The 115343-nt window shown below is 43.9% G+C and carries 90 protein-coding genes and 1 other annotated feature (2 of these 91 cut by a window edge); of the genes, 83 read left to right on the top strand and 7 right to left on the bottom strand.

Annotated features, from left to right (window positions below; all coding sequences use genetic code 11):
* The 10 genes from BLR42_RS02645 to BLR42_RS02600 all read left to right on the top strand — a co-directional run.
* Positions 1 to 1164, top strand: partial view of a sugar ABC transporter substrate-binding protein gene (locus tag BLR42_RS02645; protein WP_091866397.1) — the 3' portion only. Its footprint begins 9 nt before the window's first position; the window shows 1164 of its 1173 coding nt (coding positions 10-1173); the start codon falls outside the window, past its left edge; the stop codon is at positions 1162 to 1164.
* A gap of 117 nt (positions 1165 to 1281) precedes the next feature.
* The gene (locus tag BLR42_RS02640; RefSeq protein ID WP_022761272.1) at positions 1282 to 2229 is read left to right on the top strand and encodes an ABC transporter permease; all 948 of its coding nucleotides are present in this window, start codon (positions 1282 to 1284) and stop codon (positions 2227 to 2229) included.
* A 10-nt stretch (positions 2230 to 2239) separates the two neighbouring features.
* Complete coding sequence (locus BLR42_RS02635; RefSeq protein ID WP_091866395.1) at positions 2240 to 3736, top strand: sugar ABC transporter ATP-binding protein; 1497 nt, start codon at positions 2240 to 2242, stop codon at positions 3734 to 3736.
* Positions 3737 to 3756: 20 nt separating this feature from the next.
* Entirely contained in the window at positions 3757 to 4710 is a 954-nt protein-coding gene (locus BLR42_RS02630; protein ID WP_242876593.1) for an ABC transporter permease, read from the top strand.
* A 268-nt stretch (positions 4711 to 4978) separates the two neighbouring features.
* The gene (locus BLR42_RS02625; protein ID WP_091866393.1) at positions 4979 to 6634 is read left to right on the top strand and encodes a L,D-transpeptidase family protein; all 1656 of its coding nucleotides are present in this window, start codon (positions 4979 to 4981) and stop codon (positions 6632 to 6634) included.
* Between the two features lie 104 nt (positions 6635 to 6738).
* The gene (locus BLR42_RS02620; RefSeq protein WP_091866391.1) at positions 6739 to 8640 is read left to right on the top strand and encodes an EAL domain-containing protein; all 1902 of its coding nucleotides are present in this window, start codon (positions 6739 to 6741) and stop codon (positions 8638 to 8640) included.
* Between the two features lie 5 nt (positions 8641 to 8645).
* Positions 8646 to 10262, top strand: a complete 1617-nt coding sequence (locus tag BLR42_RS02615) for an ATP-binding protein (RefSeq protein ID WP_091866389.1) — start codon at positions 8646 to 8648, stop codon at positions 10260 to 10262.
* Positions 10263 to 10378: 116 nt separating this feature from the next.
* Entirely contained in the window at positions 10379 to 12091 is a 1713-nt protein-coding gene (locus BLR42_RS02610) for an ATP-binding response regulator (RefSeq protein WP_139165093.1), read from the top strand.
* Positions 12084 to 12464, top strand: coding sequence for a response regulator (locus BLR42_RS02605; protein WP_091866385.1), 381 nt, complete (start codon positions 12084 to 12086; stop codon positions 12462 to 12464). The genes BLR42_RS02610 and BLR42_RS02605 overlap by 8 nt, the downstream gene beginning before the upstream one ends.
* 14 nt (positions 12465 to 12478) lie before the next feature.
* The gene (locus tag BLR42_RS02600) at positions 12479 to 14977 is read left to right on the top strand and encodes an HD domain-containing phosphohydrolase (protein ID WP_091866383.1); all 2499 of its coding nucleotides are present in this window, start codon (positions 12479 to 12481) and stop codon (positions 14975 to 14977) included.
* On the opposite strand, the gene BLR42_RS02595 is transcribed toward BLR42_RS02600, so the two are convergent.
* On the bottom strand, positions 14972 to 15691 hold the full coding sequence (locus tag BLR42_RS02595) for a LytR/AlgR family response regulator transcription factor (RefSeq protein ID WP_022760790.1): 720 nt from the start codon (positions 15689 to 15691) through the stop codon (positions 14972 to 14974). The genes BLR42_RS02600 and BLR42_RS02595 overlap by 6 nt on opposite strands.
* Before the next feature lie 215 nt (positions 15692 to 15906).
* Between BLR42_RS02595 and BLR42_RS02590 the strand changes: the two genes are divergently transcribed.
* A complete protein-coding gene (locus BLR42_RS02590; RefSeq protein ID WP_091866381.1) occupies positions 15907 to 16548 on the top strand; it encodes a hypothetical protein in 642 nt (213 codons plus the stop codon).
* Positions 16545 to 18185 carry a diguanylate cyclase gene (locus BLR42_RS02585; protein WP_091866379.1) on the top strand — a complete coding sequence of 547 codons (1641 nt, stop codon included), beginning with the start codon at positions 16545 to 16547 and terminating at the stop codon, positions 18183 to 18185. Before BLR42_RS02590 ends, BLR42_RS02585 begins: the two co-directional genes overlap by 4 nt.
* A 57-nt stretch (positions 18186 to 18242) precedes the next feature.
* Here BLR42_RS02585 and BLR42_RS02580 read toward each other — a convergent pair whose 3' ends face one another.
* Positions 18243 to 20120 (bottom strand): PilZ domain-containing protein, encoded by a 1878-nt coding sequence (locus tag BLR42_RS02580; protein WP_207648506.1) that lies wholly within the window; start codon positions 20118 to 20120, stop codon positions 18243 to 18245.
* A gap of 236 nt (positions 20121 to 20356) precedes the next feature.
* Between BLR42_RS02580 and BLR42_RS02575 the strand changes: the two genes are divergently transcribed.
* Positions 20357 to 21424 (top strand): hypothetical protein, encoded by a 1068-nt coding sequence (locus BLR42_RS02575; protein WP_091866375.1) that lies wholly within the window; start codon positions 20357 to 20359, stop codon positions 21422 to 21424.
* A 134-nt stretch (positions 21425 to 21558) separates the two neighbouring features.
* Here BLR42_RS02575 and BLR42_RS02570 read toward each other — a convergent pair whose 3' ends face one another.
* Positions 21559 to 22086, bottom strand: coding sequence for a QueT transporter family protein (locus tag BLR42_RS02570; RefSeq protein ID WP_091866373.1), 528 nt, complete (start codon positions 22084 to 22086; stop codon positions 21559 to 21561).
* A gap of 265 nt (positions 22087 to 22351) precedes the next feature.
* On the opposite strand from BLR42_RS02570, the gene BLR42_RS02565 reads away from it, so the two are divergent.
* From BLR42_RS02565 to BLR42_RS02415, 32 genes are all read left to right on the top strand, one after another.
* The gene (locus tag BLR42_RS02565; protein ID WP_091866371.1) at positions 22352 to 23029 is read left to right on the top strand and encodes a hypothetical protein; all 678 of its coding nucleotides are present in this window, start codon (positions 22352 to 22354) and stop codon (positions 23027 to 23029) included.
* A gap of 89 nt (positions 23030 to 23118) precedes the next feature.
* On the top strand, positions 23119 to 25890 hold the full coding sequence (locus BLR42_RS02560) for a hypothetical protein (RefSeq protein WP_091866369.1): 2772 nt from the start codon (positions 23119 to 23121) through the stop codon (positions 25888 to 25890).
* Between the two features lie 157 nt (positions 25891 to 26047).
* Positions 26048 to 27403: a type I glutamate--ammonia ligase gene (gene glnA / locus BLR42_RS02555; protein WP_091866367.1), complete on the top strand. Its 1356-nt coding sequence runs from the start codon at positions 26048 to 26050 to the stop codon at positions 27401 to 27403.
* Between the two features lie 26 nt (positions 27404 to 27429).
* Positions 27430 to 27981, top strand: a complete 552-nt coding sequence (locus BLR42_RS02550) for an ANTAR domain-containing response regulator (protein WP_091866365.1) — start codon at positions 27430 to 27432, stop codon at positions 27979 to 27981.
* Positions 27982 to 28088: 107 nt separating this feature from the next.
* A complete protein-coding gene (locus tag BLR42_RS02545; RefSeq protein ID WP_091866363.1) occupies positions 28089 to 28598 on the top strand; it encodes an acyl-CoA thioesterase in 510 nt (169 codons plus the stop codon).
* A 71-nt stretch (positions 28599 to 28669) separates the two neighbouring features.
* Positions 28670 to 29329, top strand: a complete 660-nt coding sequence (locus tag BLR42_RS02540) for an HD-GYP domain-containing protein (RefSeq protein WP_022760801.1) — start codon at positions 28670 to 28672, stop codon at positions 29327 to 29329.
* Between the two features lie 114 nt (positions 29330 to 29443).
* Positions 29444 to 30361, top strand: a complete 918-nt coding sequence (gene ptb, locus BLR42_RS02535) for a phosphate butyryltransferase (protein WP_022760802.1) — start codon at positions 29444 to 29446, stop codon at positions 30359 to 30361.
* Positions 30362 to 30430: 69 nt separating this feature from the next.
* Positions 30431 to 31498 (top strand): butyrate kinase, encoded by a 1068-nt coding sequence (gene buk / locus BLR42_RS02530; RefSeq protein WP_022760803.1) that lies wholly within the window; start codon positions 30431 to 30433, stop codon positions 31496 to 31498.
* A 146-nt stretch (positions 31499 to 31644) separates the two neighbouring features.
* Positions 31645 to 33249 (top strand): response regulator transcription factor, encoded by a 1605-nt coding sequence (locus BLR42_RS02525; RefSeq protein WP_091866361.1) that lies wholly within the window; start codon positions 31645 to 31647, stop codon positions 33247 to 33249.
* Positions 33250 to 33252: 3 nt separating this feature from the next.
* Positions 33253 to 34587 carry a sensor histidine kinase gene (locus BLR42_RS02520; RefSeq protein WP_091866359.1) on the top strand — a complete coding sequence of 445 codons (1335 nt, stop codon included), beginning with the start codon at positions 33253 to 33255 and terminating at the stop codon, positions 34585 to 34587.
* Between the two features lie 149 nt (positions 34588 to 34736).
* Entirely contained in the window at positions 34737 to 35825 is a 1089-nt protein-coding gene (locus BLR42_RS02515; RefSeq protein ID WP_242879162.1) for an ABC transporter substrate-binding protein, read from the top strand.
* An 86-nt stretch (positions 35826 to 35911) separates the two neighbouring features.
* A complete protein-coding gene (locus BLR42_RS02510; RefSeq protein WP_022760807.1) occupies positions 35912 to 37420 on the top strand; it encodes a sugar ABC transporter ATP-binding protein in 1509 nt (502 codons plus the stop codon).
* Positions 37421 to 37423: 3 nt separating this feature from the next.
* Complete coding sequence (locus tag BLR42_RS02505; RefSeq protein ID WP_091866357.1) at positions 37424 to 38509, top strand: ABC transporter permease; 1086 nt, start codon at positions 37424 to 37426, stop codon at positions 38507 to 38509.
* Positions 38510 to 39544, top strand: coding sequence for an ABC transporter permease subunit (locus tag BLR42_RS02500; protein WP_022760809.1), 1035 nt, complete (start codon positions 38510 to 38512; stop codon positions 39542 to 39544). It abuts the gene before it with no gap.
* Positions 39541 to 40578, top strand: coding sequence for an ABC transporter substrate-binding protein (locus BLR42_RS02495; protein WP_091866355.1), 1038 nt, complete (start codon positions 39541 to 39543; stop codon positions 40576 to 40578). Before BLR42_RS02500 ends, BLR42_RS02495 begins: the two co-directional genes overlap by 4 nt.
* A 176-nt stretch (positions 40579 to 40754) precedes the next feature.
* A complete protein-coding gene (secA, locus tag BLR42_RS02490; RefSeq protein ID WP_091866353.1) occupies positions 40755 to 43322 on the top strand; it encodes a preprotein translocase subunit SecA in 2568 nt (855 codons plus the stop codon).
* Between the two features lie 107 nt (positions 43323 to 43429).
* Positions 43430 to 44572: a peptide chain release factor 2 gene (gene prfB / locus BLR42_RS02485; RefSeq protein WP_026499424.1), complete on the top strand. Its 1143-nt coding sequence runs from the start codon at positions 43430 to 43432 to the stop codon at positions 44570 to 44572.
* 77 nt (positions 44573 to 44649) lie between these two features.
* Positions 44650 to 44780 (top strand) — a sequence feature (ribosomal protein L10 leader region).
* A 23-nt stretch (positions 44781 to 44803) separates the two neighbouring features.
* Positions 44804 to 45400 carry a 50S ribosomal protein L10 gene (gene rplJ / locus BLR42_RS02480; protein WP_091866351.1) on the top strand — a complete coding sequence of 199 codons (597 nt, stop codon included), beginning with the start codon at positions 44804 to 44806 and terminating at the stop codon, positions 45398 to 45400.
* Between the two features lie 47 nt (positions 45401 to 45447).
* The gene (gene rplL, locus BLR42_RS02475; RefSeq protein WP_091866349.1) at positions 45448 to 45825 is read left to right on the top strand and encodes a 50S ribosomal protein L7/L12; all 378 of its coding nucleotides are present in this window, start codon (positions 45448 to 45450) and stop codon (positions 45823 to 45825) included.
* Positions 45826 to 46033: 208 nt separating this feature from the next.
* Positions 46034 to 49894, top strand: a complete 3861-nt coding sequence (locus BLR42_RS02470) for a DNA-directed RNA polymerase subunit beta (protein ID WP_091866347.1) — start codon at positions 46034 to 46036, stop codon at positions 49892 to 49894.
* 68 nt (positions 49895 to 49962) lie between these two features.
* On the top strand, positions 49963 to 53658 hold the full coding sequence (gene rpoC, locus BLR42_RS02465) for a DNA-directed RNA polymerase subunit beta' (protein ID WP_091866457.1): 3696 nt from the start codon (positions 49963 to 49965) through the stop codon (positions 53656 to 53658).
* A gap of 221 nt (positions 53659 to 53879) precedes the next feature.
* Entirely contained in the window at positions 53880 to 54299 is a 420-nt protein-coding gene (gene rpsL / locus BLR42_RS02460) for a 30S ribosomal protein S12 (protein ID WP_022760817.1), read from the top strand.
* Positions 54300 to 54473: 174 nt separating this feature from the next.
* Entirely contained in the window at positions 54474 to 54944 is a 471-nt protein-coding gene (gene rpsG / locus BLR42_RS02455; RefSeq protein ID WP_022760818.1) for a 30S ribosomal protein S7, read from the top strand.
* 48 nt (positions 54945 to 54992) lie between these two features.
* Positions 54993 to 57107: an elongation factor G gene (gene fusA, locus BLR42_RS02450; RefSeq protein ID WP_091866345.1), complete on the top strand. Its 2115-nt coding sequence runs from the start codon at positions 54993 to 54995 to the stop codon at positions 57105 to 57107.
* Positions 57108 to 57275: 168 nt separating this feature from the next.
* Positions 57276 to 58466 carry an elongation factor Tu gene (tuf, locus tag BLR42_RS02445; RefSeq protein WP_022760820.1) on the top strand — a complete coding sequence of 397 codons (1191 nt, stop codon included), beginning with the start codon at positions 57276 to 57278 and terminating at the stop codon, positions 58464 to 58466.
* A gap of 381 nt (positions 58467 to 58847) precedes the next feature.
* A complete protein-coding gene (locus BLR42_RS23450) occupies positions 58848 to 59219 on the top strand; it encodes a hypothetical protein (protein WP_242879161.1) in 372 nt (123 codons plus the stop codon).
* A complete protein-coding gene (locus BLR42_RS23445) occupies positions 59201 to 59623 on the top strand; it encodes a methyl-accepting chemotaxis protein (protein ID WP_242879160.1) in 423 nt (140 codons plus the stop codon). The genes BLR42_RS23450 and BLR42_RS23445 overlap by 19 nt, the downstream gene beginning before the upstream one ends.
* Positions 59624 to 59812: 189 nt before the next feature.
* Positions 59813 to 61027 (top strand): LL-diaminopimelate aminotransferase, encoded by a 1215-nt coding sequence (locus BLR42_RS02435; protein WP_091866455.1) that lies wholly within the window; start codon positions 59813 to 59815, stop codon positions 61025 to 61027.
* Between the two features lie 88 nt (positions 61028 to 61115).
* Entirely contained in the window at positions 61116 to 62714 is a 1599-nt protein-coding gene (locus BLR42_RS02430) for a CTP synthase (RefSeq protein WP_091866343.1), read from the top strand.
* A gap of 75 nt (positions 62715 to 62789) precedes the next feature.
* The gene (locus tag BLR42_RS02425; protein WP_170832610.1) at positions 62790 to 64391 is read left to right on the top strand and encodes a glycosyltransferase; all 1602 of its coding nucleotides are present in this window, start codon (positions 62790 to 62792) and stop codon (positions 64389 to 64391) included.
* A 400-nt stretch (positions 64392 to 64791) separates the two neighbouring features.
* Entirely contained in the window at positions 64792 to 65124 is a 333-nt protein-coding gene (locus BLR42_RS02420; RefSeq protein WP_091866339.1) for a transcriptional regulator, read from the top strand.
* A 167-nt stretch (positions 65125 to 65291) separates the two neighbouring features.
* Positions 65292 to 66560 (top strand): UDP-galactopyranose/dTDP-fucopyranose mutase family protein, encoded by a 1269-nt coding sequence (locus BLR42_RS02415; RefSeq protein WP_091866337.1) that lies wholly within the window; start codon positions 65292 to 65294, stop codon positions 66558 to 66560.
* A gap of 82 nt (positions 66561 to 66642) precedes the next feature.
* Here BLR42_RS02415 and fliD read toward each other — a convergent pair whose 3' ends face one another.
* The gene (fliD, locus tag BLR42_RS02410; RefSeq protein WP_170832609.1) at positions 66643 to 67938 is read right to left on the bottom strand and encodes a flagellar filament capping protein FliD; all 1296 of its coding nucleotides are present in this window, start codon (positions 67936 to 67938) and stop codon (positions 66643 to 66645) included.
* Positions 67939 to 68303: 365 nt separating this feature from the next.
* On the opposite strand from fliD, the gene rpmG reads away from it, so the two are divergent.
* From rpmG to BLR42_RS02325, 17 genes are all read left to right on the top strand, one after another.
* On the top strand, positions 68304 to 68453 hold the full coding sequence (rpmG, locus tag BLR42_RS02405) for a 50S ribosomal protein L33 (protein WP_022760828.1): 150 nt from the start codon (positions 68304 to 68306) through the stop codon (positions 68451 to 68453).
* A gap of 54 nt (positions 68454 to 68507) precedes the next feature.
* Entirely contained in the window at positions 68508 to 68729 is a 222-nt protein-coding gene (secE, locus tag BLR42_RS02400) for a preprotein translocase subunit SecE (RefSeq protein ID WP_026499430.1), read from the top strand.
* Between the two features lie 9 nt (positions 68730 to 68738).
* Positions 68739 to 69392: a transcription termination/antitermination protein NusG gene (gene nusG, locus BLR42_RS02395; RefSeq protein ID WP_022760830.1), complete on the top strand. Its 654-nt coding sequence runs from the start codon at positions 68739 to 68741 to the stop codon at positions 69390 to 69392.
* 173 nt (positions 69393 to 69565) lie between these two features.
* A complete protein-coding gene (gene rplK, locus BLR42_RS02390; RefSeq protein WP_022760831.1) occupies positions 69566 to 69991 on the top strand; it encodes a 50S ribosomal protein L11 in 426 nt (141 codons plus the stop codon).
* A gap of 14 nt (positions 69992 to 70005) precedes the next feature.
* Complete coding sequence (gene rplA, locus BLR42_RS02385) at positions 70006 to 70695, top strand: 50S ribosomal protein L1 (protein ID WP_022760832.1); 690 nt, start codon at positions 70006 to 70008, stop codon at positions 70693 to 70695.
* A 125-nt stretch (positions 70696 to 70820) separates the two neighbouring features.
* Positions 70821 to 72251: a CapA family protein gene (locus BLR42_RS02380; protein WP_091866332.1), complete on the top strand. Its 1431-nt coding sequence runs from the start codon at positions 70821 to 70823 to the stop codon at positions 72249 to 72251.
* A gap of 171 nt (positions 72252 to 72422) precedes the next feature.
* Positions 72423 to 73451 (top strand): glycosyltransferase, encoded by a 1029-nt coding sequence (locus BLR42_RS02375; RefSeq protein WP_022760834.1) that lies wholly within the window; start codon positions 72423 to 72425, stop codon positions 73449 to 73451.
* 149 nt (positions 73452 to 73600) lie between these two features.
* A complete protein-coding gene (locus tag BLR42_RS02370) occupies positions 73601 to 74740 on the top strand; it encodes a YncE family protein (RefSeq protein ID WP_091866330.1) in 1140 nt (379 codons plus the stop codon).
* 95 nt (positions 74741 to 74835) lie between these two features.
* The gene (hisC, locus tag BLR42_RS02365; RefSeq protein ID WP_091866328.1) at positions 74836 to 75903 is read left to right on the top strand and encodes a histidinol-phosphate transaminase; all 1068 of its coding nucleotides are present in this window, start codon (positions 74836 to 74838) and stop codon (positions 75901 to 75903) included.
* 193 nt (positions 75904 to 76096) lie between these two features.
* Positions 76097 to 79525, top strand: coding sequence for an Ig-like domain-containing protein (locus tag BLR42_RS02360; RefSeq protein ID WP_139165091.1), 3429 nt, complete (start codon positions 76097 to 76099; stop codon positions 79523 to 79525).
* Positions 79526 to 79616: 91 nt separating this feature from the next.
* Positions 79617 to 80135: a COG2426 family protein gene (locus BLR42_RS02355; protein ID WP_242829167.1), complete on the top strand. Its 519-nt coding sequence runs from the start codon at positions 79617 to 79619 to the stop codon at positions 80133 to 80135.
* A gap of 133 nt (positions 80136 to 80268) precedes the next feature.
* Positions 80269 to 81177, top strand: coding sequence for a class I SAM-dependent DNA methyltransferase (locus BLR42_RS02350; RefSeq protein WP_091866323.1), 909 nt, complete (start codon positions 80269 to 80271; stop codon positions 81175 to 81177).
* Between the two features lie 20 nt (positions 81178 to 81197).
* On the top strand, positions 81198 to 83330 hold the full coding sequence (locus tag BLR42_RS02345; RefSeq protein ID WP_091866321.1) for an NAD(+) synthase: 2133 nt from the start codon (positions 81198 to 81200) through the stop codon (positions 83328 to 83330).
* 227 nt (positions 83331 to 83557) lie between these two features.
* On the top strand, positions 83558 to 84826 hold the full coding sequence (locus BLR42_RS02340) for a leucine-rich repeat protein (protein WP_091866319.1): 1269 nt from the start codon (positions 83558 to 83560) through the stop codon (positions 84824 to 84826).
* A gap of 43 nt (positions 84827 to 84869) precedes the next feature.
* Positions 84870 to 85685 (top strand): hypothetical protein, encoded by an 816-nt coding sequence (locus tag BLR42_RS02335; protein ID WP_091866317.1) that lies wholly within the window; start codon positions 84870 to 84872, stop codon positions 85683 to 85685.
* A 15-nt stretch (positions 85686 to 85700) separates the two neighbouring features.
* Complete coding sequence (locus tag BLR42_RS02330; RefSeq protein WP_091866315.1) at positions 85701 to 86930, top strand: hypothetical protein; 1230 nt, start codon at positions 85701 to 85703, stop codon at positions 86928 to 86930.
* Between the two features lie 70 nt (positions 86931 to 87000).
* Entirely contained in the window at positions 87001 to 88521 is a 1521-nt protein-coding gene (locus BLR42_RS02325) for a hypothetical protein (protein ID WP_091866313.1), read from the top strand.
* A gap of 2 nt (positions 88522 to 88523) precedes the next feature.
* Here BLR42_RS02325 and dapF read toward each other — a convergent pair whose 3' ends face one another.
* Complete coding sequence (gene dapF, locus BLR42_RS02320) at positions 88524 to 89387, bottom strand: diaminopimelate epimerase (RefSeq protein WP_091866311.1); 864 nt, start codon at positions 89385 to 89387, stop codon at positions 88524 to 88526.
* A gap of 192 nt (positions 89388 to 89579) precedes the next feature.
* Here dapF and BLR42_RS02315 point away from each other — a divergent pair, with 192 nt between their 5' ends.
* From BLR42_RS02315 to BLR42_RS02305, 3 genes are read left to right on the top strand one after another with little or no spacing between them, the layout of a single operon-like run.
* Entirely contained in the window at positions 89580 to 90032 is a 453-nt protein-coding gene (locus BLR42_RS02315) for an ACT domain-containing protein (RefSeq protein WP_022760845.1), read from the top strand.
* Positions 90033 to 90075: 43 nt separating this feature from the next.
* Positions 90076 to 91281 (top strand): homoserine dehydrogenase, encoded by a 1206-nt coding sequence (locus BLR42_RS02310; protein WP_091866309.1) that lies wholly within the window; start codon positions 90076 to 90078, stop codon positions 91279 to 91281.
* A 23-nt stretch (positions 91282 to 91304) separates the two neighbouring features.
* A complete protein-coding gene (locus BLR42_RS02305; RefSeq protein WP_091866307.1) occupies positions 91305 to 92624 on the top strand; it encodes an aspartate kinase in 1320 nt (439 codons plus the stop codon).
* Between the two features lie 39 nt (positions 92625 to 92663).
* Here BLR42_RS02305 and BLR42_RS02300 read toward each other — a convergent pair whose 3' ends face one another.
* Complete coding sequence (locus BLR42_RS02300; RefSeq protein WP_091866305.1) at positions 92664 to 93389, bottom strand: hypothetical protein; 726 nt, start codon at positions 93387 to 93389, stop codon at positions 92664 to 92666.
* A gap of 136 nt (positions 93390 to 93525) precedes the next feature.
* Between BLR42_RS02300 and BLR42_RS02295 the strand changes: the two genes are divergently transcribed.
* The 5 genes from BLR42_RS02295 (at position 93526) to BLR42_RS02275 (ending at position 100887) form a co-directional block, all read left to right on the top strand.
* The gene (locus BLR42_RS02295) at positions 93526 to 94029 is read left to right on the top strand and encodes a DUF6106 family protein (RefSeq protein ID WP_022760849.1); all 504 of its coding nucleotides are present in this window, start codon (positions 93526 to 93528) and stop codon (positions 94027 to 94029) included.
* 12 nt (positions 94030 to 94041) lie between these two features.
* Entirely contained in the window at positions 94042 to 95496 is a 1455-nt protein-coding gene (gene guaB / locus BLR42_RS02290; protein WP_091866303.1) for an IMP dehydrogenase, read from the top strand.
* Between the two features lie 97 nt (positions 95497 to 95593).
* A complete protein-coding gene (locus BLR42_RS02285) occupies positions 95594 to 98260 on the top strand; it encodes a sensor domain-containing phosphodiesterase (protein ID WP_170832608.1) in 2667 nt (888 codons plus the stop codon).
* 61 nt (positions 98261 to 98321) lie between these two features.
* Complete coding sequence (locus BLR42_RS02280; protein WP_022760852.1) at positions 98322 to 99983, top strand: glutamine--tRNA ligase/YqeY domain fusion protein; 1662 nt, start codon at positions 98322 to 98324, stop codon at positions 99981 to 99983.
* Positions 99984 to 100017: 34 nt separating this feature from the next.
* Positions 100018 to 100887 carry a DUF2225 domain-containing protein gene (locus BLR42_RS02275; RefSeq protein ID WP_170832607.1) on the top strand — a complete coding sequence of 290 codons (870 nt, stop codon included), beginning with the start codon at positions 100018 to 100020 and terminating at the stop codon, positions 100885 to 100887.
* Between the two features lie 81 nt (positions 100888 to 100968).
* Here the strand turns inward: BLR42_RS02275 and BLR42_RS02270 are convergent, their stop codons facing one another.
* The gene (locus tag BLR42_RS02270; RefSeq protein WP_091866297.1) at positions 100969 to 101298 is read right to left on the bottom strand and encodes a hypothetical protein; all 330 of its coding nucleotides are present in this window, start codon (positions 101296 to 101298) and stop codon (positions 100969 to 100971) included.
* 156 nt (positions 101299 to 101454) lie between these two features.
* Between BLR42_RS02270 and BLR42_RS02265 the strand changes: the two genes are divergently transcribed.
* From BLR42_RS02265 to BLR42_RS02205, 13 genes are all read left to right on the top strand, one after another.
* The gene (locus tag BLR42_RS02265; protein WP_091866295.1) at positions 101455 to 102057 is read left to right on the top strand and encodes a TetR/AcrR family transcriptional regulator; all 603 of its coding nucleotides are present in this window, start codon (positions 101455 to 101457) and stop codon (positions 102055 to 102057) included.
* Between the two features lie 80 nt (positions 102058 to 102137).
* Positions 102138 to 103064, top strand: coding sequence for a carbohydrate kinase family protein (locus BLR42_RS02260; RefSeq protein WP_091866292.1), 927 nt, complete (start codon positions 102138 to 102140; stop codon positions 103062 to 103064).
* Between the two features lie 49 nt (positions 103065 to 103113).
* Positions 103114 to 104676, top strand: a complete 1563-nt coding sequence (gene malQ / locus BLR42_RS02255) for a 4-alpha-glucanotransferase (protein ID WP_278289105.1) — start codon at positions 103114 to 103116, stop codon at positions 104674 to 104676.
* 79 nt (positions 104677 to 104755) lie between these two features.
* Positions 104756 to 106336 (top strand): extracellular solute-binding protein, encoded by a 1581-nt coding sequence (locus BLR42_RS02250; protein ID WP_091866289.1) that lies wholly within the window; start codon positions 104756 to 104758, stop codon positions 106334 to 106336.
* A 68-nt stretch (positions 106337 to 106404) separates the two neighbouring features.
* Positions 106405 to 106956, top strand: a complete 552-nt coding sequence (locus BLR42_RS02245) for a DJ-1 family glyoxalase III (RefSeq protein WP_091866287.1) — start codon at positions 106405 to 106407, stop codon at positions 106954 to 106956.
* Positions 106957 to 106965: 9 nt separating this feature from the next.
* A complete protein-coding gene (locus BLR42_RS02240) occupies positions 106966 to 107571 on the top strand; it encodes a CYTH domain-containing protein (protein ID WP_091866285.1) in 606 nt (201 codons plus the stop codon).
* A gap of 228 nt (positions 107572 to 107799) precedes the next feature.
* Complete coding sequence (gene tig / locus BLR42_RS02235) at positions 107800 to 109248, top strand: trigger factor (protein ID WP_091866283.1); 1449 nt, start codon at positions 107800 to 107802, stop codon at positions 109246 to 109248.
* Between the two features lie 157 nt (positions 109249 to 109405).
* The gene (gene clpP / locus BLR42_RS02230) at positions 109406 to 110008 is read left to right on the top strand and encodes an ATP-dependent Clp endopeptidase proteolytic subunit ClpP (RefSeq protein WP_022760862.1); all 603 of its coding nucleotides are present in this window, start codon (positions 109406 to 109408) and stop codon (positions 110006 to 110008) included.
* Positions 110009 to 110010: 2 nt separating this feature from the next.
* The gene (gene clpX, locus BLR42_RS02225) at positions 110011 to 111285 is read left to right on the top strand and encodes an ATP-dependent Clp protease ATP-binding subunit ClpX (RefSeq protein WP_091866280.1); all 1275 of its coding nucleotides are present in this window, start codon (positions 110011 to 110013) and stop codon (positions 111283 to 111285) included.
* A gap of 50 nt (positions 111286 to 111335) precedes the next feature.
* Positions 111336 to 111950, top strand: a complete 615-nt coding sequence (gene yihA / locus BLR42_RS02220) for a ribosome biogenesis GTP-binding protein YihA/YsxC (protein WP_022760864.1) — start codon at positions 111336 to 111338, stop codon at positions 111948 to 111950.
* A gap of 22 nt (positions 111951 to 111972) precedes the next feature.
* Positions 111973 to 112614, top strand: a complete 642-nt coding sequence (locus BLR42_RS02215) for an HdeD family acid-resistance protein (protein ID WP_091866278.1) — start codon at positions 111973 to 111975, stop codon at positions 112612 to 112614.
* Positions 112615 to 112636: 22 nt separating this feature from the next.
* Positions 112637 to 112933 carry a hypothetical protein gene (locus BLR42_RS02210; RefSeq protein ID WP_091866276.1) on the top strand — a complete coding sequence of 99 codons (297 nt, stop codon included), beginning with the start codon at positions 112637 to 112639 and terminating at the stop codon, positions 112931 to 112933.
* 184 nt (positions 112934 to 113117) lie between these two features.
* A protein-coding gene (locus BLR42_RS02205) for a hybrid sensor histidine kinase/response regulator (protein WP_091866274.1) crosses the window boundary here: on the top strand, positions 113118 to 115343 show its 5' portion. It continues 492 nt past the right edge of the window; only the first 2226 of its 2718 coding nucleotides appear in the window; the start codon lies at positions 113118 to 113120; the stop codon falls past the right edge of the window.

Genomic DNA, 115343 nt, shown 5'->3' with positions numbered 1-115343 from the left:
AGTATCAAGAGGTTGGGAGCACTGCTCATGACCGGTATCATGGCAGCATCTTTGATGACAGGCTGTGCTAACAGTGGTAGTGCAGGATCTTCGGGATCAGCATCCGCATCCGGATCTGACAAGATTAAGATCGGTGTTTCAATCTGGAGTTCCACGGACGTACTTGGAAGCCAGTGTAAGAAAATCGTGGATAAGGCAGCTAAGGCTAACGGCGTTGAAGTTCAGTATGTTGACCAGGCTCATGTATCTGAGCAGGTTACAGCATCTGTTGAGCAGCTCTGCGCAGCAGGATGCCAGGGAATCATCATTTGTAACTCAGCTGATTCCGAGATGACTTCAGCTATCAACACATGTACAGAGCACGGCGTTTATATCGCTCAGTTCTTCCGTATCATCTCTGAAGAGAACAGCCCTGAGGTTTATAAGACAGCTTGCAACTCCAAGTATTATGTAGGCGCAGTTCATGAAGATGAAGTAACAAACGGCTATACACTTGTTAATCTCCTTCTTGAAAAAGGCGACAGAACCATCGGTCTTGAGGCGTGGACAGTTGGTGATGCAACATTCCAGCTTAGATGGAAGGGCTATCAGCAGGCTATAGATGAGTGGAATTCAGCACACGCTGATGATCCCGCAACAATGACTGAGCCCGTATACGCTAATACATCTTCCGAAGAAGGTGCTGCAGCAGCTATGTCACTTTACAATTCAAATCCCGGTATGGACGCTCTTATCGTAGCGGGCGGCGGCGGAGATCCCCTTGTTGGTTCAATCGGCGCTTATGCTAACGAAGGTCTTACAGGCAAGATCGACGTTGTATCAACAGACTTCCTTGATGACCTTGCAGATCAGCTTAAGTCAGGCGGAATGTTTGCAGAGTCAGGCGGACACTTCTGTGATCCTCTGTTCGCATTCTATCTTGTACTTAACGCAGTTAAGGGTAACTATGTGAAAGAAGAAGGAACCTTCGGTTATGAGATACTCTTCCCTTATCTGTATGTATCATCACCCGATGATTATGCAAATTATGAGAAGTACTTTGTAAACGATGATCCTTACACAGATGATGAGCTTGCAGAGATGGCTAATTACAGCTTCGACGATCTCAACAAGGCAGCTTCCAATCTGTCAATCGACGACGTTATTTCCCGTCACAACAACTAATCCAGGTTAAAAGCTCTGCCGGATCTCATGCCATCCAGGAGGTTCGGCGAGCATGACTGTATAGGGACTTTTAGAAATACAGATTTGAAAAAGTATACCTCATCACGGGAGGAGTATATGAATAAGTTTCAGGAATTCAAGCAGAGCCACTGGTATGGACTGGTGCTTCTTGCTGTTTTGACATTTGTGTTCTGGGCGTTTTTCAAAATATTGGCGCCGCAGACTTTCGGAGATTTTGACAAATTACAGACATATTTGAAAACGGCTCTTTATTATGCGGTAGGTGGCTGCGGCCTCTACTTTATCTGCGTAATGGGACCTTTTGATATGAGCGTGGGTGCAAACATTGTGCTTTCATCGGTGCTTGCCGTAAATATGAGCGAACGTTTCGGATATGCGGGACTTCTGATTGCGCCGATAATAAGCGGTGTGCTGGTTGGCCTGCTTAACGGACTTGTATATATAAAACTCAGAATTTCATCACTCATCGTAACCGCAGGACTTTCACTGGTTTACGAGGCGTTGTCTATCTTTGCCACAAACGGAAAAGAGGCTATTCTGGCTCCGCAGTACAGAGCTTTCGGTGATTATCCGGGGAACCTCATTCTGGCGCTGGCGGCATTTTTCCTCTGCGGTTTTATTCTCAAATATACCAAGATCGGAACATACACCTATGCCATTGGATCCAACGAAGTTGTTGCGAAGAATATGGGTGTAAACGTAGATAAGTACAAGGTTGTGGCATTTGTGCTCTGCGGACTTTTCGTGGGAATCGAGGCTATCCTCACAATTTCCTACGGAACCTCTATGACAAGTGCATCCAATCTTGCTTCCATGAGCCGAAACTTCCCGCCTCTTATGGGAACATTCTTCGGACTTGCTTTTAAAAAGTACGGACATCCGGTTATCGCTATAGTTATAGGTGAGTTCATAATTCAGCTGTTGTTCCAGGGCTTCGTTGCTCTCGGAGCACCGACTACGGTACAGAATATCGTAACCGGTATTGTGCTGCTCGCGATCGTAACCATGACCATCAAGCCTGTTAAGGGCGTAGTAGTCAAGTAAGGAGGGAGACATGAGCGAAGTTATTTTACATGCCGAGAAAATCGATAAGAATTTCGGCGTTACTCACGCAATCGATCATGTGACTCTCGATTTTAGCAAGGGCGAGGTGCATGCACTGATCGGTGAAAACGGCTCCGGCAAATCAACCTTTACATCCTGTCTTACAGGTATTTATCACAAGGATACCGGAACCTTTACATTAAATGGAAAAGAAGTAAATGCTAAAAATCAGGTCGATGGTAATTATCAAGGTGTCGCAATTATTGTACAGGAGATCGGAACACTTTCCGGACTTACCGTGGCTGAGAATATCTTCCTCGGAAAAGAGGATGAGTTCACGAAGTTCAAAGTAAAGAACACAAAGAGCATGAATAAAAAAGCACAGGCGCTTCTTGATTCCTACGGTTTCAGTTATATAAAGGCGACGGACATCATTGATAAATACAACTTCGAGGACAGAAAGCTGATAGAAATCGTAAAAGCTACTCACTTTAAACCGCAGGTTCTTGTGGTGGATGAGACCACAACAGCTCTTGGTGAGAAGGGAAGAAAAGAGCTCTTCAAGGTTATGAAGCAGACCAAGGATGACGGAAGATGTGTCATTTTCATCTCTCACGATCTTGATGAGGTTATTGAGCAGTCAGACAGTATCAGTGTGCTAAGAGACGGTGTTCTTATTGATACGGTAAAAAGTGACAGCGTAACTACCGATGATCTGAAGAAACTTATGGTAGGACGTGAGATGAGTAATAACTACTATCGAACGGATTACAATGAGGAGATATCTGATGAAGTTGTGCTTAAGGGTGACCATCTGACTGTGCCCGGTGAGATTGAAGATTTTTCGATTGAGCTTCATAAGGGTGAGATTATCGGAATCGGAGGACTGTCCGAGTGCGGAATGCATGAAGTCGGAAAAGCTCTCTTCGGTGCTTCCTATGACAGAGAGGGAAGCGTAACTCTGTCTGACGGTACACAGATAAATGATATCAAATCCGCCATCGACCACAGCATAGCGTATGCATCAAAGGACAGAGACAACGAGTCGCTTGTAATAAATGATACGATTCAGGATAATATCTGTCTGCCGTCTCTGGAGGACCTCAAGAAAAACCACATTCTTCACGCGAAGGACGAGAAGGTGTTTGCCGAGAAGTTTGCAAAACAGATGAGTACCAAGATGGAGGGTGTGCATCAGTTTATGTCGGCTCTTTCCGGAGGTAATAAGCAGAAAGTTGTACTGGCCAGATGGATTGGAAAAGACTCGGACATAATCATTCTTGATTCTCCCACAAGAGGAATTGACGTCAAGGTTAAGGCTGATATCTATCAGATGATGGATAAGATGAGGAAGGATGGAAAGTCGATCATTATGATTTCGGAAGAAATCTCGGAACTTCTGGGTATGGCGGACCGTATCATCATCATGAAGGACGGACGAAAGAACGGTGAATTCAGGAGGTCCGTAGAACTTAAAGATACAGACCTTATTGCAAAGATGGTATAAGCTTCGGGATGGAGGAAGATATGGAGAATGAGAAAAAAATAAAGGTTCCCTTCATGGAGAGGCCGATAGTAAGAAATATAATGCCTTTTGCAGGTTTCATATTTATTGTGGTGTTGTTTGCAATTCTTACCGGCGGTCAGCTCTATACGGCAGGAAACTTAAAGCTTCTTTTGTCGCAGTCATATGTACTTCTTATAGCCTGCGTGGGAGTGTTCATGGTAATGACTATGGGCGGACTTGATTTCTCACAAGGCTCTATGCTCGGCATATGTTCTGTTGTAATTTGTTTTTTATCAAATATAAATATTATGCTCGCGGTTATATGCGGAGTTATAACAGGTGGAATTATCGGTCTTGTAAACGGATTTTTTAACGTAAAGCGCAAGATCACATCTTTTATTGTTACTATCTGCAATATGTATCTGCTTCGCGGAATGGTGGCCTATGCGACTACCAAGAGTCCTGTATACGGAGTGGCAAATATCACTTCCTATAATACTATCGGTTTTAATCTGGTGTTTACCGTACTGATACTTGTGGGTGCGTTTGTGGCATTCCAGTACACTGGTCTCGGCAACAGACTTAAGGCTATAGGTGCCGGCGAAACCGCAGCGAGATTTGCGGGAGTAAGAGTTGAGAAAACCAAGATGCTGGTATATATGGCAGCGGGTATGATAACAGGCCTTGCGGCATTTATAAACAGTATCAAAGTAGGCTCCGTTACATCAACGGCAGGTAACCAGCTGGAAACGCAGATCATGATAGCGCTGGTACTTGGCGGAATGCCTGTAAACGGTGGTGCCAAGGTTAAGTTTTATAACATAATCCTTGGAGCTCTAACCTACAAAATACTGACAGCCGGACTTGTAATGCTCGGAATAGAGCCCAAGACGCAGCAGCTCATCATGGGCATTGTATTCCTAGTAATGGTTGCGGTTTTTGCAGACAGAGAAACGGGAATGATAGTTAAGTGATGCTTTGTTAGGGGATAAGCGCTTCCGGAGGATTGGTCCGGAAGCGCTTTTTATAGCCCCTCATCCGCCCTTCGGGCACCTTGTCTACGCTCCGCTTCGGTCCGCGCTGAACCGACGTCCCCCGGACGTCGAGCGCCCCCGAAGGGGGAAGGCAAAATAATTGGAATGGATATTTAAGGGCCCTGGTTATATAATAAGAAGATAGACTTGAAGGCGCTTCGGTTATTGCGAAGTGCATGGCACTAAGATTTGAGGGGTAAATGAAAAAATGAGTAACAAAAGAAAAGCCGGAAACATAGCAGGCATAATTCTTGCAATTACCTTTGGAATACTTGCATTTGTCTATATAGGATTTGTAGTATATTTTATGGGGCATTTTTCCTATAACACATATGTTAATGATATTCCTGCTTATAAATTAACTGCAAAAGATATAGAAAAAGAAGTAACCGACGGAATTAAGCGATATTCGCTTGCAATTAATTCAAGAGGCGGTATCACGGACACTATAACTTCCGACGACATCAGTCTGTCGCTGAGGATTGACGGTCAGTTTGACAGAGCATTAAAGTCACAGAATCCGTTTTTGTGGCCATCATATTTCTTCAAGGAGACCAGGCTTACAACTGATAACATAGTTGTTTATTCGAAGCAGACTTTGGAGGAAAAGATAGAAACGCTTAATCTTTTTGCTCCGGAAAATGTCAGAGAGCCTGTGAATGCTTATATTCCCGATGAGTCCGGCGAAGACGGATTTTATATAGTTCCGGAGGATCAGGGACAGTCCCCCATAAAGGATATGGTTGTAGAAAAGATTACTGCAGCGCTTGATGTTCTTGAACCCGAAGTTACGATTGACGATGAGTGCTATAACGTACCTACGATCTTTCAGGATAATGAGGAACTTATAGCATATAGAGACAGCCTTAACACCTATTGCAAGGCAATCATTACCTATACCTTCGGTGATGAGAAGCTTGTGGTGGACGGCACAAGGATAAAGGAATGGTGCGACATAGACGGCACAAGTGTCACGCTGAATCCCGAAAAGGTAAGGGAATTCGTAAACAGTATGGCGCGCCAGTATGATTCGTTTGGAAAAAACCGTACCATCATTTCCCACACCGGTGAAGAAGTTACTATAACCGGTGGAGATTATGGCTGGTGGATGGACAGAGCAACTGAGACCTCGGAGCTTATCGAGGCTGTGAAAAACGGAGAGAAGACAGACAGAACTCCTGTGTACTTTGGAACGGCAGCAGCTTACGGAGAAAATGACTGGGGTAATTCATATGTGGAGATAGACCTTACTGCTCAGCACCTTTGGGTTTATAAAGATGGTGTGGCAGTTATTGATTCCGACTTTGTTTCAGGGTGTGTGAATAAGGGACGTACTACTCCTACGGGCAGCTATGCGATAACCTACAAGCAGAGAGATGCGACGCTTGTGGGAGAGAACTATGCTTCGGATGTTAAGTACTGGATGCCTTTTAACGGAAATGTCGGTATGCATGATGCGAGCTGGAGATCGGAATTTGGAAAATGGTACTACATCATAAACGGTTCGCACGGCTGCATAAATCTTCCGACTTCCAAAGCAGCTGAGATCTATGAGGTTGTGGAAAAGGGCGAAGCGGTATTTGTATACGGAGGAAAGACTGAGCCTGAGGAGGTTGTAACAAGAGAGGTGACCAATCCCGAAACAGGAGAAGTTACAACCATTAAGATGCCTATAAGTGCAGTCCGTGAGGAGGAAGCAGCCGCTGCTCAGGAAGAAACCACTCAGCCCCAGGAAGAAGTTACTCAGCCCCAGGAAGAAAATACCGGTGTCCAGGGAGAGGATGCCACGACTCAGGAAGCAACTTCTGAAACGACTGGAGAGAATGCTGAGGTACAGGAACAGAGTACTGTACCGGAGGGTTGATGCCCGATACTTCTGATTTTTGCCGCGAGGTATGACCCAATTCGGATTTATGGTAAAATTATTACAAGTGAAGGAAAAAGTTTTAATTAACCGAGGGGAAAGAAATGCTTAATTGGAATGTCAGTCTTGTTGTTCCAAGCTTTCTGGTTTTGCTCATAATTATGGGGTACTATTTTGCTCTTCCGCGTCTCCCGGTAAGACTGAACAAAACCTATCTGGCTATTCTTATAAATGAAGGCGTAGTAATGCTTTTTGATATAATCTCGAGCTGGGCAGACAATATGCATGACATATTGCCGGTGTGGCTTCTGGTTATATTAAATTCGGTCTATTTTTTCTCGCTGGCACTTCGTATCTTCCTGTTTTTTGAGCTGACTACTATAGTTCTCAGGGTCAATATCTGGAAGAATAAAGTTGCGGCAATTCTTTTATGTATTCCTTATGTTGCAGAACAGATAATAATAATAACCGGTATGTTTACCGGGAATATTTTCTATATTAATGAAAACGGGTATAACCGCGGACCGCTGCATTTTACAATTTACGTGTGTCTGTATTTCTACCTGTTTACTTCTTTTTTCATGATCTATAAATTCAGGATGAGGATCCGAAGAAAGCACGAGAGGGTAAGTATATTGTGCTTTAATACGATTATCCTAATCGGATCTATTTTCAGAATTACATTACCCACACTGCTTTTATACGATACCTTTTGCCTGATGGCACTCATCATAGTTTATCTTTCCTTCGGTAACCCGGAGTTTTATTTGGAACGCAGAAATATGGCGTTTAACAGTAAGGCTCTTCGAAGCTACATCGAAGAAAATGAGGAGCACGGTAAATACAAAATTCTGGCATTTGTTATTAGGGATTACCATGATGTAAGGGAAATATACGGTACTACTCAGATGGATCAGGGAATCGCACTTATTTCCGCATATCTTAGGGTGAATTATCCGGATTGTCTGGATTTCTATAATCAGGGAGGACGATTCATCCTTCTCGGCGGAGTAAATATGGATTGGGAGGAAATTCACGAGGAGCTCCGCCATAGATTCATGCTGCCCTGGACCTCTGACGATGCCGAACTTTATCTGGAGGCTGGCTTTGCGCTTATAGATTGTACCGAAGGGTATTTTTCCGCAGATGAGGTCCTCAATATGATCTCGATAATGTTGGAAAAAGCGGATGTTCTCGGGAGCGATTTCAATATACTGGCAGATGAAAATGTGCTTTCGGAATTCCAGGACAGAATAGAAGTAAAGCGGTGCATGGAAAATGCCATAGACCGGAAGGCTGTCGAAGTATTCTTCCAGCCTCTTGTGTCTGCCAAAACAAGAAAGCTTGTCGGAGCAGAGGCTCTTGCCAGAATTCGAGATAACGACGGACATATCATATCGCCTGCGGCTTTTATTCCCCTTGCTGAGAAGAACGGAAGAATTAACCAGCTGGGAGAACAGGTATTTGAAAAGGTTTGCCAGTTTATTTCGGAAAATGACGCGAATATAATGGGACTGACTTTTATCAATGTGAATCTGTCTCCCATACAGTTTATGCGCTCAGATTTGGGAAAGGGATTTTTATCAACCCTCAATATGTATGGTATTACACCGGACAGGATTCATCTCGAAATAACCGAGGAGTCCATGACCGATGAGCAGCAGATGGAGAAACAGATCCGTCTGATGCAGAATTATGGCTTCAAATTTGTGCTTGATGATTACGGAAAAGGATATTCCAATCTGACAAGGCTTAAGAAGAGCCCCTTCGTAAATGTAAAGCTTGATATGGAAATCGTGTGGGATTACTGCAACGCTCCGGATGAAATACTTCCTATGATGGTAGAGGCTTTTAAGAAGATGAATTTCGGGGTAACAGCAGAAGGAATTGAGACTGAAGAGATGGCTTGGAAAATGACGGAGCTTGGCTGTGATTATTTGCAGGGAATGCTGTTTTCTGCTCCTATTCCTGCTGAGGACTTTGCCCAAAAATATGCGAAGGGTTAATCACAATGAAAATTGGGGATATTTTAAGCGCGCATCGCGTTAAGTTCATAATATATGTTTTTCTGATGCTGATCAGCTTGTTTTTGGGCGGCGTGGCAATTGCCTACAGATGGGAAATACTGTGGGTTTTGTTATTTACGCTGCTTTTTGCATTGTTCCTGGTACTTGCGGGATATGTGTACATGTCCAGCCAGAGAGACAGTGCTTACGATGTCCTGAGAAAACAAAAGGAAAGTGATGAAGAAGAGGCAAGGCGCAGAATGGAATATTTTGCAAATATGTCTCATGAGATCAGGACTCCAATTAATGCAATTCTGGGTTACGACGAGCTTATTCTGAGAGAGTACAATGATCCTGCACTTCGCCAGTATGCGTACAATATTCGCTCTGCTGGAAATACACTTCTATCTCTCATAAATGATTCACTGGATTACTCGAGGATAGAAGCCGGTAAAATGGAACTGTTCATTGCCGAGTACGACGTAGGCATGGTTATCGAGGATATGATGAGTCTTATCAGACCGAGAGCGCTTGCCAAGGGACTTGATCTTAAGGGATTTGTTAATGAAAACATTCCGCGAAGGCTTTATGGTGATGCCGACAGACTTAAGCAGTGTATTGCAAATCTTCTTACCAATTCCGTTAAGTACACCGATGAAGGTGAAATTGATTTTTCCATGGATTTTGAGGCACTGCCTGTTAACCCGGGATCAGATAATGAGGAGATTCTGCTCAAGGTTGCAATAAGAGATACAGGTATAGGCATCAGAGAAGAGGATTTACAGAAGCTTTATAAGCCCTTCGAGCGTATTGAAGAGGATAAGATAAAAAATATTGAGGGAAGCGGCCTTGGTCTTTCAATCGTAAGGCAGATATTATCACTTATGGATTCTGAGCTGAAGGTTGAAAGCATCTACGGAGAGGGAAGTAATTTCCATTTTTCAATTAAACAAAGGGTTGCCGGAAGGGAACCTGTGGGAGATTTCGAGAAGAGCTATGCGAGAAATGTCGCAGACAAGAATCATTTTGCAATAAGTTTCACTGCTCCGGAGGCAAGAGTGCTTGTGGTTGATGATGCGGAACTGAATCTGGCGGTTATGGAAGGACTTCTTAATGGTACAGGTATACAGGTTGATTCTGCTCTCTCGGCCACGACAGGCTTGGAGCTTGCAGAGAAAAATGATTATGATGTGATTTTTGTTGATCTTAGAATGCCCGGAATAAACGGCGGTGAGATGATAAGAAAGCTACGCGGAGATTACGAGCCGGGTCACGACAAGAGAAAATATAATTCGGGCAAAAAATACAGGAAGAAATATAATCCGGATAAGGACGCTGAAAAAATCAGGAATAGAGAGACTCCCTGCATAGCTCTTACGGCAGGAGCTCTTCAGGAAACAACGAGTGATTATAAAAAGCTTGGATTTACGGATTATCTGTTAAAACCGGTGGCATTTAAAGAACTTGAGATGATCCTTCAAAAGTATATCCCGGCAGATAAAATAAAACACATGTCCGTGAAGGATATTATGACAAAAAAGAAAGATGTTCCGCTTTTGGATACGGAAGAAAAACTGAATGAAGCGTTAACAATACTTGCACAACGGGAGCGTGTGAATTGATACTCAAATACAATATATTTCTGGAGCTGGCAACGGTTCCGCTAAACTTCATATTGTGCGTGTTTTTCCGCTTGAAATATAAGGAAGACACAAGAGTAAATCGAGAATTTAAAATTTTGGCTTATCTTGTGTTTCTGGGTACTGTTATTGATATTGTGGATGCAGTACTTATCAGTATAGGCGCCGGTGTACCTATAGCCATCAAGTACCTGGTGAATACATTAAACTATGTTCTGGCGACTACCGGATCTTATCAGTTCATAAGATATGTAATAGCTTACGTCGGGGATGAGTACAATACGACCACAGGGGCATTTATCAATAAAGTGCTTTTGGGAATTTATGCGGTAATCATTATTCAGAACATTTTTACGGGAACGGTTTTCTATTATCTTGATAATGGGCAGCCCAAGGCCGGTGCGCTCTTTATGATGATAGTGTATGCGTATCCCCTATACTATATTCTTTATGGCGGAGTTTTTATACTGAGTCATCCGGAGAGCTATGCCAAGAAGATGAAGTATGCGCTCGTTGGAACCTTTTTCTTTATGATAGGACTCTACGCTCTCCAAATGTTTGTATACAGAAGTCTTCTGGTCACTTATTTTGCGGCATCACTTGCAATACTAGTGATGTTTCTCACCTTGGAAACTCCGGATTATGCAAAACTTCAAAAGACCCTGGAGGAATTGTCCATTTCAAAAAGAGAACTCGAAGCTTCAAATATCAGGGCTACGGAAGGAAGCCGTGCAAAGACAAGGTTTCTTGCACAGATGTCAAATGATATCAGAACTCCCGTAAATGCAATCATGGGATATTCGAATCTGATCCTGGCTGATACAAACGAGGAGGCGACAAGAGAATATACGAGACGTGTAAAAATATCCGCGAAGCGACTCTTGACCTTCTTTGAAAATGTGCTTAATTATGTGTCGGAGGAGACTGATGAGAACGGACCAAGAAGATTGCCTTCCATGGCAGAGCTCATTGAGAGAGGTGATGAGCTTGAATATCTGGAGGATGAGAGCAGCGAAAGAAGTATAGGGCTTTCCGGAGCTCCGGAGATCAGGATACTTGTGGTGGATGATACGCCGCTGAATCTGGATCTAATGGTAAGAATGATATCGCCCATGGGCTTTACAGTGGATACGGCGACCGATGGTGAGAAAGCTATTTTGCAGGTCAGAAAATTCAGATATGACCTCATTTTCATGGATCATCTGATGCCTGTTATGGACGGTGTGGAAGCACTGAAAATCCTTAGGAATGAGAGGCTTTGCGATAATACTCCTGTAATTATGCTGACTGCCAATGCAATCGCGGGTGAGGAAGAGAAGTATTTAAATGAAGGGTTCGCAGCATATCTGACAAAACCTTTTACAGAGGATAAGGTAAGGGAAGTGCTTAAAAAGTATCTTCCAAAGAAGGATGCAAAGGCCAGAGATGATATGGATATCAGTGCCTGGGAGAATCTGCAGGAAAAACTGCCGATGCTTCGCGTGGCCAATGCAAGAGAGTATCTTCTTCATGATACGGGACTGTATAAAAAGATTTTGATTTCCTATTCGGAGGAGGATGTTTCTTCAGATCTTTCCGCTGCGGTAAGAGGTGGGGATTATGAGGAAGCGATAGCGATAATCATGTCCGAAATACACAAGGCCAGGCTTATAGGTGCAGAAAACCTTGTGAAGATGGCGGAAAAACTTGAACTATTATGCAGAAAAAAGGAGTTCGAACTTTTGCGTGAAAGAATCGGTACATTTATAGCGGAAAAAAATACGCTTTCAGACTCAATAATTATGCAGTTACAGGTGGAAAAGGGTGAGTAAGAAAATTTTAATTGTGGATGATTCCGGAACGGAGCGACTGTATCTCTCGGAACTTCTTGGGAAGATTGAAAACATTGAGGTTACGGAAGCAGACGGTCCGGATGCCGCTATTGGGCAGTTGGCCATAAAAAAATATGATCTGATCTTTATTGATTATTTCCTAAAGGGGAGTCTTGGGTCGGATCTCAAAAAAATGATTCTGGAGAAAAATCCCGGTTATAACGCGGCTACAAATGCAATTGTACTTGGGAGTGCCACGGATTTTCAGGGGGATTTTTTGAAGAAAACCGGTTTTATTAATTATCTGGAGAAGCCGGTAGAGTTTAATATGCTTAAGGCTGCAATTTCAATGTATGCAAAGGTTTCTGATTAAGGGGGATCAGGCTGATGTTTCATAGGCTGTTCTTTGAGCTTTCAGCAATTTTATATAACTTGATGATATGCCTTTTCCTGACAATCACTTACACGGATTCGTCAAGGACCACTAAGGCATTCAGGAAGTTTGCGTATTACCTTACAATAGCAACTATTGTAGATGTGGCGACGGAGGCAACACTTATTTATACAGGGGAGATTCCTGTAGTCGGACATTATGTGATACATGCTTTCAATATTTTATCTGCGACAGTTGCCGCAAATTCATATGCGGAATATATAGTTGCCTGTGCAAATGTTGATATCAAGGACACACTTCTTCATAAGATCAATCTTGCTGTGGTTATTCTGCAGTGTTTCCTGATGGTTCAAAATGTTTATACCGGGAATGTTTATATGTATACGCCGGAAAATGGCTACACATTCGGGGCGTTCTATCTTGCGTGTTCATTCCTTCTGCCGGCATATTATGTAATATTGGCAACTGGATTTACTGCGGTTAACCACGACTGCTATACAATTTTGCAGCTGTTTAGTATAGGAATAGCGACTTCCATAGTATTTGCAATTTATGTTATTCAGACGTTTTTTCTTACAAATCTGGTCCTCATATTCTTTTCTGCATCACTTGCGATGCTGGTACTGTTTTTCTCTTTGGAGACACCGGATTTCCACAGGCTTGAGAAGACCATAGGAAAACTTGAAAAGGCTGAGAAGGAAGCTCTGGAAGCAAGAAAAAAAGCAGAGGAAGCAAGTGAAGCGAAGAGTGAATTTTTATCACAGATGTCCCATGAGATAAGAACACCTATTAATTCAATTCTCGGATTTGATAATCTGATACTGGAAAACACAAGAGAAGCCAGGGTGTCAGAGTATGCTTCTAAGATAAAAGGTGCGGGCGAAACCCTTTTAGCTTTCTTTAATAATCTACTCAATCTGATTGCGCAGAATCCCGGAGAGGATGTGGATATAAACAGCCTTTTTGACTATTCGTCTCTTTTGGAAACAGATATAGATGAAACAATAGTTCCGATTATGCCAAAGGCTCAGATTCTGGTTGTTGATGATAATGCAATGAATGTGGATCTGCTGCTTAAGATAATGAAAAAGACAGAGGCGCAGATTGACACAGCGGTGGACGGGCAGAAGGCTCTTTTGAAATTGCGCAAAAAGACATATGATCTCGTAATCATGGATCACATGATGCCGATAATGGACGGTGTTGAAACGCTGAGTATTATGAAAGAGGAGCGTCTTAGTAAGGATGCCCCTGTAATCATGCTGACCGCAGGCGGTCTTAGGGGAGATGAGGAGAGATTCAAGGAGCTTGGCTTTGATGCGTATCTTTCAAAGCCTGTGGTTGCGGATAAGCTTTACGACCTTCTTATCGATCTGATGCCTTCACACCTGATCGAGAGCAGAGCTTCACTGGAGCGCTTGTTTTATAAAGAAAACGCGCCGGTAAATAAGGAGCAGGAAGAAAAGACCGATGTCACGATTTACAGAAAATCACTGGCTGAGCTTTTCCCTGATATGAATGTGACTGCAGGACTTGATTTTTGCATGGGCGACGAGGAATTCTATCTGTCGCAGGTTGAGATGTTTGCCGACAGCGATAAAGGTACTGAGCTTGCGGGATTTTTGGAAAACAGAAATTGGGACAGCTACCTTATATCTGTGCATTCTCTAAAGAGTACAGCAAAGACAATCGGCGCTGACGCGTTATCCGAAGAGGCACTGGCGATTGAAAATGCATTAAAGGAGGGCCGCTACGAAAGCGTTACTAAGGGGCATGGTGCTCTGAAGACTCACTTTGATGAACTTTGCATTGCTTTGAAAAAGGGTCTTGATGAGTACAAAAATATGCCTGTTCAGACAGCGGACGACAAAGATGGTGCGCCGGCGGCTTCGGGAATGCAGCAGGCCGCAGATTCTCCTCTTGGTGGGGGATTGTCTGCCCAGATTCTTCTCGCGCTTGCAAATACAGTGGACTCCAGGGATATAAACAATCCGGGCAGATCCATGAGGGTTGCACGTTACTCGTCTGAAATAGCAAGAAGGCTTGGGAAAAGCGAGACCGACCAGCAGGATGTCTATTACATGGGACTTGTACATGATATAGGAAAGCTTATCATTCCGGAGAAGATTTTGAGAAAACCCGACAGCCTGACGGAGGAAGAATCCGAGATAGTAAGACAGCATCCTATAATAGGATATGAGATTCTTAGGAATGTTTCAGAGATGCCGGGACTTGCGACGGGAGCCAGATGGCATCATGAAAGATACGACGGAACAGGATATCCGGACGGACTAGCAGGGGAGGAGATTCCTATAGAGGCCAGAATTATAGGAATCGCCGATGCCTATGACGCTATGACTTCGCAGCGTCCTTATGCCTCAGTGATGCCGCCCCTAAAGATAAAAAAAGAACTGGAGCGAAACCGCGGGAAACAGTTTGATCCGGTTCTTGTGGATGTGCTAATAGGAATGATAGATGATAAAGAGTCATAAGTTTTTAAGGGAATAATCTGCGAGCATGCGAGCTGCTTCACGAACACTTTCCCTTCTGATATGAACGGAGTCTCCGTCCTTCATCTGGAGTACCTGAAGATCCTTGTCCACGGATTTTACATGGGCGAGATTCACAAGATAACTCTTGTGGCAGCGGATAAAGGAATCGTCCGGAGTCTGGGCCTCGATGTTGTCAAGTTTACCTGTAAGTTGAATGGTTGCTCCGTTAGCCATATGGAAATAAAGCGTGTGAGAACTCTGTTCAACATAACAGATTTTTTCAAAGGGAAAGGTCATATCCTTCCCTCCCACTCTGATTGAAACACCGCCCTGGGTATGTTTCATTGAGGCAGCGAGCTCCAATACTTCGGAAACCTCGGTAGAATCAAAAGGTTTCATCAGATAGCGGATTACACGGTTTTTATAACCTTCCATAGCGTGATCCTGGCTGGATGTGGCAAATGCGATCGGAACGGAAGCGTCAATACTTCGTATTCTTGTGGTTGCGTCAACGCCGCCCATGCCCGGCATTAGAATGTCCATGAAAATAAGGTCGTACAAACCCGGCCTGAAAGCATCCAGGAATGCCTCGCCGGACTCAAAAAGAATAATTTCACAACCCGGACGAACCTTATCGATTATGAACTGAAGCTGACGCCTTTGAGCCATTTCATCATCACATACAGCGATTTTTAGAATATCAGATGCACCCATATGCAACCCCTCATATAATAATGTTCTTATTTAATTATAATATCATAAAATGTGACGATTTTGACAACTAATATCACAATTATTAGATTTGTCAAGTACGAATTATGAACAGAACAGTTCATATTTCGTAGTTTTTGTTGAAAAAAGACTGTTATAATAATATTTGTAACATTATGTCATAATTGCTCTGACTAGGAGCGAAAGGTGATGGGGAGATGAAAAAATACAGTCTGGGAAGCAGGATATCCACGTATTTGAGAGTCTGCATTGCTCTCTGCGTGCTTATTCAGTTCCCATTCTGCGGACTGAAGGGAAATGCTCAGTTTCAGGGTGTTTACAATAATAAGGTGATCTTTACGGCTCCGAGTGCGGAGAAGCTTTTTGACGGAACTCCGCTTACGGAACAGATTGATGTCACGGCACAGGGGCTTCCACCGGGATATACCTACAAAGCAGTCGCAGAAGGGAGCATTACTTATCCTGAGGAAAATCAGGAAAACAACAATATAGTTACTGACTATGCTATATTCGATCCGAGCGGACTTAACGTGACCGAGAAATTCGTCAACGTTGAGCTTAGACCGGGGACCCTCAGAATCAGCGAGAAGGAAGCGGTTCTCGGCGCTAAGAGAGATGCTGATGAAGATGAAGCTGAAGCCGAAGAGAGCGAGTCTGTCGTCTCAGAGGATGAAGAGATTGTTGAAATCGAGGACGAGGATGCAGCAAAGGCAGATTCGCCTTACGAATTTATGAATTCTTATTCACTTGAATTGGTTATGTATATTTTCTTGATACTGATAATGCTGGCAGTTTTTATTGTCTTTATAAGAGACAGTAACAAAATGAGGGAAAAATGAAATCTATTCAGGAAAAAATCACGCTTCTTACAACTATAGCAATTCTTATGGTAGCTCTTATTGTAGGCGGAACCGCAATTTTCACTTTGCGACGAGCGGGTGAGTACAATTCGGCTCAAATTCTGCATCTTACCTGTGAAAAGGAGGCAGATACAATTAACAGAGTCCTCTTAAATACGGAGGAGGCTGTTAATATCCTGGCTGATTATGCGGTTGAACGCCTTTTTTCAGTCGAAAAACTTGCCGGAGATCAGGCATACAGAGACAGCTACACTGTTCAGCTGTCCAACCTTTTTTCTAATATCGCGGAGAACGTTCCGGGAACAGTTTCTTATTATGTCAGGTATAATCCTGATATCATGCCGCCTACGAGCGGACTCTTTTACAGAAGAGATTCCCTTGATGATGAATTTGAGATGACCGAGCCTACAGATATCAAGGCTTACGATAAGGACGATATGGGTCGTGTAAACTGGTGGTATATACCGGTTGAAAACGGAGCACCCACATGGCTGGAGCCTTATCATAATGAGAATATTGACAAGGATCTTATATCCTATGTTGTTCCTTTGTATGAGAATGGTGTGCTTGTCGGTATAGCAGGAATGGATATCGATTATTATACTCTTGTTGATACTGTTAAGGCCATCAAGTGTTATGACACCGGATATGCATGTCTTGCAAATGATAAGGGCGATGTTTATTACAATCCGAATTTTGATCCGGGAACTGTTGTGGAAGAGATGAACCTTAGAGGTATCATGTCTTTTGAAGCCGAGAGCAGCGGAGATGATCCGGTTGATTATTATCTCGGAGATATGAGAAAACAGCTCTCCTACAGCAGTCTGGTTAATGGTATGAGACTTATAATAACTGCTCCTCGAAGCGAGATACTTGCGATGAGTAATAACCTTACAAGAAGAGTTATTATCTCAACAATTATAGTTTTGTTCACATTCCTGTTCCTTACAATTATGGTTAGCCGCAGGATTACGGGGCCACTTAAGACTCTTGCCCAGGTTGCAAGAGAGATCAATGATGGTAAACTCGAGGTGACTTTCCCTAAAGAGACCAGCGATGAGGTAGGAGACCTTGTTCATGCCATGGAGAAGATGGTTCATCACTTAAAGCATCACATCGACGATCTGAATTCACTTGCTTATCACGATTCTCTGACCGGCGTAAAGAATAAGACGGCATATGATGATGCCGCATCCAAGCTGGATTCACAGGGCGGCGAGAAGGAATACGGTATAGTTGTTTTTGATGCAAACAATCTTAAGAAGATAAATGATACTTACGGTCACGAGAGGGGTAATATTTATCTTCAGAATGCCTGCCGTCTTACCTGTAGGATTTTCAAGGGAAGTCCTGTTTTCAGAATTGGCGGAGATGAGTTTGTTGTAATTCTTCAGGGAGATGACTACGATAATTGCTACAAGCTTCTCCGCGATTTCGATGTGGAGGCTGAGCGCCACAATTTAGAGACTGTAAATGAGTGGGAGAAGATCAATATCGCAAAAGGTATGGTGAAGTACGATCCCGAGACCGACGCGAATGTGGAATCGGTTTTCAAGCGCGCAGACGCCCGCATGTATGTTGCCAAACAAAAGATGAAACTCGCCGAGATGGGGTAAAAAAAGGCTTCCCCTTGAGGGGAAGCAAGCAGCCGAAGGCAGACTGATGAGGTGGAACTATTCGTTCTTACTTATTCGCTCGAGTTCGATGATGTCGGCGATTTGCTCGGGAGTTAAGAAGCCGTCGTTTCTGTTTTGAGAGAAGAGGCCTTCATCGACGGAATTGCCGTTCTGATTGAAGTAGCCGTCGTAGTCCTCCGGGAAATAACCGGTATCATGGGCGTTTTGCCTCTTTGCAGATTCGTCAGCCTGACGGTTTTCTACAAGATATCCGCGGCGCTTGGGAGCAGCATTTGTTCTTGCGGATTTCGATCCGGAACCCATGGAGCTCTGGTAGGCATCGACAAATTTTGCCTGGTGCTCAGCCGGTGCGACAGGAGCAGAGGAGACCTTGGGTCTCTTTGCAGCAGGTACATCGGAAACGGATGAACGACGTGTGTTGCCGCCGGAAGCGGATGAACGCGCAGGTCTCTTTGCAGATCCTGAAGCTGCCTTATTTGCAAGGCGCGCAGCAAGACCTTCCTCACTGCTTACCACTGAGGATATAAAGTCGATTTCCTTTTTTGCTTTTTTGGATGGCTTGAAAGCAGAGCTTTCAAGTGCCGTCAGCTCTTCGAGCTGCCTTCGCTTTGCTCTGACGGGAGTCTCTTCCATGTAATCAAGTTCCGAGAGATCATGAAGAGGCTTTTTCTTTGTTTTCTTTACTGTTTCAGCAGAACTTTTCTTTGCCGTAACGGCATCGGTTTTCCTTGTTTTGCCGGAAACTGTATTCTTAACTCCGGCACCCTTTCGGGGAGTTCTGTCCTCGATGGAATCAAGTTCTTCCTGATAGGCATCTTTTACCGGAGCAGTATCGCCTGAAGTTTTTTCCCTCAGAGCATTTTCTTCTGCAGTAGTGGCAGGCCGCTTGGAAGCAGGCTTTGAGCCTTGTTTCTTCCCCGGAGTTCTGTCCTCGATAGATGCAAGTTCTGCGAGATCTTCAGCGGATACAATTTCGCTGATATCGCGAATATCAGTCAAGTCTTCAATATCTGCGACTCGCTCGGCTCTTGCCTGAAGTATATCCTCCACGCTTCTCTCGGGAATGAGATCGGCAGCCTCCTCCGGAGTAAGATATTCTGCATCCTCAGGTTCGGGCTGAGGCTCAGGCGTAGGCGCAGGCGCATGTGCGACTTCTTTCTTCTTTTCGGGAAGTTCCCACTTATTTGCATGCTTTTGACGCTCGTATTCTTCAGAGACTGCGAGCTGAGGTACATAATTAACAGGTATCTTGTCACCGGATGCGATTTTTTCATCGGGAGAATCTGCGATACCGAGAATGTCGTCAACACCGATTCCGAGTTTTTCTTTTTTCTTGCTGCTGATAAGAGTTACAAGGTCGGCTCCCATAGCATCGAGAGTGCAACCGACAGCGGGCTGTCCGTTCAAAGTGAAAACGCGGACAACTGTCGCTTCACAGGCATAGAAATGAAAATAATTGGGATCGTATCGGAAGGATGCGATGATGTGATCTCCGACCTTGGCCGTAGTATTGGTGTCGAGGATAAAGGCGATGCCCTTCATGGAAATATCATAAACGAGGGCGTTTCTGATATCTTTGCTGTCGCCGATTCTGATGACGCCCAGTCTGTCGATATCGTAGCGCTCAGCCTGTCTGCGGTTGATGATTTTACCATCCTCAGTACACCTGATCAGATGGAATTTGCCATAGCGCGTCTCTACAGGCCCGATGCGGCTTGAAGTAAACTCGTAGGAACGTCCGTCTCTTTTGTTTACGGCTACAACCTTGGAAGGCTCGGCGAATGTAAGATCCTCATCAAAATAGGTCAGTGAGTCCACAAGAAGACCATCCCGAACACCCACTTCAGCCTTGGTAATAAGAAGGATTCCGTGCCCGTTGATGGTCGCATGAATTTTAATTTTTGAATCTTTCATCACATCACTTAGTTTCATATAAATATTTTATAACGCTATATAATCTTCGTAAATAGAATACTCTAAAGAAATATCAGAATAATCCGAAATATATTTTGAGTCCAAAGTAGCGGAGCTATTTGGATAATGAACCGGGCAGACCGACAGGTATGCCCGGTTATTTTTTGTAGCGCGAAAGCGGCGCAAAACATATTCACAAGAGCAAGGATGCGCGTTATTGCTTGGAGGTAGTGCTTATGAGGATTACGGGAAGTACAGTCAACCTTGTTTCAGAAAGGAGGTACACGGAAAACTACTCTTTTACAAGGCAGAATGCTTTGACGACCGGACAGACGATTGGAGATACGGCGTCGGAATTTAAGAAAGCCTTGATGTCGTCGGAAGCTTCAAGACTCTCGGGTGAAAAAGAAGAATTGTTTACAAATTACAATGCGGACGGTGGCTTTGCAATTACAGGTGAGAGTCCAAACTATTCGAAAGTATCCGAGATAGAAAACATAAGAATGCAGATAATGGAAAGACTTCTGAACATCATGCAGATTCTTTACGGACAGACAGGAGGCGGTGGAAGGAGCAAGATGCAGGAGTACATGAGGGAGCTGAGCAGCCGGATAGGCGGCGGATCCTATCAGTGGATGAGTGTATCCACTGCAACTTATGTCCACACGCAGGAAGAATATACTGCCTTTTCAGCGCAGGGGATTGCCAGGACCGAAGACGGAAGAGAGATCAGCTTCGGGGTAGGGATCAGCATGACCAGTCAGTTTACGGAGGCGGTTGGTATCACTCAGATCAGACCTGCACAGCTTATCGATCCGCTTGTGATCAATGTGGGAAGCGGTGTTACGGAGATTTCGGATCAGACCTTCACATTTGATCTGGACTGTGACGGAACCTTGGATGAAGTAAAGAGCATAGGCCCCGGAAGTGGATTCCTTGCATATGACAGAAACGGTGATGGCGTAATTGGTGACGGAAGCGAACTCTTTGGTGCAAAAAGCGGTGACGGCTTTATGGAACTTTCGGAGTTTGACAGTGATAACAACGGCTGGATTGATGAGAACGATGCGATATATGAAAAACTGAGAGTCTGGTGCAGAGGTGAGGATGGAAAGGACTCACTTATGACTCTTAAGGAAGCTGATGTCGGAGCTATTTTCCTTGGAAATGCGGAAACAAAGTTCACGTCACAAGGCTCGGATTTTGCAGTAAACGCACAGTTTAAGGCGAGCGGAATTTTCCTAAGAGAGTCAACGGGAGAAGCCGGAGCAGTCCATCAGATCGATCTGGCAAAGCTTGCTTAGAGAAGCTGCTTAGTTGTGCCGATAATATAGCCATAAAATAAAAGGACACCTTTTCCTCTGAGGTGTCCTTTTTATCATATCCAGCCTTATTTTGTTGAAGTATCCTTCTTTTGGTTTGATGTTTTACGATGCTTTCAAGCAGCAGTATTGCTGTTGTAGTCAGCTGTTTTTCCAAAGATAACGTTTCTTACGGGTAAAAGTGCTGAGATGAGAACGGATCCAAGTACAACACATGCAAGAACTTCTCCGATAGCAACTGTAAATGCAGTGAACAAATATGAAGCCACTGTTGCGGGAACCATACCGCACAGAATAAGTATGAAAGGAACAATTACCATATTTGAAATAACCGGAGGAAGTGTCACAAGGAATCTGTGATCCTTAAGCTTGTAGGAAGCAAACGCCGCAATAGCTGTTGCAAATGTACCTAAAACGATATCCCACACACCTGCACCTGCAAAAATGTTACTGATAAAGCACCCAATTATAACTCCGGGTACTGCAGCGGGTGTGAAAAAGGGAAGAACACAAAGTGCTTCGGAAACGCGGAACTGAATAGCACCGCTTGCAAGGTCGAAGGGCTGAATCATCGCCGTTAACACAGCATAGATAGCAGCAATCATCGCTGCCTGAGTGATAAATAATACGTTATTGTTTTTCATTTTTCTCTCCTTTAGGGTTTAGTGGTCAAACTACCGACCGATTTCGAGTGGGAAGGATTTAACACTCGTATTTCTTTGTAGCGCATTATAGAATAAGGCGTAATTTAACAGATGTCAAGTGGAAAAGGGTGCCTTCGACGGTAAAATAGAGGCGAAAGTATTATAAAAGAATAAAAAAATTATTATATTAAAGTAAGATGTCTGCAAAAGCGCGGAAAACCTATTAAAATATGTATATAAGGTGCTTGATAAGATTGGAGACAATATGACTCGGGAAGAATACATTAAGAATGCATTTGAAGCATATGATAAGCATGAGTATGATTCTGCGCTGCAGAGTTTTATTGCTGCGCATGAATTATCTGACTTAGAGGGCAAGAAATACATAGTAGAGGCATTGTATGCCAGTTTTGTAGAACCCAATCTGAATGAATTCAGGCAGGCTTATGATAACAATGTGGAGATTTTTCTTAAGGGTAATCCGAATAAAAAATATGATATCCCTGAATTTGAGGATCTGAGACTGACTTTTTATCCTGCTTCGAACACAAAGTATTATATCTATGTGAATGATACCAATGAATTCGCAGGGGACTATCCGATAGATCTGGATGCTTATGCCGATCAGGAAGTCGAAGAGACAACTGATGCCATTTTATTTGATTCCATATGCGATTTCAGGGATATTTGGCCGGAAATATCCGTTAAGAAATACAGCTATATCTATTTTGTTTTAAATGATTCGCTAGCAGAGAAATATTTCTACAGCTTCATGCTCGTTCCGCATATTTCCGAAAAGCTTGGAGACAATTTACGAATGTTTGATTCGCCGGAGGAGTTCATAAACTATTTGAAAAGGACCGGGAATCCGGTTCCCAAAACTATTCGGAGCGAGTTTGGATTCGATTATGAAGAACTGTTCAAAACACTTAAAACAGAATGATATTATAGAAAAAACAGCTATTTCCCATTTTACTACTCCCCCAAAATCTAGTATAATTTTCATATAATACTTGCTTGGGGGATTTTTTTATGGGGACGAATCAAAGGATCCATTTCGGATTTCTTTTTCATGTGAATTTTTATCATGCAGGGCTCGGTGATACAAATGATGACAGGGGCTTTGGGCGTGACCTTGCACGGATTCGCGATATTCTCGATATTTTAGCAAAAGCAAATAATGAAGGACAGCCGGTGCGCGCAGCGTGGGATTTTGAGAACGATTACACGCTGGGGCGGATTTTGCCCTCGCTTGGACCTGATGTAATAGATGGTGTGAAGACCAGGCTTCGCGAAAGGGGAGATGAACTTCTTTTTTCCGGGAAGCACGCAGGACTGTTTGCGGGAATGACCGGAAAAGAGCTGAGCTTTGCTCTTCACTATAAATCAAATGAGCTTGGAGAAACTTCAAATGTTCTTCGCCCGGAGGGCGATTTGTTTTCACCTGCGATAATCGGAAGACTAAAAAAAGCAGGAATCGAAGCTGTGCTTCTTGGCAACAGCAATGTGGGGCCTAATGCGTTTTCCACAGTCACTAAAGATCTTAGAAAAAATACCTACGTTAAATATAATCCCGCAACCTACAGACACGGGAATAATTCAATAACTGTACTTCCCTACTATACTCCCGCGGATTTTCTTGAGGAGGGATCACTGAAAAAATTCCTTGAGTCCCTGCATAATAAGCAGTTATCGGGTGAGATAGACGGTGATATTTTTGTTCTCGTCGGAGCAGATGTCAGAAGCCCCTGGTGGGAAGATATGGAGATCAGGAATATATTCAGAAAGTCATCGGGGACAGAGGGACTTTCCGGATTTATAAAGGCTCTGAGGAAATTTGATTACATAGCCTATAACACACCGACAGGATATCTTAAGGAGCATGCTCCGGTGTCGGAGATTTCTTTTGCTGGAGATTTGGCAGGAGGAACAAGCGGAGACTTTTCTGCCTACAGTGAACTTCCCTATGACAGACTTATCTGGACCAGAATAGAAAGAGCCCGTATGGGCAGCAGAGTATACGGACATGAGAGAGTTTCCGATACTTTGGCACAGAGGATAAAGCTTTTGTCGGCTTCGGAATTTGGCCTCTTTTCGCCGGCTCCCGCCAAGGACAGATTCGCCGAGATGGACAGACTCTCCGCCGAGATTCAGAAAATTGAGAGAAAAGCCATAAACGAAAAAGAGATGTCCATGCGTACCAGTGGCCGCCAAAGGCTCAACAACAGTGCAATCGGTAAGCATCTTTATTCAAGAAGAAAAGATGATGAGGAGAGGAATTCCTTCATCATTATGAATCCTAAGGGACAGCGCGTTGTCAGTTTTCAGCTTTTGATCGACAGCGGGCAGTGTCCAAAAATCGGGACACTTGTTCTGGAGTGTGATGAGTGTCAGATCAGATCCTATACTGCTGTAGAAATGAGCAAGGAGAATGGATATGTTAATTCTGCCTTTGTGGTGATGCGGTTTGCGGAGGCACAAGGGACATATAAGATATACTATCACTTCGATCGCTCGGATATTCCGAAGGAGCCGCACAAGCCTCTTATAGAATTAAAACCTGAGGATCATCCGGTTTTCCATGCAGAGGGTGCCATGAAGAGGCTTCTGGAAGCGCAGGGAAAACTTAAAGCAGCACCGCCGCCAAGTCCCGATGATGGCAGGAGGCAGGCGGTTGCTAATCGTATCGCGGAGATAAACAGTGCACAGGGGGTAACAAGAGCAAAGACTCTCACTTCCGGTGGTGAGCGCGACAGCTATGTTATATCAAGCCCGGATCAAAAACTTAGGATTGTGATAAGCGGTACGGGTGCTACAAAAGGACATATTCGTGAGGTATTCTACGATGATGAGAGAATCGGCGATAACCAGTTTCTTTCTTCCTTTGTGAAAAGCGGAGGAACTGTTTCCGAGTTTACCTGCGAAGAGATCAAGGACGCAGAGCTTGCCGGAGAAGGCATGGGAGTTACGATTTCCGGAGCAGTTCACGCAGGCGGCGAATCAGCTCCCGGAAGGTATGAACTTCAGATTATAAAAACTGCAGCGCTTAAAGGTATTGACGGAATCCTTCTTCATATGGATGTTACCTATCCCAGTCTTGAGGGTGTGGGAGAGGCATTTTTGGAGGAGATTGCACCGCTTCAGATTTCGCCGCAGTATCGTGCGGGTGTGTCGGTGATAAGGAGAAGCTTTAACGGAATCGTGGGTGATTATCCGGTTTCTGTTTTCGGAAAATCGGTTCCAGGAAATGAGAATATCGCATCCTTTAATCATCAGATGACCGCAGGTATTGTGGGAGCAAAGGGAGCTCTCTCCGGAATACTTATAGGAATTCCGAGGACTGTTCTGGGAGGTCTTGCTATATGTCCCGGAAGACTTTTGACTGACGGAGAAGGACAGCACCTTAGTCTTAATCCCTATGGAACCTATGGTATACAAAGCAAGAAATACCCTTCTAAGAGCGAGGGAGTTTTGCAGAAATATGCGGACAGTTTTGTCAATGAAAAGCCCATAAATACGGCAGCTGCCTACAGCGGTGTGAGGGAGAAATTCTGCATTTGCCTTGCGGGCTTTGCCGGCGCAAACCCCAGTGAGGGACAGCTTTTGGAACTTTCGGCATTCTGCGACGGCGCGATAATCTGCGGCGATGAGACGGGAGTAATTCATCCTTTCGAGGGTGATAATGTGACTCTTCCCCGAGCTTATAAGGAGATTCCGATAGGGACGGATAAGAGAGAAGAACATTATAACAGTAAGAACATCAAAACAGAGCTTGCAAAGTTTTTGTCTAAGAAGCGCAGATGAAAATAAAACGTACAAAAATGATTGACGTTAGCTTGTGTTTTCTGTTATCGTAGACAAAAGGCAAAGGCGCCATTCCAGTGGGATAAGTGTCTTTGCCTTTAGTTTTTATATACACGCGGCAGCGCCGCCGCATATTAAGGCGCAGAAAGAGGACGACATGGGTAATCTAACCAAGAAGGATATCTTTAGAATAGTCAAGGAAGAGGATGTTGCTTTTATCAGACTTCAGTTCTGCGACATTTTCGGAACTCCCAAGAACATCGCGATAACCGCCGGGCAGCTGGAGAGCGCACTTAACAACGACTGCATGTTTGACGGTTCTGCAATAGAGGGCTTTACGGGATTGGCAGGAGACCAGTTTGAAGACCTTGAGAGCGATATGTATCTCTACCCCGATCTTGACAGCTTCCAGATTTATCCCTGGAGACCTCAGAGCGGAAAAGTTGCCAGAATGTTCTGCGATGTTTACACCGCAGACAGAAAGCCTTTTTCAGGTGATTCAAGATCCATCTTGAAAAGAGTTCTTGATGAAGCAAAGGATATGGGTCTTACCTTCAAGGCGGACCCTGAGCTGGAGTTTTTCCTTTTTGATCTTGACGATGAGGGACAGCCCACGACAAGAACGCATGAGAATGCCGGCTATTTTGACCTTGCTCCCGCAGATCAGGGTGAGAATGTGCGCCGTGATATTATCATGAACCTTGAGGAACTCGATTTTAATATAACGACATCTCATCATGAAATTTCACCTGCCCAGCATGAGATTGATTTCACCGAGGATGATGCTGCAAGAATGGCAGATATGATCATGACCTTCAAGATGGCGGTCAAAACCATCGCAAAGCGTCACGGACTTTATGCCACTTTTATGCCCAAGCCCAAGGAAGGTGTGAATGGTTCCGGTATGCATATCAATATCCTTTGTGAGGATGAGGATGGTAACGACCTTTTTGCTGGAAAGGACGGAAAGCTTTCGGATATGGCTAACCATTTTATTGCGGGTGTCCTTGACCATATCTGTGGAATGACTCTTGTTACCAATCCACTTGTAAATTCATATAAGAGACTTGTGCCGGGCTACGACGCTCCGGTCAATGTGTCATGGTCAGCATCTTCAACTAACAGAAGCGCACTCATCAGGATTCCTTCTATGACAGGAAGGAATGCGAGAATTGAGCTCAGAAACCCGGATGCTGCCTGCAATCCTTACCTTGCGCTGGCGCTTATTCTGGCAGCAGGTATGGATGGAATTAAGAAAGAACTTACACCTCCTGCAGAGCTCAAGGTCAACCTGAAAAATAAGACCGATGAGGAACTCAGAAAAACCAGGCTTTCCACCCTTCCCGAGACTCTCGGAGAAGCTATCGAAAGCTATCAGAAGGATAAATTTGTAAAGAAGGTACTTGGCGAAGCTGTTTTCAACAGATATCTCGATGCCAAGCGCAGCGAGTGGAAGAGCTTCCGCACCTGTGTAACCCAGTGGGAAATCAGGGAATATTTGAATAAGCAGTAATAAACTTTTTTTAAGGAAGTACCAATTTGCAAAACATCATCGTTGCATTCGCAAAGCAGACGGATGCGCAGAATTTCAAAAGCATATTGATGCGTGGCGGTTTTGAAATCGCCTACGTATGCCAGACCGGTGCTCAGGTTCTCACAGCAATGGAGAACCTTGGTAGCGGCGTGGTCATTTGCGGCTCAAGGCTGGGCGACATGCTGTGCACCGAGCTTTCAGAGGATATGTCTGCGTATTTCAAGATGCTTCTGGTGGCAAGCCCTGCGAAAGCGGATGAACTTGGACTTCACGCGTATGAAAATATCGTCTATCTGCCAACTCCCCTGAAAAAGGATGACCTCTATTCAACCCTTACGATGATGATCGAGGGCGTGCAGCTTAGACGCAAGAAAATAAAAGACAAGCGCAGGTTCAGGAGCAGCGAGGACCAGAAGGTAATCGACAGCGCCAAGGCTATCCTTATGGAGCGCCACAACATGACTGAGCCCGAAGCACACAAATATCTTCAGAAGTGTTCCATGGATTCCGGAACATCTCTTCTTGAAACCGCAGAAATGGTTTTAAGTCTTAAGTAATCACATAGCAAGTTATGTTATAATATTTACTATAAAGCCTTCCCCTTGGGGGAAGGTGTCAGCGAAGCTGACGGATGAGGGGAATATTATACATACGGAGGCTTGTTATGAATAATCGTGTTTTTCATGTAGATCACCAGATAGCAAGTAAAAATGTAGAGGATTCGGTAACCGAGTGGACCAGAGTTGTTCAGTACAATGAGATCAACGGCTACGACAGACTCTTTGGCGGAGAGCTTATGAGCTGGATCGACCAGGTGGCGGGAACCGTTGCCCTGCGGCACGCAGGAACACCCGTAACAACTGCTGCAATCGATAACATGCAGTTCAAACAGGAGATCAAGCTTAACGATATCGTTGTTCTTATAGGAAGAATTACTCACGTAGGCCGCACTTCTATGGAGGTTCGCGTGGATACCTATGTTGAGGACCTCAGAACCGGTATGAGACATGTGGTAAACAGAGCATATCTCACTGAGGTTTGTGTAGATGAGGACGGAAGACCGACGACAGTTCCCTATGGTCTTAATGTGCGCACCGAAACTGAGCGGGCTGAGTGGCAGGGTGCCGAGAAGAGGATCGAACTTCGTGCACAAAGAAGAAAAGAGGGCTTTTAAAATTCCCTGTGATGTATTAAAATCTAATAACTGTTTTAGATGGGAATTAGAAAATCAAGGGAAGTCATTAAATGGATAATTTTGAAATCAAATATCATCAGCAAAAGAGAATTACGGATCAGCTTATGCATGCACTTGCAAGGGTTGCTGATGAAAACGGAAGATATACAAAAGAGCATTCTGAGAGAGTTGCGCTTTACTCGATGGAGATTGCAAGACGCATGGGGAAAAGCCGCATGGAGCAGTACGAGATATATCAGATGGGACTGCTTCATGATATAGGTAAAATCGGTGTTCCCGACTCCATAACCGCTAAGCCGGAGGGGCTGCAGGAGGAAGAGTACGACCTTATGAAAAAGCATCCAATGATAGGTGCGAAGATCCTCCAGGACATCACAGAGATTCCGGGGCTTGCGGTGGGTGCAAGATGGCATCATGAGAGATTTGACGGAAGCGGATATCCGGATGGTCTCGTAGGAATGGCAATTCCTGAGGAGGCGCGAATCATAGGTGTTGCGGATGCCTATGATGCAATGAGCTCAGAGAGAAATTATTCCTGCGTTATGAAGCAGAAGAAGATAAGACAGGAAATCGAGGATGGAAAGGGAACCCAGTTTGATCCCGAAATTGCCGATGTTCTTCTTCAGATGATAGACGACGACAAAAATTATGTAATGAATTCCGAAGTACCTACATATATTATAGAAGAATACTTCTCAAGAATGGAGTAAATAAGCCAGTTAGATTGAAATGCGTGGCACATCGTGGTAAAATTTTAACGATGTGCCATTATTTTATTATATGGCAGAGAATTATTATTTTTTCAACAATCAGGAGGAACACAAATGAGTAAGAGTTTCGACGATATTCTTGCAAAGTTAAAGACAGCAAGCACTAAGAAGCTTGCGGTTGCATGCGCACAGGATGAGCCTGTTCTTGAGGCTGTTAAGCTTGCTAAGGAGCGCGGCATTGCCGATGCAATCCTTGTAGGCGATAAGGATGAGATCGAGAAGATCGCAGCAGGTATGGGAATGGATCTTTCCCAGTTCGAAATTATTGATGTGAAGGACACAGTAGAGGCAGCTACAACAGCAGTTTCACTTGTTCATGACGGTAAAGCTGATATTTACATGAAAGGTCAGCTTGATTCCAAGACCTTCCTTAAGTCAGTTCTGAATAAAGAGGTTGGACTTCGTACAGGCCGTCCTCTTTCTCATGTTTGTGTATTTGAGATTCCCGGCATTGATCGTCTTTTATTCCTTACAGACGTTGCTTTCATGCCCTATCCTACTCTTGAAGATAAAAAGGTTATCATTGAGTATACAGTTAACGTAGCACGTGCTTGCGGCGTTGATTGTCCTAAGGTTGCTCCTCTTGCAGCAGTTGAGGTTGTAAACGACAAGATGCCCGTTACAGTTGAGGCAGCTGAGCTCACACGTCTTAATGAGGCAGGCGAGATCAAGAACTGCATCGTTGACGGACCTCTTTCCATGGACCTTGCAATTGATCCTTCTGCAGCAGAGCACAAGGCAGGTGCTAAGGATCGTAAGATTGTCGGCGACGCTGATATTCTTCTTTTCCCTGACATCCATGCAGGTAACCTTACTTACAAGACAATCGTTCGTCTTGCAACAGTTAAAAACGGTAACATCTTAACAGGAACCAAGGCTCCCGTTATTCTTACATCACGTTCCGATTCAGTTGAGGTTAAGCTTAACTCTATCGCACTTGCAGCAGTAGTAGCAGAAGAGAAGAACCTCTAATAGCCTTCCCCTTGGGGGGAAGGTGGCACGAAGTGCCGGATGAGGGGGTATAAAAAAGGAGAGAAAACCATGATTAAAAGTTTAATTATCAATCCCGGTTCCACATCAACAAAGCTCGGTATCTTCGAGGATGAGACTCTTAAAATGGATGAGACACTTCGTCATCCCACAGAAGAGATTGCAAAGTATGATCACATCACAGATCAGCTTGGCTGGAGAAAAGAACTTATTCTTAATTTCCTTAAAGAGTCAAATGTAGATGTTAAGTCTTTCAACGTAATCGTAGGCCGCGGCGGTCTTGTAAAGCCTATCCCGGGCGGTACTTATGAAGTTAACGATGCGCTCCTTAAGGATCTTAAGGCAGGCGTTCAGGGCGAGCACGCTTCTAACCTCGGCGGACTTCTTGCAAAAGAGATTGCTGATGAGATCGGTGTTCCTTCTTATATAGTAGATCCCGTTGTTGTAGACGAGCTCTGCGATGAGGCGAGAGTTTCAGGTCTTCCTCAGCTCCCCAGAGTTTCAATTTTCCATGCTCTGAATCAGAAGGCTGTTGCCAGAAGATTTGCTAAGGAAAACGGCAAAAAGTACGAGGATATCAATCTTGTAGTAGTTCACCTCGGCGGCGGTGTTTCCGTTGGTGCTCACAAGAACGGTCAGATCATCGATGTATTCAATGCTCTTGACGGTGACGGAGCTATGTCTCCTGAGCGTGCAGGCGGACTTCCCACAGGCGGTCTTATCAAGCTTTGCTTCTCAGGTAAATATTCTGAGGCAGAGGTTCGTAAGATGGCAGTTGGTAACGGAGGCTTCAATGCATGGCTCGGCACCAACGACATGAGAGAAGTTGTTAAGATGAGAGATGAGGGCAATGAGAAGGCAAAGCTCGTTATCGATGCATTCCTTTTCCAGCTTGCTAAGAACATCGGATCTGAAGCAGCTGTTCTCGACGGTAAGGTTGATCAGATCATCATCACAGGTGGTATTGCATACAATGCTACACTTATGGATAGATTGACAGATAAGGTTAAGTTTATCGCACCTGTTACTGTTTATCCCGGAGAGGATGAGCTCCTTGCACTTGCTCAGGGCGCCCTCCGCGTTATGAACGGTGAGGAAAAGGCTAAGATCTACGAGTAAAACGAGCCCTCATAGCCTTCCCCTGGAGGGGAAGGTGTCAGCGAAGCTGACGGAAGAGGGGTGAATTGACCCTTCCGGGTGTCACACCTGGAAGGGTTTTTATCTTATAGGAAATGTCTCCGAAATTCCTATTTTTTGGAGGAAACATGAAAGTTTTTTTGGTGGAAGACGAGTTTGTCGTCAGAGAAGGAATTAAAAACAACATAGATTGGGAAGCACATGGCTACGAATTCTGCGGCGAAGCGGGAGACGGTGAGGTGGCTTATCCCATGATTCAGAAACTCCAACCTGATATTGTGATCACGGATATCAAGATGCCCTTTATGGATGGACTGACTCTTAGCAGAATGATAAAGGAGCAGTTTCCCTGGATAGAGATAATTCTTCTTACGGGTTACGAAGATTTCCAGTTTGCTCAGGAAGCTATAAGGATAGGTGTGTCCAGCTACCTTAGTAAGCCCATAAGCGGTGAAAATCTATTAAAAGAGATTGATAATCTTGCTGAGAAAACAAGAGAAAAGCGTCGTGAGCGTGAAGTGAAAAAACGCTATGAAGAAGAGATGCAGGAGCGCACCGAGTACGACAGGCAGGAACTTTTCGCGGATCTTGTGGCAGGCACCAAGGGGCTGTCTGAGATTCTTGACAGCGCTAAAAAGCTTTCACTCGACCTTACTTCCATAAGATATAACGTGATTCGTCTAAAGGTTTGGTCTACCCGTCATGATGCCTACGAGTATTCCCAGAGTGTTGTGGAAATTGAGAAGGGTGTAAGGGGCATTGCGGAAGAGGCAGGTGCTATTTTCTTTGATCTTGGAATCGAGGGTGCGGCACTCTTGTTCAAGGGTGATGACGATGAATCCATTGGTGCGAAAATCGAAGAAAGCATGCTCAAAATGAAGGAGCTTTTCGAGAAGTACCATCATATAAAATATTTCGGAGGCGTTGGACAGTGCGTGGGAAGAGTCTCGGATATTCCGGTATCCTTTTCCTGGGCCAGCAGAGCCTTCGCTCACATGTATTTGACAGATGACAACGGCTTTTTGATAGGTCAGGAGGACATGCTCCATCCCCAGCAGGAGGATGTGGTTTTGTCGGAAATTGATCCAAGACATATAGACAGAAGGTTGATAAGAGAGTTCCTCAGAAGAGGCGATACCACTGAGGCTGAATTTTTCATAGAAGAGTTCATTAACGGAATGGGAAAAGGTGCGATTCGCTCAACTCTTCTTCGTCAGTATATTGCGATGGATGTCTATTTCTGTGTTACGGACTTTATGGAAAATGAGCTTCACTGCGAGGAGAAGCCGGAGATACCCGTTCCCGATGTCCTTGCGGATGAGGGGAAGACGCAGCAGTATATGGTCCGCATAGTAAAAAATGCTGCGGCTTTAAGGGAAAATGATAACAAGGGACATTATCGCGACGTTGTAAACGAAGTGATGAATTATATAGAGGCGCATTACACGGAGGAGGATCTGTCGCTTAATACACTTGCCGCGCACGTTAACTTTTCACCTAATCATTTAAGTGCAGTTTTCAGGCAGCAGACAGGTCAGCCGTTTATCAAATATCTCACCGACTATCGTATGAATGCTGCGAAGGAGCTTCTTAGCAGTACATCCAAAAAGAGCAACGAGATAGGGCTCATGGTGGGATATAAGGATCCTCATTATTTTTCGTATTTATTTAAAAAGACTCAGGGGGTTACACCTACTCAGTACAGAGGCGGTAATCGCACGGAGGAGAATTAGTTGATGGAAAACGGATTGAGCAGACGGTCGGTTAGCGGAAAATCCAAGCTGGCCAATCAGATAAGAATTTCATATGTGATACTGCTCCTTCCGAGCATCATTTTCATGGCGTACGCTTTTTATAATATGTGGACGATCAATGAGCGATACAAAGACATGCTCAGTTCAGTGGTGGCGGCCAGTGAATTCAGTCTTGATTTCAAAGAGGACTTTGATTACGAGACCTATTTGCTCATTGTCGGAAACGTAACGCTTGCGGATTCCAAGATACCGGAGTATCTGTCCGATGCCAGGGAAGTTGTTGAGAGGCTTGAGGATTACACTGATACCAAGGATAACAGGAAGCGTCTTGAGAGCGCGCAGAAATACCTTAACAACCTCGAGACTTATATTGATCGAATCGAAGATAATATGAACTACGAGGACAGGTACGAGGCAAATATCACAATCTGGGAGAATGATGTCCAGATAGTTACATCGCTTCTGCAGGAGACCATCAACGAGTATGTCTACTATGAAAACAGACAGCTTCAAACGGCTCAGCAGGAGACCAGCCAGTTCTATTTTGATATCGTAAAAATTTCAACCGGTTTGTTTGCATTTATCGTTATCTTCATTATGGTTATGTCTTTCTGGGGGCCTTTGTGGATTACAAGGCCTATCGAGGAGCAGGTAAAAAATGAGCAGAAGCAGCTGAGAAAAGCGGAGTTTGAGCTTTTGCAGGCGCAGATAAATCCTCACTTTTTGTATAATACGCTCGATGCTATTGTATGGTCCGCGGAGGCCGGTAATCAGAAGCAGGTTGTGAGCATGGTCGGAAGTCTTTCTGACTTTTTCAGAAGCTCACTAAATAAAGGTAAAGAAATTGTTACCATCAGGGAGGATCTGCAGCACGTCAGGAGTTATCTTGAGATTCAGCAGATAAGGTATCAGGATATCCTTTCGTATGAGATAGATGTTCCGGAGACGATTTATGACTATGTGATTCCGAAGATCACAATTCAGCCGGTGGTAGAAAATGCGCTCTATCACGGAATTAAGAACAGGCGAGGCGGCGGCAAGATAATAGTTACCGGCGGAGATTTGGGTGAGTTTATCCAGATCACTGTAAAGGACGACGGCATGGGCATCTCCGATGAGAGACTTGTATCGATCAGGGAAAATCTGAAAAGTGACAAGCCCGAGGATAATACAATTTACGGTCTCTACAATATAAATGAGAGAATCAGGCTGTCGTTTGGTGATGAGTACGGTGTGGGAATTGATTCCACGGAAGGTGTCGGGACTATTGTAAATATTCGCCTCCCGAAAATCTTAACCGAAATCATAAAAAAATGAACTTAAATAAAATTTACATAAAAAAATCAACTTCAATGCATTTTTTATTCAATGGCTTTTTTTACTAAAAAAATTAGAATAATACTTGTCGGGGACATAAGGGTTCCCACAGCTATTAACTTTCATATTTTTTTAGGAGGAAAAAAGTTATGAAAAGAAAAGTATTGTCAATGGTAATGGCATCAGCAATGGCACTTAGCCTTGTTGCATGCGGTGGCGGCGCAAAACAGGAAGCTCCTGCAGAGTCTGCAGCAACAGAGACTCCCGCAGCTGAAGAGACAACTACAGAAGAGCCCGCAGCTGAAGAGACAACTACAGAAGAGCCCGCAGCTGAAGAGACAACAGCAGCATCTGGCGACCTTATCAAGGTTGGTATCATCAACAACGATCCTAACGAGTCCGGTTATCGTACAGCTAACGATGCTGACTTAAAGGCAATGTTCAATGAGGCAAACGGCTATGATGCTAAGTTTGCTTACAGCTTAAAGAATGATGAGCAAATCACAGCAGCTCAGGGCTTTATCCAGGACGAAGTTGATTATCTTCTTCTTTCCGCAGCTGACACAGCAGGCTGGGATTCAGTTCTTCAGGATGCACAGGCAGCAGGTGTAAAGGTTATTCTTTTCGACCGTACAATCGATGCAGATCCTTCACTCTATGAGGCTTCTATCGTTTCCGATATGGCTAAGGAAGGTGAGATGGCAGTTGAGTGGCTCGCAGGTCAGGGACTTGATGAGTACAACATCATCCACATTCAGGGTGTTATGGGCTCAGCAGCTCAGCAGGGACGTTCCGGAGCTCTTAGCGACAAGGTTGACGCAGAGGCATCATGGAACCTCGTTACACAGCAGACAGCTGAGTGGAATGCAGAGAAAGCTCAGCAGATCGTTCAGTCAGTTATCGATGCAGGCACACCATTCAACGTAATCTATGCAGAGAACGACGATATGGCTAAGGGTGCAGTTGCAGCTCTTGATGCAGCTGGTATCTCTCACGGCGTTGGCAAAGACGTAATCGTTATGGGTTATGACTGCAACAAGTGGGCACTTGAAGAGCTTCTTGCTCAGAACTGGAACTACGACGGACAGTGCAATCCTTTCCAGGCTAGTTACATCGATGAGATCATCAAGACTCTTGAGAGCGGCGGCACACTTTCAGAGAAGACAATCATCATGGATGAGAAGGGCTTCGATGCTACAACAATTACACAGGATGACGTAGACAAGTACGGAATCTAATAGTTGATTTATTGAGCGGTGCGGAATGTCCGCACCGCTCTTTCTTTTGAAATGGAGTAAGTAGAAAAAAGGAAAGAGGTAAGTCAGTGGAAGATAACAGAGTTTTGGAAATGCGAGGCATAGTAAAGACCTTCCCGGGTGTTAAGGCTTTGCAGAATGTGGACTTTTCTCTGAATAAAGGTGAGATTCATGCGCTTATGGGAGAAAACGGCGCAGGAAAATCAACCCTGATAAAGGTTCTCACGGGTGTTTACAGTAAGGATGCAGGTACCATCACTCTTGAAGGAAAGGGTGAAGTAGCAATTCACTCACCCCAGGATGCCCAGAAAAATGGCATCAGTACAGTGTATCAGGAGATCACACTTTGCCCTAATCTTACTGTTGCCGAGAACATGTTCATAGGGCGCGGAGAAGGTAAGATAACAAATTGGAAAAAAATGAATGAGGAGGCGGACAAGCTTCTTCAGTCGCTGGAAATACCTGCCAAGGCAAAGCAGCAGCTTTCAAACTGCTCCATCGCGGTTCAGCAGATGGTTGCAATTGCAAGGGCGGTAGATATGGATTGTAAGGTGCTTATCCTCGATGAGCCGACATCATCACTTGATGAGCAGGAGGTTGAAAAGCTTTTCGGTCTCATGAGAGATCTTAAGGCCAGAGGCGTAGGTATCATTTTTGTAACCCACTTCCTTGATCAGGTTTACGAAGTTTGCGACAAGATAACGGTTCTTCGTGACGGTCAGCTTGTCGGAGAATATGAGATCAAGGATCTGCCCAGAGTTCAGCTCGTTGCCAAGATGCTTGGTAAAGAGATGGATGACCTCTCTGATATTAAGGGAGAGGGCGGAAGCTATGAAGGTGCGGATGCCGATGAGCGTGTATTTGAGGCATCGGAGCTTCAGAGTAATGCAGGAATCAAGCCCTTTGATTTCTATATTAAAAAGGGTGAGGTCAACGGATTTACCGGACTTCTCGGTTCCGGAAGAAGTGAGTGCGTAAGAGCTATTTTCGGAGCAGACAGAGTTCTTAACGGAACTGTAAAGATGCACGGAAAAGAGGTTAAGATCGGCAAGCCGCTCGATGCCATGAAGCACGGAATCGCTTACCTTCCTGAGGACAGAAAAGGTGACGGTATAATCGGTGATCTGTCTGTTAAGGAAAACATAATCCTGGCACTTCAGGTGCTTACCGGATTTTTCAAGCCCTTCAGCAAGGCTCAGGTAAATGCGTTTGCTGAGGAGTACATAAAGAAGCTGAACATAAAGACAGCTTCGGTAGACACACCTATAAAGTCTCTCTCCGGAGGAAATCAGCAGAAGGTTATCCTTGCGAGATGGCTGCTTATGCATCCTGAGTATCTTATTCTTGATGAGCCTACGAGAGGTATCGATGTAGGAACCAAGGTTGATATTCAGAAGCTTGTTCTTGAGCTTGCAAAAGAGGGTATGAGTGTTACTTTCATTTCGTCGGAAACAGACGAGATGCTCAGAACCTGCTCAAGACTTGTGGTTATGAGAGACAGAAAGGTTGTAGGGGAACTCAGTGGTGGTGACCTTACACAGAATAAGATAATGAGTACAATCGCGGGGGATAAGTAATATATGAGTAAAACAGCAAATAAAGATGAGAGCTTTTTCAAAAAGCTCGTTGGAAATCAGTTGTTTATACCGATCCTGGCACTTCTTCTCCTGGCGGTAATAAACCTGATCAATGATCCGGGATTTTTCAAGATAACTCTCGGAACTAACAATGCAGGTAATCCGGTTCTCTCCGGATACCTTGTAACAATTCTGGACTACGGCTCAGAGCTTGGTATTCTGGCTATAGGCATGACACTGGTTACAGCTGCTTCAGGAGGACAGGATATTTCTGTTGGCGCTACAATAGCTATTGCGGGTTCTGCTATGCTGAGAGTTCTATGCGGCGGTACTTCAAGACCTACAGAGCTTGCAGCACCGATAATAGTTGCATTCCTTGTGGCTTGTGTGGTAGGAATGCTCTGCGGAGCTTTTAACGGAATGCTGGTTGCGGTATTTAAGATTCAGCCCATGATAGCGACGCTGATACTGTTTACGGCAGGTCGCTCCATCGCAGCATGGATCAACAACAATGAGCTTCCTATTGTTCCGGATCCCAAGTTCGCTTACTTTGGAAGCTTCATTCCCGGAATTCCGGTTCCGACGACAGTTTTCATAGTTATTGCATGCATTATTGTAATTGCACTTGTGCTTAAGTTCACAAACCTCGGACTTTATACCCAGGCAGTTGGTATCAACGAGAATTCTTCAAGACTCAACGGTATCAATCCTACATTTATAAAGTTTCTCAGCTTTGTTATTCTTGGACTCTGCGTGGCAGTTGCAGCACTTATCAAGGTCAGCAGACTTTCAACCATCAACTATTCCGTTATCGCAAAGGATATAGAGATGGATGCAATCCTTGCGGTTGCACTTGGCGGAAATGCACTTTCCGGCGGTAAGTTTAATATGTGGGCTTCTATTTTGGGAGCATATGTAATTCAGTTCCTTACAACAACTCTCTATAAATTTAACGTTCAGTCGGATGCTCTTGCAGCATACAAGGCAGTAGTCGTTATCGTACTTGTTGTATTCTCTGCTCCAACAGTGAGAGATTATATGAAGCAGCTTACCAAGAAGGTCGCGCCTGCGAAGAAGGAGGTGGCCTGAATGAGCGGTTCAAAGAAAAACATATTCGGGAAGATGAATGATACTTCTCTTCTCCTTACTATTACTATAGTGATTTTCTTCCTTATGTATATCGGAGCTATTGTGTTCCAGGGGGGTGCTTTCACAAAGCCCCAGATGTTCTTTAACATCCTGAATGCAAATGCGGCTCTCATTATTACAGCATGCGGAATGAGCGTGGTTATGATCTCCGGCGGAATCGATATTTCAGTCGGCGGTGTCGTTGCTCTTGTATCCATGTGCTGCGCGGTTTATCTTGATTATCACGACGGAAGCATCATCGGATCAATACTTATAGCTCTTGGCATCGGTATTGCTTACGGCTTAGTTCAGGGCTTCCTTGTAGCTTATCTTGATATCCAGCCTTTCATCGTTTCCCTTGCAGGTATGTTCTTTGCAAGAGGTATGACAACTATTGTTAACACAGCTCCTTTCAATGTTGCTGATGAGGAGTTTACAGCCCTTAAGCTTACAAGAATTATTATTCCCGGAATGGGAACCACAAACAAAAAGGGCATTTATGTACCTGCCTATGTAGAAATCGGTGTAATCGTTGCGCTGATAGTTGTAGCCGTTTTGTTTATTGCTCTTCGCTGGACAAAACTAGGCCGCAGTTTTTACGCAGTGGGCGGCAACAAGCAGAGCGCACTTATGCTTGGTATCAATGTAAAGAGAACAAAGTTCCTTTCACACATGATCTGCAGCGTTCTCGCAGGTATCGGCGGTTATGTTTATTTCCTCCACGTTGGTTCGGGTTCAGCCAGCCATGCGATGGGTATGGAAATGAACGCTATCGCATCATCAATCATCGGTGGCACAATGCTTACCGGTGGTGTGGGAAATATTATCGGAACACTTTTCGGAGTGCTCTCACTTAGTACAATTCAGAACATCGTTTCATCGGCAGGTCTTGACCAGGCTTGGTGGACCGGTATCACAATCGCAGCGATGCTCTGCATATTCCTTCTGATCCAGAGCGTGGTTATGGCTCAGAAAAAGAAAGCATTAAAAGCATGAAAAAGATTGCCACACTACTTACCTTACTGCTCCTCCTGCCGGCTCTTGCAGCCGGCTGCGGGAGCAGTGCCATTAAAGAAGAAAGCACAGATGAAACCGTTGAAGAAGATCTCATAACCGTGGGATTTTCGCAGCTTGGCGCGGAATCCGACTGGAGAAATACCAATACAATCTCCATGCAGGAGGCCTTCACCAGGGAGAACGGTTTTAATCTTGTATATAAAAACGGACAGCAAAAACAGGCTAACCAGATAACTGCAGTCAGGATGTTTATTCAGCAGGGCGTCGATTATATCGTGCTTGCTCCCGCAACAGAGACAGGATGGGAATCTGTTCTGACGGAAGCCAGAGACGCAGGAATCCCTGTTATTCTAGTGGACAGAAGAGTTGATGTAGCCGATAAAACACTCTTTTCCTGCTGGGTTGGTTCGGACTTCGAGCTTGAAAGTAAGAAGATGACCGAATGGCTAAGGAAATTAACTGAAGTACGAAACATCTCACCTGAGGAGCTTCATATAGTAAATATCCAGGGGACGATGGGATCCACCGCTCAGATCGGAAGAACCAGGGGACTGGCCAATGCAGCAAGAGAGAACGGCTGGGATCTCATAACAGAGGTCAGTGGGGATTTTACTGAAAATAAAGGCAGGGAAGTCATGGCTGCAATGCTCAAGGGTCATGACAACATCAACGTGGTTTACTGCGAGAACGACAATATGGCTATAGGTGCAATAGACGCCTTGGAAGCGGCAGGAAAACGCGTGGGACCCAATATAAAAAACGGAGAAGTAATGGTGGTCTCTTTTGACGGCGTGAATGAAAAGTCCCTTGAATATTGCAGAGAAGGAAAGATATCCTGCATAGCAGAGTGCAACCCGCTCCACGGTCCCAGAGTCCGGGCGCTTATTGAGGCTCTGGACAAAGGAGAGACTCCGGAAACCTTCAACTATGTTGATGAGAAGATATTCAGTTCTCTTAACACGGTAAAGAGTGTTACTGTGGATGGCATAGAGTATGCGGTTGAGGAGCCCTGAGAGGGCGTTCCCAAAGGATGACGGAGCCTGTTTTGGCAGTGCTGCCATGTTTTATGTTGATAATATTTTTGTTATTTGTTAGAATGTCATGTGAGATTTTGTCTTTATTAAAGTAGGAGGCGAATCAGAGGCCTCCTACTTTTTTACATGTAATTATTTAAACGGAGTGTTAAGAAATGAGCATTATTGATAAGATCATCGGTACACACAGCGAGAGAGAGCTTAAGAGAATCCAGGGGACTGTAGATAAAATCGAGAGTCTGCAGCCTGAGATGAAGAAGCTTTCTGATGAAGAGCTGAAGGCTAAGACCGATGAATTCAAGAAGAGACTTGAGAGTGGGGAGACGCTGGACGACATTTTGCCCGAGGCATATGCTACTGTTCGTGAGGCAGCATGCAGAGTACTCGGTATGGAACATTTCCGCGTTCAGCTTATAGGTGGAGTTATTCTTCATCAGGGTCGTATCGCAGAGATGCGTACCGGTGAAGGTAAGACCCTTGTGGCTACCCTCCCTTCATATCTTGATGCACTTGCAGGTAAGGGCGTTCATGTTGTAACGGTCAACGATTACCTTGCTAAGCGTGATGCTGAGTGGATGGGAAAAGTACATGAGTTTCTTGGGCTGACTGTCGGTGTTGTTCTTAACAGCATGAACAGTGAGGAGAGACAGGCAGCTTATAACTGCGACATCACTTACGTTACCAATAATGAACTTGGTTTCGACTATCTTCGTGATAATATGGCTATTTACAAAGAGCAGTGCGTTCTTCGCGGACTTAATTACGCCATCATCGATGAGATTGACTCAATTCTTATTGACGAAGCCCGTACACCTCTTATTATTTCCGGTCAGAGCGACAAGTCCACAAAGCTCTACGAGGCTTGCGATATCCTCGCTAAGCAGATGACTCGCGGTGCTGATATGGAAGAGTTCTCCAAGATGGATGCCATCATGGGTATCGAGCAGGAAGAGTCCGGAGATTTCATAGTTAATGAGAAGGATAAGCTTGTAAACCTTACTGCACAGGGTGTGGCTAAGGTTGAGAACTTCTTCAGAATAGATAACCTTGCTGATCCCGAAAACCTTGAGATCCAGCACAACATAATCCTTGCTCTTCGCGCTAACAATCTTATGGTGAAGGATCACGACTACATTGTTAAAGATGATGAAGTACTTATCGTCGATGAGTTCACCGGTCGTGTAATGCCCGGACGTCGTTATTCAGACGGTCTCCATCAGGCTATCGAGGCTAAGGAGCATGTAAAGGTTAAGAGAGAGTCCAAGACACTTGCTACCATTACTTTCCAGAACTTCTTTAACAAGTTCGAGAAAAAGTGTGGTATGACAGGTACTGCTCTTACAGAGGAGCGCGAGTTCCGTGATATCTACGGAATGGACGTTATAGAGATTCCTACCAACAGACCTGTTATCCGTAAGGACCTTCAGGATGCTGTTTACAAAACAAAGAAGGAGAAACTCAATGCTGTAGCTGATGCTGTTCAGGCAGCTCATGAAAAGGGACAGCCTGTTCTGGTTGGTACCATAACAATTGAGTCTTCAGAGGAAGTAAGTAAGCTCCTTAAAAAGAGAGGAATCCCGCACAACGTATTGAATGCGAAGTTCCATGAGATGGAAGCACAGATTGTCGCAGAGGCAGGAAAACACGGCGCTGTTACAATCGCTACCAACATGGCAGGACGTGGTACCGATATTAAGCTTGATGACGAGGCACTTGCAGCCGGCGGTCTTAAGATTGTGGGTACAGAGCGTCATGAGAGTAGACGTATAGATAATCAGCTTCGTGGACGTTCAGGACGTCAGGGAGATCCCGGTGAATCAAAGTTCTATCTTTCACTTGAGGATAACCTTCTTAGACTGTTTGGTTCAGAGAGACTTATCTCCATGTTTAATTCCCTTGGTATTCCGGAGGGACAGGAGATCGAGCATAAGGCTTTGTCAAAAGCAATTGAGTCAGCTCAGAAGAAGATCGAGGATAACAACTTCGGTATTCGTAAAAATCTTCTTGAGTATGACCAGGTTAACAATGAGCAGAGAGAGATCATCTATGACGAGCGCAGACGTGTTCTTAACGGTGACAGCATGCGTGATACTGTTTATAAGATGATTACGGATATAGTTGAGGAGGCTGTTGAGACAGTAGTAGGAGAGGTAACAGATTCCGATGAGTGGAATCTTACAGAGCTTAATGAGCTTCTGCTTCCTACGATTCCGCTTAAGAAGGTCAATCGCGGACGAATCAACAAGCTTACCAAGAACGGCCTTAAGCAGCAGCTCAAGGAAGAGGCGGTTAAGCTCTATGAGGAAAAAGAAGCGGAGTTCCCGGAACCCGAGACAATCCGTGAGATCGAGCGTGTAATCCTCCTTAAGGTTATCGACAGAAAGTGGATGGACCACATTGACGATATGGATCAGCTTCGCCAGGGTATCGGCCTTCAGGCTTTCGCTCAGAGAGATCCTAAGATTGAGTATAAGCTTGCCGGTTTTGAGATGTTCGATGAGATGACACGTAACATCAAGGAAGATACCGTAAGACTTCTCTTCCACGTTCACATCGAAGAGAAGGTAGAGCGTGAGCAGGTTGCAAAGGTAACAGGTACCAATAAAGACGATAGCGCTGTGAAGGAACCCGTTAAGCGTATGGAAGCCAAGGTTTATCCCAACGATCCATGCCCTTGCGGAAGCGGTAAGAAATTCAAAAACTGCCACGGCAGAATGCAGTAACAATTACTGCCTTCCCCTTTTTAAGGGGAAGGTGGCCGCGAAGCGGCCGGATGAGGTTTATCTTGGATGGAACTATAATCCAAGTTTTTTTATGGAAGGATTCAAGTATGGTAATTTTAGATCAGATGAAGGTTGAACTCTCAAACCTGAGGGGTACTCTCGACGAGGTGACAGGTTCACTTGACCTTGATTCAAAGAAGAAAATGATCGAAGAGCTTTCCCGTGAGATGGAAGAACCTACCTTCTGGGATGATGCTGAGAAGGCCAACAAGAAGACAAGAAATCTTAAGAACATGCAGGACCTTGTTGCAGAGGTAGAAGGCCTTCACAAACAGTACGACGATATGATGGATCTCATCGACCTTCAGAATGAAGAGGGTGTTGATGATGACGATATGGCTGCAGAGATCAGGTCGGAGCTTGATCAGTTTGAAGATACTCTTGAGAAAATCCGTATCAGTAACCTTTTGAACGGACCTTATGACAAATATGATGTAATCCTCAGACTTAATGCAGGTGCAGGTGGAACAGAGGCTTGCGACTGGGCATCAATGCTCTACAGAATGTACACCAGATGGGCAGAGAGAAAGGGCTTCTCAACAGAAGTTCTTGATTATCTCGATGGTGATGAAGCCGGAATCAAGTCGGTTACATTCCAGATTTCAGGAACTAATGCTTATGGACTTCTTAAGTCAGAGCACGGGGTTCACAGACTTGTTCGTATCAGTCCGTTCAATGCACAGGCTAAGAGACAGACATCATTCGTTTCCTGTGATATCATGCCTGATATTGAGGAAGATGTAGATATCGACATTAACCCTGATGACCTTAGAATTGATACATATCGTTCAAGTGGTGCGGGTGGACAGCACATCAATAAGACATCATCTGCTGTGCGTATCACACATATTCCTACAGGTGTTGTAGTTGCTTGTCAGAATGAGCGTTCTCAGTTCCAGAACAAGGACAAGGCTATGCAGATGCTGAAAGCAAAGCTCTTCATTATGAAACAGGAAGAGCAGGCAGCGAAGCTTGCAGGTATCAGAGGTGAGGTAATGGATAACGCATGGGGAAGTCAGATCAGATCCTATGTCCTTCAGCCTTACACAATGGTTAATGATACTCGAACAGGTTTCAAGGCGTCTAATGCTGACGGAGTTCTTGATGGGGATCTTGATCCGTTCATCAATGCGTATCTTAAGTGGCTCGCAACCGGTGGTAAGCCTGTTGGAGACACAGAAGAAGAGTAACATCAAATATTTAAAAAACTGATTATAAACTTTTGAAAAAAGTTGTTGACACAGTTGTATTATTGTGTTAATCTACTCAAGGTCGTTATGACCAGCCGAAGACAGTAGGTGTCATTTGATGACGTAAGCACAGCGCCTACCGAGGAAAAAGTTTTAATATGACTTTTATGCCTCTTGTCTTTGTGATAAGAGGTTTTTCTTTGGCGGTAAATTCTATAAGGAGGTAAAAAGATGGCAAAGGTTGAATTAAAACAGCCCGTAGTAAAAGAGATTTCTGAGAAGATTCAGAACGCTCAGGCACTCGTACTTGTAGATCACCGTGGTTTAACTGTTGCTGAGGACACAGAGCTTCGTAGAAAGCTTCGTGCTGAGAACGTCAGCTACAAGGTTTACAAAAATACGATGATGAACTTCGCATTCAAGGGCACAGATTTTGAGCAGCTTTCAGATCTTCTTAACGGACCCAGCGCACTCGCTATTTCCGAGACAGATCCTGCAGCTCCTGCGCGTGTGCTGTGCGATTTCGCAAAGAAGGCAAAGGCACTTGAGATCAAAGGTGGTGTGATCGAGGGCAAGCTGTATGATGCAGAGGCACTCAAGGAGATCGCAAACATCCTTCCCAAGGATCAGTTGCTTTCCAAGTTGCTTGGTTCTATGCAGTCACCTATCGCAAACTTCGCTCGCGTTATTAAGCAGATCGCTGAGAAGAAGGCTGAGGGCGGTGAAGAAGCAGCACCTGCAGCAGAAGCAGCTCCTGCAGAGGAGGCTCCCGCAGCAGAGACAGCTGAGGCTCCTGCTGAAGAGGCAGCAGCAACAACAGCTGAGTAATATTTTAATTTTGAAAACAAACTTATTTTTAATGGAGGTAAATAATAATGGCAAAGTTATCTACAGCAGAGATTATCGATGCAATCAAAGAGTTATCAGTTCTTGAGCTTAACGATCTCGTTAAGGTTTGTGAGGAAGAGTTCGGCGTATCAGCAGCAGCAGGTGTTGTTGTAGCAGCAGCAGGCGGCGCAGCAGCAGGTGCTGAGGAAGAGAAGTCTGAGTTCAACGTAGAGCTTACAGAAGTAGGTCCTAACAAGGTTAAGGTTATCAAGGTTGTTCGTGAGATCACAGGTCTTGGTCTTAAGGAAGCAAAGGATCTTGTAGACAATGCTCCTAAGATGATCAAGGAAGGCGCTTCTAAGGAAGAGGCTGATGACATCAAGGCTAAGGTTGAGGCTGAGGGTGCTAAGGTTACTCTTAAGTAATCCATCGCTTATGAATTTACTGAAGGGAAGATACGCAGGTATCTTCCCTTTTTCGTTTCAAAAAAATAGATAAAAAAATTACTTGACGCGCGAAAAAGCTTGTTGTACAATGGATGATGCACTATTGTGGAGTGGTGGGCTTTTGCGCGCTTTTTTAGAGTACAACAGCTCAGCAGCCAAATAAAAAATAAGAACGGGGTGAATGTCAATGGAAAAAAACAGATTGCATCCTAGTGGTACTGGTAAGAATGTACGTATGAGTTTCCAGCGCCAGAAGGAAATCCTGGAGATGCCGAACCTGATCGAAGTTCAGAAGAACTCCTATCAATGGTTCCTTGACGAGGGCCTTAAAGAGGTCTTTGACGATATCTCTCCTATTGAAGATTACAGCGGTAAGCTGAGTCTTGAGTTTGTTGATTTCAAGCTTTGTGAAGATGAAATCGATAAAAACAAGAACACAATCGAGAAATGTAAAGAGAGAGATGCAACTTTTGCAGCACCGCTTAAGGTTATGGTCCGTCTTAACAATAAGGAGAGCGGAGAGATCGCAGAGCATGAGATTTTTATGGGTGATCTTCCTCTTATGACAGCAACCGGAACCTTCGTTATCAACGGAGCAGAGCGTGTAATCGTCAGCCAGCTTGTACGTTCCCCCGGTATCTATTACGATATTACTCGCGATAAGATCGGTAAAAAGCTTATCGCATGCACCGTTATTCCTAACCGTGGTGCATGGCTCGAGTATGAGACCGATTCCTATGACGTATTTTATGTAAGAGTAGACAGAACCAGAAAAGTACCGGTTACTGTCCTGATTCGTGCGCTTGGAATCGGATCCAACGAAGAAATTTTAGACCTGTTTGGTGATGAGCCCAAGATCCAGGCTTCATTTACAAAGGATCCCTCGACTGATTACCAGAGTGGTCTTCTTGAGTTGTATAAAAAGATTCGTCCCGGCGAGCCTCTTAGCGTAGAAAGTGCAGAGAGCCTTATTACAGCTATGTTCTTTGATGCAAGAAGATATGATCTTGCAAAGGTTGGACGTTATAAGTTCAATAAGAAGCTTCACTTCAAGAACAGAATTAATAAGCAGATTCTTGCAGAGGATGTTATCGATGAGAACACAGGCGAGATGATTGCAGCTGCAGGCACAAAGGTTGATCGTGCTCTTGCAACTGACATTCAGAATGCAGGTATTCCTTATGTTCTTATTCAGGGTGAGGAACGTAATATCAAGGTTCTTTCTAATATGATGGTTGATATTACAAGCTTTATCGATTGTAATCCTGAAGAGCTCGGAATTACTGAGGATGTTTATTATCCTGCACTCAGAGATATTCTTACAGAGTATGCTGATAAGGATCCTGAGAGTCTTGCTGACGTTATCAGAAAGAATGTAAACGAGCTTATTCCTAAGCACATTACTAAGGAAGATATTCTTGCTTCCATTAACTATAATATGCACCTTGAATATGGTATTGGCCATGACGATGATATCGATCACCTTGGTAATCGTCGTATCCGTTGTGTTGGTGAGCTTTTACAGAACCAGTACAGAATTGGTCTTTCCAGACTTGAGCGTGTTGTTCGTGAGCGCATGACAACTCATGACGCAGATGAGATCTCAGCACAGAGCCTTATCAACATCAAGCCTGTACAGGCTGCTGTTAAGGAGTTCTTCGGATCTTCACAGCTGTCACAGTTCATGGATCAGAACAACCCTCTTGGTGAGCTTACACATAAGCGTCGTCTTTCCGCACTTGGTCCTGGTGGTCTTTCAAGAGACAGAGCAGGATTCGAGGTTCGAGACGTACACTATACTCACTATGGACGTATGTGCCCTATTGAGACTCCTGAAGGACCCAACATCGGTCTTATCAACTCACTTGCAAGTTATGCAAGAGTTAACCAGTATGGTTTCGTAGAGGCTCCTTATCGTAAGGTAGATCGCACAGATCCTCAGAATCCTCGTGTAACTGATGAGGTTGAGTATCTTACAGCGGATGAAGAAGATAATTTCCATGTAGCTCAGGCTAACACACCTCTTGATGAGAACGGCTATTTCAAGAAGAATAATGCTTCAGGTCGTTACAGAGAGGAGACTTCCGAGTATCCGAAGACAATGTTCGAGTACATGGACGTATCACCGAGAATGGTATTCTCAGTTGCTACAGCGCTTATTCCTTTCCTTGAGAATGACGATGCTAACCGTGCTCTTATGGGATCAAACATGCAGCGTCAGGCAGTACCGCTTCTTACAACAGAGGCACCTGCAGTAGGAACAGGCATGGAGCAGAAGGCAGCTGTTGACTCAGGTGTTTGCGTAGTTGCTAAAAAAGATGGTGTTATCGACTTTGTTGACAGCAAACTTATCCAGATGACTTATGATGACGGTGAGAAGGAAGAGTATCACCTTATCAAGTTCCAGAGAAGTAACCAGAGTAACTGCTATAACCAGAGACCTATCGTATTCAAGGGCGACCATGTTAAAGCAGGTCAGGTTATCGCCGATGGTCCTTCCACTTATATGGGTGAGCTTGGCCTTGGTAAGAACCCTCTTATCGGATTTATGACATGGGAAGGTTATAACTACGAGGATGCTGTTCTTCTTAGTGAGAGACTTGTTCGTGACGATGTATTCACTTCTATTCATATTGAAGAGTATGAAGCAGAAGCTCGTGAGACAAAGCTCGGACCTGAAGAGATCACAAGAGATGTTCCCGGTGTCGGCGATGAAGCACTTAAGGATCTTGACGATCGCGGAATTATCCGTATCGGTGCAGAGGTTCGTGCGGGTGATATCCTTGTTGGTAAGGTTACTCCTAAGGGAGAGACAGAGCTTACAGCAGAAGAGAGACTCCTTCGTGCCATCTTCGGTGAGAAGGCACGTGAGGTAAGAGATACATCACTTAAGGTTCCTCACGGTGAGTATGGTATCGTTGTTGATGCCAAGGTATTCACAAGAGAGAATGGTGATGAGCTCAGCCCCGGTGTAAACCAGGCAGTTCGTATTTATATAGCACAGAAGAGAAAGATTTCAGTCGGAGATAAGATGGCTGGTCGTCACGGTAACAAGGGTGTCGTTTCCCGTGTGCTTCCTATCGAAGATATGCCGTACCTGCCTAATGGACGTCCGCTGGATATCGTGCTTAATCCTCTTGGCGTGCCTTCTCGTATGAATATCGGACAGGTCCTTGAGATTCACCTTTCACTTGCTGCTAAGGCTCTTGGATTCAATATTGCAACACCTATCTTTGACGGTGCTAACGAGAAAGATATTCAGGCTACCCTGACCATGGCTAACGATTATGTAAACAGCTCATGGGAAGAGTTTGAAGAGAAATATAAAGATTCTGTTGATCCTGAGATCATGAAGTATCTATATGACAACAGAGATCACAGAGAGCTTTGGAAGGGTGTTCCGATTCACACAGATGGTAAGGTACAGCTTCGCGACGGACGCACAGGTATTCCATTCGATTCACCGACCACTATCGGACACATGCATTACCTTAAGCTCCATCACCTTGTTGATGATAAGATCCATGCACGTTCAACCGGCCCTTACTCACTGGTTACACAGCAGCCTCTCGGCGGTAAGGCACAGTTCGGTGGACAGCGTTTCGGAGAGATGGAAGTTTGGGCTCTTGAGGCTTATGGCGCAGCTTATACACTTCAGGAGATACTTACAGTTAAGTCTGATGATGTTGTTGGTCGTGTTAAGACTTACGAAGCTATCATCAAGGGTGATAATATCCCTGAACCCGGAGTACCTGAATCCTTCAAGGTTCTTTTGAAGGAGCTCCAGTCACTTGGTCTGGATGTACGTGTACTTCGTGAGGATAATACAGAGGTTGAGATTATGGAGTCAGTTGATTACAGTGATTCTGACTACCGCTATGAGATCGAAGGTGAGGTTAACCGCGATTACGATCGTGAGAACCTTGCTGAGAACGGTTATCAGACACAGGCTTTTGATGAAGACGGAGAGCTTGTGACTGAAGATGAAGACGGAGCAGCTTTCGAGGAAGAATTTGATGCTGCAGATGGTCTTGATGACAACTTTTAATATGCGGTAATAAAGTAACTGCAATCATGTAAACAACAGAAAAGAGGTTACGAATGTCTGATTCTACAATGAATAAAGCAATAAACGATGCTTCAAGCGGAAGATCTTCAGCAGCACCGACATATCAGCCGATGACTTTTGACGCAATTAAGATTGGTCTCGCATCTCCTGAGAAGATCAGAGAGTGGTCACATGGCGAAGTATTAAAGCCTGAGACAATCAACTATCGTACACTTAAGCCGGAGAGAGACGGTCTCTTCTGTGAGAAGATTTTCGGACCCACAAAGGATTGGGAGTGTCACTGCGGAAAGTATAAGAAGATTCGTTACAGAGGTGTTATCTGCGACCGTTGCGGCGTTGAGGTAACAAAGAGCAGTGTTCGTCGTGAGCGTATGGGCCACATCGAACTTGCTGCTCCTGTATCACATATCTGGTATTTCAAGGGTATTCCCAGCCGTATGGGTCTTATCCTTGATCTTTCACCCAGAGTACTTGAGAAGGTTCTCTATTTCGCATCATATATAGTTCTTGATGCAGGTGAGACTAACCTTGAGTACAAGCAGGTTCTTTCAGAAAAAGAGTATCAGGATGCTCGTGAAGAGTGGGGCGGAAAATTCCGTGCCGGCATTGGTGCAGAGGCTGTAAAAGAGCTTCTTATGAGCATCGATCTTGAGGCAGAGTATCAGGAACTCAAGGAAGGCCTTGATACTTCAAGCGGACAGAAGAAACAGCGTATTATCAAGAGACTTGAGGTTGTTGAGTCTTTCCGTGAGTCAGGTAATGATCCGTCATGGATGATTCTTGACTGCATACCGGTAATTCCTCCGGATCTTCGTCCTATGGTTCAGCTTGATGGTGGACGTTTTGCAACATCAGATCTTAATGATCTGTATCGTCGTATCATCAACCGTAATAACCGTTTGAAGAGACTCCTTGACCTTGGAGCTCCGGATATCATCGTTAGAAACGAGAAGCGTATGCTTCAGGAGGCAGTTGATGCCCTTATAGATAACGGTAGACGTGGAAGACCTGTAACAGGCCCTGGAAACCGTGCACTTAAGTCACTTTCAGACATGCTTAAAGGTAAGGGCGGTCGTTTCCGTCAGAACCTCCTTGGTAAGCGTGTTGACTATTCAGGACGTTCCGTTATCGTTGTAGGTCCTGAGCTTAAGATTTACCAGTGCGGACTTCCTAAGGAAATGGCTATTGAGCTTTTCAAGCCCTTCGTTATGAAGGAACTTGTTTCCAGAGGAATCTCACAGAATATAAAGAATGCCAAGAAGCTTGTTGAGAGACTTGATGAGCAGGTATGGGATGTGCTTGAGGATGTAATCAAAGAGCACCCTGTAATGCTTAACCGTGCTCCCACACTTCACAGACTTGGTATTCAGGCGTTTGAGCCCATCCTTGTAGAAGGTAAAGCTATTAAGCTTCATCCCCTCGTATGTACGCCTTTCAATGCGGACTTCGACGGTGACCAGATGGCTGTACATCTTCCGCTGTCAGTTGAGGCACAGGCAGAGAGCAGATTCCTTATGCTTGCTCCCAATAACCTGCTTAAGCCTTCAGATGGTGGCCCTGTAAACGTTCCTACTCAGGATATGGTCCTTGGTATCTACTATCTTACACAGGAGCGTGAAGGTGCTAAGGGCGAGGGTAAGTTCTTCAAGAGCATTGATGAAGCTATCCTTGCATATGAAAATGATTACATTACACTTCAGTCAAAGATTACTATCCGTGTAAGCCGTAAGAACGAGAACGGTGAGGAAGAATCAGGACTTGTTGAATCTACACTCGGAAGATTCCTGTTTAATGAGTTCATTCCTCAGGATCTTGGATTTGTAGATCGTTCCGTACCGGAGAACAAGTATAAGCTTGAGATCGACTTCATGGTTGGTAAGAAGCAGCTGAAGAAGATTGTTACAAACATGATCAATACTCATGGAACATTTGCTACGGCAGAGGTTCTTGATAAGATCAAATCTACAGGTTATCACTACTCAACCAGAGCGGCCATGACCGTATCAATCGCAGATATGACAGTGCCTCCGCAGAAGCAGGAGATGCTTGATAAAGCTCAGGCAGTAGTTGATGAGATTGCAACAAATTATCGTCGTGGTCTCATGACAGACGAAGAGCGTTATCGTCTTGTAGTTGAGACTTGGATGGAGACAGATAAACAGCTTACAGATGTACTTCTTAAGGGACTTGATAAGTACAACAACATCCACATGATGGCTGATTCCGGAGCCCGTGGTAGTGATCAGCAGATCAAGCAGCTCGCAGGTATGCGTGGACTTATGGCTGATACAACAGGTCGTACAATCGAACTTCCTATCAAGTCAAACTTCCGTGAAGGTCTGGATGTTCTGGAGTACTTCATGTCAGCGCATGGTGCTCGTAAGGGTCTGTCAGATACAGCTCTTCGTACAGCCGATTCCGGATACCTGACACGTCGAATGGTTGACGTATCTCAGGAGCTTATCATTCGTGAGCTTGACTGTAGTGAAGGAAAGGCTACTATCCCCGGAATTACCGTTAAGGAATTCAAGGATGGTAAGGCTATGATCGAGCCTTTAGAGGATCGTATCACAGGAAGATATACATGTGAGGACATCAAGGATAAGGATGGTAACATCATTGTTAAGAAGAATCACATCATTACTCCCGGTCGTGCTAAGAGAATTCTCAGTGAGGGTGTTAACAGTAATGGTGATCCTGTAACAAAGGTTAAGATTCGTACAATCCTTACATGCCGTTCACACATCGGTATCTGTGCTAAGTGCTACGGAGCAAACATGGCAACAGGTGAGCCTGTTCAGGTTGGTGAGACAGTTGGTATTATCGCTGCTCAGTCAATCGGTGAGCCCGGTACACAGCTTACAATGAGAACCTTCCATACCGGTGGTGTTGCCGGTGGTGATATCACACAGGGTCTTCCCCGTGTTGAGGAGCTTTTCGAGGCAAGAAAGCCTAAGGGACTTGCTATTATTTCAGAGCTTGATGGTACAGCTACCATTAAGGATACAAAGAAGAAGCGTGAAGTTATCATCACAAACAACGAGACCGGAGAGTCCAAGGCATATCTCATTCCTTACGGATCCAGAATCAAGGTTATGGATAACGAGCAGGTTGAGGCCGGTGACGAGCTTACAGAAGGTAGCGTAAATCCTCATGATCTTCTTAAGATCAAGGGAATCCGTGCAGTTCAGGATTACCTGCTCCGCGAGGTTCAGAGAGTTTATCGTCTGCAGGGTGTTGATATCTGTGATAAGCATATCGAGGTTATCGTTCGTCAGATGCTCAAGAAGGTTCGTATTGAGGAAAGTGGAGATACAAACTTCCTTCCCGGAACACTTGTTGATGTACTCGACTTTGAGGATGACAACGAAAGACTTATCAGCGAAGGCAAAAAGCCCGCTGAAGGTAAGCAGGTTATTCTTGGTATCACCAAGGCAGCGCTTGCAACCAACTCATTCCTGTCAGCAGCTTCATTCCAGGAGACCACAAAGGTTCTTACAGATGCAGCTATTAAGGGTAAGGTTGATCCGCTTATCGGACTTAAGGAAAATGTTATTATCGGTAAGCTGATTCCTGCAGGTACAGGTATGAAGCGTTATCGCAATACAGCGCTCAATACAGATGCAAACTTCAAGGATCCCGAGAAGCTCATCTTAAAGAAGCGTCTTGATGATGACGATGAGATTATTACTGACCTCGACACAGATGCAGAAGAAGTAGTTGTAGCTGATGATGAGGAGTAAGTACTTTTCGAAATTATGAAAAGTATATAAAATAGTGCAATTTTAATTAGATTGTGCTTGACAAGGTAAATTTATATATTTATACTTAAAAACTGTGCGACGAGCGAGAGGGTAACTATGCCCTTTCGCTTGATGCATGTCGGTGATTGCGGGTTTTCTCATGTCAGGAGATAACTTGTTTATCATAAATGTTTTACCAATTAATACAGGAGGTGAAAGGAATGCCAACATTTAACCAGTTAGTTCGTAAAGGTCGTCAGACTTCCGAGAAGAAGTCTACAGCTCCTGCGCTTCAGAGAGGTTTCAATTCTCTTCACAAGAAGGCAATTGATACATCTTCTCCTCAGAAGAGAGGCGTATGCACAGCAGTTAAGACCGCTACACCTAAGAAGCCTAACTCTGCTCTTAGAAAGATCGCCAGAGTACGTCTTTCAAACGGTATCGAGGTAACAAGCTATATCCCCGGAGAAGGTCACAACCTTCAGGAGCATAGCGTAGTTCTCATCCGTGGCGGAAGAGTTAAGGACCTGCCTGGTACAAGATATCACATTATCCGTGGAACTCTTGACACAGCAGGTGTTGCAGACCGTAAGCAGGCTCGCTCCAAGTACGGCGCAAAGAGACCTAAGGCTGCAAAGTAATCTAAGTAACTATCATAACAAGATCTAATTTTTATTAAGTGTTGGTACTTTTTTTCATATTTAATATATAGAATTAAGAGAACCGCACGTACACTAAAATTAGTGAGTACCTATGATCTATAGTAAACAGATGAAGACTGACACTCATCTGCGATTCTAAAGGAGGGAAGAACCGTGCCGCGTAAAGGACATATTGTAAAACGTGACGTATTAGCGGATCCTTTATACGATAACAAGGTTGTAACCAAGCTTATCAACACAGTTATGCTTGATGGTAAGAAGGGTGTTGCACAGAAGATCGTATATGGTGCATTCGCACAGGTAGAGGAGAAGGCGGGTAAGCCTGCTCTTGAAGTATTCGAGGGTGCTATGAACAACATCATGCCCGCTCTCGAGGTAAAAGCTAGACGTATCGGTGGTGCTACATATCAGGTACCGATCGAGGTTCGTCCGGACAGACGTCAGGCTCTTGCACTTCGCTGGCTTGTAACATTTTCTCGTAACAGAGGCGAGAAGACCATGGTTGACAGACTTGCATCAGAGATCCTTGATGCATTCAACAACACTGGTGCATCTGTAAAGAGAAAAGAAGATATGCACAAGATGGCAGAAGCAAACAAGGCATTCTCACACTACAGATTCTAATAGAATTTTGGTGTCGGAAACGTCGATTATTATTAGGAGGATAAACCTTTGGCTGAAAGACAATATCCATTGGAGAGAACCAGAAACATCGGTATTATGGCTCATATTGATGCCGGTAAGACTACTCTTACAGAGCGTATTCTTTACTACACCGGTGTTAACTATAAGATTGGTGAGACCTACGAAGGTACTGCTACCATGGACTGGATGGAACAGGAGCAGGAGAGAGGTATCACAATCACATCTGCAGCTACAACATGCCATTGGACACTTCAGGAAAACGGAAAGGTTAAGCCCGGTGCTCAGGAGCATCGTATCAACATCATCGATACTCCCGGCCACGTTGACTTTACCGTTGAGGTTGAGCGTTCACTTCGTGTACTTGATGGCGCTGTAGGCGTATTCAGTGCAAAAGAAGGCGTTGAGCCTCAGTCTGAGAACGTTTGGCGTCAGGCTGATGGATTTAATGTTCCTCGTATGGCATTCATCAACAAGATGGATATCATTGGAGCAAACTATTTCGGAGCTGTTGAGCAGATCAGAAATAGACTTAAGAAAAATGCTATCATGATCGAGATCCCGATCGGAGCTGAGGATCAGTTCCAGGGTGTTATCGACCTTTTCGAGATGCAGGCTTACATCTACAACGATGATAAGGGTGAAGATGTAACAATCGGAGAGATCCCTGCAGATCTTAAAGATGATGCTGAGCTTTATCATGGTGAGCTTGTTGAGAAGATCTGTGATCTTGATGACGAGCTTATGATGAAGTATCTCGAAGGTGAAGAGCCTACTAAGGAGGAGCTTAAGGCTGCTCTTCGTAAGGCTACTTGTGAGTGTAAGGCTTTCCCTGTATGCTGTGGTTCTGCACACAGAAACCGTGGTATCCAGAAGCTTATCGATGCTGTTATCGAGTTCATGCCTTCACCTGTTGATATCCCTGCTTGTAAGGGTACTGACATGGATGGCAATGAGGTTGAGGTTGAGTCAACAGATGATGGCCCGTTCGCAGCTCTTGCATTCAAGATTGTCAGCGATCCTTTCGTAGGAAAGCTTGCATTCTTCCGCGTATATCGTGGTACAGCAAATTCAGGTTCTTATGTACTTAACAGTACTAAGGATAACAAGGAACGTCTTGGACGTATCCTTCAGATGCACGCTAACAAGCGTTCAGACCTTGATAAGGTTTACTCAGGTGATATCGCTGCAGCTGTTGGTCTTAAGAACACAACTACAGGTGATACACTCTGTGATGAGAAGAACCCCGTAATCCTTGAGTCTATGGAGTTCCCGGATCCCGTTATCGAGCTTGCTATCGAGCCTAAGACCAAGGCTGGTCAGCAGAAGCTTGACGAAGCTCTTATGAAGCTTGCTGAAGAGGATCCTACATTCAGAGCACATACAAACTCTGAGACAGGTCAGACTATCATCGCTGGTATGGGTGAGCTTCACCTTGATATCATCGTTGACAGACTTCTTCGTGAGTATAAAGTAGAGGCTAACGTTGGTGCACCTCAGGTTGCATACAGAGAAGCTCTTCTTAATGCTTGCGATATTGAAAGTAAGTATGCTAAGCAGTCCGGTGGACGTGGTCAGTATGGTCACTGTAAGGTTCGTTTCGAGCCTATGGATGCCAACGGAGAGAACCTTTACCAGTTCGATAGCGAAGTTGTCGGTGGATCTATTCCTAAGGAATACATCCAGCCTATCAGCGAGGGTATCGAAGAGGCTATGAAGGCAGGCTCTCTCGGCGGATTCCCGGTTGTTGGTGTACATGCAACAGTTTATGATGGATCATACCATGAAGTCGATTCTTCAGAAATGGCATTCCACATTGCCGGATCTATGGCATTCAAGGATGCTATGGCTAAGGGCGGAATGGTTCTTCTTGAGCCCATCATGAAAGTTGAAGTTACAATGCCCGAAGAGTACATGGGTGATGTTATCGGTGACGTTAACTCACGTCGTGGACAGGTTGAAGGTATGGACGACATGGGCGGTGGAAAGATTGTCAGAGCACATGTTCCGCTTGCTGAGATGTTCGGATATGCTACAGACCTTCGTTCAAGAACTCAGGGTCGTGGTAACTACTCTATGTTCTTCGAGAAGTATGCTCCTGTTCCGAAGAACATCCAGGAGAAAGTACTTTCCAACAAAAATTAATAAATAAATTAAGGGCGGCAACGATTTCTAACGAAATCGTGCCACAAAGCCCTTGTTTATACTATTTTATGCTTGATTTCAAGTGTAAATTTTAATATAATCGATATAGTCGGTTATTATGAGAAAAAATGTTGAAGTAACATTTTTATTTAAGGAGGATATTTAAAAATGGCAAAAGCTAAGTTTGACAGAAGTAAGCCGCACGTAAACATTGGTACAATCGGACACGTTGACCATGGTAAGACAACTCTTACAGCAGCTATCACAACTGTTCTTGCAGACAGAGGATTCAGCCCTGCTGTTGCTTTCGATCAGATCGATAAAGCACCCGAGGAAAAAGAGCGTGGTATCACAATCAACTCAGCTCACATCGAGTATGAGACAGCTACAAGACACTACGCACACGTTGACTGCCCTGGCCACGCTGACTATGTAAAGAACATGATCACAGGTGCTGCACAGATGGATGGTTCTATCCTCGTTGTTGCTGCTACTGATGGTGTTATGGCTCAGACAAGAGAGCACGTTCTTCTTGCTCGTCAGGTAGGTGTTCCTTACATCATCGTATTCATGAACAAGTGCGATATGGTTGATGATCCTGAACTTCTTGACCTTGTTGAGATGGAGATCAGAGACCTTCTTACAGAGTATGAGTTCCCTGGAGATGATATTCCGATCATCCGTGGTTCTGCACTTAAGGCTCTTGAGGATCCTAAGTGTGAGTGGGGCGATAAGATCATGGAGCTTATGGATACAGTTGATTCTTACATCCCTGAACCTACTCGTGAGACAGATAAGCCTTTCCTTATGCCTGTTGAGGACGTATTCACAATCACAGGTCGTGGAACAGTTGCTACAGGTCGTGTAGAGAGAGGTCACCTCAACCTTAACGACGAAATCGAAATCGTTGGTATCAAGGAAGAGTCTTCTAAGTCTGTATGTACTGGTATCGAGATGTTCCGTAAGACTATGGATTACTGCGAAGCTGGTGACAACGTAGGTCTTCTTCTTCGTGGTGTAGACCGTGACGGTATCCAGAGAGGTCAGTGTATCACAAAGCCCGGTTCTGTAACTTGCCACAAGAAGTTCACAGCAGAGGTTTACGTTCTTACTAAGGACGAGGGTGGACGTCATACACCTTTCTTCAACAACTATAGACCTCAGTTCTACTTCAGAACAACTGACGTTACAGGTGTTTGCAATCTTCCCGAGGGTACAGAGATGTGCATGCCTGGTGACCACGTAACAATGTCTATCGAGCTTATTCACCCCATCGCTATGGAGCAGGGTCTTAAGTTCGCTATCCGTGAGGGTGGACGTACAGTTGGATCAGGTAAGGTTGCTACAATCGTTGAGTAATTACATAGCCTTGAGCTAACAGCATAAAATGCAATTAGAACAGTCCTTCGTGTTCCCACGAAGGACTGTTTTTTGTTTATCAATTTTTAATTGGATTATTAATGTTTTATAGATAATAATTAAAGTGCAGCATTTCGATTTTTCTTGTGAGGTGGGAAAATGGATATACACGAAAAACATATCTTTGAAAGTAATTTTATGGGCATTTAAGTTTGCCTGCGTAATCCAGCTTTTTGAGATAATATCCACTATAGTATATCGGGCTGACAGAGTTGGACTAATTAATACTGTGGGAATGATTGTATTACAGGTTATAACTCTTGGTATTACCATATATGGATTTGCACGGTATAACAAGCGTACTCGCGTAGATACATTCTTATGGGCGGAATGGCGGCAGGCTATTTTGTTGTAATATTCGGATCTGTACATGTACCATATCTTTGGGCGTTCGGTGTTGGTCTTGTGTTGTTGGTGCTTCTGTATAATGATGTATTACTTACAACCATAATTTCCGTATTTGTATCTGTAGTGAATTTTCTTTATATATTTCTTTTCAGAATGTTCTCTGTGGAAGTATCAGAAAGAATAAACATGGTTATGACGGATGCCGTTTTTACAATTTTGATGTCATTGATGGCTGTTTTCTATGTGAGGATTAACAGCAAGCAAAACAAAGAAACGGTAGATGAGATGCAGGATGCTGCAAAAAAGCAGCAGGAAAAGGGTTTGCAGTGGTTGCCGATGAAATAAGGGCACTATCGGAACATACAAAGGCCTCGGCAGAACAGATTGCATCCACAATAGATGATCTTATAGGAAAGGTCAACACTGCATCGGATAATATGCAGTTATGCGTGGAATCAGCTAATCAGCAGAGCGAGATAATCATAGAAACCGGTGAAAAATTCGAAGTGATTCTTGAGAAGGTTACAGACCTTAACAGCAGAGCGGTAAAGATCGCCGAAAATGTTGATGAATGTGTCGAAGCGAACACAAAGGTTATGGATGCTATAAGTAATTTGTCGGCAACATCCGAGGAGGTTGCGGCATCTTCGCAGTCCAGCATAGAGATAAGTAAGGACTGTGAAAAGGACATGGAGACCACCAAAGATATCCTTCATGAGATTCTGAAAATCAGTAAATCGGGAAAATAAATAGCCGGAGGGAGTGATAGATATAACCTCAAAATCGGCGTAATAAGTGTCTTGACAATCGCTCTAAACAGTTGTAAATTAAATCGGTAAAGGCAAAGGCGTCTTGGAAGTGTGTTCCGAGACGCCTTTTTTCTGTTTAATGAAAAGAAGAGCAGTCAGCGCTTCATTATTATTGTAGAAAGGTTTATCATGGCGAGCATAAATAATAATTATCTTAAGCTTCCAGGAAGCTATCTGTTTTCAACAATCGGAAAAAAGGTAAAGGAGTATTCGGAGAATAATCCGGATGCTGAGATTATAAGACTTGGAATAGGCGATGTTACACAGCCTCTTGCACCTGCGATTATTTCAGCACTTCACAGTGCAGTTGATGAAATGGGAAATGCAGAAACTTTTAAAGGGTATGCCCCGGATTTGGGATATGTTTTCCTGAGAAATGCTATATCAGAAAAGGATTATAAGGCACGTGGATGTGATATAGAACCGGATGAGATTTTTGTATCAGACGGTGCTAAGAGCGATTGTGGGAATATTCAGGAGATTTTCAGTACAGATAATAAGATAGCTGTATGTGATCCGGTTTATCCGGTCTATGTTGATTCCAATGTCATGGCCGGTAGAACCGGGGAGTACGATCCTCAGACAGAGCGCTTTAAAGATGTTATTTATATGAAATGCACCAAGGAAAATGGCTTTGTACCGGAGCTTCCTGAGGAGGTGCCTGATCTTATTTATTTATGCTTCCCCAATAACCCTACAGGCATGGTGATGAATAAAACTCAGCTGCAGGAATGGGTGGATTATGCACGTAAAAATGATTCAATTATTCTATATGATTCTGCATATGAGGCGTATATATCGGAGGATGATGTTCCGCACAGTATTTATGAGTGTGATGGAGCAAAAGAGTGTGCGATTGAGTTCAGATCATTTTCTAAGACAGCAGGCTTTACAGGCTTAAGACTTGGCTATACAGTTGTTCCGAAGGAACTGACTGCAGGCGGTGAAAAGCTATGGCCGCTCTGGGCAAGGAGACACGGGACAAAGTTTAACGGAGCTCCTTATATTGTTCAGAGGGCCGGCGAAGCAGTATATTCAGCTGAAGGAAGAAGCCAGGTAAAAGAGCAGATAGCTTATTATATGGAAAATGCGAGAATAATAAAGGATGGACTGGTGGAAGCCGGATACGAAGTTTACGGAGGAATAAATGCTCCTTACATCTGGCTTAGGACACCTGATGAAATGACCAGCTGGGAATTCTTCGACTACCTCCTTGAAAAGGCAAATGTTGTAGGGACACCCGGATCGGGATTTGGTCCTTCCGGAGAGCATTATTTCAGACTGACAGCATTTGGAAGCAGAGAAAATACAATAAGAGCGATAGAACGTTTTAAGAAGCTTTGATTATTTTGAATAATAATGACCATACACCGAGGATACAGCCCAAACTGATACTTCGGTGTAATGTTTTTTATGATAGAAGGGAGAGGATATGGCTAAGTACATTTTTGTAACAGGGGGAGTTGTTTCAGGACTTGGAAAGGGAATTACTGCGGCATCACTGGGAAGACTATTGAAAGCAAGAGGCCTTAAGGTGGCAGCCCAGAAGCTGGATCCATATATAAATGTTGATCCGGGAACCATGAGCCCTTATCAGCACGGCGAGGTTTATGTCACGGAAGACGGTGCCGAGACAGACCTTGATCTTGGACATTATGAGAGATTTATCGATGAGGATTTAAATAAATATTCCAACCTTACTTCGGGAAAAGTTTACTGGAATGTGCTTAATAAAGAGAGACGTGGTGAATACCTTGGATCTACAGTTCAGGTTATTCCTCACATCACAAATGAAATCAAGAATTTTGTGTACCGCGTAGGCAGAGAGACTGATGCGGATATAGTAATCACCGAGATTGGTGGTACAATTGGTGACATTGAGTCACAGCCTTTCCTGGAAGCTGTAAGACAAATATCTTTGGAAGTAGGAAGAGAGAACAGTCTCTTCATACATGTTACGCTTGTTCCTTATCTTCACGGCTCTGATGAGCACAAATCAAAGCCCACTCAGCACTCTGTTAAGGAACTGCAGGGAATGGGCATAAATCCTGACATTATTGTACTTAGATGCGATGAACCGCTTGAGGACAGCATTTTTCAGAAGATATCACTGTTCTGCAACGTCAAGGAGGACTGCGTAATTGAAAATCGTACCCTTGGCAGTCTGTATGAAGCGCCGCTCATGCTGGAACAATCGAAGTTCTCAGAGGTAGTCTGCAGAGAACTCGGACTTGATGTTCCCGAACCTGAACTTGATGAGTGGAAGCAGATGGTCAGCATGATAAAAAACAGAAACAAGGAAGTAAAAATAGGCCTTGTTGGAAAATATGTAAAGCTTCACGATGCATATCTCTCCGTTGCCGAGGCTCTTACTCATGCGGGATTTGCATTTAATGCGCATATAAACATCGAGTGGATTGATTCGGAAGAGCTTGATGAGAATAACTATGAGGAAAGATTGAAAAATCTCCATGGAATCATTGTGCCGGGAGGCTTTGGAGACAGAGGCATAGGTGGAATGATACTTGCGGCAAAATATGCAAGAACTCACAATGTTCCTTACTTTGGAATATGTCTTGGAATGCAGATCGCCGTAATAGAATATGCCAGAAATGTTGCTGGTATTGAAGATGCGTGCTCGGGCGAGTTTTCACATGCATCGGAGCATAAAGTCATTGATTTCATGCCGGGGCAGTCAGATGAAGTAGATAAGGGCGGTACACTCAGACTTGGCAGCTATCCTTGCTGTATCGTAGAGGGTACTCTTATGGAAAGATGCTATAAAGAGAGCCTCATCAATGAGAGACATCGTCACAGATACGAGTTTAACAATGATTACAGAGAAGTGCTCTCGGGAGCCGGCCTTTGCCTGTCCGGATTTTCACCGGATGAAAAACTCGTTGAAACTGTGGAAGTAAAGAATCATCCATTTTATATTGGTGTTCAGTTTCATCCTGAGTTTAAGTCCAGACCCAACAGACCTCATCCGATCTTCAGAGAATTTATAAGAGCATCACTTGAGACAAAGTAAATCTCTTGAAAAAAGCTTATCACTTTAATATAATTATTTTAACTATTTATCGTGATTTGCTTTTTGGAGATGTATATGGAAGCTCATGCTAAACAAGTTGAACGTGAATCAGCGGAATCATATATTTTGCGTGCGGGCGTCTTCGAGCAGGAAGGCAGCAGCGTGGATGAATATGCGGTTTTGATAGAAGGACTCAGGGCTCACTATGACAACTATGAGCTGTATTTTATGCTTGGTCTGTATTACAGGTATCGTAATGCAGATCAGGCATTTTTGTGTTTTGAGAACGCTATCAGATACTGCGATGAACCTGAGGATGAAAAGATAATCCGTGACGCTATTGAAGGAATAAAGGACAGGGCCAGGGTTCGTGGGACTTCGATAGTAATTGTGTCTTATAATGATTTTGAACTTTGCAGGGAATGTATAAGAGCCATCAGGAGATACTACCACAAGGATGATTTAGAGATAGTTGTAGTGGATAATGCCTCGACAGATGAAGCTCTTCTGCGATATTTGCGGGAGCAGAAGGAAAAAAACAAGAAATTTATTCTGATCGAAAATGATAAAAATGAAGGTTTTCCTGCCGGGTGCAACAAGGGACTGGAAGCCGCTAATGCGGAAAATGATGTATTGTTCTTAAACAACGATGCAGTACTTATGACCAATGCACTATTCTGGATGAAAATGGGACTCTATGCCGATAAGAGAAACGGAGCGTCCGGGGCAGTTACAAACTGTGCGCCTTCTCAGGAAGTGTCAATGGAATCACTGCAACCTTATCTGCAAAATGCTCCGATGGATGAGACAAGACCAATAACCAGTATATCTTCGGATGCCAAAGAACACCGATGGTGGCGTACAATAAGCCTGGATTCGGCTCTTGAAACCGCAAAAAGTTATGCGAAGGATCATAATGTTCCGATGTGGAATCCGTTTGAGGTAAGGTGCAGACTTACAGGATTTGCCGTGCTGCTTCGAAGGGAAGCTCTGAATAATGTGATGATGAAGGATTCAGAGGAAAGGAAATGGCTCTTTGATGAGCGCTTTTCTCCCGGATATTTTGAAGATGATGATCTCGGGATACGTCTTTGCCTTGCGGGCTACAGACAGATTCTGTGTCATAATGCATTCATTTATCATCATGGCGGAAGCGGTTTTGCCGATAAAACCGATGCGATGGAGGCTTCCAGGGAGAAGTTCAAGGAAAAGTGGGGCTTTGATATATGGAATTATACCCTCCTTGAGGAAGATAAGATGAATGCGCTTATGTCTGCGATAGCTGAGAGTGATAAAAGAGCTTCAATTGATGAAGATGCCAATCCTAATAAAGGCCAGACTGATCTTAAGCTTTATAACCGTGTGCTTAGAATATTGGATATCAGTGCCGGGATGGGAACTACGTTGTCTGCGATAAAGTATCAGATGCCTGACAGCTTTACCGCCGGAATAACAAACGTAGATGTTTTTGCCGGACTCTCCAAATATATGGCTGATGACATGATTTCAGGAAACCCTGAACTTGTAACTTTTCCATGGCCGGAACACAGCTTTGATTTCATTATTCTGGGAGATATCCCGGCGTCAGCCTCTGATCCGGAGAAGCTTCTCAGGAAACTGCATGTTTATCTAAAAGAAAATGGCCAGCTAATAAATGTCATTGGGGAAACGGGTTGATTTTGGCGTTATTTTACGCACGAAAAAACGAAATAATATTTCGAAATATTTTTGATAATTTGTATGTAATTTCGTTAAATATTTTGAAAATTACCAATTTTTCTAAAAATATATTTCAAATATTGTCGGATGAGTGAAATCTCAAAGACGAAAAAATGTGCATGGGTTTTGAAATAGTTATAAAAAATTCAGAATCCATGCACTTTTTAGCAACATGACCAAAAAACGCAGATAAATTTATTGAATTTTATCACAAAATTTAAGAAAAAAATAAGTGACGAAAAAACGTTCATACGTTATACTTGTAAATGCTACAGAAGTATCTGATTGCATTTTATTATTACTATTGTGGCCAGGTAAGGAGACCTGAAATAAATATTACGGATAGGAGGTATATGTAATGACAAAAGCTGAGATACTTAAGAGAGAAATTTTAGCACAGTATAAGAGTGTCAGACAATTCGCGATTGATATGTCGATTCCATATAGCACATTGGTAACAGCACTTGACAGAGGTATTGAGGGCATGGCCTATGGTACCGTTATTCGTATGTGCGACAAGCTCAACCTTAATCCTGTTGATTTCAGCACGCTAGAGAAGGGAACAGATCTTGGAAACAAGATTGTAGAGAACCGTGTGATGCTGCAGTATGTTAAGCTCAACAAGGTTGGCCGCAAAAAGGTGCTTGATTATATGAGCGACATGACAGCCCTTGAAAAATACCAGGCATAAGATTTACCGTTTATATTATGAAGATTACCGGCCCGGAAGGAAATCCTTCCGGGTTTCTATTTGCCCTGAAATATGATACTATTTCAAGTGTCCTGTCATGATGGTGGGATTGTGCCGCAGACTTAGTTATCTTCTGCGGTATTATGTACATGGTTTTGGAGGGAAAAATGAAATACGATTATTTGATAGTTGGAGCAGGACTTTTCGGCTGCGTTTTTGCACATGAGATGGCAAGAGAAGGCAAGAATGTTCTTGTAATAGATAAAAGAGATCATATCGGCGGCAATATTTATACTGAAAATAGAATGGGAATTAATGTCCATAAGTACGGAGCCCACATTTTTCATACATCCGACAAGAAGGTATGGGAATACATAAACCGCTTTGCTGAGTTTAACCAGTATATAAACTCACCTGTAGCGGTATATCACGACGAACTTTATAATCTTCCTTTTAATATGAATACTTTCAGCAAGCTCTGGGGAATCAGAACTCCTGATGAGGCTCGTTCCATTATTGATGAGCAGGCCAGGAAAGAAGTGAAACGTATCTTGAAGGAGCGTGCTGCAAACGGTGATGAGGCTGCGGCAGAACAGCTTGATGTGGCAGCTGCCAGTGGAGAGGACATTCGTGAAGGTTTTGAAGCAGCTAATCTCGAGGAGCAGGGGCTTTCTCTTGCCGGAAGAGATGTATTTGAGAAGCTGGTTAAGGGCTACACTGAGAAACAGTGGGGTAAGGACTGCAAGGAGCTGCCTGCATTTATTATAAGAAGACTTCCCTTCAGATTTATCTATGATAACAACTATTTTAATGACAGATATCAGGGAATCCCCATGGGAGGTTATACCGGTGTTATAAAGAAGCTTCTTCTTTTAGAGCCTTCGGATGTTGCATCAGAAAATAATTTGCCCGGGAGTATAACCGTAAAGACTGAAACTGAGTTTAAGAGCTTTGTGAAAATGGATGGCGATGTACCTGCAAAACCTTTCACATCGACTTCAGGGGATACTTTTGACAGGATTCTCTACACAGGTATGATCGATGAATTCTTTGGATATAAGCTTGGTAATCTTGAGTACAGATCTCTCAGATTTGAGACAAAGGATCTTCCCGATAATGATAACTATCAGGGAAATGCAGTTGTAAACTATACAGAGCGTGAAGTGCCCTATACCAGAATTATTGAGCACAAGCACTTTGAATTCGGTACCGGCAAAGGAACTATTATCACGAAAGAGTATCCTGCGGACTGGAAGCCGGGTGATGAGCCTTACTATCCGATGAACGATGAGAAAAACAACAAGCTTTTTGAGGACTATAAAAAGCTCTCTGATGAGTTCGGCGACGTTCTCTTCGGTGGACGCCTTGGCCAGTATAAATACTACAACATGGATCAGGTCATCGCCGCCGCATTGGAAATGGTAGAAGGAATGTGAAAATAAAAATAGGTGCACAATAAATCGATTATGCGTAAGCAACGAGATTTAGTGTGCACCTATTTGTTATTTGAACGGACTGTTAACAATAATTGTTGAACATCATACCACTGTATTCGCTTGTGATATAGGGCGACGGTGTGTTGCTGCCGTGCGGATCCTTGTAATTGAATACGGGTCTTTCCACGTATTTCATCGGATCTATGGATATTTCATCAGTCTTTTGGATAAGCGCTTTTGCGAAATCCATGAGTGGATGTAGGACTTCCTTGGGAGGACCTTTTGCTGATTTTTCTCTCAAGAGCCCTGAATCGTAGTCGATTCGTCCTTCTTCATTCAGAGAAATACCATAATCATCCATTTTTAGCAGATGCTTTTCGGCAATTGCTATGGTTTCTCCAACCAGCTTGGTACTCTTGAATCCTGCATCATGAACATCGCTGACACTGTCTATAAATCCATTGTAACCGTTTATAAGTGAACGGACATTTTCTACGAGAGCGTCATTTTCATCCTCTATGCTGATTGTTATAGGATTACCCGGTTCAGTTGCACCGCGAAGAGTAATATCAAATTCATTTCCAACCGTAAATCTGTTGGAAGAGGAGCTATGCTCCGTGCCATTCAGATAAAAATGTGCGTTTGTGGGTTCCTGTGCTATCAGGTTAAGTCCGAAATAGGACACACTGTGCGGATTCTCTGAGATTTGAGATTCACTTACTTCAAAGCGATGTGTATGTCCGGGTTTAAGACCGGTATCACTCGAACCGATAATCAGTGTGGTTCGTCCCTGTGCATCCTCCTGCATTCCGGCAATAAGTCCGATACCTGCTTTATTAATAAGACGGGACAGTTTTGCCTGAATATCATGATTGGTGTTGCCATCCCGAATGCTGTATTGGAATTCGTAGTCATGACCGTTTATGCTTACATTGAATGCGTAGCTTCCTTTGGGAAGTGCAACTTCCTCATCGGGTACGAGGAAATGACCTGCATTGATCTGATTTGTGGCAAGGTGATCAACACCTATTGTAAATTCGGAGGTGGTCCCCTGTCCTTTTCCTACATATTCAACAGCTACCTTATCCGGATTTGATGAAATAGCTGACTTTTTGCTGAGAGCTGCATCTTCCTCGCCGCTGATCGCATCCAGCTGACTTCTAAGAGTGCGGGCATGCTCTTTAATGCCCACGGCCTCAGCCTGAGCATTATCATCCTGTTTTAAAACATGAAGAGGGGATTTTCTGTTGATCCGTGCGATGGATTTGTAGACACTCTGCAGTTCGCTTTTCTTATGCTTGTCTACATTCGCATTCTCTTTTGCGACGTATGTTGACGCGAAATGATTATAAGCTTCATTAACACTAATGCCTGCCATGCTGCCCCTCCTTTCTTCCTTGATGTCGTGCGAGTGCTTCTGCCATTCCTTTGGCAACCGACACGAGGGCATACAAAGACATGTTTTATTACCTTAACATTATCATCACCTAGTCAATAGCGTCAATTAAATAAGTATAAACATATTCTTAAAATAGAAGAAAGTCGGTTAAGAATATTTACTAATTGACCGATTACGTTAACGGTTGTATTATAAGTAGGTGCATATAGCAGATAATTTATAAAAAGATGTTGACTCAGCAGGAGACCTATGCTATATTGTACAAGCGACAGAAATTTAGGTCTTTTTTTTATGCCTTAAAATAGGCGGTAAACCTTTTAGAATAACGCACGGAGGAATGAACAATGCGTACAAGAATCACACTTGCTTGCACAGAGTGCAAAAACCGTAACTACGACACAACAAAGGATAAGAAGACACATCCTGACAGAATGGAGATCAAGAAGTACTGCCCTTTCTGCAAAAAGCACACACCGCACAAGGAGACAAAGTAATTCTACTATAATATAGGTAGAGGAAGTCCTTGAGTTGAAGGGAGTTTAGTTGATATGAGCGAAAATAATGCTGCAAAGAATGCACAGGAGAGCAAAGTATCTGCTTTTATTAGGGGTATTAAGGCTGAGTTCAATAAGATCAAGTGGCCTACAAGAGAGGATATTTACAAGCAGACAACGGCTGTAGTTATCATTTCTGTTATTATTGGTGCTCTTATAGCTGTGTTTGACTATGCTTTTGGTTATTTGATTAACTTCATCACCAAGATTGGATAAAGGAGTGTTATGGCAGAAGAGATGCAGAATGAAAATGAACTCGATCTGACTATGGGATCAGCAGAGGAGAGCACTAACGAGGCTGCTGAAGCTGTAAACGAGACTGCTGAAGGCAGTGAGGAATCCGCAGAGGCTCCTGCTCATGAGAATGCCCATTGGTATGTTGTTCATACATATTCAGGCTATGAGATGAAGGTTAAGGCTAACCTTGAGAAGACTATTGAGAACCGTCATCTTGAGAATCAGATATTTGAGGTTCGTGTACCGCTTCAGGATGTTGTTGAGATGAAGAATGGCGCACGTAAGACAGTAAGCCGTAAGATGTTCCCCGGTTATGTTCTTGTAAACATGGACATGAATGACGAGACATGGTATGTGGTTCGTAATACCCGAGGTGTTACAGGCTTTGTAGGACCCGGAAGTAAGCCAGTGCCGCTGTCAGATGCAGAGATCAAGCCGCTTGGAATCAAGACAGAGAATATGACTGTCGATTTCGGTGTAGGCGATGAGATTGCTGTTGTTGCCGGCGTATGGAACGGTACAGTTGGTATCGTGCAGCGTATGGACTTCGGTAAACAGAGTGCTACAATCAATGTTAATCTGTTTGGCAGAGAGACACCTGTTGAGATTGGTTTCTCAGAAGTTCGTAAGGTGACAAGCTAATATATAATAATTTTGGTATATTGTAGAGCAATCTACTATATATAGATGAGTTGAAATTAAGATATTTCAATTCATGGGAACTGGAGTGGGAGCATTTGTGTATTGCTTTCATACGAGAGCGCGGAAATGCACATGGAATGCGCCTGACCACATTATTTCTAGGAGGTGCCATTATGGCAAAGAAAGTCGAAGGATACATTAAGTTACAGATCCAGGCTGGTAAAGCAACACCAGCACCCCCGGTTGGACCGGCACTTGGTCAGCATGGTGTAAACATCGTTGAGTTCACAAAGCAGTTCAACGCTAAGACAGCTGACAAGGGTGATGTCATCATTCCTGTTGTCATCACAGTTTATGCAGACAGAAGTTTCACATTCATCACAAAGACTCCGCCTGCAGCAGTTCTTATCAAGAAGGCATGCAACATCCAGAAGGCTTCTGGTGTTCCGAACAAGAACAAGGTTGCAACAATTTCTAAGGATAAGATCAGAGAAATTGCAGAGACAAAGATGCCTGACCTGAATGCAGTTGATATCGAAGGTGCTATGAGCATGATCGCTGGAACTGCACGCAGTATGGGTGTTGTAGTAGAAGACTGATGGAGGACTAAGAGATGAAACACGGAAAGAAGTATGTTGAAGCTGCTAAGCTCATCGACAGAGCACAGCAGTATGAAGCTGCAGAAGCAATCTCTTTAGTAAAGAAGTCTGCTACTGCAAAATTTGATGAGACTGTTGAAGTACACATTCGTACAAGCTGCGACGGTCGTCATGCGGATCAGCAGATCCGTGGTGCGGTTGTTCTTCCGCACGGAACAGGTAAAACTGTTAAGGTTCTTGTATTTGCTAAGGGAACAAAGCTTGACGAGGCACAGGCTGCCGGCGCTGACCATGTAGGTGGCGAGGAGCTTATTCCTAAGATTCAGAACGAAGGTTGGCTTGACTTTGATGTTGTAGTTGCTACACCTGATATGATGGGTGTTGTAGGACGTCTTGGTAAGGTTCTTGGACCTAAGGGTCTCATGCCTAACCCGAAGGCTGGTACAGTAACAATGGATGTTACAAAGGCTATCAACGATATCAAGGCTGGTAAGATTGAGTACCGTCTTGACAAGGCTAACATCATCCACTGCCCTATCGGAAAGGCATCTTTCACAGAAGAGCAGCTTGAGCAGAACTACACAGCTCTTATGGATGCTATTGTTAAGGCTAAGCCTTCAACAGTTAAGGGTCAGTACCTTAAGAGCATCTCACTTGCTACAACAATGGGCCCTGGTGTCAAGGTTGTATCAAACAAGTATTGATAAGTTATATACCAATATGATGTTATCAGAAAGCACAAAATCGCAAGATTTTGTGCTTTTTCTTTGTAAATATGCTATTCTAGAAGCGAGGAGACGAACAGGGAGTTATTCTCTGCGCTATAGGTATGAAAAAAGAACAATTAGACTATCAAAATGAGAAAACCGGATTTTTTACAGGTGCAAACAAGGCTGTAATAGCTTTTGTATGCGCTTTTTTAGTTACTGTTTCAATCGGTGGAGTTGCACTTCTTAGCATGAAAGCAGGGAAGACTACAAAAATTGTAGAAGCGGATGTTTTTGAAGAGGAGACAGTAGCTGCAAGGCTTCCGTTTTCAGAGAAGCGTTCGGATGATATAGGTGGAACTGCGGATGTTAGTCTGCAGGGTGAGGCTACCGCAGCGGATAACGCTCTTGCTGATGGTGAAAATGATACTGAGATTGTTGCGGGTGAAGAAACAGCGGAAGGTTCCGGAGAGAGTGGAGATGAATCCCAGAATGATGAGAGCAGCGAAGGAACAGATGACGCTGGAGAGGCTGTGGAGAGTACAGGAGAAACTTATATTTCAGGAGCAAATTGGGAGTACAATATAACGCCAGCCAACTCGGATTATGTCTCCCTTGCCTTTGCAGGAGATATCCTCTTTGACTCGGGGTATGCAATTATGAACAAAATCCGCCAGAATGGAGGCGGAATAGAGGGTGTGATAGGTGGAAGCCTTCTTTCATATATGCGCGGTGCCGATATTATGGTAGTAAATAACGAGTTTCCATATTCCAACAGAGGAACTCCGATAGAAGGAAAGACCTTTACCTTTAGGGCTGATCCGTCATCGGCAGCGCTGCTTAACCAGATGGGAGTTGATGTAGCTACACTCGCAAACAACCACGCATATGACCATGGGGAGCAGGCGCTTCTTGATACACTTTCCACCTTAGATAGTGTCGGGGTTGCCAGAATAGGCGCAGGCGCCAATCTTGAGGAGGCTTCACATCCTGTTTACTACACGTCGAGTAATGGTATAAAAATAGCCATTATATCCGCTACAGAGATTGAAAGGATAGACAATCCTGACACAAGAGGTGCCACAGATACATCGCCCGGAGTTTTCAGATGTCTTGATATAACAAAGCTCCTTAGTCGAATTAAGGAGGCAAAGGCTGCCGGTGCATATACGATAGTATGTATCCACTGGGGAACTGAGAATGATGAAACTATTGACTGGTGGCAACAGAAACAGGGACCGGAGATTGTTGCAGCAGGGGCGGATCTGATAGTTGGAGCTCATCCGCATATATTACAGAAAATAGGATATATAGATGGCGTTCCGGTTATATATAGTCTTGGTAATTTTTTGTTTAATTCCAAGGATCTTAATACAGGACTTCTACGCGTTAATATCTATACCGACGGACACACAGGTCTGCAATTCGTGCCCTGTGTTCAAAGCGGCTGTACAGTTAACGAAGCCACAGGCGAACGAAAAACCGCAATCCTTAACCACATGCGTGAAATGTCCGTAGGTGTATCCATCAATGATGAGGGGTATGTCCAATGATATAGGTCTCAAGCGAAAGCATATCCGGAACCAATCGATTATAAGCTTGCTTAACGAGATTGGGGCCGGATATGTTTTCGTGTGGGACCGGACGCATTGACATTAATTTTCTTTTTGAGTAATATATAAGTGAAATATTGTCGGTATTTCGCAGATTATGAGGGATAATTTATGATTACTGTAAGCTTGTGTATGATCGTTAAGAACGAAGAGGATAAACTGGCTACCTGTCTGGATTGTCTGAAAGATCTTGTTGATGAGATGATCATCGTTGATACCGGTTCAACTGATAGGACCAAAGAGATTGCGGAATCTTATGGGGCCAAGGTGTTTGATTTTGAATGGACCGGCAGCTTTTCGGATGCCAGGAACTATTCCTTTGAGCAGGCTACATGTGATTTCATCTATTCTGCGGATGCTGATGAGACGATAGACGAGGAAAACCAGGAACGCTTCAGACAGCTCAAAGAGGATATTGATGAGCTGAATATTGATGTTGTTCAGATGTATTATTGCAATCAGCTTAGCCATAATACTGTATATAATTATGACAGAGAGCTTAGACCTAAGCTTTTCAGAAGAATTCGTAAATATGTGTGGCACGATCCGATCCATGAGATGATAAAGCTCGATTCCACTGTCTGCAACAGTGAAGTTGAGATTAAGCACAATCCGACAGAAGATCATGGACAGAGAGATCTGGCTGCTTTCAGAAGGGCTATCAGAGAAGGTGAGTACATTAGTAAGCGCCTTCACAACATGTATGCCAGAGAACTTTACATGGTTGGAACGGATGAGGACTTCATGCTTGCCAAGGAGTTCTTCGAGGAGTCGATTGAGGACAATGGTCGCGACCTTGACCAGATAAAGGAGGCGGCATGTGTCCTTGCACACATAGCGGTTATTGATGGGAAAGCTGAGGAGATACTGAAGTACTCCTTGAAGGATCTCACGACCATTCCTTCAAGTGAGATGTGCTATGAACTTGGAAGTTATTACAGAAACAAGGGAGATCTCGTAGAGGCAATAGTTTGGTATTATAATGCTGCGTATGAGACCTCACCGATTCTTGATATTCACCGCGGAGGAGATATGGCTCTCCATAAGATTGCTGAGTGCTACCGTGAGATGGGTAATCTCGAGCAGGCGGAGGATTATGAAAATGAAGCTAATCACTGGGTAGTTCCGGATCCCAGTTGAATAAGCTCATAAGAGGTTATTTTGGGGAAAAGATATTTCTTTTTCATTGAGTTATATTTGTTATTAAAAAAGCTGCTGAAAAAAAGCAGCTTTTTATCTTATGGGAAATTACACCGTAATTCCTAATAAATATGTTTTTGGGTGTAAGTATGGAAATAAAGAAGAATTTTATAAAAGCTGAATTATATAAGGCACTTTCTGTAATAGTGCTGATTCCTTCTATTTTTCTGGGTACAAGTCTTGCTGCAGGATGCAGTAAAACGGGAAATGGACAGGTGACAATAAAGAATACTGAGAAAGATGATGATAAACTTGAAACTGCGGATTTCAGGCCTGAAGACGGTTACTTAAAAGAATCTGAGGAAGTTTTGATGCAAAACGGAGATGTAGAAAGCGATCAGAGCTCGCAGGATGGTGAGAATGCTTTCAATACAGAATTTTCATTAAGTGTTCCGACCTATGTTACTAGGATTGACGATAAATGGTTTATTGTGGATTGCTATCACGATCAAATTATATATAACTATAATATGACAGCGCCGCTAAATGAGTGGCGGGTTCTGACTAAAGAAGCAAAGCAGCCTCATACGATTGCAGGAGATGGCAGCGTTATTCTGGTTGATGATACAGAGAATAACAGAGTCCTTGTGTATGAGAAGAGAGGCGATTCCTATGTAAATACTCAGCTTTTTAATGATATTGGGAAAAGACCTCATTATACAGTTTATGATGAAGAGGATAAAGCCTTTTATGTATGGAGTTCGACGACCGGCGAGATGTATATATTCAGGCATGCAGAGGACGATACGAAGATGTACCTGACAGAGATAAGGGATGCGGGTACAAAGGATACCTATATAAGGTCGTTTTACATTGACGGGGAAGAGATTTATTTTGTTTCCGGAATAGGCTCTGACGGACAGGCATCGGGGATACTTGTGTGTGATAAGCATAGCTTCGATATTAAGGAAAGGATAGAGGTCCCGGATGATATGGCGGGAATGGTGGCTCTTAGAAAGGATGGAGGATACTTCTACATAACAGTTTCTACCGATATAACAGGCAATCAGGATGCAGCCACCATGATAAGGACAAAGGATCTTCACGGGCTTTTAAGCGGTGATTACGAGGAGATTTACAGTGAGTATTTTGTTGGCGGAGGGACTCCCTACAATATCACCAGGGTTGGGGATACTTTGTATCTTACGGAGCACAGGGTTCCGGGACATTCTGTCTGGAGCTATAAGATTGAAAATGATGAGATAACGGATGTTCAGGCGTTGTACTAAAAGTACGGAAGTAAAAGAAAAATTTTGGCTTGCACTTTTATGCTTTAGCGTGATAATATGTTAAAGTATCATAAACAACAGAAATGGAGCGAGTTATGAGCTGGGAAAAATCCGTAAGAAGAGTAAATCCGTATGTTCCGGGCGAACAGCCCAAGAATAAAAACATAATAAAGCTAAACACAAATGAGTGTCCATATCCGCCGGCACCGGCTGTCAACACTCTTATTGAGAATATGAAATATGAGGATATGAGACTTTATCCGGATCCGGAGGCCGAGGTACTTGTGGAGGCACTCTCAAGATATTATGACGTCCCGGAGGATCAGATATTTGTAGGTGTAGGATCGGACGATGTGTTATCGATGGCGTATCTTACGTTCTTTAACTCGGATAAGCCGGTTTTGTTCCCGGATATCACTTATTCGTTCTATGATGTCTGGGCGGAGCTTTACAAGGTGCCCTACGAGCAGATTCCGCTTGATGAGAACTTTAAGATACGATTCGAAGACTATTATGAGGAAAATCATCCCAATGGAGGAGTGATTATTGCAAATCCAAATGCACCGGTGGGAATATTTGAACCTGTGTCTGAGATTGAGAAGGTAATAGCTCACAATCCGAATTCTGTCTGCATAATTGACGAGGCATATATCGATTTTGGCGGAGAGAGCGCACTTCCTCTGATTGAAAAATATGACAATGTTCTTGTGGTACAGACTTTTTCCAAATCCAGGGCTATGGCGGGAATGCGTATAGGATATGCCTTCGGCTCGAAGAAACTCATAGGATATCTGAAGGATGCGAAATTTTCCTTCAATTCCTACACCATGAACAGACCATCACTGGAGCTGGGCGTAGCAGCAATCAAGGATGATGTGTACTTCAAGGAGACCTGCGCGAAAATCATTAATACCAGAGAGCGGGTAAAGAAGGAACTTGCAGAGCTGGGATTTACATTCCCTGATTCCAAGGCCAATTTTATCTTTGCTAAGCATGAAAAGGTGAGCGGTGAAGAGTTATTCCTTGCCCTGAAAGAAGCAGGAATTTACGTAAGACACTGGAATGCCGAAAGGATATCTGATTATCTCAGAATCACCATCGGAACGGATGAAGAGATGGATAAGCTTGTCGCATTTTTGAAGGATTATCTCTCAGAAAAATAGCATATTGCAAATAAGGCCTGCCGGTATAAAAGCCGGCAGTTTTTTATTACATAGAAAACACCTATGTAATAAAAAATCGTTTACTAAAATCTAATAGAAAGTTTAGTCCTAATTAATTGAAAAGCCGCCCGGGGTTTGCGAAGATTAATATGAAGTATGCTAACCAATCTATACCCTAAAGGACTGACTTGATATGAAAAAACGTTCGTTTTTTAACAGCTTAATAAGTAAAATAATGATTCCGGTTTTATGTCTGGTGAGCTTTAATGGACTCATTATGCCTGAAAAGATAACTGTACATGCAGCGCTTATTGATTTTTATTGCTTTGGGACAAGTGGTATAGGAGATCCGGCACTGGGTGGTGGAAACTGGAGATATGTCTATTTTGGAAAATATGATAATGAGCCTGTTAAATACCGCGTGCTTCAAAATGATACAAGTGACTTTGGCGGCAGAACTATGCTTCTGGACTGTGACAGCATACTGTATTCTATAACCTATGATGGTAATTCTACCAGCTTTTACAATGACATGAATGGTAGTGATTTTCTTACCAAACCAAATGTTTTTTCTGAGGCGGAAAAAGATGCTATAGCAACGAGCTCAAAAGCACAAATAAATTCAAGTGGAGGAGATACTAACTTTACAAGCAGTTATAGACCTTTTGTAAGTCTGTCTGCCAGTAAGATATTTACGCTTGATTGCGCAGAGCTTGGGAACGAAAACTACGGTTATAAAACTGTTGTGCCTGATCCGAATCGTAAAAAACAAGGAAAAAATGGAATGACATATTGGCTTACCAGATCACTATGCACAGCTCAAAGGATATCTACAGGATGTGGATATCCAATTCTTATAGATTCAGGTGGAAATTTCCCGCATTTTTCGCCTAATCTAGGTGGCGTAGGTGTAAGCCCGGCGCTTAATATTGATCTGGAACATGTTTTTTACTCATCACAAGTTTCGGCAGGTGGTCGCCTTGAATATAAACTGACTCTTAATGATAGCGATATTACAATTGCCAAGCCCAATAATAGTTCAGTAACTCAAAGTGGCAGAGTTCTTTCCATTCCTTATGAAATTAGTGGTAACCACGCGAATCAGGTGAATCAGATATCAATGCTTATAGTGAATTCTGCTTTGCCTTCAAATGGGATGATGAATGACTATACCGGATATAGTAAGTACTATGGTGCGTTAGAGCCCGTAGGAGGAACTATTTCGAATAGAGGAAGAGTTACCTTTGATACAAATAAGTACCCTGACGATTACAACCCCAGTACTGACAAAATATATATTTTTGCTGAAGTAAAAAAGGGTGACCATGAATCAAATTTCGCCAGTAATACTTTTTTATTAGATGGTGTAATCCATAACCATGATTGGGATATCTCCACGCCTTCCGATGATACTGCAAAAGTAAAATGTACTGTTACAGGCTGCCCGTATACTCAAAATAGGGAATATACAGCAACTATAAATGTTTCAGATACCAGTAAATCCTATGATGGGACGCCTGTTACTGCTGAGGTTACCAAAGACAGCGATTTTCCTGATGATTTGATAGTAAGTGAGCCCAAGTACAAGATACGAGGGGCGACTTCCGACCTGGCCGGGCCGCCCAGCGATGCCGGTGAATATACAGCATATGCCACAGTTTCCGATGGGACCAATGCGAATACTGTGACAATCACTAAAGACTTTGAGATAACACAGGTCACTATTACGGATAATAATCTTGCTCTGTCTCCTACCCATTTTGATTATGATGGAAGCAGTAAGGAACCCAGCGTGATTGTGACAAACGGAAATATAGTTCTTACTGAAAATACAGATTATACTGTAAGCGGCACACGAAGTGCATCTGCTATAAATGAAACACCCGGATATGAAGTGATAGTGACCGGAACAGGCAATTATACTGGGACAGGCACCAAGACATGGATTATACGCAAGGGTGTTCCGATTATAACAACACCTCCCGTGGCCTCTGAAATTGAGTATGGGCAGTCACTGGCAGACAGTGTGCTTTCAGGTGGCGTGGGGAATGTTCCCGGAACCTTTACATGGGCTCAGCCTACGATAAAACCCGCTGTTTCTGACAGCGAGGTGACGGAATACATGGTTATTTTTACCCCTAATGACACAGACAGTTATTATGGGACTGCCAGTACACTTATAAAGGTCAAGGTAAATAAGGCGCCCTCTAACTATGTAACCAGACCTACAGGAAAACATCAGGACAGCAGCGAAAGGGAGGTGGAGCTTGCAAATCCCGGAAGCACTTCGGACGGAACGCTTCTGTATGCCCTGGGGACCGATACAGTTACGGCCCCTGCTGCAAGTGCTTTTTCTACTACTATACCCAAGGCTAAAAACCCGGGAACGTATTATGTATGGTACAAGATTGTTGGTGATGCGAATCATAGAGACAGTGCTCCGGAATATGTTGCTACAGTTTTGGTAGGTAACGCTCCGAGGATTATTACTCCTCCCGTGGCATCTGAGATTGATTACGGGCAGTCACTTGCAAGTAGTGTGCTGTCAGGTGGAACCTCTAATGTTCCGGGAACCTTTGCATGGGCAGAACCTACAACCAAGCCTGAAGTTTCTGACAGCAACTACACTGAATATCTGGTGATTTTTACTCCTTATGATAGAACCAGCTACATAGGAACTGATACTGCCCGCGTCAGGGTTAAGGTCAATAAAGTACCATCGAATTATATAACCAGGCCTACAGGGAATCAGTTGATCAGCGGAGACCTTGATGTAGCACTTGCTAATCTGGGGAGTACCGCAGAGGGCACAATTCTGTATGCGCTTGGTACGAATGATACCACACCTCCGGATGCCGGTTCTTTTTCAACAAAAGTTCCAAAGGCAAAAGGGGCAGGTACTTACTACATTTGGTACAAAATTGTGGGAGATGCTAACCATAAGGATAGTGCCCCGGAGTGCATAACCACAACCTTAGTAGAAAAAGTAGACCCGGAGAACGCGGCCAATAAACCTGCAATAGATAAGGAAATTGCCGAGACCAATACAGATAAAACAGATGTAAAGGATACCAAGTATTATATCCTTGCAGCAAAGCTTAAACCTAAGGGAAAGACGCTGAAGCTTTCATGGAACAAGATTCCGGAAGCGGAAGGGTACATGATATACGGGTCACCATGCGGAATACAGATGGAATATATCACCACCATAAAAAATAGCAAAGTGACATCATGGTCCCCAAAGAAAATTAAAAAGGGCAGATACTATAAATACATAGTGATTGCATACAAGATGGAAGGAGACGTGATAAACAGGATAAGTACTTCCAAATCAGTACATGCAGTAAATGGATCGAAAAGCCGTGGCAATCCTATAGCAGTCACCATTAAAAAGCGAAGCTTCAAGCTTGCAAAGGGCGGGATGGCAAAGATATCAGCAAACTTCAGATATACAAAGAAGGTCAGCATTCACATTGCTAAACTGAGATATGAAACAAACCGGCCCGATATTGTCAAAGTGGACAAGAAGGGATATATTCAGGGGCTTAAACCCGGTAAAGCCTGGGTGTATGTATATGCCCAGAACGGAGTCTGCAAGACCGTGAGAGTAACGGTAAAGTGAAATAAACCTTGATGATAAAGCAGCCTTTTGGTAAAATTATGCCTTGGAGTGTTTTGATTTAAGGTGATTTTTATCGGAAAGGCTGTTTTTTATGCTTAGTTTTTTTAAAACATCGTTAGTTGGTCAGTATATTTTTGTGTTTTTGCTTTCAATGGTTCCGCTTGTTGAACTTCGTGGAGCGGTACCTGTAGCGCATGGCTTTACGCTTACATCAACAGGTTTTAATCTTATCCTTGGATATATAATTATAGCTGTTGGAAATATGATCCCTATGCCATTCATTTTCTTCTTTGCAAGAAGACTTCTGGAGTGGGGGAAGGACAAGCCTGTAATCGGTGGATTCTTTAACTTCTGCCTTACGAAGGGTGAAAAAGGTGGAATGAAACTTCAGGAAAAAGCAGGAGGCGGACTATACTGGGCTCTTCTTCTTTTCGTAGGAATCCCTGTTCCGGGAACAGGTGCATGGACAGGAACACTTGCAGCTTCTATCCTCGATATGGATTTTAAGAAAAGCGTAATGGCTGTTATCGGAGGCATAGCCCTTGCAGGTACAATCATGGGAATTATAAGTTTCGTTACTACCAGCGCTATCGTTGGTGTTGCGGGCTGATATTTCAGGTAAGTGAAAAAATAATGGTGCGATTAAATCAATTATGCGTAAGAGGCGAGATTTAATCGCACTATTTTTTTTGGAACGTATTTTTGTTAGAATAAAATGTCGAGCAATAAGGGAGTAGATGATTATGGAAGCCTATACCGATTTTGCAAAAGTATATGATGAGTTTATGGACGAGACCCCATATCACGATTGGGCTGCGTATATATCGCGGCTTATTTCGGGATATGGGATTTCTGTTCCTTACAAGAAAAAAAGTGAGGACCCCACGCAGGAAGATGGGGCAGAAAGTCAGGATATTGACGCCCCCACCTCACAGCCGGGAGAAGAGGAAGAAGAGGACAAAGAGGCACTACTTCTGCAGGAGCAGAACCTGGTGGTAGAGCTTGGCTGCGGCACCGGCAGCTTTACCGAGGAGATGGCTAAACTTGGCTATGATATGATAGGCATAGATAACTCCGGAGAAATGCTGGGGATAGCCAGAAACAAGATGGAAAAGGCGGGACTTGATATCATGTACCTTGAGCAGGATATGTGCGAGCTTGATCTTTTCTGCACCGCAGGGACGATAGTCAGCGTTTGCGACAGCATAAACTATCTCATTGAGGACGAGCAGATACGGAAGGCATTCACGAAGGTGAATAATTATCTGTATCCCGGCGGACTGTTTTTATTCGATTTCAATACCCTGCACAAATACAGAGATGTTATCGGAAACGTGACAATTGCGGAGAACCGTGAGGACTGCAGCTTTATCTGGGAAAACTTCTTCGACATCGATACGAATATAAATGAATATGATCTCACACTTTTCGTGAAAAAAGATAAGAGTGGCGACAAGGAAGAGGAACTCTTTGAGAGATCGATAGAGACGCACCTTCAGAGAGGGTACACTTTAGATGAGATGAAAGCATTCATCGAACAGGCCGGGATGAGCTTCATAACCGCGATAGATGCGGATACGCACGAACAGCCAACAGAGGATAGCGAACGAATCTACGTGCTTGCGAGAGAGCATGGTAAGTTAATGAACTAATAGAGGAGAATACATAAACTATGAAAGACGGATTTATTAAGGTGGCAGCAGCCACTCCGAAGATCAGGGTCGCTGACCCTTTTTATAACGCTGACAGAATAATGGAGCAGATGGATGAAGCGGTGAAAAAGGGTGCAAAGATAGTCGTTTTCCCTGAGCTTTGTGTGACAGGATATACCTGTGGAGATTTGTTCCTGCAGGATGCATTACTCAAGGGAGCAATGAAGGCACTTGGCAAAATTGTAAGCCATTCCGAAGACCTTGACGCCGTATTTTTTGTGGGAGTTCCTTTTGAATACGACGGCAAGCTCTACAATTGCGCTGCCGTTATCAATCAGGGCGAGATATGCGCGATGATCCCCAAAATAAACATTCCTAATCACGGGGAATTCTATGAGAGAAGATATTTTGAGAGCGGGGCTGATTTTAATGAGACAGTCTACGTGTCCGCAGAGAATCTTTTTAATGATTATGTCGGAGGTTCTAAATATTCCGACTATGACGGGGATGATGAAGACGACGATGAGGATGAGGACGATATCGACAGCTTCGACTTTGGAAGAGAGATAATTGATCTGTCAGAAGTGATGCACGGACTGAAGATAGGCTGCGAGATTTGTGAGGATCTGTGGGTGCCGGACACACCTTCCACAGCCTATGCGCAGCAGGGAGCGACCATAATTGTGAATCTCTCGGCGTCGAATGATCTTATCGGAAAAGACTCCTACAGAAGAAGCCTCGTGCAGGCTACGAGCGGACGACTTATCGCAGGCTATGTATATGCTTCTGCAGGTGAGGGAGAGTCGACCCAGGATCTTGTTTTCGGCGGACATAATATCATAGCCGAGAACGGAACAATTCTTGCCGAGCAGACACTTTTTGAAAACGGAATCACTTACGCTGACATTGATATAAACAGAATCCTTCATGAGAGACAAAAGACCACAACCTTTGTTACAAAGCATAGTGAAGATGATTTTGAGACAGCTGAGTGTGATATAGAATTTACAAAGACAAAGCTGGATAGAAAATTCCCCAGAAAGCCCTTTGTGCCTTCATCTGAATTCGAGCGTGCAAAGAGATGCGAGCAGATTCTTTCCATACAGGCAATGGGACTTAAAAAGCGTCTGGAGCATACAGGCTGCAAAACAGCTGTAATTGGTGTTTCCGGCGGACTTGATTCTACACTGGCACTCCTTGTCACAGCGAGAGCATTTGATTCGCTTGGCCTTAAGAGAAGCGGAATTATCGCTGTTACTATGCCCTGCTTTGGGACAACAGACAGAACCTATAACAATGCCTGCAGTCTCGCGAAGGCTCTTGGAGCAACACTTCAGGAGGTGAATATCAAGAAGGCTGTGACCCAGCATTTCAAGGATATAGGACAGGATCCTGATAAGCACGATGTCACCTATGAAAACAGCCAGGCGAGAGAGCGCACACAGGTGCTTATGGATATTGCGAACATGAAGGGCGGAATGGTTATCGGAACCGGCGACCTTTCCGAGCTTGCCCTTGGATGGGCCACCTATAACGGTGATCACATGTCAATGTACGGTGTTAACGCCGGCGTTCCGAAGACACTTGTAAGGCATCTGGTTAAATACTATGCAGATACCTGCCCGTTTGTGATTTCTGTCCCGAATAAGAAAAAGGGAGAAAAAGCACAGGATAAAACCTCAAAGAAGACTTCAGCAAAGGAAGCCAAAGCCTCCGAAGTTAAGACGGTAAGAGAGGTACTTCTTGACGTCCTTGATACGCCTGTAAGTCCTGAGCTTCTTCCGCCTACTGACGGAAAGATCTCACAGGAGACAGAGTCCATTGTGGGGCCTTACGAGCTGCATGACTTTTTCCTGTATTACATGTTAAGGTGGGGATATTCCAAGGAAAAAATCCGAAGAATTGCTTATCTCGCTTTTTCAGAGGGCAAAAAGAAGAGCTCAAAGAAGAGCGCGGGAGCCGTTGAAGATGGCGAGGAAATATACGATCATGCCACAATAAACAAGTGGCTTGATATATTCTGCAAGCGCTTCTTCACACAGCAGTTTAAGAGAAGTTGTCTGCCTGACGGACCGAAGGTCGGATCCGTAGCGGTTTCTCCGAGAGGTGATCTCAGAATGCCGTCTGATGCAAGTTTTGCGCTTTGGATGTGAGAAGAATATTTCCCCTCCTCAAGGGGAAGGGTTTAGAGAATTCTTATAAATTCTTCTAACCCAAAAATATTTTATGCCTTAACAAAAAATTAAATAAGTCTGAAAAACGGTGGCATGAACCGTGACAAAAAAACTGTCATTGTCAATGCAAACCTAGCTAGTGAAAAAAGCCCTGCAATCTGCAAAAATAAGATTGTGGGGCTTTTTTGTTATGGAGGGCGCAATCTATGATAAGAAAAGTGTTGGAAAAATATATCGCGGCTACGCTTTGTGCGGCAGTAATACTGACTTCATTTGGGACGGAAGCGGCAGCAGCCGTGCCATCAACTTACGCTGACTATGTAAAAACAGATGGCAATTATGCAAGTCATCTGTCAGGTATCTACAAAGAAGGATACAACCAGGTAAAAGAACTGGCGAACGGAGAACTCTGGGATTGCGGAACTAAATATATACCGGGGGCCTATGCCTATGCCTTTGATCATCCCGCGACATTTGTTGATTATAACAAGGGAATATCTGCAGATAAGGGTGCAAAGGTTCTTTCCAAAGCGGCGTCGATTGCTGCAAGTGTTTCCGGAAGTACAAGATTTGAGATAGCTTTGGGGCTCTATGACAAGGTAATGGCGGCTGTCTCCTATGACAGAAACGGGGTTAACGGAGCACAGTCAGCTTATGAGGCTCTTGTTTTGGGAAAGGCGGCCTGCACAGGCTATGCTGCATCCTATAAGCTTTTGTGCGATTTAAGAGATATTCCATGCTATATGGTTACGGGAACTGCAAGTAATGCAGGAGGAAGTGAAAGGCATGCCTGGAACATTATCCAGCTCGATGACGGAGAATGGTATGAGGTAGATGCTACCTGGGATGACAGCCTTGGAAGACATGACTTCTTTGGCCTTACAACCAAACAGATGAAGAGCTACAAGGTAGCGAATCAACATACCACACATACAAGAGATACAGCTGATACAGCAGATGTAAGTGGTTCCGATATGGAGAAATTCAAGAAAGAATTGGAAGTGATTTATGGAACCATTCCAACAGCAAATGGCACACAATACAGATATGGCAATGTTTTCGTAGAAAAAGACGGACTGACCTATTACATAACCAGTAAATCGAAGAAAACTGCCAGACTCATCGGGATAAGCGATAAGAAAAAAAATAAGAAGTCGGCTCTTAAGCTGGAGACTGTAACCTTCAAAGGAAAAAAATACAAGGTTACAGAAATAGGGAAAGGAGCATTAAAGGGTGCCAAAGCTAAATCGGTAACACTTGGTGCAAATCTTAAATCTATAGGAGATGAGGCTTTCAGCGAGTGCAGAAATCTTAAGGTGATAAAAGTAAAGTCAAAGAAGATTAAATATGTGGGGGAGAATGCATTTTATGGCACTCCTGATAAAGCAAAATATAATTTCCCTGGGGGTAAGAAAAAGAAGTACAAGGAACTGTTTTTGTCGGCAGGTGCTTCGGAGAATGCAAAGTATAAATAAGAGCTGTTAATAAATTATTGACTTTAGACGAGGGGGTAAGCTTATGAGTATAAAAGCAATTTTCAAAAAGATGATCGTTATCATGCTGACTGCGGCAATCACAGCGGGAGCCTTTTTATATATCGCGCCTTCAGCTGATGCAGGAACCGTATATGCAGCATCTACTAAGAAAAAAGAGAAGAAGGCCTATAACAAGATAATGGCACAGCAGTCAAAATATCCTGAAGGAATGGCCTGGAACGATTCCAATAAGTATAAAGGAAGAACTGCGTGTCAGGCATTTGCCTTCCTAATGAGTGATATAGCCTATGGAAAGAACGCAAAGTATTATTCTCATTATGATTTCGGTGTGCTAAAGGTTGGAGATATTATCATAACAACGCAGGGCGGAACTCATGCTGTGGTCGTACTTAATTGTGATGTCTCAAACGACAAGATAACAGTTTGTGAGGGTAATTATGGAGGAACGGTTCACTGGGGAAGGGAGATTGCGATATCGGAACTTGCAAGAAGCGGACATTGCGTTATTTCCCGTATTCCATATAAAGAAAACCATAAGGCAAGCTTGAAGAAGCCTAAAAAGGTAAAAAAAGTAACGTATAAGGTATCAGGGGGAGATAGCTACTTTTATCCAAGTCCGGCAGTAAGTTGTACGACATATCAGTACATTATCTCAACAGATAAGGCATTTCCCTACATGAACTCGCAGGTGGCATATCCGAAGGAAGGTGAAAACTTCGTATACGCACAAGGCACAATTTCGGGATGGGGCACGGCATATATAAAGGTGCGGGCTGTCAAAATATCAGGTGGCAAGGTAAGTTACGGAAAATGGTCTAAGGTATATAAGATAAACTGATAGGGGGATCTGCTCATGAAGAAAAGACTCACAGGTGCGCTGATAATTTGTACGATGTGTCTGTTTATGCCTTTTTCCGCGAAGGCCAAGACAAAGGAAGCGGATGTAAAGGATGCACTCTATACGGACGGTTTCGAAAAAGTAAGCGACTACGAAAAGTACGCTAATGAGGATGCATCTGTAAAGGACAACCTCGTGTGGGTTGAGGGCAGAGGCATCTCATATAATGAAAAGGCGAAGTCCATTATTATCAGGACTGTGGACGGTGAATGGGCAGCATACTGCGGTGAAAGCGGGACATCAAGTTTTTATGCACTGGCTTCGCAGGCAGTGGACAAGGATCTTCGTGTTTTTGGAAAATACACCGGGATATCTCAAAATCTAGGCATACCGGAAGTCAGTTTCATAAATTCGGACATTTATGGCGGGTGTTACAGAATTGAGAGTACGGATAACTCCTACAGAATTTCTTTTTGCGACTATGCTGTGGAACAACCGGCTCTGGAGAGTGAATACTCTTACGGCGAAGCTACATTTAAGACTTCATCAGCTTTTAAAACCGAGGAATCAACGGATACACTTTACATATATTACTCCGATAAAATTCCTGCGTTTCTGCTTGCTCATACCGATGACTTGACGGATTCTGCTTTCGATAAAATTTCCGATGATGAGCTTCTGGAGACCTTTGCTGATGTTTATCTTGAAAGCTCCGAAAAACTTATCAGCAGAAAAGAAGTGCAGATCGGTGGAAGAAAGGGGCTGATTTGTGAGTCGACCTTCACAGTTGAGGATGTGTCCTGTCCGATGAATCTGTACAGTTATATGACCGTCATTGACAGACGCTTTTATTACTTTGGCAACACCGAGCCCTACCTTTCAACCGAGACTTTTAAGAACATTCTGATGGAGATTGTAAGTGATATCACAATCAAAGGCGATAGTAATTCGGTATCAGGAGCTGTAAATAAGATTCCCTCAAAAGAAGATCTGGTGGGCGATTATCTTATGACCTATGAGACAGTGACAGCTTCCGGTGAGACAAACACAAATACCGCTGACAATAAGATGACTATGGCAGATCTTGAGGATTATGATGAGAGCACCGGCGTCTACGCATATTCGGGTGATGGCTTTGCCATAGTTCTTACCTTTGAATTCGATCAGAAAGGAAAGGTTGTGTGTCATGGCACAGTAACCTATGATGATGCTGTTTCTTCAATTTTAGGAAAAAAGAAAGACTGATTGGCACATTTCATGACAAAAATGTTATACTTTACATTAAGAAGATTGGTTTTCTTGTGGGGTATAACAAATGAATATTTCTGAAAAGCTTGATTTTCTAATGAATATCACAAATACGCGCAATTCAGCGCTTGGCAAGGCTCTCTCGTTTGATCCTTCTTACATAAGCAGGATCAGATCAGGGAGCCGTGGCATTCCCAAGAGCCAGCCTTTTTCAAGGCCTGTGGCGGCTTACTTTTCCAGAAACATAAAAGACAGATACCAGCTGGAGACACTCTCCAAAATGATCAGGGGAGATGAACATGTGCCCATCGACGAGGATGAGCTTGAGAAGCTTATCTATGACTGGCTTCAGGATGATCTTAGTAAGGATGAACGCGGTGGTACCATGTCGGGACTAATCGATGATATCACGCAGATGCTGGAGAGCTATGACAAGGGCAGACCGGAAATGTTCGATACCCCGGCTTCTTTGGAGGCTTCGGCGGAGAGCGACGAGAGAGTCATCCCGGTGGGAGTATTCTATGGGAACCAGGGGAAACGTGACAGTGTAAAAAGATTCCTCTCATCGCTTCTTATGCAAAAAAGACCATTCATGCTTTATCTGTATTCGGATGAGGACATGAGCTGGCTTTACGAGAATCCCTCCTTCGCCAGAGAGTGGACAGGACTTCTGGTAAGCCTTATTAAAAGCGGCTCACACATACAGATAATACACACGATAGGACGCGAGTTTACGGAGATGATGGAGGCGATAAGAAAGTGGCTTCCACTGTATGCAATGGGTGCTATTGAGCCCTATTACTGTCCCAAAATGCGTGACAAGATATATAGGCGATCGCTGTTTATAGCAAAGAGATATTCGGCCCTTATATCGACCTCTGTGGGTGACAAAACAGAGGGGATGGTAAATTTCCTAGTGAGAAATACAGAGGCGGTATCTGCGCTTGAAGCAGAGTATCAGAATTATCTTGGTATGTGCAGACCTCTTATGAAGATGTACGTTTCCAAGGACAGGGAAAGGTTTACTGATATTCTGCTTGGTGAAAATGCAGTGGCGGGGAAATTTTTCCTGTCAAGTCCCGCGCCATCACTCTGGACCATGCCTAAAGATATAGCAGCAGCCATAGCTAAGAGGGCAAAGAGCATTGATGTTATAAATGTCTCCAAGGCACTAAACGAAAATATGATAAGAGTGCTGGAAGGGGGAGGGGAGATTACCGAAATGATCGCGCTCCCCGATAAGGACAAGTTGATGGCGAATGGTGCACCGCTGCCGCTTGCCGATATGTACGGAAGTGCGGATTACAGATATACCGGTGATGAATACTTAAGACATTTAAAGCATGCAGCCGAATTGTCGGAAAAATACGAGGGCTACAGAATTATAGCTGTGAATCAGATTCCATCTTCAATTATCATGATGACTCATCTCGATTCGGATACGATAATAGCAGGTGCAAGTGCGCCTACGACGGTATTCCATATATCGCACCAGCAGTTTTCCTATGCCTTCTATGAGTACCTTGAGCGCATAGAAAAAGACAGCCCTCATCATAACGACAAAGCGCTGTCTTCATATCTTGAATAATTTTAGACTTCTCCTTCAAAAACTGTGGTGGCGGGACCTGTCATGTAGACTACATTTTCTTCTCTGTCCCACTTACAGTTTATCTCGCCGCCTCTTACGTGAACGGTGATATTATCGGAGGTGTGATCATTTAAAACGCAGGCAACAACTGTTGCGCAGCAGCCTGTACCGCAGGCGAGAGTCTCACCTGTGCCGCGCTCCCATACACGCATATGGACGTTCTCTCTGTCATCGATAGTTACGAATTCAGTGTTGATGCAGTTGGGGAAGAACGCGTGGTGTTCAAATCTGGGCCCGATTTTTTTAAGGTCGAGTGAGTCGAGATCGGTGCCTCTGTTCAGGAAAACTACGGCATGAGGATTACCCATAGAAACACAGGTTATGTTGTAATCCTTATCCAGAACTTTAATGGGGTAGTTTACAACCTGCTTACCTGCCATGACCTTCTCATCGGGAAGAGCTACCGGAATTTCAGCAGGTGTAAGGATAGGCGCACCCATGTTGACGCGAACCTTTGTGACCATGCCATCTTCGGTCTTGAGATCAAGATATTTAATCTTGCCACCGCTGATGATGCGAAGCTTTTTCTTATCGGTAAGACCTTTGTCATAGACGAACTTGGCAACGCATCTGATGCCGTTACCGCACATCTCGGAGTAGGAGCCGTCCGCGTTGTACATCTCCATCTCGAAGTCAGCAAGGTCACCTGCTTTGTTTATAAAAATAACTCCGTCTCCGCCGATACCGAAGTGCCTGTCGCTGAGGAGTCTCACAAGCTCGGGTTTTTCTTTTTTGGGAATGTCCTCACGGCTTCCGTCAATATAGATGTAATCGTTGCCGCAGCCGTGCATTTTAGTAAAGTGCATATATGAAAATCTCCATTTCTTAAGCAATAAATACAACATTGATTATACGCGCAAATTTTTTATGATGTCAAAAAACTTTTTCGATTTAATTCGCGAAAGTACTTGCTATTAAAATTCTTCTGTGATAATATCGTTCGAGGGCGTACAAATGTCCGCGCCACAAAAACACCATAAAGCAAGGAAATATCGCTTATGAGAGAAGAAACAGGATACTACGTGCTCAAAAAGCAGGCAGTTCCGGAGGTTTTGCTAAAGGTTCTCGAGGCTAAGAAGCTGATAGATACCGGTAAATGCAAGACAGTCAACGAGGCAGCAGAACGCCTGGGAATCAGCCGTAGTTCATTTTATAAGTACAAAGATGATATCTATGAATTTCATGACAGTCTTCAGGGTACCACTCTTACACTAAATCTGCAGATGGATGATGAGCTCGGAGTTTTATCCGAAGTGCTCCGGATAATCTCAAAGTGCGGGGCAAACATTCTGACAATACATCAGGCGATACCGTATAACGGAGTCGCAGCACTGTCTGTAGGTATTCAGGTTTTACCCACCACAGGGAATATAACGGATATGCTTACTAAGCTCGAGAAGCAGAGCCGTGTACATAAGGTGCAGATAATCGGCAGAAGCACCGAGGTTTAATAGCCTATATTTGAAAAAATTTATCTATTAGGAGGAAGTCAAAATGGCAAAGATTGCAGTATTAGGATACGGCACGGTTGGAAGCGGTGTCGCAGAGGTTCTGGATGTCAACGGAGCCTGCGTAGAGGATAGTGCCGGTGAGAAGATTGAGATCAAATATATACTGGATCTTAGGGATTTTCCGGGAGATAAGCATGAGAGTCAGGTAGTACACGATTTTGATGTAATCTTGAATGATCCTGAGATTGAAGTTGTTTGTGAGACAATGGGAGGCATTGAACCTGCTTTCACTTTTGAAAAGAAGGCACTTGAGAGCGGCAAGAGCGTATGCACTTCCAACAAGGAACTCGTTGCAGCGCACGGACCTGAGCTCGTAGAGCTTGCAAAAAAGAACAATGTAAGCTATCTGTTTGAAGCCAGCGTTGGCGGCGGAATACCGGTTCTTCGTTCCATGAATGATTCTATTCGCCACGAGAGACTTGATTCCATCACAGGTATCTTAAACGGAACAACCAATTATATCCTGACCAAGATGGATCAGGAGGGAGCCGATTTTGACGCAGTGCTTAAGGTGGCTCAGGATAAGGGCTATGCTGAGAGAAATCCCGAGGCTGACATCGAGGGACACGATGCCTGCAGAAAGACTGCAATTCTTGCTTCCATTATGAGCGGTCAGTTTGTAAAGCACGACGATATTTATACAGAGGGAATTACAAAGATTACAGGTGAAGATTTCGAGTATGCGAGAGAGCTTAACATGGCTATCAAGCTTCTCGGAAGCTGCAAGAGAGAGGACGGCAAGTTCTTTGCGATGGTTGCTCCTTTCCTTATTCCTTTTGACAATTCACTTTCAATGGTAAACGGTGTATTCAATGCCATTGATGTTCACGGAAATATGCTTGGCGATGTAATGTACTACGGTAAGGGAGCAGGAAAAAAGGCTACCGCTTCCGCAGTTGTAGCAGATGTAATTGACATTGTCCGTCACAAGGGTAAGCACATCGACTGGAACCTCAGAAATGTTCCCGCAGAGGTTGCACCGATAAATGATGATATCAGGAATTTCTTTGTAAGATGCGATGCTTCGGCAGAGACCGGCGCAAAAGAGCTTTTCGGAGATGTAAAGCAGGTTAAGTCAGATAAGGTTAGCGGCGAGTTTGCATTTATTACACCTGAGATGACTGAGGGCGATTTTGCAAAGAAGTTTGCGGAGCTCGACGGAGCAAAGAGTTATCTTAGATTATTGTAATTTACAGAGGAGTGATTGAAAAAATGAGCAAGGTAGTGAAATTCGGCGGCAGTTCCTGCGCCGACGCAAAGCAGTTTCAGAAGGTAGCAGATATCGTAAAGAGTGACAAGGACCGCAAATATGTTGTTGTATCTGCGCCCGGTAAGAGAACAAACCTTGATACCAAGGTTACGGATATGCTCTATCAGACCTATGAACTTGCTGAGAACGGAAAAGACTTTTCAAAGGAGCTTGCAGCAATCGAGGCCAGATTCAATGAGATCATAAAGGGACTTAAGCTTAAGATGTCCTTAAAGGAAGAGTTTGCCGAGATCGAAAAGCAGTTCAAGAAGAAGGCAGGAAGTGATTATGCCGCATCAAGAGGTGAGTACTTAAACGGTAAGATCATGGCACAGTACCTGGGCTTTGAATATATTGATCCCGCTGAAGTTGTTCTTTTTGATGAGGACGGTTCCTTTGATGCAGAGATAACTAACAGAAGAATGCAGAAGCGTCTGGCTAATATCGAGTATGCTGTTGTATCCGGTTTTTACGGTGCTTATGAAGACGGCAGAATTAAGACCTTCTCAAGAGGTGGTTCAGATATCACAGGTTCCATCATCGCACGTGCTATTCACGCTGATGTATATGAGAACTGGACAGATGTATCCGGATTCCTTGTTGCGGATCCCCGAATCATCGACAGACCTGCTCCGATCCAGACAATTACTTATACAGAGCTTCGAGAGCTCGCATACATGGGTGCTTCCGTCCTTCACGAGGATGCGATTTTCCCCGTAAGAAAAGAGGGCATTCCGATCAATATCAGAAACACCAACAGACCTGAGGACAGCGGCACCTGGATCGTTGAATCCACTGCTAAGAAGTCCAAATTCACAATCACAGGTGTTGCCGGAAAGAAAGGCTTCTGCTGTGTGAACATCTCTAAGGATATGATGAACTCAGAGGTCGGATTTGTGAGAAAAGTTCTTCAGGCATTTGAAGATCAGAATATTTCAATCGAGCATGTTCCTTCAGGAATCGACACTATGACAGTGTTCGTTGCCCAGGATGAGTTCATCGACAAAGAACAGGCTGTTGTTTCAGAGATCCACCGCCTGGCTAAACCTGATCTTCTTGAGATTGAGTCAGACCTTGCACTTATCGCAGTCGTTGGTAGGGGAATGAAGAGACAGCGCGGAACCGCTGCAAGAATTTTCTCCGCACTTGCACATGTCAATGTAAACTGCCGAATGATCGATCAGGGTTCATCCGAGCTTAACATTATCATCGGTGTTGAGAACAGAGATTTTGAGAAAGCCATCAAGGCTATTTATGATATCTTTGTAGTTACACAGCTGTAATATAATCCTCTCATCCGTCGCGAAGCGCCGGATGAGGGGTTATTGCATCAAAAATCTTATGAAGTCCGCACCTACATCCGTTCTCTCACTTGAAACCGCAAGCCCCACGATGGGTGAAACTCCCGGGTAAAAGCCCATTGCGGTAAGGTGAGGATTATCCTTCAAAACAATTCCCACAGGAATCAATTCGGATTTAACATTCTCATTTTTAACATACTCTCCGGTATCCATGTCATATTCACCGTTGCTGTTATAATCAGCTGTATCAAAGTAATAAACGGCGTCACCGAAACTCTTTAATTCTTCTTCACTGAAACATTCTCTAAGATCCAAAAACAGTTCGCTCTTTGCATAATTATCGAATACGTCCTTATCGGCCATGAGCACGTCGAGATCATGAGCTGTTATCATTCCGTAGAGTCTCTCTGAATTAGCTACTGTGTAACTGTCCGGATTCTCGATGTTTATGACTGAAGATGAATCTATAAGTACGTTATATTGTGATGTGTCGATTTTTTCATACTCAGCAAATTCGTCATGCAGAAGCGTTGCATCCTGAGTGTTTGCCGCATTTACTATGGTGACGGATATGGCATCAGGTTTTCTTGTAAGGATATCCTTTGCAAAGGAAGCAATACCGATAATCACTATCAAAGCTACGATGACGTGAATTTTGTAGTAATCCCAAAAATAATCCCAGTGAGCCTTAAAGCCCATGCCTTTCAAGGCTTGCCACTGGTGTCTCTTCTCTTCGTTGATATTCATTTTTTCATATACTCCATCCAAATTTAATTAGGCCACCCTCAATATTTTTTAAAATATGTTTAAAACTATTATTGACGGGAGAATACACTTAATATATCATAACGTTTAAAAAATATGGAAGGAAAATTGCAATATCATGATGAATGACAACAGTTATGTGGAATGTATGATTGCGGGAAAACCCAGACCGTTAGTGGTTTTTCTTAAATATCTTATGATTATTATGGCTGTTTTTTCTTTTATTATCAGCTTTCTTGGTGGCGGTATACTTTTCATGATAGTATTCATTGGATGCGCCGTCGGAGCATATTTCGCGACTCTGAATGCATCAATAGAGTATGAATATCAGTATTGTGAACGTGAAGTTACCGTGGACAAAATTCTCAATAAGAGCAGAAGAAAAAGAATAGCAACTTTCGCTACAGAGCGTATCGATGCGCTTGCTCCGTCTAAGTCTTATCATCTTGACGAATATCGAAGACAGGACAAATACAGAACACTTGATTATTCATCCGGTGCGGGTGAGGATTCAACTTACACAATGTACTATGATGGCAGGGAGAAGGTAATTCTCGAGCCTAACAGAGAACTAGTAGACGCTATTAAAAACGTAGCACCCCGTAAAGTATTCATGGATTAAAAGGAGAGAAAAATGGGACAGATTATTGGCGAAGGAATTACTTTTGATGACGTACTTTTGGTTCCTGCATATTCGCAGGTAGTGCCTAACATGATTGATGTAAGCACAAACCTTACTAAGAAGATCAGACTCAACATTCCTATGATGAGTGCAGGAATGGATACCGTAACAGAACACCGCATGGCTATTGCAATGGCACGTCAGGGTGGTATCGGTATTATCCATAAAAATATGTCAATCGAAGATCAGGCCGATGAAGTTGATAAGGTTAAGAGATCTGAAAACGGCGTCATCACTGATCCATTTTCTCTTTCTCCCGATCATACACTTGCTGATGCAGACGCTCTTATGGCTAAGTTCAGAATTTCCGGTGTACCGATCACAGAGGGCAGAAAGCTTGTTGGAATCATAACCAACCGCGATCTTAAATTCGAGCAGAACTTTGATCAGAAGATCAGAGACATCATGACAAGTGAGAATCTTGTAACTGCCAAGGCAGGAATCACTCTTGAGGAAGCAAAGCAGATCCTTGCGAAGTCCAAGAAGGAAAAGCTTCCTATCGTTGACGATGATTACAATCTCGTTGGACTAATCACTATTAAAGATATTGAGAAGACAATAAAATATCCTCTTTCAGCAAAGGACGATCAGGGACGACTTCTCTGCGGCGCAGGTGTTGGAATCAGTGCCAACGTTCTTGACAGAGTAGGTGCTCTTGTAGACGCTAAGGTTGACTGTGTTGTTCTTGATTCAGCTCATGGTCATTCAGAGAACGTTCTTAAGTGCCTCAGAATGATTAAGGAAAAGTTCCCGGATCTTCAGGTTATTGCAGGTAACGTTGCAACTGCTGCAGCTACCAAGGCTCTTATCGAGTCAGGCGCAGATGCTGTTAAGGTAGGTATCGGACCCGGTTCCATCTGCACAACCCGTGTTGTTGCTGGTATCGGTGTTCCTCAGGTTTCAGCTATTATGGATTGCTACTCAGTAGCTAAGGATTATGGTATTCCGATCATCGCAGACGGCGGTATCAAGTATTCAGGAGATATCACAAAGGCAATTGCAGCAGGCGGAAGTCTTGTAATGATGGGTTCAATGTTTGCAGGCTGTGATGAGGCTCCAGGTGAGTTCGAGCTTTTCCAGGGAAGAAAATACAAGGTTTACCGTGGAATGGGTTCTATCTCAGCTATGGAGAACGGTTCAAAGGATCGTTACTTCCAGGAAGGCGCAAAGAAGCTTGTTCCCGAGGGCGTTGAAGGACGTGTTGCTTACAAGGGAACAGTTGAGGATACAGTATTCCAGCTTATCGGTGGTCTCCGTGCAGGTATGGGTTACTGCGGATGCGAGACAATCAAGGAACTTAATGAAAACGGTAAATTTATAAAGATGACAAGCGCTGCACTTAAGGAGAGTCATCCTCATGATATTCATATCACGAAGGAAGCTCCGAACTATAGCGTGGATGAATGATTCGCACCTTCCCCCAAAAAAGGGGGAAGGCTTTTTTTATGTTCTCTTTATAGAATAGTGATATAATAGAATGTACAAATATCTGAAGGAGACAGCTTTGGATCGAGATACCAGGAAAAATCCCGGCAATTTCATAAAGCTTAAGGATAAAGAACTCCGCAGGTGGCAGGACAGCTTCGCAGCTATGGCAGGAGTGTATTTATGCTGCCTCGATGCCTCAGGAGAGAAGATTACCGATTTTTCGGGTGATCTTCTTGAACTTCCGACGATAAAAAAGGCTGTTGATGAAATTCATATAAGGAACATTTTTCAGAGAGTTACGGAGGGTGAACTTGAGGATCAGGCGGTTGAGCGAACCATGATTCCCAATCTTCGTGTGGCGGCGGTTGCAGCCAAGCTCGACGGACAGCCGCAGCTCGTCTGGATAGTATGTGCCATCTTAAAGGATGCCGAGTATGAGCCCGATCTCTATACAGAGCAGCCTATTACAGATTTTTCCTATATGACAACCGAAAAGAAATTCTATAATTCCCTGGATTTCCTCAGGGTTACTTCGGTTGCGCTTGTCGGCGCGCTCAAATCCGAGGATCAGGCTGCCGCTTCGACAGCTGAGAATTTCAAGCGCTCGGAGGATTTCAAGCTATCGTTCCACAGAGCGGAGCTGATGACAGAGATAGTATCACTTCTCGACAGTGATGATGAAATAGAAGATATCATGCTGAATATCTTAAAGAAGATATGCGAATATCTTGATATCAGCAATTCTTTCATTTGCCGCATGCATTCCGAGGACGATCTCATGGATATCGTTGTGCAGTGGACGGGGCAGGGTGTTTTCAGGCTCTTCGAAGAGGAAAAGGATTTGGATCCCTGCTGGTTTATCGGCCATCCTCAGATGATAGCGGTTTCTTCAAGTGCGACAATGAACTCCGGTGAGAAGGAACAGCTGCAGGACCTTGGAATCAAGGCCGTTGTTTCCGTACCGATCACGATTTCTGATCAGACTCCTTTCTATGCCTGCTTCGCGGAGACGAGGGAGGATAACCGTGGTAAGGACTGGCTTGTAGACGACATCAAATTCATAAATGATTCAATAAAAATTCTTCAGAATATCATTACAAAGAGAATTCAGAAGAACTCTATCGCCAGCTCTTTCCAGTCGCTGGAGGCGGTTCTTGATAATGTGGGAAGTTCGATCTATGTGCGCTGTATGAAGACCGATGAACTTCTATTTGCAAACAGAAGTCTTCGCAAGCACTTTGCAAAGGAACTTCAGAAGAATGAGCTCAAGGATCTGTTTGAAGGCAATATTCCTCCGCGTTCCCACAGCGGAAATTATGAAATCTATTACGATGAGAAGGACAGATGGTACGACCTTTACTATACAAGGATCAAGTGGGTTGATGACAGACTTGTTTCACTTTGTGCCATCTATGAGATAACAGAGAAAAAGATTTATCAGAAACGTATAGAACAGCAGGCATACACTGACTTCCTTACAGGACTTTTTAACAGATTGTGCTGTGAGAGAGATCTGGTCACATATATCGAACAGGCTAAGAAAAAGGGCACTAAGGGTATGCTGATGTACCTCGACCTCGATGATTTCAAGAAAATCAATGACGGGTTGGGACACCAGTATGGCGATATTTTGCTTCAGGATATTTCCACCGCGATAAAGAATATCGATGGTGTGCAGAATTCCTGCTACCGCATGGGTGGAGATGAGTTTGTAATTATCGTTCCTCCTGAAAGCTACGATAAACTGGACAGTATTCTGGAAGAGATACGCCGCGCTTTTGCCACACCCTGGTACCTCAAGGACGGCGACTACTACTGCACCATGAGTATGGGTACCGTCGAGTTTCCGACTGCCGGAGATACGGTGGAGGAACTTATAAGAAAATCGGATATAGCGATGTACGAAGCTAAGAAATCAGGAAAGAACAGGATTTCTCAGTATTCGGAAAGCATAGATGCTTCCACCATAAGGCGCCTTGATATGGAAAAAGCTATGTACAAGGCTGTGGAGGACGGATGCAAGGAGTTCTCGGTGCATTTCCAGCCGCTTATGGATATCAAGGGTAAGAATCCCAAAGTTGTTGGGGCGGAAGCTTTTGTCAGATGGAACAGTGCCATACTTGGCGCGGTTAGCCCGTCGGAGTTTATTTCCCTTGCGGAATATCTGGGACTTATAAATCCCATTGGAGAACACGTATTTAGAGAGGCAGCGAAGTGCTGCGGAAAATGGAGTAAGAAGCTTCGAAGGAAGATCAGCATCCATGTGAATATGTCCGTGGTTCAGCTGATGCAGCCTGACATCGCCGGCAAGCTTAAGACGGCAGTTGAAGAGGCAGGGATAGAGCCTTCGCAGATGGTCCTTGATGTGACAGAGGCTCTCACTATGAATAACACAGAGCGTACAAAAGGAGCGATGGAAAAGATAAGCGAGATGGGAGTTCGGCTATCTCTTGATGATTTCGGAACGGGCTACAGCTCCATAAACGGACTTCGCGCGCTTCCTTTTGCCACGGTCAAGGTCGATAGAACTATATCTTCACAGCTTGAAAAAGAGGAGTATGCTAAGTCGCTTATTGTCTCGCTCATGGATCTCTCCGGAGCAATCGGTGCCAGTGTATGCGTCGAGGGTGTTGAAGAGAAGACTCAGATCGACATCTTAAAAGGACTTAAGGTTCCGCTTGTGCAGGGTGAGTATTTCGGAAAACCCATGCCCGCGGAGGAGTTTGAGAAAAAGTATATTTGATGATAAAATGAACTATGTATAGTCTGAGGGGAAACATTATTAGAAAGTTGGAAATAGAAACATGTCAGAAGAATCAAGAAATTTTATTGAGCAGGAAATCGATAAGGACTTAAAGGAGGGGGTATACGACCACGTAGTTACCAGATTTCCTCCGGAGCCAAACGGCTTTTTACATATAGGACACGCTAAGAGTATTCTCTTAAACTACGGACTTGCCAAGGAATACGGCGGTAAGTTCAACATGAGATTTGACGATACTAACCCCACCAAGGAGAAATCCGAGTTCATGGATGCCATTATCGAGGACGTGAACTGGCTGGGGGCTGATTATGAGGACAGACTTTTCCATGCATCCGACTATTTTGACAAGATGTATGAGAACGCAGTTAAGCTTATAAAAAAAGGCAAGGCATACGTATCTGAGCTCACAGCAGAAGAGATGCGTGAGTACAGAGGAACTCTCACAGAGCCCGGAAAAGATGATCCCAACAGGGACAGAAGTGTTGAAGAAAACCTTCGCCTTTTCGAGGAGATGAAGAGCGGAAGCGTGCCGGATGGTGCGATGACACTCAGAGCCAAGATTGATATGGCATCACCTAACATCAACATGCGTGATCCGATCATCTACAGAGTTGCGCATATGACTCATGCGCGTACAGGCGACAAGTGGTGTATCTACCCTATGTACGATTTTGCTCATCCCATCGAGGACGCTGAGGAAGGAATTACACATTCAATATGTACACTTGAGTTTGAGGACCACAGACCTTTATATGACTGGGTGAAAATTGAGTGCGAATATGAGAATCCTCCGCGCCAGATTGAGTTTGCAAAGCTTTATCTGCAGAACGTTGTTACTGGTAAGAGATATATCAAGAAGCTGGTAGAGGACGGAATTGTAGACGGATGGGACGATCCGAGACTTGTTTCCATCGCAGCTCTGAGAAGACGCGGATTCACACCCGAGTCAATTCAGAAGTTTGTAGAGCTTTGCGGTATAAGTAAGGCTAATTCCACAGCTGATTATGCAATGCTTGAGTACTGTATCCGTGAGGATTTGAAGCCTAAGGCTAAGAGAATGATGGCGATCCTCGATCCGGTTAAGCTTATCATCGATAACTATCCGGAGGGACAGGTTGAGATGCTTCCTATCGAGAATAACAAGGAAGCACCCGAGCTCGGAAACAGAGAGATTCCGTTTGGAAAAGAGCTTTGGATTGAGCGTGAAGACTTCATGGAGGAGCCTCCGAAGAAGTACTTCAGACTTTTCCCCGGAAACGAAGTTCGCCTGATGAATGCGTATTTTGTAACCTGCACCGGATGCGTCAAGGATGAAAACGGAGTGGTGACTGAAATTCACTGCACCTATGATCCCGAGACAAAGGGCGGAGACAGCCCGGACGGCAGAAAGGTTAAGGGTACTATTCACTGGGTATCAGCTGAGAAGTGCGGAGAGGCAGAAGTTCGCCTTTATGAAAATATCATAGATGAGGAAAAGGGTGTATATAACGAGGACGGATCACTTAACCTCAATCCCAATTCCATCACCGTGATTAAAAATGCGAAGCTGGAGCCTGAGCTTATGGAAGCCAAGGCTTATGATAAATTCCAGTTTGTGAGAAACGGATTCTTCTGTGTGGACAGCAAGGATTCCAAAGACGGGGCACCAGTTTTCAACCGTATAGTTTCTCTTAAGAGTTCTTTTGTTTTACCTAAAGCGTAACTTTTTAGTTTTTCTATTGATGAGGGGTAATATCATGGGATTTTTGGATGGATTAAAGAAGTTTGGTCTTGGTGCATTAGAGGATGAAGAACTGTATGAGGATCCCAAAAAGAAGGTTGCAGCCAAGAAGGAAGAACCCAAGAAGGCTCCGGTAGTAATAAACGAAGAGACTCTTCTTTTTGATAAAGGCTATACCTGCCCTATCTGCGAGGCTAAGTTCAATGTAAAGACGCTTCGCTCCGGTAAGGTGAGGATGAAGAGCCAGGATGTGGATCTTCGCCCGGTTTACGATGAAATGGATCCCAGTAAGTATGAGATCGTAACCTGCCCTGAATGCGGTTATTCGGTAATGGCAAGGTACTTCGGCAATCTTACAAAGTTCCAGATTGATGAAGTAAAAAGTAAGATAAGTGCAAACTACAAAAAGCAGCAATTCAGCGAAACAACCTACACTTATGAAGAAGCGCGCATGCGCTATGAACTTGCCATAGCAACAGCCATGGTCAAGAAGTCCAAGAATTCGGAGAAGGCATATCTATGCCTTAAGATGGCATGGCTTATAAGAGGCGAGACAGAGCATCTTGATCCTGCAGCTCCCGATTATGAGGCGAAAAAGAAGAAGAATGAGGCAGAGGAGAAGGAACTCCTTAAGAAGGCTCTCGATGGTTTCGTAATTGCAAGGCAGAGCGAAACCCAGATCGCCGGAATGGATGCGACCACTACCGATTATCTTATGGCAGCCATTGCTTTGGAGGTTGAAGATTTTGATCTTGCGAACAGAATGATATCTAATATTATCGGTTCCAGGGTTGCTAATTCCCGTATCAAGGAAAAGGCAAAGGATCTTAAAGACCTTGTGGCAGAAGCAAAGAAAAAAGCAGAAGCAGCCGCTCCCGCTGAATAAGCTGTGCCACTTTGGCAGATATACTGATAAAAAATACCCTCCGCTACGAACATGTAGCGGAGGGTTTATTGCTGCAGTAGTTTACAGAGCACCGTCCATCTTCTTGAGGTCGTTAATGTCGTCATCCTCATCATCATCGAAGAATTCCTCAGTTTTATCGGGAACACTTTCTTCCTCTGAAGAAGCTTCCTCTTCAGATTCCGCCTCTGAATCGCCGAGATTTACATAGCGACGTTTAAACGGGCTTCCGGTATCATCATCTTCGAAATCATCGATATCTTCGAAGTCGTCAAATTCATCAAAATCATCAGTAAGAACGCAGTCCTTCTGAGTAAGATAGTAATAAACACCGGCTGCTGCAGCTCCCAGAGCAGCTGCAAATAATACTACTTTTCCGAAATGCTTAGCCATTGTACCCTCCTCGTAAGAGAATTTCATATTGCAAAATTTATTTTAATACAAATCGTCAGATAAGAAAAGCATTTGTCAGCAAAATGTTGTAAAAAGAGACGTGAAATGCTATATTGAAATGGACTAGTCCGGTCAATTTTAGGAGACGCGTTTTTAATGAACGAGAAATTTTTTGATCTTAAGAAGGAAAAACAGGATCGTATCATCAACGCTGCGCTTAGAGCCTTTGCTCTCGGCGGTTATCTCCATGCCAGTACGGACGATATCGTTAAGCTGGCAGGAATCAGCAAGGGGCTGATTTTTCATTATTTTGAGACCAAGCTGGGACTTTACCAGTTTGTGTACGATTACAGCATCCGCGTTATCAATTTGGAGATACGCGCCGCTGTATCAGGTGATATCACCGACTTTTTCACTATAAGAGAGGAAATTGAAAAGGTATTATCTGTCTGCATGCAGCAGTATCCGTATATTCAGCTGTTTTTATACAAAGCGGAAGCCGAAGATACACCGGAGGCAGCATCTGCGATTCTTCAGACCAGAGAAGGTTACGAAGCAATGATACAGAGCATTTTGGACAGGGGTGACATCACAAGATTTAAGCCGGGAGCCAACTATCAGCTTGTCGGTGACATGATTCAGATGATAAATAAAGAGATTTTGGAGAGAATGTTCAGAGAGGGAATTTTTCAGCCGGAGGATTATTTTAAAGAGGTTATGAAACATATGAACATGCTTAGAGCAGTTACATATGATTAATCATAAAAAATTTTGCTTGTTAGGAAATCGTTTTTCTGACACTCCTATCAGGTACATTATCCTATACAAAGGAGGCACACATGGGAAAATTCGTCGTAGCAGGTATCACGCAGGTTGAGACAATTGTCAGAGTTAATAAGGTCCCAATTGAGTATGCGCCGCTCACAACAGAGGTCAATTCCATTTATACCGGACTTGGCGGCGATGCTTATAATGAGTCCCTGGCGCTCAGATGGCTTGGTGATGAGGTTGAATTCATGTCCATCATCGGAAGGGATAAGTCCGTTGAAGATCTTAACCCTCCGGGGAGCAAGATTGAGCTCTCTACAAAATATGTTGTGCAGATGATGGAGGAAACTCCGAACTGTGTAATTCTCTATGACAAGGAACGCAGAAGACAGATATTCGAGGATATCAAGGATCTGCGCGACAAGGTTTATGACATGTCAATGTTTGCACCTCTTGCGGGTTGGGCAGACATGGTAGTTCTTGCGAACGCGAATTTCTGCAGACCTTTTGCCGTAGCTGCAGCTGGGCACGGGAAAAAGGTAGCGGTTAACATCCGTAATTTCTGCAGGGAAAAGGAAAAATACAACAGAGATTTCCTGGATGCGGCTACTATTCTGTATTTCTCGGATGATCAGCTCGAGGAAGATCCTTATGATTTCATCCGCGGAATAAGTAAGACTTACGGTACCGAGATCATCATCATGGGCCGCGGTTCCAAGGGTGTTATCCTGTTTGATAAAAAGGGTGAATTCATTGCCGATTACAAGACCGTTAAGACAAATGAAATCGTCAATACGGTGGGTGCCGGTAATGCGCTGTTTTCGTGCTTTTTGCACTATTACCAGGAGACCGAGGATTCGGTCAACTCCATCAAGAATGCGCTTTTGTTCTCATCCTACAAGATCGGATATATGGGAACTTCAAACGGCTTCATGACAACTGAACAGATGGAGCAGTGGCGTAATCTTATCTGGGGGATCAGAGACAACGGACTATGATAATAACTCTTGCCTTCTCCTTTGGAGAAGGTGTCAGCGGAGCTGACGGATGAGGGTAAAAAAGAAAAGGATAGAAAAAATGGCAAAAAAAGTAAAAAACAAAAGAAGGTGCGGCGTACTGATGCCTGTATTCAGCCTGCCTTCTAAGTACGGCATCGGAACATTTTCCAAGGAAGCATATGAATTTGTGGATTTTCTTGAAAAATCCGGACAGAGCTACTGGCAGATACTGCCGCTTGGTCCCACAAGCTACGGAGACTCTCCGTATCAGTCATTCTCAACCTTTGCGGGAAATCCGTATTTTATCGATCTTGAGAAGCTGATAGAGATGGGCTTTTTGAAGAAGGACGAGGTTGATAAGGTAAACTTCGGAAACAGCGAGGAGCTTGTGGATTATGAGAGACTTTTCAAGGCTCGTGATCTTACACTTTACACCGCTTATGTTAACAGCGGTCTTTCCGAAAACAGCAAGAAAAAAGCGAAGCCTGCGCTTAAAAAAGAGTTTGAAGCCTTTGTGAAGAAGAATTCGGATTGGCTTGCTGACTATGCTCTTTATATGGCACTTAAGAAGCGCTACGACGGCCTTAGCTGGAATGAGTGGCCGGAGGATATCAGGCTCAGAAAAAAGGAAGCACTGGAGACTGCAAGAGAAAAGTATGCTGACAGAATCGGACTCTATGAGTTTGAACAGTATATTTTTATGAAGCAGTGGTTTGAACTCAAAGCCTATGCTAATTCGAAGAATATAGACATTATCGGTGATATCCCGATTTATGTCGCTTTTGATTCGGCTGACACCTGGGCAAATCCCAAGCTTTTCCAGCTGGATAAGAAGAACCTTCCGATAGCGGTTGCCGGTTGCCCTCCGGATTCTTTTGCAAGAACAGGACAGCTTTGGGGCAATCCCTTATATAAGTGGGATTATCACGAGAAGACCGGCTTTAAATGGTGGATTAAGCGCATAAAGAGCTGCTATGAGCTTTATGATGTAGTCAGAATTGATCATTTCCGCGGTTTTGATGAATACTATTCCATCCCGTTCGGCGAGCCTACTGCTGAGAACGGAACTTGGGTGAAGGGCCCGGGTTACAAGCTCTTTGATGTTATGAAAAAAGAGCTCGGTAACTGCAGAGTGATTGCGGAGGATCTGGGATACCTGACTCCTTCTGTTATTGCGCTGGTTAAGAGAACCGGATTCCCGGGAATGAAGATTCTGCAATTTGCATTTGACGCCAGAGAAGAGAGTGATTATCTGCCGCATAACTATGTACAAAACAGCATAGTATATACGGGAACGCATGATAACGATACAACTCTCGGTTGGTTTAATACGATACCAAGGGAAGACAAGCGTTTTGCCAAGAAGTATCTGAATATTAAGAGTAACAAGGGCGTTGTTTGGGAGTTTATTCGTGCTACTTTTGCAAGTGTATCCGAAACAGCGATAATTCCCATGCAGGATTATCTCGAACTCGGAAGTGAGGCGAGAATAAATATTCCCTCGACTCTCGGTAAGAACTGGACCTGGCGCATGAAGAACGGTGTGCTTACCGATGAACTTGCGGAAAAGATGCTTGATATGGCAAAGACTTACGGAAGAAGTGCTTTATAAAAGTATAACGAAATTGTTTTGACTGTAGATGATAAATGCTCCGAGCTAAGGTGAATGTGACTTAATGTGAGGACTTACTATGAGTAGATTATCCCGGGCAATAAGCGTATTTTTAGTGGTATCATTTTTGACTGTTACTGTGGGCTGTGGTGCACTTGGTGAGCAGCAGACGGTTGAAAACGATGATAATCAGGTAGACGTTAATTCCATAACCTGTATGGTGTGGGATCGTGACAACATGCCTGAAGGTTACACAGCTGATGATAATACGCTCGCTAACTGGATAAGAGCCAAGGTAAAGGATGAGTGTGGCATAGATGTTCATTTTGTAAGCGTGGGAAGATCCACTTCTGATGAAACCATCAAGAAGATGGTCGATGAGAACATAGCGCCAGACATTGTTTTCACATATTCATCCTCTGTGTTCGGATATATGACAAAGCAGGGCAAGGTTGCGGATCTAACCGAATCACTGTCAAAGTACGGTCAGAATATTGAGAAATACATCGGTGATATTCAGTATATGGGTTCCTATAATGATCTTCAGGTTGCTGTAATGAAAAGGAGAGGCTTTAAGTCCCCAAGGCATACCGCCTATATCAGAAAAGACTGGTGTGATGCGCTGGGAATCAGTGTGCCTAAGACCAAGAAGGAACTTATATCTTATTTGTATGCTGTAAAAGAGCAAAATCCCGGAGGAGTGGATGGCGTAATTCCCTGGGCTATGGGCGGAGATGTTCATTCTGAACGTTTTTATCAGGGCTTTGTCGGTTCCTATGTGGAGAATCTTTCGGAGAGGGATGCATTCATCTATTCCGAGAGATATATGGTTGTGGCTGACGGGGCAGTAGAAGGACTGAGGGTACTAAACAAGCTCTACAATGATGGGATTATCTCTCTGGATTTTACTGCAGATTCGGATAATTCAAAATATGTTGCGGATGCAGAGTCTGGAAAAGTCGGCTTTTTGGTGGATGATTCGTCCAGCCCTTTTACTTATGTATCTATTTTGAAGGAAAAGGATCCTACTATAGAACTTGATCCGATTCTGTGTTTTGATCTTCCCGGGGGAGGGTACAGAAATGTGGCGGAGCCGGATTACGGAATGTATGTGATGGTTCCTGCTACCAGTAAGGATAAGACAGATGCGGTTGTGAAATATCTCAACTGGCTTGCAGATCCTGCTAATGCCGAGATGGTAAACTTTACACCGGATCATGAAGATACTGAATCTGGCGCAGCTATGACCATGTCAAAGGAGCAGCTGTTCTCGCGCGGCTATTCCGGGACGCCAGGTGATTACTGCATAGTAAATGAACATTTTGATTTTGTTGATGACAATGAAGCTCAGGTGTCTTTGTGGACGGAAAATTGCGGATGGGAAACACCGGACTGGTTTGAGAATTACTATGATGTATGTTTGACGGATCAGTTTACATTCCCTACCTGCAGTAGTGTGCTTGAATCCGAGGTGAAATATCAGGTTGACCTGGATGTGGCGCTGGTGGAATATGCATATAATTTGATCTGTTGTCCCACCAGCGAATTTGACAGGACACAGCATGATGAGTACTCAAGATTGCTGGATCTTGGGCTAAAAGAAGTTCTTGACGAGAGAGCTTCACGCTATGACAGCGGTGAGCTGAGGTTTGGTAAGTGAGAGAAGTTTTTTGAAAATGGTTATTGTAAATATTTTTGGGAAAAGTTTTACAGTTGGAGGATTTGAGAATGGCTGATATTGCAATTTTTCTTGCGGATGGATTTGAGGAGATAGAGGCTCTGACAGTGGTTGATCTGTGCAGAAGAGCCGGACTTAATATTGACATGGTATCGGTTATGGAGGGACTCTACGTTACCGGATCTCACGGTATTGAGGTGAAGGCAGATAAGCTTTTGTCTGAGGTTAACTTTGATGCTATGGATATGCTGGTTCTTCCGGGCGGAATGCCGGGAACCACGAATCTTGAAAAGACAGAAAAACTGATGGAACAGGTTCGCGCTTTTGATGCGGCAGGTAAGTACATCAGTGCTATCTGTGCAGCTCCAGGCGTGTTCGGAAGAGCAGGACTTTTAAACGGCAGGAAGGCATGCGCTTTCCCGGGACTTGAGGGAGAACTTAAAGGCGCCGATGTACAGATGACGGAGACAACAGTCGACGGACATATTTTAACAAGCAGGGGCATGGGAACCGCTATTCCTTTCGGACTTGCTATCGTTGAGCGCTTTTGTGGCAAAGAGGCAGCAGACGAACTCGGAAAAAAGGTTGTATTCAGGCTGTAGGATTAGAATATGGGACTTGAGATTGAAAGAAAATTTACGGTTAAGAAATTGCCCAAGAATCTGGAAAAATATCCTGTACATATTATTGAACAGGGGTATCTTAGTGTTGTGCCGGCAATTAGGGTAAGACGCGAGGATGACAGATATTACATGACATATAAGAGTTACAAAGGATTCGGGATATCCGGTCAGAGTGACTCGGAAAGCGAAGCATGTGACAATGCCGGTGTTCAAAAGGATATAGGCAAGATTGAATATAACCTTCCGCTTGATAAAGACTCATATGATCATCTTGTTGAAAAAGCAGACGGGAATGTAATCAGGAAAAAGAGGTATATTATTCCTGTAAATGAGGATGCGTTTGAAGAAGCTTTTTTGAGAGAGAATTCCGCTACAAGAGAAGCATTTGAAAGCGGAGATATCAAAATTGAACTGGATGTTTTCGGCGCACCGTTTGATGGCAGAATTCTGGCTGAAGTGGAGTTTCCGAGCGAAGAAGCGGCAGCAGCTTATCACATGGCGGATTGGTTTGAGGAGGATGTTACCGGTGATGTCAGATACAGCAATGCGCATATGAGTACGGAGAAGTTGCGAGACTGCTCTGAAATGGTATAATAATCAAGCGTTTGAGCTGCTTTTTACGAATTATAAATTAATATGGAAAATAAATCAGACCTGTGCTATAATCTTTAGGCGACTGTGCCGAGGTAAGTAGCACAGGTCGTTTTATATATCACAATCTGAGTTGTGTACATTAATTTGTAACTATTTAAAATCATTCGATTTGCAGATACGGATAGTTACAACGATTTTATATGTATTAATAGGAGGAATTACGTAAAAATGAGCGTATCAGTAGAAAAGCTCGAGAAGAGCATGGCTAAGCTTACAATCGAAGTTGCAGCTGAGAGTTTCGACAAGGCAATCGACAAGGTTTACAACAAGCAGAAGAACAAGATCCAGATTCCCGGATTCCGTAAGGGTAAGGCACCCCGTCATATGATCGAGCGTATGTATGGTAAGGAAGTATTCTTCGAGGATGCTGCTAACGAAGTTATCAATGAGGAGTATCCTAAGGCTGTTGATGAGTGTGGTGAGGATGTTGTTTCCAATCCCGATATCGAGGTATCACAGCTTGAGGCAGGCAAGCCTTTTATCTTCACAGCAACTGTTGCTCTTAAGCCTGAAGTTAAGCTTGGCAAGTACAAGGGCGTTGAGGTTGAGAAGATGGATCTTGACGTAACCGAGGACGAGATCAATGCTGAGATCGATCAGGAGCGTAATAGAAACGCAAGAACAATCGAGGTTACAGACCGCAAGGTTGAGGATGGTGATATCGTAACTCTTGATTTTGAGGGATTCGTTGACGGAACTGCTTTCGAGGGCGGTAAGGGCACAGATTATCCTCTTACAATCGGTTCAGGTTCTTTCATCCCCGGATTCGAGGAGCAGCTTGTAGGCTTCGAGATCGGTACAGAGGGTGAAGTTAATGTTAAGTTCCCTGAGGATTATCACTCAGAGGATCTTGCAGGAAAAGATGCTACCTTCAAGTGCACAGTTAAGACTATCAAGACCAGAGAGCTTCCTGAGCTTAACGATGAGTTCGCAAGCGATGTTTCTGAGTTCGAGACAGTAGCTGAGTACAAGGAAGATGTAAAGAAGAAGCTCGCAGAGCGCAAGGAAAACGAAGCTAAGGCTAAGCGTGAGGACGAGGCAGTTAAGGCTGTTATCGAGGACGCAGAGATGGAGCTTCCTGAGAAGATGATCGAGACTCAGCAGAGACAGATCGTTAACGACTTTGCTCAGAGACTTCAGTATCAGGGCATGAACATGCAGCAGTACATGCAGTACACAGGCAACACTGTTGATCAGATGATGGAGCAGGTTAAGCCTCAGGCTGTAGAGCGCATCCAGTCAAGACTTGTTCTTGAGGCTGTAGCTGCAGCTGAGAAGTTCGAAATCTCAGAGGATGAGATTCAGGAAGAACTTGAGAAGATGGCTAAGCAGTACAACATGGAAGCTGACAAGGTTAAGGAACTCATGGGAGATCGTGAGATCAAGACTCTTAAGGATGATCTTCTTGTTCAGAAGGCAGCTAAGTTCCTTGTAGAGAATGCTAAGGAAGTTGCCGCTAAGAAGACAACTAAGAAGGCAGCAGCTAAGAAGAGCGAAGATGCAGGCGAAGAGAAGCCGAAGCGTACTCGCAAGACAGCAGCTAAGAAGGACGACGATGCAGCTGAGGAGAAGCCGAAGCGCACACGTAAGACTGCAGCAAAGAAGACAGAAGAATAATTCTTTCTCTAAATAAATCAAATATTCACCTCCCTGAATTACAATATTCAGGGAGGTTTTTTGTGGGCGTCAATCCACAAGGTTGCGCAAAATGAATAAAATGGGGTATAATAATTTGGTATTATATTCTAAATATAACAGAGAGGAAGCGATTTAAATGAGTTTAATACCTTATGTCATAGAACAGACGAGTCGCGGCGAGCGCTCATACGATATTTATTCAAGACTTTTGAAGGAGCGTATTGTGTTCCTGGGCGAGGAAGTAAATTCCGTTTCAGCCAGTGTTGTAGTTGCACAGCTCCTGTTCCTCGAAGCAGAGGATCCCAGTAAGGATATTCACATGTACATCAATAGCCCCGGCGGTGAGATCACATCCGGAATGGCTATCTACGATACAATGCATTACATCAAGTGCGATGTCAGCACAATCTGCATCGGTATGGCAGCAAGTATGGGAGCATTCCTTCTTGCAGGCGGCGCTAAGGGCAAGCGTATGGCTCTTCCAAATGCTGAGATCATGATTCATCAGCCCCTCGGAGGAACTCAGGGCCAGGCAACTGAGATTGAGATTGCGGCTAAGCACATCATTCGTACAAAGGAAAAACTGAATACTCTTTTATCAGAGAATACAGGAAAGCCTTATGAGCAAATCGCAGCAGATACTGAGCGCGATAACTGGATGACAGCTCAGGAGGCTCTTGAGTATGGACTTATCGATTCAGTAATTGAATCAAGACCAAAGGAAGAAAAGGATAAGTAATTATGGCAGGTAAAAACAACGGTGAGATTCGTTGCTCATTTTGTAACAAGACACAGAACCAGGTCAAGAAGCTGATTGCAGGACCTGCGGGCGTTTACATCTGTGATGAGTGTGTAGACATCTGTGCCGATATCATTGAAGAGGAATTTGAAGATGAGCCCGCGCAGCACGATGACAGGGACATCAATCTTCTTAAACCCGTTGAGATTAAGAACTTTCTCGATGACTATGTAATCGGTCAGGACGAGGCTAAAAAGGTTCTCTCAGTAGCGGTATATAACCACTATAAGCGTGTTATGGCACCCAAGGCACATAACGTCGATGATGAGGTAGAGCTTCAGAAGAGCAATATTATTATGGTTGGTCCCACCGGTTCAGGTAAGACCTACCTTGCGCAGACACTGGCTAAGATTATAAACGTTCCTTTTGCGATTGCCGATGCTACAACTCTTACAGAGGCCGGCTACGTAGGTGAGGACGTTGAGAACATTCTCCTAAAGCTCATTCAGGCAGCTGATTATGACGTTGAGAGAGCACAGTACGGTATTGTTTATATTGATGAGATCGATAAGATAACCAAGAAGAGTGAGAACGTTTCAATCACCCGTGACGTTTCAGGTGAGGGCGTTCAGCAGGCACTTCTTAAGATAATCGAGGGTACAACAGCAAGCGTTCCTCCGCAGGGTGGACGTAAGCATCCTCATCAGGAACTGATCCAGATTGATACTTCAAATATTCTTTTCATTTGCGGTGGTGCTTTTGATGGACTTGATAAGATTGTTGAGGCCAGACTTGATCGCAATTCTATCGGTTTCAATGCAGAGATTGCAGATAAGACCGAGAGAGAGATCGGAGAGGTATTAAAAGAGGTTACTCCTCAGGATCTGACTAAGTTCGGACTTATTCCTGAATTTGTAGGACGTGTACCGATCTGTGTAACTCTTGAAGGCCTTAACAAGGAGGCACTTGTAAGAATTCTTACAGAGCCCAGAAATGCTCTTGTTAAGCAGTATCAGAAACTCTTCGATTTTGATGATGTTAAGCTTTCCTTCGAGGATGACGCTATTGATAAGATCGCAGAGATGGCTCACGAGAGGAAGACCGGTGCCAGAGGCTTAAGATCCATTATGGAAAAGGCTATGATGGATGTTATGTACGAGATTCCTTCGGATGACAACATTTCAGAGTGCGTTGTTACCGAGGAAGCAGTCAGCGGTTCTTCAAGTCCTCTGATTGTTTACAAGGATGAGGCTAAGAGACTTAAACCGGCGAAGTGATTTTTGAGGCAGAGATGCAGAGCATTTCTGCCTTTTTTAAAGAGGTTTTTATGGTAATTAAAAATGTAAATCTTGAAACTGTAATCGGTGTTACGAGTAAGCTTCCCCAGAATGACAAACCGGAGTTTGCATTTGCGGGGAAAAGTAATGTAGGAAAATCGTCTTTGATCAACGGACTTATGAACCGCAAGCATTATGCCAGAGTGAGTCAGGAACCGGGAAAGACTCAGACAATAAACTATTACAACATTAACAATGAGTTCTATCTGGTGGATCTTCCGGGATATGGTTTTGCGAAGGTTCCGGAGTCTGTGAAAAAGCAATGGGGAAAGATGATAGAGAATTATCTGAATAAATCCCGAATGCTTAAACAGGTTTTTCTGCTGATAGACATAAGGCATGAGCCATCAGCGAACGATAAGCTGATGTATGAATGGATTGTCTCACAGGGAGTAAGCCCGATTATCATTGCTACTAAGTCTGATAAGATAAAGAACAGTCAGCTTGAGAAGCATCTGAATATGATTAAGACGACCCTTGGAATGCCTGAGGATGGAATGATTCTTCCTTTTTCGGCGCAGAGTAAGGCCGGAAGAGAAGAAATCTATGAGCTGATGGACAGACTCCTTGAGGAGTGCAGACCACAGGAGTCTCAGGAAGAATAAGAACAGATGAAGGAGGTCCCATATGGGATTTTTCGTAAGGCTTAAAAAGAATATTCTGGTAGATGCAATAGCGCTTATCGTGGTTGGACTGGTTCTTATATTCCTTCCCGGAACCTCACTCAATATCCTTACGAAGGTTATTGGAGCAGTAGTACTTGCCGCCGGAGTGATATCTGTGGTGACAGGACTTGCATCGAAAAATCAGAACGTACTAACAAAGAACGGTTCACTCGGATTTGGGCTTGTTATCGCGGTAGTGGGCGTTTGGATTTTGATTAATCCGGAATTTTTTGAGGCTATAATTCCCGTTATTGCCGGTGTGATCATGCTTTTTAGCGGAATCATGAATCTGGGTGAGACTCTCAGTCTTGGAAAAAACAGTTATAAAAACTGGTGGGTTGCGCTTATTCTTGCGGCGCTTACGATTGCGACAGGAGCGTTTCTTGTTTTCAATCCTATAACCATGGTTAAATATGTGGTGCAGATAATCGGTGCAGCACTTGCGTACAACGGTGCTTCAAACCTTTGGATCATCTCAAGAATTCACAAGGTAGATAAGGTGAACAGAAAAGAGATTGTCGATGTGGAGAGTGTAGAAGTGGAGCCGAAGGAAGAGGCGAAGCAGGAAATAATTGATGTGGAAAGCAAGGATTTAGATAATTAGAGCTAATCCGTGAGAAGGAGTTATGGATAACAGAGTGGAATGGGCAAGGGCCAATGATGAGCTGGTTCATGCAGTGGAACAGCTTGGGTTTCCCGGAGAACTTGGAGATCAGGTGGCAAGGCAGCTTGGAAGCCCCAAAGCTATGCAGCGTATGTTGGCGTATTTGTATAATGTGAAGCCGCAAAGCGCTGAGCTTATAGTGGACGAGATGCTGGCTATTTGCAGTGATGTGAGCAGATGGAAAGATAAGAAAGCCAGTGAGGAAGCCAATGCCAGATATAATGAAATTCTCTACTACGGACTTGGAGATGATGAGTAAAACCTGTAAGACAACAATTGTTTGTCTTGCAGTTTTTTTTGATGTTATTGTAATTGTTTTTTTATATTACAATAATATTCATTTTATTATTCATTGTTACAATTATTATTGGAGAATTGGGATATTCTAACCTTGTTGACGTTTTTATTTGACGATAGATGCATTCCGGAAAGGATAAAATGGCATGAAGTCAATACGAACAAAATTTACTCTGCTGACGGTGTGTACCATTGTCATTGCAGTTATTATAGTTGCCGCAATTGCTGTATATTCAATCAATAAACTTGGCAACAGCGATGCGGATGAAATGCTGTTTCACCTCTGTGAGGCCGGACAGAAGAATCTGAATGCGTATTTTGACAGTGCAGAGCATTCAGTGACCAAGATTGCAGGTATTGTTGAAGAGAATCTTGAGAGAACTTCGGATGATCAGCTGGGAGATCATGTAGAACGTATGCGTACCGCCTTCGAGAAGGTTATGTATCAGACAAATGGCGTTTTAACATATTACTACAGGATTGACCCTGCAGTATCGAAAAAGATCAAAGGGTTCTGGTATTCAAATCCTGACGGAGAGGGATTTAGAGAGCACGAGATGATTGACATGACTCTCTATGACACCAACGATACCAGTGAACTTCCGTGGTTCACTATTCCGAAGGTTACCGGAGAACCGGTGTGGATTTCTCCCTACATCACCGATATTGATGAGGTGCGAGTCATTTCCTACAATGTTCCTGTTTATTGGAAAAACGAGTTCATCGGCGTTATAGGGGCTGAGATTGACTACTCACTTATGTCTTCAGAGGTAAGACATATTACATTATATGACAATGGGTATGCCTTTATCGCAGATGAAGCAGGTAATCTGGTATACCATCCGCATATTGATGCTACCATACTGACAGATATGAGCAGACCGGATGTTCCGCCGGGGCTTTTGACAGCAGAAAGACATTATCGTTATACAGTCGATGGAGAAGAAAAGATGGGCGTATGGCTTCCGCTGGATAACGGGATGCGACTGCATGTAACGGTACCTGCGTCTGAAATTAACAGAACACTGAGAAAAATGGTAGTGCAGATAATGATTGCTTCCGTTTTTCTGCTGATTGTTCTAAGTTACATTAATCGCAGGTTTGCACTGCGGCTTACTAAACCGCTTAATGATCTTACAAAAGCCACTGAACAGATAAATAGCGGAAATTTCGACGTTGAACTTAATTACAGCGGAGATGATGAGGTTGGCATCCTTACAAAGACCTTTTCTAATCTGGCAAAGAACCTTCAGACTGAAATTCATGCACTTGCTGAATCTGAGCAGGCAAGCCGGGCAAAGTCTTCATTCTTGTCCAATATGAGTCATGAGATTAGGACTCCTATTACGACCGTTCTTGGAATGAATGAGATTATCAGTCGAGAAACCAATGACGAGACCATACTCGGGTATTGCGATAACATTCGCATAGCAGGGAACAATCTTCTGGGAATAATTAACGACATTCTTGACTTTTCCAAGATTGAAGCAGGCAAAATGGAACTCATTCCGGCATCCTATTCTCTGAAAGACCTTATCGGCGATTTATATTCTATGCTGCAAATAAGGGCCGGTGATAAGGGGCTGAGCCTGCGGCTGGATATAGATCCGCATCTTCCGAAAGAACTTGTCGGTGATGCGCTTCGTATCAAGCAGGTAATCACCAATCTGCTGACCAATGCCATCAAGTATACAGAGAAAGGCTCTGTGACATTTAAGGTAGCTCTTAAGGAAAAAGACGAAAAGAAAGCAACGATATATGTTGCGGTTATCGATACCGGTATTGGAATTAAAGAGGAGGAGATGTACAAGCTCTTTGAAAAGTTTGACAGGCTTGATACAAAAAGAACAAAGACGATAGAAGGAACCGGTCTGGGGCTCGCCATTACAAGAAAGCTTCTTGTGATGATGGGAACCGACATCGATGCTAAAAGCACCTATAATGTGGGATCAACGTTCTCATTTATTCTTGAACAGGAGATTTCGGATCCTGCTGAAATTGGACAGCTTGACGAGAAGACGGTATCCATCAAAGATCATATGCGGCTTCAAAGTTTTTCCTTTGTTGCTCCGGATAGCCATATCCTGATTGTGGATGATACACCTATGAATCTGGAAGTAATCAAGGGACTGCTTAAGCCGACGCAGATACAGATTACAACAGCGACCAGCGGAGCAGAATGTATTGAACTGTTTAGTGCCAACTTTTATGATCTGGTATTCCTGGATTACAGAATGCCGCAGATGAACGGAGTTGAGACGTTAAATGCACTGAAAGAGAAAGTTCCGGAGAAGGCAGCTGCCACACCGATCATTTCATTGACAGCGAATGCAATTCAGGGAGACCGGGAGCGTATGATAGCAGCCGGCTTT

The organism is Butyrivibrio sp. INlla16, assembly GCF_900104155.1.
GTDB lineage: Bacteria > Bacillota > Clostridia > Lachnospirales > Lachnospiraceae > Butyrivibrio.
Note: the sequence above shows the minus strand (reverse complement) of the source record. Positions and strands in the feature narration are given on the sequence as shown.

What these genes read in the sequence shown, in the direction of transcription:
- BLR42_RS02640 (WP_022761272.1), top strand. Translation starts at nt 1,282, where the DNA reads ATGAATAAGTTTCAGGAATTCAAGCAGAGCCACTGGTATGGACTGGTG.
- BLR42_RS02635 (WP_091866395.1), top strand. Translation starts at nt 2,240, where the DNA reads ATGAGCGAAGTTATTTTACATGCCGAGAAAATCGATAAGAATTTCGGC.
- BLR42_RS02630 (WP_242876593.1), top strand. Translation starts at nt 3,757, where the DNA reads ATGGAGAATGAGAAAAAAATAAAGGTTCCCTTCATGGAGAGGCCGATA.
- BLR42_RS02625 (WP_091866393.1), top strand. Translation starts at nt 4,979, where the DNA reads ATGAGTAACAAAAGAAAAGCCGGAAACATAGCAGGCATAATTCTTGCA.
- BLR42_RS02620 (WP_091866391.1), top strand. Translation starts at nt 6,739, where the DNA reads ATGCTTAATTGGAATGTCAGTCTTGTTGTTCCAAGCTTTCTGGTTTTG.
- BLR42_RS02615 (WP_091866389.1), top strand. Translation starts at nt 8,646, where the DNA reads ATGAAAATTGGGGATATTTTAAGCGCGCATCGCGTTAAGTTCATAATA.
- BLR42_RS02600 (WP_091866383.1), top strand. Translation starts at nt 12,479, where the DNA reads ATGTTTCATAGGCTGTTCTTTGAGCTTTCAGCAATTTTATATAACTTG.
- BLR42_RS02595 (WP_022760790.1), bottom strand. Translation starts at nt 15,691, where the DNA reads ATGGGTGCATCTGATATTCTAAAAATCGCTGTATGTGATGATGAAATG.
- BLR42_RS02590 (WP_091866381.1), top strand. Translation starts at nt 15,907, where the DNA reads ATGAAAAAATACAGTCTGGGAAGCAGGATATCCACGTATTTGAGAGTC.
- BLR42_RS02585 (WP_091866379.1), top strand. Translation starts at nt 16,545, where the DNA reads ATGAAATCTATTCAGGAAAAAATCACGCTTCTTACAACTATAGCAATT.
- BLR42_RS02580 (WP_207648506.1), bottom strand. Translation starts at nt 20,120, where the DNA reads ATGAAAGATTCAAAAATTAAAATTCATGCGACCATCAACGGGCACGGA.
- BLR42_RS02575 (WP_091866375.1), top strand. Translation starts at nt 20,357, where the DNA reads ATGAGGATTACGGGAAGTACAGTCAACCTTGTTTCAGAAAGGAGGTAC.
- BLR42_RS02570 (WP_091866373.1), bottom strand. Translation starts at nt 22,086, where the DNA reads ATGAAAAACAATAACGTATTATTTATCACTCAGGCAGCGATGATTGCT.
- BLR42_RS02565 (WP_091866371.1), top strand. Translation starts at nt 22,352, where the DNA reads ATGACTCGGGAAGAATACATTAAGAATGCATTTGAAGCATATGATAAG.
- BLR42_RS02560 (WP_091866369.1), top strand. Translation starts at nt 23,119, where the DNA reads ATGGGGACGAATCAAAGGATCCATTTCGGATTTCTTTTTCATGTGAAT.
- glnA (WP_091866367.1), top strand. Translation starts at nt 26,048, where the DNA reads ATGGGTAATCTAACCAAGAAGGATATCTTTAGAATAGTCAAGGAAGAG.
- BLR42_RS02545 (WP_091866363.1), top strand. Translation starts at nt 28,089, where the DNA reads ATGAATAATCGTGTTTTTCATGTAGATCACCAGATAGCAAGTAAAAAT.
- BLR42_RS02540 (WP_022760801.1), top strand. Translation starts at nt 28,670, where the DNA reads ATGGATAATTTTGAAATCAAATATCATCAGCAAAAGAGAATTACGGAT.
- ptb (WP_022760802.1), top strand. Translation starts at nt 29,444, where the DNA reads ATGAGTAAGAGTTTCGACGATATTCTTGCAAAGTTAAAGACAGCAAGC.
- buk (WP_022760803.1), top strand. Translation starts at nt 30,431, where the DNA reads ATGATTAAAAGTTTAATTATCAATCCCGGTTCCACATCAACAAAGCTC.
- BLR42_RS02525 (WP_091866361.1), top strand. Translation starts at nt 31,645, where the DNA reads ATGAAAGTTTTTTTGGTGGAAGACGAGTTTGTCGTCAGAGAAGGAATT.
- BLR42_RS02520 (WP_091866359.1), top strand. Translation starts at nt 33,253, where the DNA reads ATGGAAAACGGATTGAGCAGACGGTCGGTTAGCGGAAAATCCAAGCTG.
- BLR42_RS02515 (WP_242879162.1), top strand. Translation starts at nt 34,737, where the DNA reads ATGAAAAGAAAAGTATTGTCAATGGTAATGGCATCAGCAATGGCACTT.
- BLR42_RS02505 (WP_091866357.1), top strand. Translation starts at nt 37,424, where the DNA reads ATGAGTAAAACAGCAAATAAAGATGAGAGCTTTTTCAAAAAGCTCGTT.
- BLR42_RS02500 (WP_022760809.1), top strand. Translation starts at nt 38,510, where the DNA reads ATGAGCGGTTCAAAGAAAAACATATTCGGGAAGATGAATGATACTTCT.
- BLR42_RS02495 (WP_091866355.1), top strand. Translation starts at nt 39,541, where the DNA reads ATGAAAAAGATTGCCACACTACTTACCTTACTGCTCCTCCTGCCGGCT.
- secA (WP_091866353.1), top strand. Translation starts at nt 40,755, where the DNA reads ATGAGCATTATTGATAAGATCATCGGTACACACAGCGAGAGAGAGCTT.
- prfB (WP_026499424.1), top strand. Translation starts at nt 43,430, where the DNA reads ATGGTAATTTTAGATCAGATGAAGGTTGAACTCTCAAACCTGAGGGGT.
- rplJ (WP_091866351.1), top strand. Translation starts at nt 44,804, where the DNA reads ATGGCAAAGGTTGAATTAAAACAGCCCGTAGTAAAAGAGATTTCTGAG.
- rplL (WP_091866349.1), top strand. Translation starts at nt 45,448, where the DNA reads ATGGCAAAGTTATCTACAGCAGAGATTATCGATGCAATCAAAGAGTTA.
- BLR42_RS02470 (WP_091866347.1), top strand. Translation starts at nt 46,034, where the DNA reads ATGGAAAAAAACAGATTGCATCCTAGTGGTACTGGTAAGAATGTACGT.
- rpoC (WP_091866457.1), top strand. Translation starts at nt 49,963, where the DNA reads ATGAATAAAGCAATAAACGATGCTTCAAGCGGAAGATCTTCAGCAGCA.
- rpsL (WP_022760817.1), top strand. Translation starts at nt 53,880, where the DNA reads ATGCCAACATTTAACCAGTTAGTTCGTAAAGGTCGTCAGACTTCCGAG.
- tuf (WP_022760820.1), top strand. Translation starts at nt 57,276, where the DNA reads ATGGCAAAAGCTAAGTTTGACAGAAGTAAGCCGCACGTAAACATTGGT.
- BLR42_RS23450 (WP_242879161.1), top strand. Translation starts at nt 58,848, where the DNA reads ATGGGCGGAATGGCGGCAGGCTATTTTGTTGTAATATTCGGATCTGTA.
- BLR42_RS02435 (WP_091866455.1), top strand. Translation starts at nt 59,813, where the DNA reads ATGGCGAGCATAAATAATAATTATCTTAAGCTTCCAGGAAGCTATCTG.
- BLR42_RS02430 (WP_091866343.1), top strand. Translation starts at nt 61,116, where the DNA reads ATGGCTAAGTACATTTTTGTAACAGGGGGAGTTGTTTCAGGACTTGGA.
- BLR42_RS02425 (WP_170832610.1), top strand. Translation starts at nt 62,790, where the DNA reads ATGGAAGCTCATGCTAAACAAGTTGAACGTGAATCAGCGGAATCATAT.
- BLR42_RS02420 (WP_091866339.1), top strand. Translation starts at nt 64,792, where the DNA reads ATGACAAAAGCTGAGATACTTAAGAGAGAAATTTTAGCACAGTATAAG.
- BLR42_RS02415 (WP_091866337.1), top strand. Translation starts at nt 65,292, where the DNA reads ATGAAATACGATTATTTGATAGTTGGAGCAGGACTTTTCGGCTGCGTT.
- fliD (WP_170832609.1), bottom strand. Translation starts at nt 67,938, where the DNA reads ATGGCAGGCATTAGTGTTAATGAAGCTTATAATCATTTCGCGTCAACA.
- rpmG (WP_022760828.1), top strand. Translation starts at nt 68,304, where the DNA reads ATGCGTACAAGAATCACACTTGCTTGCACAGAGTGCAAAAACCGTAAC.
- secE (WP_026499430.1), top strand. Translation starts at nt 68,508, where the DNA reads ATGAGCGAAAATAATGCTGCAAAGAATGCACAGGAGAGCAAAGTATCT.
- nusG (WP_022760830.1), top strand. Translation starts at nt 68,739, where the DNA reads ATGGCAGAAGAGATGCAGAATGAAAATGAACTCGATCTGACTATGGGA.
- rplK (WP_022760831.1), top strand. Translation starts at nt 69,566, where the DNA reads ATGGCAAAGAAAGTCGAAGGATACATTAAGTTACAGATCCAGGCTGGT.
- rplA (WP_022760832.1), top strand. Translation starts at nt 70,006, where the DNA reads ATGAAACACGGAAAGAAGTATGTTGAAGCTGCTAAGCTCATCGACAGA.
- BLR42_RS02380 (WP_091866332.1), top strand. Translation starts at nt 70,821, where the DNA reads ATGAAAAAAGAACAATTAGACTATCAAAATGAGAAAACCGGATTTTTT.
- BLR42_RS02375 (WP_022760834.1), top strand. Translation starts at nt 72,423, where the DNA reads ATGATTACTGTAAGCTTGTGTATGATCGTTAAGAACGAAGAGGATAAA.
- BLR42_RS02370 (WP_091866330.1), top strand. Translation starts at nt 73,601, where the DNA reads ATGGAAATAAAGAAGAATTTTATAAAAGCTGAATTATATAAGGCACTT.
- hisC (WP_091866328.1), top strand. Translation starts at nt 74,836, where the DNA reads ATGAGCTGGGAAAAATCCGTAAGAAGAGTAAATCCGTATGTTCCGGGC.
- BLR42_RS02360 (WP_139165091.1), top strand. Translation starts at nt 76,097, where the DNA reads ATGAAAAAACGTTCGTTTTTTAACAGCTTAATAAGTAAAATAATGATT.
- BLR42_RS02355 (WP_242829167.1), top strand. Translation starts at nt 79,617, where the DNA reads ATGCTTAGTTTTTTTAAAACATCGTTAGTTGGTCAGTATATTTTTGTG.
- BLR42_RS02350 (WP_091866323.1), top strand. Translation starts at nt 80,269, where the DNA reads ATGGAAGCCTATACCGATTTTGCAAAAGTATATGATGAGTTTATGGAC.
- BLR42_RS02345 (WP_091866321.1), top strand. Translation starts at nt 81,198, where the DNA reads ATGAAAGACGGATTTATTAAGGTGGCAGCAGCCACTCCGAAGATCAGG.
- BLR42_RS02340 (WP_091866319.1), top strand. Translation starts at nt 83,558, where the DNA reads ATGATAAGAAAAGTGTTGGAAAAATATATCGCGGCTACGCTTTGTGCG.
- BLR42_RS02335 (WP_091866317.1), top strand. Translation starts at nt 84,870, where the DNA reads ATGAGTATAAAAGCAATTTTCAAAAAGATGATCGTTATCATGCTGACT.
- BLR42_RS02330 (WP_091866315.1), top strand. Translation starts at nt 85,701, where the DNA reads ATGAAGAAAAGACTCACAGGTGCGCTGATAATTTGTACGATGTGTCTG.
- BLR42_RS02325 (WP_091866313.1), top strand. Translation starts at nt 87,001, where the DNA reads ATGAATATTTCTGAAAAGCTTGATTTTCTAATGAATATCACAAATACG.
- dapF (WP_091866311.1), bottom strand. Translation starts at nt 89,387, where the DNA reads ATGCACTTTACTAAAATGCACGGCTGCGGCAACGATTACATCTATATT.
- BLR42_RS02315 (WP_022760845.1), top strand. Translation starts at nt 89,580, where the DNA reads ATGAGAGAAGAAACAGGATACTACGTGCTCAAAAAGCAGGCAGTTCCG.
- BLR42_RS02310 (WP_091866309.1), top strand. Translation starts at nt 90,076, where the DNA reads ATGGCAAAGATTGCAGTATTAGGATACGGCACGGTTGGAAGCGGTGTC.
- BLR42_RS02305 (WP_091866307.1), top strand. Translation starts at nt 91,305, where the DNA reads ATGAGCAAGGTAGTGAAATTCGGCGGCAGTTCCTGCGCCGACGCAAAG.
- BLR42_RS02300 (WP_091866305.1), bottom strand. Translation starts at nt 93,389, where the DNA reads ATGAATATCAACGAAGAGAAGAGACACCAGTGGCAAGCCTTGAAAGGC.
- BLR42_RS02295 (WP_022760849.1), top strand. Translation starts at nt 93,526, where the DNA reads ATGATGAATGACAACAGTTATGTGGAATGTATGATTGCGGGAAAACCC.
- guaB (WP_091866303.1), top strand. Translation starts at nt 94,042, where the DNA reads ATGGGACAGATTATTGGCGAAGGAATTACTTTTGATGACGTACTTTTG.
- BLR42_RS02280 (WP_022760852.1), top strand. Translation starts at nt 98,322, where the DNA reads ATGTCAGAAGAATCAAGAAATTTTATTGAGCAGGAAATCGATAAGGAC.
- BLR42_RS02275 (WP_170832607.1), top strand. Translation starts at nt 100,018, where the DNA reads ATGGGATTTTTGGATGGATTAAAGAAGTTTGGTCTTGGTGCATTAGAG.
- BLR42_RS02270 (WP_091866297.1), bottom strand. Translation starts at nt 101,298, where the DNA reads ATGGCTAAGCATTTCGGAAAAGTAGTATTATTTGCAGCTGCTCTGGGA.
- BLR42_RS02265 (WP_091866295.1), top strand. Translation starts at nt 101,455, where the DNA reads ATGAACGAGAAATTTTTTGATCTTAAGAAGGAAAAACAGGATCGTATC.
- BLR42_RS02260 (WP_091866292.1), top strand. Translation starts at nt 102,138, where the DNA reads ATGGGAAAATTCGTCGTAGCAGGTATCACGCAGGTTGAGACAATTGTC.
- malQ (WP_278289105.1), top strand. Translation starts at nt 103,114, where the DNA reads ATGAGGGTAAAAAAGAAAAGGATAGAAAAAATGGCAAAAAAAGTAAAA.
- BLR42_RS02250 (WP_091866289.1), top strand. Translation starts at nt 104,756, where the DNA reads ATGAGTAGATTATCCCGGGCAATAAGCGTATTTTTAGTGGTATCATTT.
- BLR42_RS02245 (WP_091866287.1), top strand. Translation starts at nt 106,405, where the DNA reads ATGGCTGATATTGCAATTTTTCTTGCGGATGGATTTGAGGAGATAGAG.
- BLR42_RS02240 (WP_091866285.1), top strand. Translation starts at nt 106,966, where the DNA reads ATGGGACTTGAGATTGAAAGAAAATTTACGGTTAAGAAATTGCCCAAG.
- tig (WP_091866283.1), top strand. Translation starts at nt 107,800, where the DNA reads ATGAGCGTATCAGTAGAAAAGCTCGAGAAGAGCATGGCTAAGCTTACA.
- clpP (WP_022760862.1), top strand. Translation starts at nt 109,406, where the DNA reads ATGAGTTTAATACCTTATGTCATAGAACAGACGAGTCGCGGCGAGCGC.
- clpX (WP_091866280.1), top strand. Translation starts at nt 110,011, where the DNA reads ATGGCAGGTAAAAACAACGGTGAGATTCGTTGCTCATTTTGTAACAAG.
- yihA (WP_022760864.1), top strand. Translation starts at nt 111,336, where the DNA reads ATGGTAATTAAAAATGTAAATCTTGAAACTGTAATCGGTGTTACGAGT.
- BLR42_RS02215 (WP_091866278.1), top strand. Translation starts at nt 111,973, where the DNA reads ATGGGATTTTTCGTAAGGCTTAAAAAGAATATTCTGGTAGATGCAATA.
- BLR42_RS02210 (WP_091866276.1), top strand. Translation starts at nt 112,637, where the DNA reads ATGGATAACAGAGTGGAATGGGCAAGGGCCAATGATGAGCTGGTTCAT.